Below are 115,343 nucleotides of genomic sequence, written 5' to 3'. Positions count from 1 at the left end.
AGATTCGGCAGCAGGGAACAAAACAAAATTCTCTATACAAGTGAAGATGATGGGAATCATTTCTTTGATACTTGCAATAACGGTTTCCATAATTATTGGTATTGCAACTTACTTCTTCAAGCAAGATTCGGAGACTCGTGTTCAAGAGAACAATCTTGCCTTGGTTGATCTTGTTGGATTAAAAGTTTCTTCCGACATCCAAGGTATTGTAACAAAGGCTGAGCAGCTTATAGCCAATATGATTCGTACGAATCTTACGGCAGAAGATAAACGATTTATCAATGAATTGTTTTTTCAGTCGGACAAAGATTTTCTCTTTGTCGGTTTGATGCGAAAATCCGATGCAGGTTTGGTTGCTGATCAGAAGTTTTTTAATGAAGAAAGCTTGATTGAAATAGGTTTATCTGAAGATGACGTTGCTCAAAATATTTTGAGAAATTCAGAAGCTATTGAAAAGGCACTTACAGGGAAGCCACTGATCATCAACTCAACTCCTGGTTTTTCTGTTCAGTCTTTTATCTTGGCTGTTCCTACCAACCAAGAATCGGGTATTCCAAAAATTCTCGTTGTAATGGTAAAGCTGGATAAAATCGCATCAGCATTTACGAATAAAGGAATCATCACAACCTTTATGGTCAATGATGAAGGCAGAGTAATTGCCCATCCGGTCGAAGAAGTGATTCTTTCATCAACTAGCTTTCTTGATTCCCCAATTGTAAAGGCAATGCTTGCAAGTCAGGTGGATCAAGGTCAGATACGATACAAAAGCCCGGAAGGTCGACCTTTTATGGGTTCTTATCAGAAAATAGGATTTGGCGATGCAGGAATTGTATCCATCGTATCAGAAGATAAAGCCTTCCAAGCTGTCTATCGAATTCAAGAAAGAAATATTTATATCTTGATTATATCTTTGTGTTTAGCGCTCGTTATTGTATTCTTTTTTGCAAAGTCTCTTAGTCGACCAATTCTAACGTTGCTTCATGCGACTCTGGAAATTGCAAAAGGAAACTTTCGCATGGGAATCAAACCAACAACCAAAGATGAAGTGGGACTTTTGACTAGCTACTTTATTACAATGGGTGAGGGTCTAGAAGAAAGGGAAAAAGTAAAAAGCATTCTTGGATCTATGATCGATCCAGTGGTGGTTAAGGAAGCAATGGTCGACTTAGCTGCCTTGAAGCGCGGTAAAGAGGCAGAGATTACTGCTTTTTTTAGTGATGTTGCAGGTTTCTCCACAATTTCGGAACAGTTGACTTCTGTTGAATTGGCATCCTTGCTGAATGAATATTTATCTGCGATGACAATACTTCTTAAGGAAAATGAAGGAGTTTTGGATAAATACATTGGAGATGCTATTGTTGGAATTTTTGGCGCTCCGGTCGAAGTTGAAAAGCATGCATTTAAGGCTTGTAAGGCGTCCCTTGAAATGGTTATCAAACTAGCAGATTTGCGAGCGTATTGGCAAAAAAATAATCTCTATTCTAAGGAAGCACAGATTATGGATGCTCGGATTGGTTTGAATACGGGTCCAGCAAAAGTAGGATTCATGGGAACAGACGCCTTAGCATCTTATACTATGATGGGTGACACTGTGAACTTGGCTGCTCGCCTTGAAGCTGCGGGCAAAGACTATGGTGTAAACATAATGATAGCTGAGAAAACAGTTGCAATGGTTCAAGGAGAAATGTTTACCAGACTTTTGGATCTTGTACGTGTTAAAGGTAAAAACGAACCAGTGAAAGTGTATGAATTGGTAAATTTTGAGACATTAGCAACTAGTTCGCAAAAAGAATTTGTGGGACTCTATGAAGAGGGTTTTAGTTTGTATCTAAGTCGGCAATGGGATTCAGCAATTAAAAAATTTGAAGATGTTTCCCGAGCAAAAGGTTCCAAAGACAAATCTGCCAAAATGATTTTAGACCGATGCCTGGACTATAAATCGAATCCTCCGCAAGAAGATTGGGATGGAGTATTTACTCGGACAACCAAGTAATCATTCATGAGATTTCTAAATAAAACAGCCGTCACAGTTCCGATTCTTCTAGTTGTGGCAGGAATTTTTTCGTTTTTACTTTATTTGAGTTTTACTCAAAAAATTGAAGCGGGAGACAATCCGACAATTGGAATCCTAACTTTTAAAACCAGAACTATTCAAAGAAAATATGATAATGAAGTTATCTGGGAATCAATTACAACTTCAACAGAGATTAGAAATAAAGATACAATCCGTACAGAAAAAAGCAGTGATGCGGTTCTAACTTTGGAAGATGGAACCGAAATTCAAATTGGTGAGAATTCTATGATCTTCGTAGATTTTTCTGACAAAAATTACAATTTGAATTTTGCTTATGGAACTGTGTCCGCGGATCGTAAAGGAGCAGCAGGTGATTCTGCAATCAGTATTCAGACCGGAGACAGCACGATAAAAGTTGGATCTGGTGAGTTATCAATGGATAAAACAGGAGATTCACTCAATATCAAAGTTGGATCAGGTACTTCGAAAATTCTGAGTGGTGATCAAGAGCAAACTGTATCTGAAGATCAGACAGCTAAAATTAGTGACTCAGGTCTATCTGTCAAAAACCAAAATTATAAGTTATTGACTCCTTCGGATCGATCTATTAGCTCAATTCCAGGCAAATCACAAAGAGTAAAATTTTCTTGGTCATCGGATGAATCGAAAAAGAATCTTCCAGTTTCTATAGAAATTGCATCCGATATTGGGTTTCGTAGAATCATAAAAAAGGCTGATCTCAAGCAATCTAGTTTTGAAACAGATTTAGTTCCAGGCTCTTATTATTGGAGATTGAAATATAAAGAGAAAGGTATAGATGAATCTACTGCTACTTCTCGTTTTACATTATTAAAAACTGAGAATATTCGAATTTTTACACCAACTTCTGGTCAAGTAATTTCTTATCTTCAAGGTTCATCGATTCCTCCTGTTTCATTTTCTTGGTCCAAAATCGATCTTGCCAATTCTTATAAAGTAGAAATTGCAAAGGATCGTAGCTTTGCAAGTGCACTGGCAACGAAAGAAACAAGAAATAATTCCATCGCATTCAATGATTTAGAAGTAGGAACTTATTTTTTTAGAATAACTGGTAAGTCTTCACTTCAAGATCAGAAAGATATAGTTAGCGAAATTGGGAGTTTTTCTATCGGGATTAAGACTGAGGTGGAAGCCCCTCAATTACTAGATCCACAGAATGGCAAATCCATCGAAAAAATTGCGGTTCCTGAGACTGGACTGTTTTTTGCTTGGAAGGACAATAAAGATTATGCTTCGTTTACTCTAACAGTTGGAAATGATCCCAATATCTCAAATCCAATTTTAACTGAGACAGTTAAGACAAATTATTTTAAATGGAAAAATGACATAGCTCCAGGTAAATATTATTGGAAAATCGTAGGGACAGCTAAATCTGGATCGGATAACAAAGCGTCCAATATTTATTCTTTTAACATTACAGAAGGAGTTCAGCTATCGCTTGTTAGACCATCGGACCGCGCACGTGAAGATTTTCCAGAAAATGGAACTATGACTTTTAGCTGGAAAGCACTGCCCAAGTCTGGCAAAACTCTGCTGGAAATAAGCAATAAACCAAGTTTCGAGAATCCTGTTATTTCGAAAGAAGTAAGTGGTTTGTCTCAAGTGGTGAATCTTCCTAAACCTGGAACTTACTATTGGAGATTGAATTGGGAGGGAAATTCTCAGAAAACGCTTTCTTCGATTTTTTCATTCACGACAGTAACGAAAGTTCTTCCACCGAAGTTGAATTTTCCTGCAAGAAATCAAACTGTTGATATGACAACGCGGGATAGTTTGGTTTTTCAATGGTCAAATGTAACAGATTCAGATGGATATATGGTGCAATTATTTGATACGACGGGTTTACGTGAGCGAGAGGTATTCTCTATTAAAACTCGTGAAACTCGATACGAAATGCGTGATCTTACTAAATTGAACCAAGGTAAGTTCCGTTGGGAAGTCAAAACATTCTTAAAAAATCCAGATGGAACTTCCACAGAGTCTCTATCCGAAAAGGCAGAATTCTTTATTACTCTAACCACTGGCATTCAAACAAAGATTCTTTCTCCGGAGAAAGTATATGTGGAATAAAATAAAAATACTTTTCACATTATTACTGTTATCCTATTCGTTAGGATTGAATGCTCAAGATTCGGCACCTTCGGATGTAAATCTTCGTTGGGAAGCAATCCCCGGAGCGTTAGGCTATATTGTAGAAGCAAGAACCAAGTCTGGAAAAGTTTTTTTGAGTGAGAAAACATCGGTCAGTAATTATGAACTTGCCAACGTAGAACCAGGGATCTATGAACATAGGGTTGGTGTGATCAATAAGTTCGGTAAAGTGGAGGGCTATACGGACTGGAAACCATTTGAGGTCGTTCAGACTAGGTTGCCAATTCTCAATGACCGGAAAGTGTATAGCGCTGGTAAAGACGAGACATTGAAAAGACTAGAAATTTCTGGTAATGATTTCATGGATAATATGAAAGTCTATCTTAAGAAAGATGGTAAAGTTATAACTCCCGTTAAAGTAGAAATTAGCAAAGATGGAAAAACTGCAAAGGCAGATTTTAAAATTGAAGACTTCCCTGAAACTGGGGCATATGACCTTATATTAGAGAATCCGAAAAAGAAAATCGCAGTCAATCAGAGAAATTTTATTCTTGGAAGAGATAAAGAACAAGCTGAGAAAATTGCCCAAAGGCAAGCTCGAATCAATAATAATGAGATTCCTCCAGATTATTATGACACACCTTATTGGAGTACAATGTGGAGATCTACAATTCTTCCAGGCTGGGGTCAAGAATATATTGATGACAAGTCTTGGAAGTTATACACCTATCCTATTGTTTTACTTGCAGCTGTTGGTGTTTATGCAAAGTCATACCAAGATTTTCTAGGCGCAAGAAAGGAATACTATGAAGCTGTTCAATTTGGATTTATACTAACATCGACTAGTTCAAATGATTTGTTATTTCTTTATAACAATCAAGAATCTGTTGCGAAATATGAGGCTGCTAGATCTCGACTGGACCAAATAAAAATTGGAGCGGGCGCTGTTGGACTTTTTGCCCTTTATAACATTGTAGATGCATTTCTGTCTGTGCGAAGAAATGTTGCAGTGAACGAAAACAAAGGATTCAAAGTTAGTGAACAGATGGAAATTAGAGCAAATTCAGTGATTCGAAGAGCTAGCAATTTTGAGCCTTCAACCGCTGAAACTTATAACCATCTTGAGATCTTCATGCGCTTTTAGATTGTAAAAAGCTTGTTGTTGTGGTTTAAAATCAAAATCTGGATTCTATGGGGATTCAGAAACGTTCCATCGATTTAAGAAAGCCTGAAACCTTTAGTGATATCATTTCTCGGGCAAAAGACGATTTATCCGAAACCATTAAACTTATTTTACCAATATTAGATAATGTAAAAAAATATGGGGATTCTGCCGTTCGAGAATATACTTCGAAATTTGATGGCTGGGTACCTGAAAAATTTGTATGGGATCCAAACGAGATTGAACAGAATGGAATTCCTGAGGACTTGAAAGAAGCCTTTCTAATTGCAAAAAATAATATTGAAGAATTCCATAAAAACCAAATTCCCAAGAATTGGGAAAAGCAAGTGGCAGGCAATCGACTTGGAATCAAATACACTGCGATCGATTCTGTAACTGTTTATGCTCCCGGTGGTAAAGCATTGTATCCTTCGTCAATTCTTATGGGAGCGATTCCAGCAAAACTTGCTGGTGTAAAGAATATCCAACTTGCAACACCTCCTCAGAAAGATGGAATTCCGCCAATTATTGGTTATGTGGCAAAACTTGCTGGAATTGATAGAATAATTACAGTCGGTGGATCTCAGGCAATTGCTGCTTGCGCATATGGAACTGAGTCTATTAGCAAATCTGAATTTATCGTAGGACCAGGCAATGCATTTGTAGCTGCTGCCAAAACCTATTTATCGGGTTTGGGTATTATCGGAATTGAGAGCCCGGCCGGTCCAAGTGAAGTACTAATCATAGCTGATGATACTGCAAATCCGGAGTGGGTTGCTTGTGATCTGCTCTCACAAGCTGAACACGGTGAGGATTCAGTTGCAATATTGATCTCGCCCTCTGCACAATTATTGGATGCTGTAGAAAAAGAAATTGAAATTGCATTTGAGACTAGAACCAAACGATTGAATATTAAAAAAACAGCAATTGAGAAGAATAGCTTCTTGTTAAAAGTAAATGATATGGAAGATTGTGTTGCTTTTTCAAATTTCTATGCGCCAGAACATTTAGAAATTATGACAAAAGATCCAAATAAAATTTTCGAATCAGTTCAACATGCAGGATCCGTTTTCTTAGGTCATTATTCACCAGTTGCTATGGGTGATTATATAAGTGGAACCAATCATATTCTTCCAACTGCAGGTGGGGCACGATTGTTCTCTTCTTTGGGAGTAGAGCATTTTCTAAAGAGAATAACGTATCAAGAAATTCGCAAAGAAACAATACCAAAACTCTATCCTCATGTAAAACTGATGAGTGAATCGGAAGGACTTGAAGAAGAACATGGACATTCAGTTTATCTTCGTAACAAATCTTAGAAATGGACCATAAATAATAAATATGAAGATCGTTAATTCTTCTGAAGAAATTTTGAGCCTGTCAATGGGATATAAAAAACTGGGTCAAAAGATTGCATTTGTTCCGACCATGGGTTTTTTGCATGCAGGGCATATTAGTCTGATCGAAGAAGCTAAGAAATATGCAGATATAGTTGTAGTTAGTATTTTTGTTAATCCATTGCAGTTTAATAATCCTGAAGATTTGAAAACATACCCAGTTGATTTAGAAGGCGATACAGAAAAATGCATTCAAGCGAATGTGGATATTTTATTCCTTCCTTCAGCCGATACGATTTATCCTCAAGGTATTCCCAATCTTTTGATTCAATTTCCTAGACTTATGGATAAATTATGCGGCAAAACAAGGCCGGGACATTTTGAAGGCGTCTTGGTTGTTGTTGGTAAATTGTTTAACTTAGTTCAACCAGATGTTGCTATATTTGGTAAAAAGGATTATCAACAGTTTAGAATCATTCATCAATTCGTAGAAGATCTATCTTTTCCGATTCAAGTGATTGGAGTTGATACGATTAGAGAAGAAGATGGACTTGCTATGAGTTCTCGGAATGTAAAAATGTCCGATCGAGAAAGAAATGCAGCAGAACTTATTCCTCGCACACTTAAGTTAGGTGGGAAATTGATTATGGAAGGAGAAAAAAATCCTAATACTTTAATTGAAATCCTAAGTGATGTGATCAATAGCAGTACTTTGTTAAAAATTGATTATTTAGAAATTGTCGATCCAATTTCTTTCGAAACAAAAGAAGATCTGCAAGGCGATTCTCTTATTGCGATTGCAGTATTTGCTGGAAAGGTTCGATTGATAGATAATATAGTGGTTCAAAATTAAGTTTGCAAACGATAATTCAAAAATACATTCCTCAACTAAAAACGAAATTAAAGGAAAATCAAAATAAAAGTTTAGATTTTTACTCAGTGACTGATGCGGCTTCATCACTTCAAGCGGCGATCCTTTACAAAGCATTAGAAAACAAATCCCTTATAATTATTCTTCCAACAAATTTTGAAGCGGAAGCTTATTATCGAGAAATGATTAGCTATATTGATCAAGAGGAAGTTTATTATTTTCCTGGATCTGAGACAATACCTTATGAATGGGCTCATGTTCCACCAGATATCAAAAGAGACAGAGTTCTTGCTCTGAATAGAATTTTATCAGGAATACCTTCTTTATTTATTGGAAGCGTGACTGCATTACTTCAATCAGTCCCAAAACATGAAGATGTCTTCTCACGCACGATTGAATTTGTTCCAAATCAGGAATATGAGCAAGAGAACTTACTCCGAGATCTGGTTCGACTTGGTTATGAACGTAGAACAATTTGTGATCATTTCGGAACTTTTTCTGTAAAAGGTGGGATTGTTGATATTTTCCCTTCTCATTCAAGAGATCCGATTAGATTGGACTTTTTCGGAGATACTCTTGAAGATATCAAAGCTTTTGATCCATTGACACAGCGATCATTAGGCCAAATTCCTTCTGTTACGATTCTTCCTGCTGACGAATATATTCTATCTGAGAATGAAAAAAAAGAGTATTATAATATTCTAAATTCAGAGAGTAATTTAAAAAAACCTGAAGAAACTCTTTTGGTCGTTGAAGAATTGATTCCGTTAATTCGAAAGAATACTGGACTTTTGAGCTATTTTAAAAAAGACAAACCAATTATACTTGCTTCCAATTTCGAAGTTTTACAAGAGCGAGCCTTTCAATTGGAAAGAGAAATGAAAACTTTGTATGAAAAGAAGAAAGAGCATAGTCTTGCGTGTTCGCCAGAGCAATTGCTTTCATTTGAAGAAGAATTCTCTGTTTTGACTGACAAAAAAAAGCCTTCAATTCGTTTTCACAGGTTACCTCCACCAGAAGGAAAAGAAGATTCCATCATTATAAATGCAAAACCCACTGTTGAATTCAAAGGTAAGATTAGGGAAGCACGAGAAACCATCGAATCAGTATTAGCTGATGAGGATGGTTCAAAAATACTCATAACATCTTCATTTATACAGCAAACAGATCGTTTAGAATCTTTATTTTCAACCCATGGCATCAAAAGATTGAATCCAGGCAATGAGGAACCAAAGCTTATCAGCATTGAAGATAACAATTCCTCTAGATTTTTGTTGGTATTGTCTGAATTGGGTCGTGGATTTGAATTGCCTGATGATAAATTGATTGTTTTTACAGAAAACGATATTTTTGGACGCAAATACAAAAGAAAAACTCGGTATAAAAAAGCCCCATCTCGTGCTATTGAATCTTTCTTAGATTTGAAAGAGGGTGATTATGTTGTACACATAAATCATGGTGTCGGCCGCTTCAAAACGATTGAACGAGTTACAGCTGATGGTAAACAGCGTGACTATATTAAATTAGAATATTCTGGAAGTGCAAGCCTTTTTGTTCCACTGGATCAGATATCATTAGTTCAGCGTTATGTGGGAGGAACAGAGCATCCTCGACTTGATTCACTTGGCAAGAATAATTGGAAAAAAACCAAGGAGCGAGTTCGCGAATCAATTGAAAAGTTAGCAGAAGATTTAGTTCGTATGTATGCGAATCGTTTGAAATACAAAGGCTACGCATTTCCACCAGATACCATTTGGCAAGAAGAGTTTGAGGCTGATTTCGAGTATGAAGAAACACCGGATCAGTTATCTGCAATTGAGGCAGTAAAGTCGGATTTGGAAAATACTAAACCTATGGATCGTTTGGTCTGCGGTGATGTTGGCTACGGCAAAACAGAAGTTGCGATTCGTGCTGCGTTTAAAGTTATCATGGCTGGTAAGCAAGTTCTACTTATGAGTCCGACAACGATACTTTCATTGCAACATTTTAATACGTTTTCGGAAAGATACGCGAGCTATCCAATTAAAGTGGGTTATATTTCGCGATTCAAAACGGCATCCGAAATAAAAAAATCTTTAGAAGATTTTTCAAAAGGTGAATTGGATATTTTGATTGGAACGCATGCAGTTTTGAGCAGTCGCATGAAACCAAAAAATCTCGGTTTGTTAATCATTGACGAAGAACAGAAGTTTGGTGTGAATCATAAAGAAACCATTAAAAAATTCAAACATATGGTAGATGTTTTAACTTTAACAGCAACTCCAATTCCGAGAACTCTACATATGGCACTGACTGGAATACGCGATCTTTCTATAATTTCTACACCACCTAAAAATCGGCAGACAGTTGAGACTTATGTGATGGAGGAAAGTGAAGAAGTTTTGATTAAGGCAATTCGAAGGGAGATAGAACGGGGAGGGCAGGTTTTCTATCTTTACAATCGAGTGGAGAGTATTGAATCGGAAGCGAAGTATTTAACGGACCTTTTGCCTGAATTATCAGTTGGGATATTGCATGGACAAATGGATGATGATTCGATTGAAGAAATTTTAATGGATTTCTATAATAAAAATTATGATATACTAGTTACAACTACGATTATCGAGTCTGGAATCGACATGCCGAATGTAAATACTTTGATAATCAAAAGAGCTGATACATTTGGACTCTCACAGCTTTATCAGATTAGAGGAAGAGTAGGACGTAGTGATAAAAAGGCTTATGCATATCTATTTCACCCTCCAGGACGAGTAATGACTGAAGTCGCTGAGAAAAGATTGAATACAATCTATGAATACCAAGAACTTGGATCTGGATTTAAAGTAGCAATGCGAGACCTAGAAATACGTGGTGCGGGTAATTTACTAGGTTCTGAACAATCGGGCGATATCATTGAAGTAGGATTTGATCTCTATGTTAAAATGCTTGATGAAGCTATAGCGCGCGTTAAAGGAGAAGAGATTGAAGTTGAGATTAGAACTTCAATCAACCTGAGCACTAACTTTTTCCTTCCCGATGATTATATCCCTGATAATCGACAGAAAATTGAATTCTATAAGAAGTTTGAAGGATGTGTCAGTCTTGAAGAGTTGGAAGAAGTAGAAATGGAATTGATTGATCGATTTGGAGAACCTAAAACGATTGCTAAAACTTTCTTACTTTTAGAAAGAATTCGTACTGTTGCTTCTAGTCTTGGTTTTGAATCACTGTCGGAAGCCGGTGATGAAATACGGATTAAGTCAGGACTCGAGTTTAAAGGTGATGCTAGTTCTGTTGTAAATTTGATCTCTAAGACACCTGGTTTAAATATTTCTCCAAGCGAACCAAGTATTCTTAGATATAAACACAATGCGAAGAATGAAGAAGAAAAATTATCAAAACTTTTTAATCTATTGATTCAAGTTCAACCAAGGAAAAAAACTAAAAACGTTATGGACAATCCTTCCAAATCTTAAAAAGTAATCAAAAATAGGCTTTTACAATGAAAAAATTAATAATCAGCTCCCTACTATTCCTCTCTTTCCTTAACTGCGGTGACAATTCAGAATTGATTGAATCTCTGAATGGTGAAAAAATCACTGTGAAACGATTCGAAAGTTCATACGAAGCCGCAATCGAAACAATGAGTCGTATGCAAAACATTGAGAAGAAAAATTTGCTTGAATTCATATCAAAAGATATCGATGAAGTGCCTGAGCAATTTCAAGCTTTGAATTATCAGTTTCAAAAAAAGAATTTTTATGACAATTATAGACAGATGCTTATGACTAAGCTCGCTGCAGAAAAATCTGGATTTACATCTCGACAAGACATAAAAGAGATTCTTGAGCAAGTTCAAATGCAAACTATTACGCAATTGTACATTCAAGAACAAGTCGAGAAAAGAATTAAGATTACTGAAGATGAAGCAAAAGCTGAATGTGCAAGGTTGCGTGGACAGAATGCACAGCTTGCTGCAATGCCAATTGACAAATGCGTTATGTTAGGACGTGGAACCATTAAGAGAAATAAGTCTCAAGAAGTTCTCCCTAAAGTTATGGAACGTATCAAAGAAGGAGTTTCTATAAAACATAACGAAAAATTCGACTTGGATGCGTATCTTGCTTCTGAATCTTTGCCAGGTATGGATAAGGTTGATTCTAAAGAAGAATCCAGTGATTCTAAAGATTCGGATTCAAAAGAAGAACCAAAACCTTAATTCTATTCTTAGTTTAATTTCCCTCTCATGAGTGATTATTTAAATGCAACGCTTCGAGCAGTCCTCGAAGCGATTACAGAATTCTTACCTGTATCTTCTACAGGTCATTTATTTTTATTTGCAAACTTTTTTCCTTTCGTTGGATTTGAATCCAATCGAGAAGACTTCGAAGACTTATTTGATATATTCATTCAGAGTGGCGCTATACTTAGTGTAATCTATTTATACTTTGCAAGGTTTAAAAAAGAAACGGTTGCTTGCTTTTTATTTTTCACTCGCTCTTCAAAAGATGACAGTGGATTCAAATTTTTGCTTTCACTTTTGATTGGAAGTCTTCCAATCATGGCAATTGGTTTTCTATTTAGGAATCTATTGGATGGAATTAAATCAGGTGAGAATCTCCTAGGGATTCTTGGACTTGCTTGGCTTCTCGGTGGCTTTGTGATTCTATTTCAAGAAATATATTTCAAAAAAAATAATCAAAATGAATCTAACCCAGAGCATACTTCCCATCAAGATACTTTAACAATTAGACAAAGTTTTGTAATTGGTATTGTGCAATGCATCGCTCTAATTCCTGGAGTATCCCGATCACTAGCAACCATTATTGCCGGTCGATCACTCGGGCTGAGCAGACAGAAGGCAGCAGAATATAGTTTCTTTCTTGCGGTTCCTGTTTTGGTTGCAGCTGGAATTTATAAACTTTGGAAACATCGACATATTTTGGATTCTGAGAAATTACTAATCCTTTTTGTCGGTAGTTTTATATCTTTTGTTCTATGTGTCTTCATCATTCGATGGTTTATTGACTATGTTAGGCGTTATAACTTTAATATTTTTGGTTACTATCGTATCATTCTTGGAAGCATCGTTCTTTTCTATATCTTCTTGAGTTAGAACTAATTTTACTAAACTTGTTTGGTTTCCAATTTGTTTTTTAAAATGAGGGCATTTCTATTCTCAGGATCTTCAGCAAGAATTCTGTCTATGAGAAATTCCGCTTTAGATAATTGCGATAACTTGATATAGATATCAGCCAAATTTACCGTATTTTTGGTGTTATTTGGTTCTCTTATATAGGATCGCTCGCCGTATTCCATAGCTTTCGCAAATTTCCCTATCATTTTGGCTGAGTAAGAAGCATAAAATAGCAATTCCGTATTGGACGGCTTTTTATCCAATGCGATTTCTAGATTAGAATAAGCATTTTCCCAATTTTTCAGTTTGAAATACGTTTGTCCGAGTAAGCTTGCGATTGTTTCATTCTCTGTACTATTGCTTCCCGTTTGGTTTTCTAGGTAAGAAATAGTTTCTTCATATTTTCCTTTCTTTATAAGTTCTTTACTTTGTTCAATTTCTGTTCGGAAATTTGAATTCGATTCTGATGCATGAGTTATGTCTGAAGCAGAATAAGCAATTCTGAGTAAGGTGATATCATCCGTATATTGACCCATTGTCTCTAATTTTTTTACTATTATTGATAAATCGCCTCTGGATTTTTCAACAACATCTACAAATATATTTTCATCTTCATTGATGATACGATGTCCTTCTTCGTCATATCCAAGAAGTATATCGTCTCTACCGTCCGATCCAACGAAGATCACATCATCTGGCATCAGTTGAAAAGTTTTGACAAAGAAATTAAAATCATTTCCAGGAAAACCTAATTTCCTAAGGACAAGCTCATTTTCTAAAAAACTTGCTTTTCCATCTCGATAGAGCACACTCCAAGGATGTTCTGCATTGATATAATACAAAAGACCAGTATCTTCTTCAATCAATCCTAATACAATGGAAACGAGCATTGAGCCGTTGAAGCTTTCATAAATTCTTTGTAGATCGATAAATGTTTCTTTGATCCAAGTTTCAGGATGACGATTCTTATTGGATTCGGAATTCGATCTTGTTAAGACTGCATTGAACACAACACCAAGAACTAGGGCACCTCCTGCTCCTTGAATGGATTTACCCATAGCGTCACCATTGATAAAGACTGTGTATTGCTTGCCTTTTAGTTGAAGGTTCGATGAAATACTTATATCCCCACCGATTTCATGAGTTTTTCCTTTGAATTCGAAAGTCTTTTTCTGCTGAGTAAAAAATTCAATATTGATCTTATCACTTACAGTTTGGTTTGTGATTAAAGGATTGAGAAGTAACGATGTTAAAAAATAGTCACCGTCTTGTTGTACTTTTAATTTCTGAACTTCACCTAACGTTTGATTCAATTGTTCTGTTCTCTCAACTACTTTTTGTTCGAGATTTGCATTCAATTCTTCAACTTGGCTATTCAGTCTTACAAATCGATTTGCAAGGATTATTGCAATACTAAGAATTAAGAAAATAAAAGCATATCCAACCATTCTAGGAAAAACAATAATATTTCTCGTACTTAATACATCCAAAATTGCTGCTATTACTAGAAAGAAAAATCCACCCAAAATCAGCATCGCATCTAAATCTTTTTTTATTGATTTAGCTATAAGGATATAAAAAGTTCCAATGATATATAAAACCCAGACTGGTTGAACAACATTTCTATTTACAAGATCATAAAATATTACATTAGAAGATATTGATATACTAACGAAAACACCAAACAGAATTAAATCGGTGCATTTATAAAACCAATGGTATTTGTATTGGAAGAAAGTCCTTAGAAAGTGGAAAATCAATGGGATCAATAAGAGAAGAACTAAATATTCAGCTTTTTTCATAACATAAAAATCTATACCAAGTTCGTATTTCATTTGGTTTCTTAGAAATTGATATATGACTAATGAAAATGTAAAGAGTGCGAAATACAAGTTTTCTGAATCTTTCCTTCGGCGTAGAAACAAAAATAGGAAATACATTCCAACGGTTAGATAAATCATCAATAAAAGAAGTTTTACATATTCATCTCGGAAGAAAGTTTTTTCTAGAATCTCACTTGGTCCTATCTCTAAACGATCTTGCTCCATTCCACCAGAAATTTCAAAAAAAGTTTCCAACTCGACTAAGATAGTATTAACGGAATCTGGTTTTAGAACAGAATTGGGAATTTTATAAATCCTAATGCGATCATAGGCTTGAGGATATTCCGAACCAAATTCACCCATTCCACCAATGTAATTTCCATTAATATACAGTTTATCACGATCGGAAATAATACCAAGTCTTATGGAAATATGTGGAGCTTCCCACTTAGCAGGTAAATGAATCAATTTTACAGCAGTAAAATTGCGATTACCTGCCCAGTCCGGATATAAATTGAAAAGGCTAGAGGGGGGATTGTATTTTCTCCATTCAACTGTGTTACTGGAATTTGATGGTAAATTTTTCTCTAAAGTTTCTATTGAAAATCGGTCTTTTGTTATGTACCAATTTGAATCCTGTTCTAGACCTCCAAGATCAACTACTGAATCTAAATCAAGAACATTTTGTACACTTATGGACTCTTTTGCATGGAGAATTGGAATACCTGAAATTATTACAATGGCAAAACAAATAAAACTAAGTAGTCTTGGGATCATGCTTACTTAATAAACAATGATCCTTATTCGGCAAGCTTTAATCTGAATCAGTAATCCAATTTAGAATTCAAATCTTTATAAAAACTTGATCAACAATTTTAATTAGAATGATTGATCAATTCAGGCAGCCTTCAAATTAGATGATTTACTGATCGGATTAGGTCTGATATAGGAGGTATTGTATAAAGATATTAGAAAATCTTTGTAGTTCGGATTTTGCGGTTCTCTAAGACGCAGCCTTTCTGCGGTATCAATTGCAGATTTTATAAGTCCTAATTTTTTTAGAGACTTAGCTTGGATGAACAAATAATCAATAGCTGATGGATCGATTTTATTAACTCGCGTGGAATATTCTAAGGCAAGTTCATAATTTTTTTCTGAATAATATAGCTTGGAAAGTATTTTCAAAACAGTTAGATTCTGAGGATCTAGATAATGCGCTTTTTCGAAATAGTATTTTGCTTGTTTAATATTTCTGGAAGTCAGTGATTTTCGTGCACGTCTGAAATGTGAAAGAAATCTATTATCATTTGTATATTTATTTTGATTGATCGGATAATAAGATATTTTTAATAAAGAGAGATCGTCAGATAGTTCCCCTAAAGATTTTAACTCATTTACAATATCATGCAATTTACCGTTCATTTTGGACACAACGGATTGAAATAAATTTTCATTTTCATTCATATTTTTTTCGCCTGATTCACTGAGAATCAATATATCATCACGTCCATCTGTTCCAAAAATCAATATATCGTTTTCTTTCATCTGAAAAGTAGAAACACTAAATCTATTTTCGTTATCATAAATTCCCATTTTCCAAATATGCCTATCATCATCTGTCTCTAAGAATTCTGCTTTACTATCCCTTAATAGTATAATTTTGGGATGCTCTGCATTGAAGTAGTATACAAAACCTGAATCAATATGGACTAGGCCGAGAATAATTGAAACAAACATGCTTCCATCAAAAGTCTCAAATGCTTTCTGTATATCATTGAAAGAATCCTTAATCCATTTTTCAGGATATTTATTCCTGTTGGTAAGTGAGGCTGATCTTGCTAAGATAGATTCAATAACAACACCTAATACTAGGGATCCACCTGCTCCTTGAATAGATTTGCCCATTGCATCTGAATTAATAAAAAGTAAATAGGATTCTCCGTTCAATTCAATTTCTTCCGTAAGTGTAAGATCTCCTCCGATCTGATACTGTCGATTTTTGAAATCGAATTTTTTCTTTTGTATTGTACAAATTTCTGAATGGATTGTTGAAGATTTATTTTTATTTCTATGGAGAGGACTCAGCAAAAGAGAAATTAGAAAATAATCTCCATCCTGCTGAACTTTCAATTCATTTACTCTATTCAATGTATTTTCCAATTCTTCCGTTCGCTCTTGAACTTTTATTTCCAAATTGGAATTCAACTCTTCAACTTGTTTATTGAGACGAACAAAACGATTTGCAAGTAGAAGACCTTGAAAAATTACATTGAATAAAAAAATATAACCAGAGATTCTCGGTTGGTTCCACAAAAATCTTGCTCCTAAAATATCATAAACAGCTGATACAACGATCATTAGAATACCTAGTAGTATTAAGGCAGCATCAAGATTTTTCTTCCTCGTTTCTGAGATGAGAAAAGATAGAGAATTTAGGACATATAGTATCCAAAGAGGCTGTAAAGTATTTCGATTCCAGTAGTCCATTTCTATAATGCTGCCTACGGATAGAAAAATAAGAAAAATTGAAATGGACATGAAATCCAGTAATTTCATAAAATTCGAATACTTATGATTTATAAAATATCGAATAAAATGTGCCATTAAAGGAATAAAACTTGGCAAAACCAAATATTCAATTTGCTTAAGAAAGTGAAATTCTAGCTCTAGGAAAAATTTACTCTGAGTTCGGAAAAATTGATAAACAACTAGATTTATTGTAAACAGAGCAAAAAATAAATATTCTTTATCTTTCATTCTCCTTAAATACAAAAAAAGAAAATAGAATGCAACAGTCCCATATAAGACTAAAAACCCCAGTCTAAAACCTTCTTCAGAGTAGAAGTCTCGGTCTAAATCATGAGTGTAGCCTATAGTAACTTCATCTTGGCCAATTCCGATTTCTTCAGGAAAATATCTTTTAACCAAAACTGTAATTTCATTCTCTTCGTTTCTGTTTAAAAATTGTTCTGGAAGATTGTATATTCTAATTTTGTCATAGGCTTGTGGTTGATCAGAATTCCATTCTCCTGTTCCCGCTATCCAGTTTCCATTCAACCAGACTCGATCTCGATCCAGTATAATTCCCATCCTGATCGAGAGAGGTGAATTTGGATCAAAGTTTTCAACTGTAAATTTCTTTCTAATCCAATATATATTATTTGAGTCTTTATCAGTTTCAAGCGAACTAAGATTTTTTGGCAATTGAATTGAGTTCCATTCAGAGGTATCATTTTCATTGAAGTAACAATTCATAAGATTCCAATTATTATGAATTAGTTGTTGAATGCAATTGCGGTCAGCTATTTTGTAATCCCACTGCCTGAAATCCTCGGAGTAGAGAATGCCTGTGAATAAAAAGAAAACTATTGAGAATAAATACATTTAACACCTCTCTTTTGTGTAAGAATCAATTGATGTAGATTTGTTAGAATTGCAAATTTTAATTTTCTGATAGGATTATAAAATAACTATAATTATGTTATCTGCGATTATTTTGCAGGAATTCGTATATGATACTTAACGTATGTATACATATATTGGAAATATTTTTACTTTCCAGTAAAAGCGAACAAGGAAAATTGAACATTATGTCCCAAATTTTTGCCAAACTTATTTTAAATAGAAAAAGTGAAAAAGCATTTAGAAATTCACGCCACCCTTGGATCTATTCTGGCGCAATTCATAAAATTGAAGGTGTGGTAGGTGATGGGGATTGTTTGGAAATCTGGGACTCGCAAGGCTTAGTTGGTTTCGGAATTTATGATAAAGAAGGGAGAATTCCCATACGAATTTTTCAATATTCTGATGAAACATATAAGAGCAGTCATATAGATAATAACTTTTGGATCAACAAATTTGAAAATGCGTTCAAGCTTCGTATGAGTTTTATTGATCTTCAAGTAACAAATTCTTATAGATTGATAAATTCTGAAGGTGATTTTCTTCCAGGACTTGTGATTGATATTTATAACGATGTAGCGGTTGTCTTGTTGAAGAATTTATTTTGGAATAAAAATTTTGCTTTAATCAAAGATTTTCTTAATTCTAAGAAAATAAAAACTATTTATTTACAAAAGAGTGAACGCGACTTAGAAGAATTGGTTGAAGAAAATTCTGATCAAGATAATTATTTTCTAGAGAATAAGCTTAAATTCATAAGACCAAATATAGACGGACAGAAAACGGGTTTTTTCTTAGATCAGCGTGATAATCGAAATCTACTTAGGAAATTTTCAAAGAATAAGAACATTTTGAACGCTTTTAGTTATACTGGAGGATTCGGAATTTATGGAATGGCTGGAAATGCGAAACGCGTTGTCAATGTAGACATTTCAAAGCAGGCGTTGGACATTGCAGAACTCACTCAATCCTTAAATTTTGACAGTCAAGTTTGTGCAAAGTTTGAGAATAAAGCCGAGGATTGTTTTGACTATTTAAGAAAAATGAATCAGGATGAATACGACCTAATTGTACTCGATCCTCCAGCTTTTACAAAGAACAAGGCGACTGTTGAGAAAGCTGCTCGGGGTTATAAAGATATCAATTTACAGGCTATGCTAAAAATTGCAAAGAATGGAATCCTTTTTACCTTTTCATGCTCGCAGCATATTAGCAGTGAATTATTTCGCCAAATTGTCTTTGGTGCAGCAAAGGATAGCAAGCGAGAAATTCGAGTGATAGAAAAACTAGGTCAACCTTTGGATCATCCTGTAGATATTTTCCATCCGGAAGGTGAGTATTTAAAAGGGCTTTTGCTCTTCGTCTCTTGAATCTATCACAATTTGATTGACCCAATTTGTAAACATTAGGATAAGGAATATGAATTCATGAAATTTACATCTATTAGTTTTGCATTTTTTTTCTTACTTGTTTATATCCTCTATTGGAATTTTAGAGGTAAATCAAAACTTGTTTTACTCATAATTGCTTCAGTCCTCTTCTATTCTGCTTGGTCTCCTTTATTTACACTTCACTTTCTCGCAATAGCAGTAGTAAATTATATTCTTGTAATGAAGCTTTTTGAGAATAAGTCAAAGGTTTTGTTCTATTCAATTCTGATTTTGGATGTAGGTAATTTATTTTTCTTTAAATATTTTTATCTATTCTTGGATTTTCTTTTCAAAGTAACAAGATTGGAATTTCTACAGACCAATAACTTTAATGGTTGGATTGAATCTTGGTCAGGTTTTCCTTCAATACTTTTACCACTGGCAATTAGTTTTTATAGTTTTGTTTTTATTGCTTATGCTGTGGATACCTATAATGGAAAGATAGAGCAAAAAGAAGGGTTTTTAGAATACTTCACATTCATATTCTATTTTCCACATTTAGTTGCAGGGCCAATCATTCGCCATAGTGATTTCTTTTATCAATTGCGTAATGCAATTCGACCAGATTCAGTCAAGGTATTTCAAGGAATCTATCTTATTCTACAAGGACTTCTAAAGAAAATAGTTATAGCAGATAATATATTTCCAATTATACAACCAATTTACACAGATCCGAGTTTGTATGATTGGACTTCAGGATGGCTTGCTGTATTAGGATTTTCTGTCCGGGTATACTGCGATTTTTCAGGTTATACGGATATGGCAAGAGGTCTGTCCAAGTTATTGGGTTTGGAGCTTCCAGAAAATTTTCTCGCTCCATTTCTCACAACAAATGTGAGAGAGTTATGGAAGAAATGGCATTATACATTAGCTACTTGGATTCGAGATTATTTGTATTTTCCTATGGGCGGATCTAAATCTTCTCCAATTAGAAACCAATTCAATCTTTTCGTAGCCTTTACGTTAGGTGGTCTATGGCATGGAGCCAATTACACCTATATTATTTGGGGTGCATGGAATGGTTTTATGGTAGCTATTGAAAGAGAACTCAGTCACTACCTTCCATTCCTCAATTCCAATTTAGACAAAGGGGATACAAATAAAACTAGAATTAGATATGCATTTTATCTGATTCTTGGTTTTGTATTCACTCAATGGGTATGGTTAATAGGTTGTGCTTTCTTCAATTCCGAAAATATTGAAATCGCATATCATTTGATAATTTCTATGCATAGCTTTCAATCTGGTATCAAAGCAAAAGGTTGGGAGATGGTTACCTATTCGTTGATCTTAACCTTTGGATTTAACTATCTACAGAAAATAAAATGGGAAGGATTTAAACCAAATATCTTAGGTCTGATTTATTTGTTTCTATTTGGATTGTTCTGTATGCTTGTATTGGGATTGTATTCTCCTGAGACAGCAGAGTTTATATATTTTCAATTTTAGGATATTATATGTTAAAGAATAAATATTTATGGATTTGTTTAATTTTGCCTTTGTTGTGGTTTAGCTTTGATAAGATTTTTGCATTAAAGTTTGTAAAAGATTATACCATTCCTTGGAAAAAAATAGAGATTCTATTTTATGAGTCAAAATCTGATTTATTCCAAGTCCTATTGGAAAATTTAGAAATACATAAACAAAATAATGAAAAAATCGCATTGGTTTTAGGATCGTCTCGTTCTGGTGAGTTCTCTTATAAAGATATCAAGAAAGAATTTCCAAGAACTGTGACTTATAATTTCAGCGCTCCACTTGCTGGTCCGGCTTTCCATTATTATTGGTTGGAACGAATTGTTGCGGCTCATAAAAATCTGGAATTCGTAATTTTAGAAGTGGATCCAATTATGTTTTCTCGAAATAGTTTGACTTATACACTGAATTATTCTCTTGATGCAAAATTTGTTTGGAGACACTCAAATTTTCTGCCAATTCGTACATCGAATCCATGGAAGTCAGAATCAGATGGTTTTAATTGGGATGAGGTGGAAACCTTCCTCAACAAATCGCTTTTTGCAAGCTATCGCTATCCACCCGATATCAATGCTATTCGCGACAATCGCAAAGAAACTTTTATGCCTATTGGTGATACAATAATTTCTGTAAATGGAATGGAATACAAAAAGCAATTTGAAGATTCAGTGCATGAGGCAAATCGAACCGAGTATGGTGCAATACCGAATCAAATCATGTATCATAGTGATCCTGCTTTCTTAAAAAAAGATGCTGAAAATATGGCGAAAATCTATTTTGGAAATCAATTTAAGCCATCTCTCACTCAAATAACATTTTTTAGAAAGATTCTGAATCTACTTGCAGTCAACAAAATACCAGTTATACTCTATTGGCCTGTAGTTGCCGATCCACTTCGTGAAGAAATGGATAACCGAGGTTTGGTGGCCGAATATTATGAGCATATTCATAGGGAAGTTCAAAATGTTCGGAAGGTTCATAAAGACTTCGAGTCTGTTTTTTTAGATCCGCAACTAAGTTCTGAATTGAAATGCCGAGCTTTTGTTGATAGCGTTCACCTCAGCGGTGCATGCTATCCTGAATTATTTTCTCTTTTTGGAAGAAGTTTTAACGACTGATTGTTGCTTTTCCAATTTTGTTAATTGTTTTTTAAATCGGTCATATGTTTCTTGAAATAAAATATTTTTCTTTTTGAAATTTTCCTTTTTTAGGGCGGGTAATATAGGGATTTCTATTTTTGCTTTCTTGAGTTTTGCATGAGATTTTTCTAAAACTTGATATCGGTTATTCCAATATTTTATCGCTTTAGCGCAGTTGCCCATTCGAGTTTTAATTTTTTTTACATTCAATGAATCAATTCCAGGTGATAAGCTATCAGATATCAATCGTAATTCTACAGAGTTGCAAAGCATTTTTGCTTCCTTCTGCGTTATTTTCATAAATACTCCTTTTTCTCAACTATTATATCTTAATGTATAATTATTTGACAATAAAAAAATAGGAAATAGAAAGAAAAAACAGTAAATAATAATATTCTATAAGTGTAGTAAATTTATTTATAAAATCGTTTTTAGTTATTTAATCTTTTTTTCTGCCATAGATAGCGGAAAAGGGCAAAGTTCAAAGTAATTATAGCAAATGTCAGAGTAGGGAACCATTCTTTTATGGAATTATAAAACCATGGTTTGATAAGACTTGATTGTAAAAAAATTGATAAAGAATATACTATTACAATTGATGTTGCGACATTTATAAAGAAAAAATAAGAAGTTGTTTTAAGTAACCAAAGTGATTCATTCATTTCAATCTTAAATACTTCAAATTTTTTTACTATTTCATCATATCTTGATATGCAAGATCGTTTATATATTTCGCCAACTTCTGCAAGCGGAGTTTTGTCTAAATCTCTATCCAACACAACAATATCAAAGTCAAGTGTCTTATCGTATTTAGCTCGCGTTGCAGGATTGGAGAGTGTGAGGTAAGCTTTAGTAAGTTCGATTATCTGCATCAAGCATTCCGATTCTCTTCCTGGATTCGCTTTCGGATCCCAGATTTCTCCAAGATAGAAATACTGTGCCTCAATTTCTGAATGCGATACATCACGATCTAGTCCAAGAATTTCATAGAGTGAAGGTGATACGCCAATAGAATGAGCCATTTGAGATTAGACGATCCAAATGATCTAGGAGTCAAAATCTCCTTTACAGAGGCTTCAAATCTGAAATTTTGACAGTATGAGTTCACAACTCGAAACCTCAATAAGTAATTCCCAATTGCTGGATTCAGTTATTGAATCTGGGATGGGACGGGTTTTTATTGAAACCTATGGCTGCCAGATGAATGAATATGATTCTGGAGTTGTGCGAGGTTTACTCAATCAGGAAAATTTTACAACTGCTCTCAATCCTGAAGATTCAGACGTAATTTTCCTCAACACTTGTGCAATTCGTGAGAATGCACATGCCAAAATATATACAAAACTTCAATCTTTAGGTTATCTCAAAAAAAAGAATCCAAATCTTGTCATTGGTATTCTTGGTTGCATGGCTCAAAATTTAGGAGACGACTTGTTCAATCAGGATCTACCTGTGGACTTGGTCGTTGGTCCAGATAATTATAGAGAGATTCCAAATTTAATCAGATCGATTCGTTTGGGTGGACATACTTCTCCTTTACAGCTTACTCGTCTTTCTCGCACAGAAACCTACGATGATATTGAACCTCAAGTGATTAATGGAATTCAAGCCTTTGTAACTATCATGCGGGGATGCGATAATTTTTGTACCTTCTGTGTTGTGCCATATACAAGAGGACGTGAAAGAAGTCGACCTGTATCATCCATTGTGGATGAAGTCAAGATGTTAGTCGACAAAGGAATCAAGCAAGTTACCCTACTTGGACAGAATGTTAATTCCTATAAAATGAATGAAGATGATTTCGCTTCATTGATAGAGGCATTGCTTAATCAGACAACAATAGAAAAAATACGATTTAGCTCTCCTCATCCAAAAGATTTTCCAATGCATCTTATTGACCTGATGTCAAAAGAAGATCGATTCGCAAGCAATATACATCTACCTTTGCAAGCGGGAAGTTCAAAAGTTTTAGAGGACATGAACAGAAGTTATACGAAGGAAGAGTATCTAAATTTGGTTGATCGTATCCGTGATAGAATTCCGAATGTGGGGATTACAACCGATATCATAGTCGGATTTCCGGGTGAGACAGATGAAGAATTTGAAGAGACTCTGGATGTTGTTAGAAAAGTTCGATATGACATGGCATATATGTTTAAATATTCTGAGCGAGAAGGTACAATAGCTCAAAAGAAATTACCTGATAATGTCCCGGAAGATTTAAAATCAGAGCGTTTGATTCGATTGGTTGATCTCCAGACAGAAATTTCCCATGAATTGAACACGGCTAAGATCGGTAAAGAATATGAGATTCTCGTCGAGAATGCTTCCAGGAAAAGCAAACTAGATTTATCTGGGCGAACATCATGTGGACGTATGGCAGTTTTCCCAGTACCTTACGGTGATTATACGGATTGGATTGGCAGCACTGTAAAGGTTCGTATCACGCAAGCTACAAGCGCTACTTTAAAAGGTATTTACCTAGAAGGGCAACCCATTGAGCCAAGATCTTAGAACAGTTCGCCTAAAAAACGTATCAGATCTTCCAATAGATTTTCAAGTTCATACAGATCGCGGCGGGATATTAAAAAAAATCAAACCACCGATTTTAGATTTATATATATTTCTGGAAATTCTAAGCCCATTTCTTGTAGCACTTTCATTTTTTACAATGATCTATATGGCAGTAGCAATCCAGAAAATGATTGGATTGTTTATTGGTAAAGGAATCGATTTCTTCAGACTTCTAGACTACCTAGGTTATATTTTGGGGAATACTCTGCCGATGACTATTCCTATGGCTTGCTTAATGAGTGGAATTATGGCTGCCGGAAGATTGTCTGGAGATTCCGAAATCACAGCGATGCGTTCAGCAGGAATTAGTTTTCCGAGAATCTATTTGAATTTTTTATTTTTTGGCTTTATGATGGCTTGCATTGTTGGTTATCTAAATTTTTATTTGGCTCCAGAAAACACGCGTAAGATGAAAGAATTCAACAATTGGATTATGACATACAATCCATTGCTTGCAATTAGCCCTGGTCAATTCAGTGGAGATGAGTCGCAGGACTTCTTCGAAAAGCGTGGTCGAACAATGTATTCAGGTGGCATTGACGAAGATACTGGTTTGATTACTGGAATTCAAATTCGGGAATGGGAAATTTCTGCTGAAGGAAATGATTTTATCTCATTCAATGATTTATTGATTCCCATGGGTGGATCACGTGTTGTTCAAATCATAAATGCCAAGTCAGGAGTTCTCGTTGAAAAATTGAATTCTAAAGGAGAATTTGAAAAGGCAATTCGACTCAAAGAAGGCTTCATAATTGAATGGGATGAGGACAAAGAACATTTTACCTTAACGAATTTCATCAATGGTGAAATGGACTACAACGTTCCTACGAAAGAACAGAAACCTACTTTGCAAATCAATGTTAAGCCGGATACATATTCAATGTCTATGCTATTTAAGATTAGGGATAGTATCGAATCGGAAGGATTGGAGAATCTACCTGGTTTAGAAATTTTAAAAGAATACAATATATCAATCAAAGGGGTAGGTGGCCTCAAACAAATGGTTGAGCAGATGAAAATGGAAATCATCATGGCATCGACCAATGGTTCCATGTCTTCCACAGAACTCACTCAGCAGGTGACAATGTTCACTCAACTAACAGAATTGTTAACGGAATCGAAAAAAACTCTCACTTCATTCAACGTTGAAATTCATAAAAGAATTGCAACACCGGTTTCTTGTCAGATTTTTTTCTTTCTATCTTTTCCTTTAGGTTTGGTAGTGAAACGTTCTGGCAAGGGCATGAGTTTTACTCTTGCGGTTGTGTTTCTATTGATATATTATTTATTTTTTATATTTGGAAGTGGAATTTCGTATAAGGAAAGTATACCTGACTGGATTGGACCTTGGAGTGCAAATTTTGTGATCATGATTATATCCATCTATATAATGGTGACGAGAACTGATGCCAAGTTACCTCCAAGATTGCAATTGTTGGTTGATAAATACTACGATAAACGAGATGCGATTGTTTTGAAATTCGATAAATGGTTTTCCGGAATCAAAAAAAAATCCTTTTATAAAAGATTTTCTAAGAAAAAGTAATTGTGGAATCTCAAAACTTTGGATATCTTATGGAAAGTAGCGCTACCTTGGAGGTCTTGCATTGAAGAAGTCCATAATTTGGAATATATCTACTGGGGAAAAGTTTCCTCTTGAGTTGTGGAAGCATCCAAAAATCAAAATTGAATTAAACAATGTTATCTTGAATGATACACCGAATCTGGTTTTATCCGATGATGAGAGTAATATTTTATATCTGCGTGTTACTAAGAAAGAATGGGACAAAGTAAAGGATCAGATTTTTAAGAATTTTGCACTTCATCCATTTGTATCCATTATATTGATTTCGAGTCCAGATGATCCAGATGCAATTTATGCGGACACTTTGGGACAATCCAAATTCTTAGTTTTAGAAAATCCTCTTCATCTCAGAGAACTTAGAATTATTCTTGATCGAATCATTCAAGTGGAATTCTATAAACAAGCTGCGATGGAGATTGGTAATGGCTGTCTTGCAAACGTAGGTTTTTTTGAGGGTGTATTTGAACTTGCTCACAAAGAATACGAAAGTACAAAACAAGAAAATGATGCGCTTCAATCAATCCTCACATATGAAGAAAAGATCAAGAAAAATCAGCATGACATTGACATTGCTATGCAAATAGTAAATGAACTTAAGAATCTAGAATTGATTGAGCTTCATGATCGAATCAAAGCTACTGAGAAATTAGAAGAATTGCGTGAGAAAGAACTAAAGACAGTTATTGAAGCGAAAAAAGCGACAGAGAAAGCATTAGAATATTCAAGAATTGAAGAAATCAATTTAGATAGAATCATCAAAGCTCAAGACCGTTTATTTGCCTATACCGACAAAGAGATCAGAGATCTATTGGATGAGAATCTTGAACTAAAGAAGAAGCTTGGAATAAAGTCTTAGATAGAATCATTCGTCGTCAATAGTCTTTCATAACTTTTTCTGATATAGTTTGATATTCTGTGGAACTTTTGCCATAATGAAGCTCAGCGAAAGTTATGAGATGTCTGTTTTTCTTTTCTTTGAAATCATCCGCAATTTCATATTTTTTATTTTTCAAAGCACTCATTTGCATTTTTTCAAAACAAAAGGCAAGAATTTTATGAGGTTCACTTTCTTTTTCATATTTTTCGTTCAATTGAATATACCTTAGCAAAATATCTGTTACAGGAATATAATTTTTCATTGAAAATTGATGCTTAGCATATTCACGATAGAGCCCTGCTTTGAGATCTAAGAAACTTGCCTGAGACTTAACCGTTGGGTTTTCAATCTTGTCCAAAGTCGTCATCCCTCGAATTAAATATTGGACAGCTTGATTGCGTCCATCATTTAGAAGCTTAGCCAGCTCTCGGTTTCTTGCATCTTCTCGTGCTCGTTTTTGCCATTCATATCGATCTTGAGGATTCACTTCCTGTTCATATTCTTCTTTTTTGGATTCAATAGAGCTTTCCGTGTTTTGGAAAATATCGATACTGATTCGATAATCTCGTGCTGCTTCTTTGAATCTTCGCTCAGATGATGTTTCATCTATTTTATCCAAAATTTCGAGATTACGAAAGTCTTCTGTTCCCGATCCCCATCCTGGATCAATCCTCTCAGAGTTGGGAATCAAGAGTTCCACTTTATTATCTGATACTTTTGTTTGAGAAAAAATAAAATGACAAGGTATGATTAAAATGATTGCGATGCTGATTATTTTTTTCATGTTCTGATATGAATTTCGGTCATTTTTGCAAAAGCTTTAACTTGCAGAAATACAGATTTCCATTTCAATTGGATATATGAAGAATCTAATCCAAAAAATGGATAAGATCAAGAATATAGTTCTGATCGCCCATGATAACCGCAAGAAAGACTTATTGGAATGGGTTTTGTACAATCGTGGAACCTTAGCGCGTCATAGATTGTTCGGAACAGGAACAACAGGGCGAATCATTCAAGAAAAAGCAGACCTACCAGTTCATCGATTTATTTCGGGTCCTTTGGGCGGTGATCAACAAATTGGTGCAAAGATCGTTGCAGGCGAAATTGATTTGATGGTTTTTTTCTGGGATCCGCTTACAGCTCAGCCCCATGATCCAGATGTAAAAGCGCTTCTTAGAATAGCAGTACTTTATAATGTTCCAATGGCATGCAATCGTGCGAGCGCAGATTTTATTATATCATCAAGTTTACTTGAAGAAAATTACAATCGAGTGATGATCGATTATGAATCAAGAATAGGGAATCCCGAGCCTAATTGATTTTTTATTGATTTTGTCGATTTCAATTCTTGATTCTTCCGATTTCTAGAAATTGTGATTCAACCTTTAAAAATTCAGCAGTAAGCCTATGCCTTTCTTGGAATTGAGGTTTCAGGAAGAGGGGAACAATGAATTGAGATATCCACGAGAAATTCGCTTCATATTCAATTCTATCTTCCAGTATACTCGAATTCTTATCAATGGATTCGAAAATATGGGAATGGTAGAATTGCAAAAATGGACCCGATTCTTGGTAATCTTGAAATAATTTGTTTTTTTCGTATTTGCTATGTTTTGCGACCCATTGCACACGCAATCCTGGAAGTATAGGAATTTTAAGAATTGCTGTTTCGCCTGGTTGCAGTGAATTTGGTTTTTTGATGACTTCAACACCTGGACTTGATCCAACCAATATTTCAAAGCCATGCCGATCTTCGTGGAATGCAAAAAGTTTTTCGACTGATACGTTAAATCTGGACTTGCAAATGAATGTGGATAACATAGGTTTAGGTTTCTAAATATATGCTACAATGGATACAGAGTTTTTTTTCTAAATCTGAAAATATAAAAATTGTATTTTCTGATCATGCAATAGCCAAAATCAAGAACCACCTTAGGGGATTGCCAGAGAATTGTGTTTTGGTTCTTAGCATAAACTCTGATGCAAAAGGGAAGAGATTGGTATTTTCTGGTTTCGAAAAAATCAATCCAAAAATCAAACTGCATAAAATCGAAGGGATTCCGATTCAGTTTTTAAATTCTTCCGCAGAAATTTTAAATGAGTCTGGCATTGACTGGGATCAATCGGGAAATATTATTATATATCCACGCGTAAATCTCCACACCGAGCTCACACCGAATCCCTCCATACTCAAATTCATCAGCAATAAAAATCTAATAGCGAACGACTCATTGTATTATGAGGCTGCTTGGGATCGTGATTCTGAATACAAAAAACCTCATCTTATTGATTTAATCTTTCAGCATAAAGTTGTTGAAAGTGTTTATTTACAAAAGAAATCCGTTCAAGTTGAACTTAAAGATAAGATTTCCTGGAAGCAGCGGGAAGAAAAAATTGGAAATACGATAATCCAATATTTGGAGTCTCTACCTACACCGATCTCAATTGTTCAGAAATCTTAAAAAAGAATTATTTTCTTAATTTAACAGTTTCACCTGTTGCTAAATCTCGTTCCCAGCCTGATTTTTTCGGAACCACTAGGCTGATCGTTTCTCCAAGTACGGAGATACTTGCTTCGTTTATAGAACGATTCTTTCTCATGAAGTCTACGATGGATTTTTCATTCAGGCCATTTCTTCGTCCTAAATTGATGATAACGCCTTCACGTTTTACTTTGATAATATTTCCTTCTACGCTTAAGAGTTCTTTAATCTTCTTAGCAAATGTAGTGGCAACGTAAGCAAGGCTTCCGCGCCCGTTTCCTCGTATAAGGATTCGATCCGTTTCTTTTGCAGTTTTCCTATCGTAAACTTTGTATTCTATTTGAATGGATTTATCATCGTCTCGAGCAATACCATAAGCAATATAGCGAATTGTATCAGGAAAATATGGATTATCATTTGGTTCAAAGCTATAACTATTGTTATAAGGATTGTAGGATTTCCCATTTGATTTTCTTATATTTTCTCGAACTTCTGTATTTTCAGAATCATTTGCCAATCGTATTCCCTTTTTATTTTGCAAACTTAGCAAAAGTGCCGAAGTGATTTCGGTTGGGAAATTGATTTTGCTTCCAAAACTAAAATCCATCTTTGGATCCAATAATAATAGTTTAGGACTGGAAGTTGGGTCCTGAAATTTAAATCCAGATCCTTCAGGTAGAAGGTATCCTTCTTTGTATTCTAAAGAATTTTTTGCAGCATTGACAGCATATTCCAGTTTATTTTGGATTTTAAAATCCTTTGGATCTTCCTTGCTCAGATAGACGAGTTGATTGATGAATGCAGGAATATCATTATTTTTCTTATAGGTTTCAACAAGGAAGTTTTGTGTTTTGATATCTCTTGGCGAAAGCTCTCGAGCTCTATAAAGGTGGAAAAGGGAAGTCTCATAATGAAGTGCATTTTTCTCAGATTGAAATCTTTCCAATCTATAGTTGCCAAGCTGTCTACGAAGAGTTGCATCTTCGGGAACATTGCGAATAAGAAACGACTCCGCAGAATACCTTGCGATCTCATCTAGATCGTCAAATTCTAAAATGGATTTATACGCAAGCGTTGCGAGTCGAATTTCATCTTCGTTTGGTCGATTTTTTTCTGATATCAGAGATGCAACTAAGTATGCATATTCCATATTATTCGGATATTTCGAATAAAGTTTTTGGAATATCTGTAGGGCTTCTTTTCTTGATTCTCCTTGTTTCCAAGCTAAAAGCTTTGCCTTCCAGAAATTCGCATTTTCGTCGCCTGGTCTAATTGTTAGAGCTGTATCGAATTCTTTAATTGCACTTTCAAATTGCTCTATCGATTTATCTGAATCGGTTTTGGTTTTATAAGCATCAAGAGAGTAAGCTTGTCCTCGTATGGTATAACCGAAATCAATATCAGGATGTTTTTCAATAATTTCATCAGCAATTTTTAGAGCCTTAGCTGAATCTTCAATATTAATATATAGACTTGCTAATTTCTTCATCAAGGGAAGATCCCAAATAATTTTTGGTCTTATCTGATCCAGTTTGTAAACTGCAAGTTCCGGTTTACCCATTGCTTCTAATGTTTCAACCAATGAAAGAGTAAGGATTGGATCATCACGTTTGGATTTGAGAGCCATTTCCAGATAATCTCTGGATTCTTGGTTTTTACCTTCCATAACCAATACTCGACCGATGCCTGCTATAGCTTCCGTATTGTTCGTACTGATTTCTAATACTCGACTGAATGCTGATCTTGCATCAGAAGCGGAACCTAGAGCAAGGGAAGTTTTGCCATAACCAATGAGTGCTTGAGTGGAATTTGGATTTTGATTTTTTGCTACAATAAAATGTGATAATGCTCTTTTATAATTTTTTTCTTCGTAGTATTGATTGCCTGCTTTGATTTCTTCTATTGTCTCTTTAGATTGAATTCCGAAATCCACAACCGCAAAAAATAAAATACCAATCAACAACTGTAAGTGTTTACTAGGGAACAAAATACCCTCCTTCTGTTTTTCCACCGAAGTCCCGATATTTTACTGTTAGTTCAAGCGGAATCCATCTTCCAGTAATAGATGATTTCGTTTCTGTTGAATAGGAAAGAAAATATCTTTCGTCCATATGGGATTTAATTAGATCGTATAAATCTTCCTCAATGACTTCATCGAGTGAGAATAATTTGCCACCACTTCCTTCTGCAAGAAAATTCCATGATTCATCCGCGCTATCTGGCTTTTCCAGAGTGATTGGATATATTTGAATAGACTGAGCTCTAGCATACTGTATGATTTTTTGGAGAGGATATTGCTTTGTTGATAAAGAGTTCTTACCTGATGTGAAAATTACAATTGCTCGGGGACCCAACTCTTTGCTGAGATTGCCGATACTCAAGTAGATTGATTTTCCAGTATGGAAATTTTCTTGGGGAGTAGATGTTCGGATCGATTTGAATAGATTGCGTTCGGACACTGTAAAAGGAAGTATTTTTGTTGAATCTTGATCAGCTCGAATCAGTTCTATTCTATCCTCTCTTGTCATCTTGTCAAAAAATGGCTGCATCCAAGATTGAAATCGTTTATGACCATCAATTACAGAATCGGAATTCTCAAAAACCATCGACACTGTAATTCGATTGTTCCAGTTTTGTGCATTTTTTAATTCAAAAAGACTCTTATCATTTGCATTCTCAATCATCGCAAAATCTTCTCTTTTGAGTCCTCTAATACTTTGACCTCTGCGATTCTTAAGATTTAGAAAAAGAGTTATATTGGGAAACCGACTAGTATCAATTTTTTCAATTTCTAAATTTAAATTACTCAAACGGAAGTTAATGGGGGCAAAAAGATCTATTCGATGACGGTTGAAGTCCGTAGTATATAAATAACCATATCTGTCTTGTCTTGCTGCAAATATCCGATCAATATTTCTGTATTTTCCAGATAAATCTTTAAATTTATCCATAGTTTTATAAGAAGTAGTTTTTGGATTGAATTCGATTAGCCCAGATATTTCATCCGAAATATAAATCTTATCTTGGATAAATTCTAAAGATCGAGGTTTTTTGAAATATTTGGAATTTAGGGATCTTAGATAATTCCCTTCTTCGTCATAGACTAGAATTCGAGGATTTGATTTTTCGATCACATAGATTTCGTTTTTGAACCAACCTATCCCTGCTGGCTGATTCAACTTACCTTGACCAAATTGTCCAAAAGCAAATAATGGTTTTTGCATTTTGTTCCACTTAACAACTCTTTGGTTGCCAATGTCAGAGATATATGTGTTGCCAATTGGGTCTATTGCGATTCCATTTGGACCACGAAATTGATTTAGCTCAGAACCAGTGGAACCAATTCTTTCTTTAAAATTGCCTTTTTTATCAAATATATAAATATAGTCAGAAGGGAAGTCAGCAACGAAAAACCTTCCGTCCCAATAATCCATTGCCACAGGACCTTTCATCTGACGTGAAAATCCACCTTGGCTAATCCAAATAGGCGTGAGATTCGGATCATATTTAATAAGGCTCGTTGTTCCAAACGATAAAAGATAAAGGTTGCCCGATTCATCTAATTTAATATCTACAGGATTGCGAAAACGAAAGCCCCTATGCTCGTCCCCCTGAATGGATTGGTAATAACTTTTTTCTGATGATGTTAGGTCAAAACCTCCCAATTCCATTTTCAAAAGTTCAATGCGATTGACAGTGACAGAATCTTTTGGACTCGTTTTTCTGAGTTCTTCCAACTCGCTTAGGGACTCAAGCCATTCTCCAGATTGGTATAAAGTTCTGGATAAATACAAACGCGCAAGAGGGAAGTCATCTTTTGCTGAGAGAACGTTTAAGAGTTTTTCTCTTGCAAGAGAATATTCACGTGCGTTATAATGAAGCAGTGCATTTTGAAAATTTTTGAGAACTCTTTCTTCACCGGTTTTCAACTTGGGAAAGTCGAGACCGAGTAGGCAAAGGCATAATAGACCTATCCAGGCATGTCTGTAATGAGACATAATATCAACCTCCTATGTTTTGTTTGAAGTGTCAATCTATTTCTAATCTCGGTAAAAATGAAAAAAACCTAAAAAACATCCTTTCTTGACAGTGCGCTTAATTTTAAAAAATTGGAATTAAACCATGAATCCTGCACTGCTTCGAAAAGAAGTTCAAAGACGTCGTACATTTGCAATTATCGCCCATCCTGATGCTGGAAAAACCACTCTGACCGAGAAGCTTCTTCTTTATGGTGGTGCGATCCAGCTTGCAGGTATGGTAAAAGCCAAAAAAGACCGAAAAACAGCAACTTCTGACTGGATGGCTATGGAAAAGGAGAGGGGAATTTCTATCAGTTCGGCTGCTCTCCAATTTGAATACAAAGATCATGTTCTCAATTTGCTAGACACTCCTGGACACGAAGATTTTTCCGAAGATACATATCGTACGCTAATGGCAGCAGATACAGGAGTGATGGTTCTCGATGCAGGAAAAGGTGTCGAAGCTCAGACCATTAAATTATTTAAAGTATGTCGAGATAGGGGAATTCCCATCCTCACCTTTATCAACAAGATGGATCGTCCGACTAAGGATATGTTTGTCTTACTCGATGAGATTGAAAAAGTTTTAGGCATCAATGCAATTCCATTGGTCTGGCCTTTAGGAACTGGTCCTGATTTTAAAGGAGTCTATTCGCTTGCAGAAAAGACTTTGTATCTTTTTGACAAAACACCGAGCGGATCCAAGAAACCTAGTTTCAAAATCTCCGGCGCCATGGACAAAACATTAGATGAAAACTACGATGCAGATATTGTTCAGAGATTTCGAGAAGATATCGAACTAATCGAAGAAGGACTCACTGGTTTTAAAAAGCAGGAGTTCTTGAATGGTCAGTGTTCTCCAGTATTTTTTGGAAGTGCAGTAAATAATTTTGGAATTGAACTTTTCTTAAATGAATTCTTGGATCTTGCTCCTGCTCCAGATCATCTGCCTTTGTTAGATGGAAATCTTTTGGATCCAGTAGAATCTCCTTTTTCTGCTTTTGTTTTCAAAGTTCAAGCGAATATGAACCGCATGCATAGAGATAGGATTGCATTTATTCGAGTTACTTCTGGTGTATTTGAACGGGGAATCCAAGCGATTCACAATAGGCTGGATAAACCAGTTAAGCTTGCAAGTTCGTTTGCATTTTTTGGACAAGATCGCAATACAGTTGATATAGCATATCCGGGTGATATAATTGGAGTTATCAATCCTGGGACTTTTCAGATTGGAGATATACTTTCCGAAGGTAAGGCTCCAGATTTGCGACCACTTCCAGTATTCGCTCCCGAAATTTTTGCAACGCTTTCCTGTAAGGATACGCAGTCTCTTAAAGGATTTAAAAAAGGACTGGAGCAACTTGCTGAAGAAGGAATACTACATTTGTTCCAATCCAAAACGATCGGATCTGGAAGCCCAATTGTGGGAGCTATGGGTCGGATGCAATTTGAAGTATTTCAGCGAAGACTTACGGATGAATACAAAGTCGAGACCAATTTGAACCCTTTACCTTATCAGGTTTCTCGTTGGGTGACTGACTCTGACATCGCAAAGCTTCCATCCAATGTCAATCTAGCTACTGATAAAAATGGAATCTCAGCTCTACTATTTGAGACGGAATGGGATATGAATTATTTCTCGAAAAATCACCCAGACATCCGTTTGAAGGAACACCCGAGCCAAGTATAAAAAAAAGCGATGGCTTCTTAGAGATGCCATCGCTTATCAATATCAGGTGTATTCGCAACTGGGCGTTGCTTTAAGATTTAACGAAGAAAAATGAATTATTCCAACGAATATTTCTATTTATTTGAAGTTATTTGAGTATTTTTGAACTATTTTTCGGAAAAAAAATCAATAATTTACGGAAAACGAATTTGATCATGATTTTTTCTGTCATAACATACTGGATTGGCAACTTCCCATAATGTATATTATGTCACATTAAAAATGTCCACATTTGTATAGAAAGGCACATGGGTAACACATTGGATCACTCACATAGGTGACACATTTTTAGTTTATTCTTCAATTGTAAAAATAAGCTTCTGATATTTCAACACTTTACAGTTTCAATTCGCCACTAGTGTTGGCTCTCCAAAACGATTCGATAATATTTGTTAAATTAATATATAAAACTTCTTGCGTATTTGAGCATCATTGTGGACAAGAATAAAAGTTGTTTAGCTTATTCTAAATCAAAGAGACGGCAATGAAATATAGATTATTTATAACTACGGTCGCTATGATTCTTCTGCTATCTTGTAAAGATATGGTTCAGAATGAAAACCTCAGTGAAATCTCAGCTGCGGAAAATCAAAAAATCGAACCTAGCGAGAATTCAAATAAGAATGAAATAGGTAATCTTCCAGAAGACGCAGTTCGGAGTGCAGATGGCAGCTGCACCATCATCCCGTCTCCCGATGGGACTAAAATTACCATTGCAACCCATTCGTTTGAAAATGAAATATCTTTTCCTGATGACCCATACATAATTTCTGATCTATCTCGTGTTGAATTTTCAAAGACCAATAAGTATGCAGCTTTGGATTTTGGAACCGGATCAGGGGCAAGAACAATTGCTTTTCTGAACTGTCATTCAGGGAAACTGGTTTTCAAAGATAGTTATCTGAGTGATTTAAGTTTTGAATGGGAGAATGAGACTTTTCAATTTCACAAAGTGACCGGCGAAGAGCCTACTGAAGGCGATGAAAGGTTATTTACTTATGAAACATATAAATTTGTTGATGGTAAGGTTGAAAAAACTGGAATTACAGGGAAGTCTTCAGGCGAATAGATTTCTCAATGCTTGAAATAATTTATCTAAATTAAGTGAAGATTAGATGTGAATTTATGCCGGCAATCATATCATGATAACACTTTGTTTAAGAAGTTGTCTGCACAACCAGACGAAAAGTAGCATAATAAATTTTTATTGATAGAATCTATCAATTTTTTTAACCATTTTTCATCTGTTGTTTTTCAAAAATTTTAAATATCACCGATTGTCATATGAACAAGGGTTTGATTCAGGAGTTGGTATCCGACTTCACCAAATGTTATTGGACCTGCAAAATCATTTGTTTTTTTGCCTTCAAGTTCACCATGCAAATAGTTCAATATACAATTGCAGGAGAAATAGATATTTTTGATTTCTGATTGTTCGAGAATCCTTCGATTGAATTCTTCAGCATAATCATCAATTGGCGCTGCGATTTTATAATTGTAGCCCTTAACAAGTGGAGCGTAAAAATATACTTTCTTTTGGTCGGAATCCAACCTCTGAAAGCTGACATTGATCATAGCTCCAAAATAATCTGCGACCAACGGCAATCTTGTATCCAATTGATTCTCAACTATGTAGTCGTAGAAATTTCGTTTTGTTCCATTGATAATTACATCTGTAAATTCGTATCCGTCTTCCTCAAAAGTTAAGGTATCTCCATCGCTTTGTTTGAATATATTGATGATGCCGATGTCGGCAAATTTGTTATCCGGAAGACTGCAATGGAAAGCAACCGCTCCATCTTCCATAACCTTTCCAGATTCTCCAAAAAAAACCTTTGCTTGCTTAGTTTCAATATCATTCAAATGAACACCCGCAATCCATCCAATCAAAGGAGTTGTTCCAAAATTTTCATAGGACGGTGCATTGAGTCCAAAAGATTCCAAAGTTTTGCTACCAGCCGTAATGATCAAAATTGTAAATCCATTTGGTGGTGAGTTTTTATAAACATCCTTTAGTGATGATGCTGAGTATGTTCTAAGTTCCTTCTTCTTTACGAAATCGGGAATTTCAGTAACGTATATTTCTGATTCAGATTGCCTTCCTCCTGATTCAGTCATAAAATAAGGAATTGTTCCACCAATCCAATGTCCCTTTGCTAATTTGGAAAGAGATTCCTCGCTTCCCGCAAGAATCAATTTCTTTCCATCTTGAATCATAGCATTAACGGCTTCAACTGTATGTAATTCTTTATTCATTATGCTGCCACTAGTCCCATTATTTTTTTTAGATCCGCATTGCATTTGGGAATATGATTTGTCTTCTGAAAGAAATCACACAATTCATTTGCGCATTGCTTAATAACATCGTTATTGTTGGAGGAAGATTTTACTTTCAGTCGCAATCTCATAAGTAGAAATTGGAGAGCGAGAAAATCGAAATTGAATTGATTATCTTGCAACAAGACTTCGTGCCAAATTTTATCATTTGCATCAGGGACAACCATAAATAGACCTCTATATATTTATCAGATATAGTCTCCTATACTTGAATAAGACTAACCCAAACCTATATCTATAAGACGAAAGTAATGGAAATAAATTTCACAAAAAAAATACCAAGGCCAAAATCTGGAATAAATAATTTCATCACTGATTATTAACTACATGCTTAATTTAGATTATACTAATATTGCATCATTTTTTAAAGACGATGCATTAATTATACATTGAATCAAAATGGATCTAGTATTGCCCAGTATTTAGGTAAGTAAGCTTTGCATGCGAAAGAAAGGAATACCTGATAATTTTGGATTAGAGCGGGATATGCGTTCGAATAAATGGAATTGAAAATGATTCTCAACAACCATTTTCAAAATTAACAATCCTTGAGCTTCCCTTTCTTGATTATTTATATAGAATTGCATTTTTCCTTTTCAAAAATTAGACCCACTCGAAGCTTTTTTTATAGTGGTTCAAAAATTCAATTGCCTATCTCTCTAAATCTAGAATCTTAGGACTTAGGATGCACCATATCCCCTACTCTACTTGTTCTAATTTTTCTATTATTAAAAATACAAGCAACTTATTGTTTCAGGAGTTCAATATATGAATTTTACCTCGGGTTATTTTACGACCTCGGTTGGAAAAAAGTTTGTTGTGGCAGTCACAGGAGTCCTTTTGTTTGGATTCGTGATTTTCCATATGATTGGAAATCTCCAGGTCTATATCGGTCCTGAGAAATTCAACGCCTACGCGAAGTTTTTAAAAGATTTAGGACCTTTACTTTGGGTTGCACGAATCGGATTGCTGGTAGCTGTTTTGCTGCATATCGGTTTTACAATTCAACTTGCTCGTGAGAACCGTGCAGCTAGACCTGTTGCCTATGCGTATATGAAAACCAAGCAAGCATCATCTGCTTCAAGGTTTATGGTTATGAGCGGGCTTACCGTCATGGCGTTCATAGTGTACCACCTTTTGCATTTTACATTGGGCGTAACCAATCCAGAATATTTAGAATTTACTTACAATCTAAAAGGTGAGCAAGTTCATGATGCCTACGCAATGTTTGTATCTGGATTCAGTGTTCCGATTGTTTCTGCTTTTTACATTCTTTCAGTTGGTTTGCTTTGCTGGCATTTAAGCCATGGTGTCGCAAGTCTTTTTCAGACATTAGGGGTTGATAGTCCCAAGCATGAGCCAAATATCAGAAAAGCTGCAATTGCTTTTTCATTGTTGATCTTTATTGGTAATACTTCCATGCCTTTGGCTGTATTATTCGGTTTTGTTAAGTAATCATTTTCTTTATATAGGAGAAATTTAAATGGCAATAGATTCTAAATCACCATCGGGTCCCATTGAGAAAAAATGGGATAAACATAAAATGGATATCAAGTTGGTTAACCCAGCCAACAAAAGAAAATATAGAGTGATCGTTGTAGGTTCAGGACTCGCTGGATCTTCAGCTGCTGCTACCTTAGCAGAACTTGGCTATAATGTTTCTTGCTTTTGTTTTCAAGATAGTCCACGGCGTGCACATAGTATTGCAGCTCAAGGTGGAATCAACGCAGCAAAGAATTACCAGAATGACGGTGATAGCGTTTATAGGCTTTTTTATGATACAATCAAAGGTGGTGACTTCCGTTCAAGAGAGGCAAATGTCTATCGACTAGCTCAGGTTTCTACACAAATCATTGACCAATGCGTAGCTCAAGGTGTTCCTTTTGCTCGTGAATATGGTGGCCATCTCGCAAACCGTTCGTTTGGTGGAGCTCAGGTTTCCCGGACTTTTTATGCTAAAGGCCAGACTGGACAGCAATTGTTATTAGGTGCATACTCTGCTCTATCTAGACAAATAGGTCTTGGTAAAGTGAAGATGTATTCCAAAACAGAAATGTTGGATTTGGTTTTAGTCAACGGACATGCAAAAGGAATCGTTGTTCGAGACTTGGTTACAGGTAAAATCTCCTCTCATTCTGCCGACGCTGTGATACTAGCAACGGGTGGTTATGGAAATGTATTTTATCTATCAACCAATGCAATGAATTGTAACGTAACTGCAACCTTTAAAGCTTATAAAAAAGGTGCACTATTCGCAAATCCTTGTTATACGCAGATCCATCCAACTTGTATTCCATCATCTGGTGATTATCAATCGAAACTAACGCTAATGTCTGAATCACTTAGAAATGATGGACGTGTTTGGGTTCCCAAAAAACCAAACGACACAAGAAATCCAGGTGATATACCAGAAAACGAAAGAGATTATTATCTAGAACGTAAGTATCCATCTTTTGGAAACCTTGCCCCACGTGATATTTCCTCTCGGTCAGCCAAAGAAGTTTGCGATGCAGGCCTCGGAGTAGGACCAGAAGTTGGTGGCAAAAGACTGGGAGTATATTTAGATTTCAGTGAAGCTATCAATCGTTTGGGTGAAGACGTAATTGCAGATCGCTACGACAACCTTTTCCAAATGTATGAAAGAATCACAGGAGAGAATCCATATAAAGTTCCAATGAGAATCTATCCTGCAGTCCATTATACGATGGGCGGTTTGTGGGTTGATTACAACCTAATGTCTAACATTCCAGGGCTTTTTGTTTTGGGTGAGGCAAATTTCTCTGATCATGGTGCAAATCGTTTGGGTGCTTCGGCTCTTATGCAAGGACTTGCGGACGGATACTTTGTGATTCCTTACACGATCGGTGACTATTTTGCCAAAGAAGGATTCAAGAATATTCCGAATGATGCACCTGAATTCAAACAAGTGGAAAAGGAAGTTGAAGAAAGAATTCACAAATTCCTAAGCATCAATGGTAACAAAACAGTAGATGAATTCCATCGTGAACTTGGAAAGATCATGTGGGATAAATGTGGAATGGCTCGTGATAAAGCTGGTCTCGAAGAAGCCCTGGTCAAAATTCCGCAACTTCGCGAAGAGTTCTGGAAGAATGTGAAAGTTCCTGGAACAGGAGCTGAACTCAATCAATCACTAGAAAAAGCAGGTAGAGTTGCCGACTTCCTAGAGTTTGGTGAATTGATGTGTCGAGATGCTCTCAACCGCGAAGAATCATGCGGTGGACATTTTAGAACTGAATACCAGACGCCTGATGGTGAAGCTTTGAGAAATGATGATAAATTTTGTCATGTATCGGCTTGGGAATTCCAAGGCGTTGACAAAGCTCCAGTGGAACATAAAGAAAAACTGGAATATGAGAACATTCAACTAGCAGTAAGGAGCTATAAGTAATGGCTAATACAATGAAACTTACATTGAAAGTTTGGCGTCAAAAATCCAAAGATGCCAAAGGTGAGATCAAAGAATACAAAGCAGAAAACGTAAGTGAGCATATGTCCTTTTTGGAAATGTTGGATGTTGTAAACGAAGATCTCAGCAAAAAAGGGGAAGATCCTATTGCCTTCGATCATGATTGTCGCGAAGGAATTTGCGGATCTTGCAACCTGATGATCAATGGACTAGCGCATGGCGGATACAAAGGCACAACTACTTGCCAATTGCATATGCGAACTTTCAAAGACGGAGACACGATTTTTATTGAACCATGGAAAGCAAAAGCCTTCCCTGTTATAAAAGATCTAGTGGTGGATCGTTCTGCCTTTGATCGAATCATTCAAAGTGGTGGATTTGTTGGAGTAAACACGGGTGGATCTCCTGATGCGAATGCCCTTCCTATTCCAAAAGAAGATGCAGACAAAGCGATGGACGCAGCAACATGTATTGGATGTGGTGCTTGTGTTGCTTCTTGTAAGAATGCTTCTGCGATGCTATTTGTTTCGGCAAAAGTTTCTCATCTAGCTTATTTACCGCAAGGTCAAGTGGAACGTGAATCTCGAGTTAAGAAGATGATTGCGGCTATGGACGAGGAAGGATTTGGAAATTGTACGAATCAATACGAGTGCCAAGCTGTTTGTCCTAAGGAAATTAGCGTTCAAAACATCACAAGGCTGAATCGAGAGTATCTGCTCTCTTAGAAAAAAGTTTAGAATTAACATTTTTGTAGATATTGATTGTATCTGCGAATTTAAGGCTTCTTGGTTATCCGTAACTAAGAAGCCTTTTTTGTAGATTTTGTCTTAGGGAAAAACTTAATTCTATACTTAATTATTCCCAGTTTTCATCATTTAGCAGAAATTTTTTCCAATGAATGGGAATATGGCTTCCTTTTAGATTTTTATCTTCTTGGATTTTATTATTTAAATTCGAAAGAATTTCCATTAGAATATTCGAATCTTTATTTCTTTTTTTGCGCCCTTCTATGAGAATTCCCAATTTTGTCTTTAAGATTTCTAAAGCCATTAGTTGCTGATCCGAAGTAAAATCAGGTAATCTTTTCAATAATGCGTAGATTCGAAATCGATCCATCGCCTTGTATTTTGCTGAGAGTTGATCCAGCTCTCCGCCATAGCGAATCAATAGTTCTTGGTCGATTAGAGCAACTTCATACATACTAGCTATAGCGAGCCAGAGATCGTAGTCTTCACACGAAAGTAAATTTGAATCAAAACCACCGACCTCTTCAAAAACATTTCTATGGATACAAGCGGATGAAGGTGTTATGCTACAAAGTTCTAAAGAATGTGCAAATATCCAACCAGACACTTTCTTATGTTTGAATCTTGGATTTACAAAAACTTCTCGACGAATCCACTTTTCTTGGGTTTGGGAAATTTTGAAATTAGGATAGGTTTTGTGAAAATTCAATTGAATTGCGATTTTCTCATCTAACCATTCATCATCAGAATCGAGAAAAAATATCCATTCACAAGAACTCTTAGCTATTCCCAGATTTCTTGCAGCTGAGACTCCATTATTGGATGTATGAAAAATTTTGATGCTCAGACTTCTAAATCGAGAATTTGTTTGGATGTCAATTTCTAATTTATCAAGAAATTTTCTTGAGTCGTCTGTTGATCCATCGTTTACTATGATGATTTCGGTTGGTAGGACAGTTTGCTTCAATACTGATTGTAGACATCGCTCCAATCTATGTGCCCGATTGAAACTGGGAATGATCACAGAAGACGAAAGTGAAAATGAATTATCGGGCTGCGTTTTCATTTTAATCTAATAATTGAATTTCGAAATCATTTTAAAGCCAAATCCAAAAAATTTAAAAATCCGCCTTGATGAACATATATCCCATAACTACTTTGCCAATTTATCTTGGATGATTGAAGAACATTCTCAATTGCAATTAAGGATTTGGCAGAATAGATTGGATCAAGTAAAATATCGGTCTCTTTGTATTTAGTAGTTATCCACTGATTGATTTTCGCATTCGATTTTCCAAATCCAGGAAGATCATCTGCCTCCCAGATATTTTTTTCCATTAAGGATTGATTAGGTAAATCGGAATCTGATAGATTTAACATTTTTAGATGATACTCATATTTTTCGAGCCAAGATTTTTTACTCTCGCCCAAACATATGCCAATCACTTGAACTGCAATTTCCATTCCTTTAACCAAAATGATAGGTTTCTTATGGAAGTAATTTAGAGCTGAGAGAAAACTCAGTCCAGATCCAATATCTAAATAGACAATAAACGAGAATTTGTTTTCTTCTAATTGTATTTGGTTTGGAAATTCTTTATTTCTACTCATGTTACTGATTTTATCTCGGAAATGATTTTCGATTTCTATCCAAAGAGAATTGAGTCCAAGCATCGCTGAATCGCAGAAACCATATTGAGGAATTTCTATAAGCGTGGGATTTGCTTTAAGAATATTTTGAGTGGTTTCCTTTAGATTGCTACGATTTGCAATTACGATATTATTCGACGAATGTTTGGTAATGATAGAATTCGCCGACTGAAAGTTCGGATTGTAACTCAGTCCAATACTTGTTACATTGTAGGATGCTTTTCGAAAAAGATAAGAAAAGGAGGCTAAATAATTTCCATGAAGCGAACCACAGAGCAAAACATTTCTGCTTGGATCGGTTTGATTTCTGAGACGATTCTCAATTCCTTTCCATTTACGGATTTTCGTTCCAAATCCAAATGGGGATTGATCATCGCGATTAAGAACAATTTGGTGAGCTCCCACCATTGCCCAATCAGAAATTGGACTATCTCCGAAATTATTTATTTCCCACATCAATCACTGGTTTTTAGGACTGCAAGGAAAGCTTCTTGTGGAATTTCAACAGAACCAATTTGTTTCATTCTCTTCTTTCCTTCTTTTTGCTTTTCTAAAAGTTTTTTCTTACGAGAAATATCTCCGCCATAACATTTAGCGGTTACGTTTTTTCTAAGTGCTGATATACTTTCGCGAGCAAGAACCTTTGCGCCAACTGCAGCTTGGATCGGAATCATAAATTGATGTCTTGGAATGATATCTTTGAGTTTTTCAATAATGGATCGTCCACGTTCTTCAGCTTTCGATTTATGAACAATTGTCGATAGCGCATCAACCGGTTCCCCATTTACAAGGATTTCCATTTTGACCAATTTGGATTCTCGATATCCTATCTCTTCATAATCAAGAGAGGCATATCCTTTTGTATTGGACTTTAGTTTATCATAAAATTCAAAAATCAACTCTGCCAAAGGTAATTCGTAAGTAAGCTGAATTTTTTCTTTGGATAGATACATCGTGTCCATATGAACACCGCGTTTATCCATAACAAGAGACATGATATTTCCGACATATTCTTCTGGTGTGATGATTGTTGCCTTAACAAAAGGTTCTTCACTTTTGGCTATAAATTGAGTATCAGGAAATTTGGAAGGATTGTCAATTTCTAGAACGCTATCTCGCACATCCGTGATTCGATACTTTACCGAAGGTGCTGTAGTGATAAGATCGAGATTGAATTCTCTTTCGAGTCTTTCTTGCACAATTTCCATATGCAAAAGTCCAAGATATCCCACGCGAAATCCAAATCCGAGAGCAAGAGAATTTTCTCTTTCGAATATAATTGCCGAGTCATTCAATTTGAGTTTCTCTATAGCATCAACTAAGGTATCAAAATCTTCTCCATTTATAGGAAAGAGTCCAGCAAAAACCATTGGCTTTGCATCTTTGAATCCTTGCACAGGCCTATCAGCTTGGTTATTCTTGAGAGTAACCGTATCTCCCGTTTTTGCATCTGCAACTTTCTTGATACCTGCAACAACATAACCTACATCTCCTGCTTCCAAGTGAGTTGTAGGAAGAAGTCCCAATCGATTGATTCCAACTTCTGTAACAGTGAAGTCTTTATCTGCATTCATCAGGAGAATATTGTCACCTTTTTTGAGTTTTCCATCAAATACTCTTAGTTTGGCGACCACACCCATATAATTATCAAAGAAGGAATCATAAACTAACGCTTTCAGCGGTTTTTCTTTTGAGCCTTTAGGTGCTGGAATCAATTTGGTAATCGCTTCCAAAACATCTTGTACATTCAGACCAGTTTTTGCGGAAATAGCTATCGCCTCTTCTGGATCAAGACCTAGTGCATCTTCAATGAGTTCTTTCGTTTTCTCAATATCTGCTGAAGGAAGATCAATTTTATTCATCACTGGAATGATTTTAAGATCTAACTCCATGGCAAGATAGAGATTTGCTAGAGTTTGCGCCTCAACTCCTTGGCTTGCATCAACTATGAGCAATACGCCCTCGCAAGCAAGAAGTGAGCGCGATACTTCATAGTTGAAGTCAACGTGTCCTGGGGTATCAATTAGATTCAGGTGATATGTATGTCCGTCTTTTGCTGTATAATCAAAAGAAGCATTGTTTGCTTTTATTGTGATTCCACGTTCTCTTTCAATGTCCATCGAATCGAGAATTTGGTCTTTTTTAGTTCGATTGTTTGTTACAAGTCCAATTTCCAAAAGTCGATCTGCCAAGGTTGACTTACCGTGGTCGACATGTGCAATGATGGAAAAATTACGAATGAATGCCTGTCTGTCTTCCAAAGAAAACTCCTCTTAGAACAGGCTCTAGGAAATCGGGCGGAAGGAAACAGGAAAAACAATTTACAAGTTAAAAAAAAACCTGGAACGTATACATTTAGTACGGAGCATGTCATTAGCCGGAACAGGAGAAATGGAATCGTGATAAAAATAAAAGAAATTTTGGGTCGAGAAATTCTTGACTCACGTGGAAATCCTACAGTTGAAGTGGATGTTATATTGAGCAATGGAACTCTAGGTAGAGCCTGTGTTCCGAGCGGTGCTTCCACAGGAGAACATGAAGCAGTTGAGCTAAGAGATGGTGATAAAAATCGCTACTTAGGAAAAGGAGTTCTCAAAGCTGTAGAAAATGTCAATAAAAAGATCTCCAAACTTTTAGAAGGACGGGATCCTCGCGATCAAGCGGCGATCGACCAAGCTATGATTGACGAAGATGGTTCTGAGAATAAAAAAAATCTAGGAGCAAATGCCATTCTTGGAGTCTCACTTGCTTGTGCTAAGGCGAGTGCAATTCATGCAGGGCTTCCCCTATTCCGCTATATTGGTGGAACTTTTGGTAAAGAACTTCCAGTTCCAATGATGAACATCATCAATGGTGGAGCTCATGCAGATAACACAATAGACTTCCAGGAATTTATGATAGTTCCGGTTGGCGCACCGACTTTTCGGGAAGCTCTCAGAATGGGTGCTGAAACTTTTCATGCTCTCAAAACCGTTTTGAAAAATAAAAAATTGAATACTGCAGTGGGAGACGAAGGTGGTTTTGCTCCAAACTTAAATTCTAATCCAGAAGCTATTGATGCAATTCTAGAAGCAGTTGAAAAGGCGGGGTATAAACCAGGCAAAGACATCATGATCGGTTTAGATGCGGCAGCTTCTGAATTCTATGATAAATCTAAGAAAAAATATGTCCTTGCAGCTGAAGGAAATGCAGAATTCACATCAGCGGAAATGGTAGATTATTATGATAAACTGATATCCAAATATCCCATAATCACAATTGAGGATGGATTGGATGAGAACGACTGGGACGGATGGAAATTGTTAAGCCAAAAGCTAAACTCCAAAATCCAAACTGTTGGGGATGATTTACTTGTAACGAATATTAAGAAACTCTCAGAAGCAATCAAGAAAGGAATAGCAAATTCCATTCTAATTAAAGTAAACCAAATTGGAACTTTGACTGAGACACTTGCTGCAATCGATATGGCGAAAAAAGCAAAATACACATCCGTAGTAAGTCATAGATCCGGCGAAACAGAAGACACAGCAATTTCGCATATCGCAGTTGCTATGAATTGTGGCCAGATCAAAACAGGCTCCCTTTCGCGGACAGATCGTATTGCAAAATACAATGAGCTTCTACGAATTGAGGAAATCTTGGGTAAAGAGGCGATTTATAGAGGCAGAGAGGCTTTTTACAACCTCAATTAAATGCGAAAGTACTTTCATATTTGGGCTAGTTTATTTCTGATTCTAATCTCGTATTCGAGTTACCAGGCACTTCTTGGTTCCAAAGGTTATATGGAAAGATTGGAGCTAGAAAAAAAACTCGCCCAATTGAATTTCGAAGTAGAAAGACTGGAATTTGAACAGAGTCATTTGATTGAGAAAAAAAAATCCAACATACGAGACAGCAATTTCCTCAATCGAGAAACAGATGGCAATTTTTCCGAGAAGAGCTCTCAGGTTCTCAAATTTCGGGACTTAGAGTTGTCTAATGATTCAGAGGAAACGGATACAAGAGAATTTTGGCTTAGACTATGGGAGTCTCGCACCAAAGAGGAGAAGATTCCTCCGTTGGATGTTTTGAGGGTTTTCCATATTAGTTTTTCCTTTTTTTTATGTATTGGAGTTTTCCTCAAATTAAAGCCCTAGAATATAGTTCTAAAGGATCGAATAATTTATGCACGATGAAGATGATAATAGTATAAAAGAAGTTATCAGCAGTATGATGTCTGACAAGAACATCCAAAAGAAGTTTCTCGAGAAAAGAAAGATTTTTTTATGGGGAGCTGTAATGGATGACTCCGCAAAAGATATAGTAAACAAATTACTCTATCTTGAGATGGAGAATCCAGGAAAGCCAATTACATTTTATATCAATAGTCCAGGTGGTGTGATTACTTCGGGTATGTGTATCTATGACACGATGCATATGATTTCGTCTCCCGTTATAACCGTATGTATGGGAATGGCTGCTTCAATGGGATCATTGTTACTTGCCGCTGGCGAGAAAGGACAGAGATATATCTGGCCAAGTGGAAAAGTTATGATTCACCAACCTTCTATAGGCGGTCAAATTGTTGCTCCCGCTACAGATATACAAATCCATGCGGAAGATATTCTTAAAACCAAAGAAAAACTCAATCATATCCTGGCTGATGCTTGCGGTAAGACTTACGAGCAAATGGTAGAAGACACGGATCGTGATTATTATATGGATGCGGATCAAGCAATTGCTTATGGGATTGTTGATCTAAAAGCTGATAAGATCGACGTCGTCTGATATAAATAAACTTGGCAAGGTTTATGGATTCGTTTCGACCGCGCAAGTTTTTGGGAGGAAGGCATGTTCAGACTATTTACAATGCCTTCTTTCCCCCCCAGAACAATCTTAGAAGCAAATACCTTTGCGAGGACATCTACCTACCGTTAGGCGATGGAGATGTCCTTGTTCTAGAACACAATCCTCCTTTAGAATGGACTGGTAAGTTCAATAAGCCATTTAACGGATATTATATTCTATTGATTCATGGAATGGAAGGAAGCTCTGAGAGCCATTATATGATATCTACTGCCAAAAACGCACTTGAGCGAGGCTACGGCGTGGTTCGAATGAACATGAGAAATTGTGGAAAAGGTTTTGGATTTTCCAAAAAACCCTATAGTGCAGGACATACTTCCGATGTTGAATCTGTTCTTCGATTTATGAAAAATAATTTTTCACAAAATCTCGTAGTGTCTGGCTTTTCACTTTCTGCGAATCTGATACTTAAATATTTCGGAGAAACTCGAGATCATATTGCCCGGTATTTCTCTGCTGTCTCTCCACCTCTTGATCTAAAAAAAACATGTGAATTTATAGATTCTCCATCAGGTAAATTTTACCGAAAATATTTTTTGGATACTCTGCATGAGAAAGTGAGATCGGGAATTTTTGGACTTGAACGTGAGTTTGCAGAACGTGCATCTAAGTGCAAAACATTTTTTGATTTCGATGATTTTGTGACTGCCCCTCTTTGTGGATACAAAGGTGTGTTAGACTACTATGCTAAATGTTCCAGCATCAATTTTATTCCAAAAATTCGACACAAAGGAATTGTGATCCATGCTGAAGATGATCCAGTTGTTCCATCCAAAGTATGGCACGAAGTTGCTTGGCATCGCATTCAAAATATTCAAACAGTTTTTACAAAAAAAGGTGGGCATGTGGGATTCTTGGCAGAAGAGTCTTCGCAAGTTCCGGAAGGTCGTTGGCTCAGTGGGATACTACTCGATTTCTTCGATACTCAAATAAATGAGAGGTTAGCATGAAAGATTTATTACGCGATTGTATAAAAGACCAAGACGGATTTGTAGAACTCAGATGGCATAAAAAGGAGACCAAAGGTTTCTATGCAGAAAAAGGTCGTGTGGAAAGCACTTCCATAAAAAAAAGATCTGGAGTGGGCGTTCGAGTTTTAATGAACGGAACTTGGGGATTTGCTTTTACAAGTGATCCAGATAAATCAAGCATTCAAAAGGCAATCACCAATGCTCAGAAAAGTGCAAAACAATCATCAACATTTCGAAAAGATAAAATCCAAGGTTTAGCATCAGGTAATTTTGCTGTGGGTGATTTCCCAGGCAAAGGAATTGCAGAACTTGCGAATATGAGTATCGAAGAAAAGGTCGCCTTGGTTTTTGAAACTCAGAAAAATGCAGAAGGTAAATCTTCGCTTCTACAATCCATCGGTGTTGGTTATTCCGAAATTTTCGAAGAGAAATCTATCGTAACAACAGATGGAGTGGATGTTTCTTTTTCCTTGGTTCGTCCTGAATTTCGTGTGAGTGCAGTAGCTTCCAAAGACGGAGAAATGCAAGTGGGTGCTGAATCAACTGGAGTTACCGGTGGTTGGGACTGCCTATTCCGAGATCGTAAGCCGGAACTTTTCACAGAAGCCGCATGCAAGACAGCAATTGATTTACTAAGCTCAGGATTTAGCGAAGGAGGCAATGCTACGGTGATTCTTTCGCCTTCTATCGTTGGTCTCCTAGTTCATGAGGCAATAGGCCATACTGTAGAAGCAGACTTTGTATTATCCGGTTCTGTTGCTAAAGGTAAAATTGGGCAACGAGTTGCCTCCGACTTGGTTACATTATCAGACAGTGGTCATTCAGAATTTTACGATGGCGCAGGAGGAACATTGCCTGTAGATGATGAAGGAATTTTGACCCAAAACACAACCATCATTGAAAATGGTATTCTAAAATCCTATTTGCACAATCGGGAGACTGCATCCTTATTCGGAGTTGCCCCTACTGGTTCTGCAAGGGCATGGGAATATTCCGATCAACCGTTGATTCGTATGCGCAATACATATTTGCACCCAGGGGAATCCAGCTTGGATGAAATGATAGCCAATACAAAAGACGGATACTATCTAGAGGGGGCAAAGAATGGGCAAGCGGATTCAACGGGCGAATTTATGTTTGCTGCCCAGAAAGCATACCGAATCGAAAACGGAAAAATAACTAAATTATTAAAAGGTGTGACAGTATCTGGCCTTGCTTTTGAAGTCCTCAACGATGTTGATATGGTATCCAAAGAATTCAAATGGGATCTTGGCTCGGGCTATTGTGGCAAAGGGCAACCAGCTAAGGTTGATGCCGGTGGTCCATATGTGAGAACTAAGGCATTGCTCGGGGGCGTGAAAACTTGACCATCGAAGAACTCGAATCCAAAAAGCAACAGATTCTAGAAAGAATCTCCTCTGCCATTGACCAAGCAAAAAAAGAAGGCATTGCCCAATCCGAGATTTTCACAGGTTATGCGAATGGTGCATCGGTTACTATAGAGAAAAACGATATCCAAACTTATGAGACCTATGAAGAAACAGTTTATGGAGTTCGTGTTATTGAAAATGGTAGCGAAGGTTTTGTCACAACCAACGACGCCAAAGATCTCATCGGATCGATTCGAGAAGCGAAAGCATTGGCATTGGCACAAGGAACTCCTGATCCAGATCTAGAACTTGCACAAGCACCAGCGGAAATTTCACCGCCAATCAATCATCTGGATCCAAGTCTTTCAGGCTACGATCCTGATTCTGTATTAGAGATTGCAAAAAAAATTCTCTCAATTCGAGAAGCACAGTTCCCAAAAGTCAGTTTGGATTCAGCCGATGCTTCCTTTTCTTATTCGCTCAAAGCAATGGCTTCATCGAAAGGAGTTCTTCGATCCGAAGCCTCGTCTAGTCTCTCTGCTTCTTTTATGGGAATGGCAATAGACGGAGATGATATAAGTAGCTTTGATTCTGAATCAGCATTTGGAAGAACACCCGATGACTTTCTTAAGAACTTCGACGAGAAGTATTTTAAGTTTTTGCATTCATGTATGAGCGGACTTGGAGCACGAACCATTTCTGGATTCAAAGGAAATGTATACCTTCCACCCGATTCTATTTTTTCATTTCTCATTGGTGGGTTTCTTTCGAGTCTATCAGCAACTGCCGTTCGTAAGAAAAAAAGTAAGATGATAGATCGAATGAATCAACTGGTGATGTCGCCAAAACTATCGATTGTTTCGAGACCAACAGACCTTAGTTTAGAATCAGCAACTTCTTTTGATCGAGATGGACAAAACACAAGAGACATCGACATTGTTACGAATGGTGTGCTTAGAACTTTTTTCTATAACCACTATGAAGCCAAAAAAGCTGGCCTGGAATCATCAAACGGTTGTGCGACGGGAGGATCCGGAGGAACTCCAGGATGTGGACCCCCTTCCCTCCAAGTGGAACCAGGACCTGACTCACTAAAGTCCATGCTCAACGCAAAAGATAAAACGATCTGGGTGAATCGGTTTTCTGGAACTTCTAGTGCAGCCTCAGGAGATTTTTCTGGAGTTGTCAAAGGTGGATTCTTATTAGAAAATGGAGAAAAAATTCCTGTTAAAGAAGTTCAAGTGGCTGGAAATATGTATGAGATTCTAGAAAAGAAAATTGCCGCAGTATCTTTGGAGAGAGAATTACTTGGAAAATCCACTTGGGCTCCATCGATTCTCATTGAAGGAATGACTATAACTGGTACTGAGTAATCGACTTTTTGTTTTACAAAGATTTTAAGTTATATGGTAGATTAAATGGCAAATCAGTTTCCCCCCGAAGAAAAAATTCTAAAACCTCCTGGATCTTTTTTCTTTCTGGTTGTGTCCTATGACTTAGATGAAACGTATTTTAGAATAAAAGAATTTGCTGAATCACAGTTTTCTAAATCACTCTATGAATCAGTTCCGATGCCCAAATGGATGTTACCAGAATGGGAAAAAAATCTTTACCAGACAGGCTCATCGACTAGAATCCTCTCTTTCGAACGCAGAATCAATCGTGAAGAATTACCTTCTCACTATAAAGAATGTATCAATATTTCCAAGAAACTTCGAAAAAAAGATCCGTCTTTAAGACTAGTTCCAGGTTATCTTTCTAGCCAGAATGTTGTAATTGGAAGTACTATTGATGATCTACATAGGATCTATCTTTTTCATGGAATTTTTGCTGAGATTATTTATAAATATCAGAAATCCCAATTGGTAGTTTCTGATACTGCACCTCAGTTCTTTCACACGAGAGAATCTATTTATTTTTTTACAAATCTTAGAGAATCTTATGAATATTTTCTAAAGAAGCATCCATCGATTTAATGCTATGAGCAAAAAAATATTTAATTATTTTAACAAAATTCTCCCAACCATTTTGTTTCTCTTGGTTTTTCAGCTAACTATGAGTAATTGCAATCGTGAGTTGGCGATGGATCATTTTCAGGTTTGTGACCTTTTTGATAATCAAGGCAAATGCACGGAACCTTGGGATAAGACAAAGACTTATCAATTGCGAATCCCAGCTAACAAAAAGTTGAAGACTTGGGAGGATCTTTCTCATTTTTTATACTTTCAAGCGAGAGAAACGCCAGGCATTGTAATTTACTGGAATAGAGATTTTACAGAATCTGAAAAAAAAGAATTCAAAAGCAAAAATTGCCATGGAGTTTTTGTGTTTTACGGAAGAAAAATTGAGATGGAAGGCAAAGAAATTGGGGATAATTGGATGGGATTTTTCCATTACCTTGGGACAATCCTGGAAGAAGAAATGAAACACCGTGGAAGATGGACTAAAGAAATTTATTTATCGGAAGTTTTCCCCGCTCCAATGGAAATCGGCTTCCATTGCGGGGATAAATCATTTATGACTTCTACGGAAATAGATCTATCTATTATCAAATAGAGTCATTGGATCAAAAAGTATAGAATCCATTGGAAACCCAAAAACCCAAGTTGTGACCAATCCCATTGCAATAACTGACACGATTGGAATCAAAAGATTATCATCTAAGAATCCTTTCCATGCCGTTGATGAGAAAAATTCTGTTATCCCTGCAATGATGGTTCCCGTGAATAAAATAATTATAGAAGAGAATTGAAATTCTCCACTCACTCCAAAAAAGGAATAGGGAGTCTCAGGATGATGGATTGAATAAACTAGAATCAACATCAATCCAAAAATTGACGCTGAGATAATGAAAGCGATTATACCTTCCAATGATTTACCGTTATAGAATCGATTCTTGCCGTAATTAGATCCGATATAAGCTGCAAAAGGATCTCCTATGACCAGAAATGCGAGTGATAAGATGGCAAGTTCTGGAGGAAATAATAAAATGACAAACATATTGGCTGTAAAATATGGAATCGTCGCATTCATATTTTTTCTCTCACCCTCTTTCATGATTGCACCGAATATTTTCCAAAAAAGTTCGGAGAAAGCTTGAGATTTAAAACGTAAGTATTCAAGAAGAACAAGGAGAATGAGAGAAATAATAAGTCCGATCACGATGATCATTCTTGTAGCATGAAGCTTGTCAAAGGTTCCATCAAATAAATCAATATAAAGAGCAAGAGGAATGAATAGTCCGAGTAGATGCCAACCTTTGCGAAGGAAATTAAATTCTGATTTTTGGTTCATATTGGATCCAGTTCTAAATTTTCTATAAAACGTAGCGTCTACTCTAGCTGTCGATTGAAAGAATGCTAGTAAATTTTTATTATCGCTTACAAATCAACGATACGGTCTTGAAGCAATTTTCATAGCCAATTCTTCATTTTCCGGAATCATAAATAGATTCTTTATCCCCGCCATACTAAAGACTTGCCGAACCGAAGGTGATAGATTGATTAAGAGAACTCGAGAACGATTCGAGAAACTGATATCTGACAACTCTTTAAAAGCGTTAACTCCCTGGGAACTTACTAGATTCACTTCTTCTAAATCTAGGATTGATGGACCAGCAAGCACGCCCTTTCGAATCCCTTCTAAAAATCTTTGACTTGTGAATGAATTAATATTACCTTGTAGTTTATAAATCGTTACGTTCTCAATCTTTTCGGACTGAATAAAAAGTTCTTCCAGGCTCATTGGGGATAGATTCCTTTATCTATGCTTTGGTTCTTTTCTGCATGCCTTTTTTTTCTTCTCAGGACATTTCTTCCCGATTTTCCGGGCGTTGTCACTTTAGGGGTATTTTTGCCCATTTCCCTATTTAACCTTGCAACAGTAAATCCTCGAATCAATCTATATATAAATATTCAATTGATTGTTTTTATCATAATTTTGGTATTTACCTATTTATCATTTGGTGGAATGCCAAGTCAATTTTTGGATACTTTGTCTCTCGGAATTTTGGGAACCATTCTCTCCAAGTCAAAATCACTGAATGAAGACCTGTGGTTTCCTTTTTTAATGATAGCAATTTCTCTTTCCCTTTACTGGATCTCGGAATTTGATAATTTAGCTTTTGCTACATTGGCTTTGATCATTTTATTGAGATCATCCATTCCTATTATCATAAGATTTTTAAATGGTATGATTCTTGTAATCGGCTTAGTTATTGGACAATTTCAAAGAAAATCATTGGATATATGGGAATTGACTGATCTATTTTCAGATTTAAATTTTTTGGATTGGTTTGGATTTGCATTGATGATGATTGTAGTTTTTCAATATATCATAAGAATTAGTTTCTCGATAAACCTTTGGAATTGCTTCAGTTTAATCTTAATTCTCCTAGCCTTTTACATCATCCACTCAATTGACCAACCCATTTTTTCTGTTTTCTTGTTCTTTTCATCCTTGCCGTTAGTGAGGGATTTTGGAAAATTCGAATATCGGGAGGAGAACGGAATTGGTTAAAGTAATTCATGCATTTAAGAAATTAGAAGAGATCAACCGAGATCTAGTTGAGTTGGGTAAATTACAAGAACGAATTGCGGAAGATCGTGATTACTCAGACTATTTGAAAGATTCCTTCCAGATGGAGATAAAAAAACTGAGCGGATATAGAGAAGATCTATTGGAAATAGAAGTCAAGACTCAAGCCTCTACTGTTCAGCAAAAAATAGTCTCAAATACAAAAGAGGAAGGAAAGAAATTGTATGATGACAATGAATCTTCCTACCGTGCAGAAGTTGCTCAAGAGCCTGCTGTTTTAGAACCTAAAAAAGAAACCAAAAAAAAACCGGAGAGACCTGTTTACAAATATTAGTATGTTAAATCAGAAAACCATAAAACTAAAATACATCATTCCTCTATCTATAACCTTAATGGTTATGGTGAATTGCACATTGGATTCGGACGCTCTTGCTGTCTATGAAGGTGGAACAGTTACAAGAAAAGAATTACGGGATTTCTATGAAATTCGCGGAGTCAAATTGGATGAAAAAAATTCATCAATTCAAGCTCAATCGAATCTTCTAGAACAGATTGCACTTCAAAAAATTGTTTATAATGAGCATACTTCTTCTGGGAAGATTTCCAAAGAATTTATGGACAATTTGGTTTCTCTGACCAAAGGTCAGATGTTAGTTGCTCTATATAAAAAAGATTTTGAAAGCAAAACTATCAAGAAAACTCCGATGGAACTAATGACCATGCAAATGGTAGTTCTTAAAGATCCTGATAATAGTAAGGATGCGCTAGCTTCAGAAATTTTGACCAAGCTCAATTCAACCTCAAGCAGTAAGGAACTAAATAAATTAGTTACAGAATATACGGAAGATGAATCTCGAAAATCAGTTGCTGGAATAATTGAACCGTTTTGTCTGAATTGTGGACCCAATCCTTTCGAAGATGTTTTGTCTGATGCATTAAATGCGAATGATGACAACTTTCATTTAAAACGAGCGGGAGAGATTATATATATTATAAAAATTGTAAATATTCGTAAGATCAATCAATCGGTTGTTAACCAATATTTATCAGAAAAATTTGAAGAAATGAGTAAGACTGCGAATGAGTATGCAGAATCAACTGAGGATGAGGCAGCAAAACAAAGTGCTAGATATTATTCAGATGGAGATCCAGTTGAGCGTGGTCAGAGCATGGGTGAGCATATATCAAGGCAGTTCAAAACTCAATTATGGCAAACTGAACTTGAACGGATCCGGACAGAAAGCTCTATTAAAGTTGATGATCCACCGATGCTCAAGCAAGCAAGCGAACTTAAGTTAAGTGAATTTCCACCAACAAGAATACTCGCTTCAATATCTGAGACTGAAAATATAACGGTTGGAGACTTCGCAAAAGATTTTTCTGAATTGAGCAAAATCATTGGCAATAATGGACAATCTCCTAAAGAACAAGAGATGTTTGATATGTTAAATTTTTTCTATAATATTTATTTATCTTCTCTTTATCTTGAACAAGATCCTAAGTCTAAATCCATTCTTGAAACAGAGATATACAAAGACTCTATTCAATATTTAAAATATTCTTTAGTATGGGCATTGTTTATGAAAGATATTGCCTCCGAAAAAATTGTGGTCTCTGATCAAGAAATTAGAGAAACATATGAAGCTGGTAAACTTTTTGCTTACTCTGAACCTGATAAAAATAATCCACAGAAGCGAATTCCTCGCCCACTAGGTTTAGTTAAAAATCAGATTCAAAATGATTTGGAGAATGCTAAACGAAAAGGAATCTTTGACGGAAAGATTAACACCCTAAAGGCTGATTATAAATTAAAAATTGACTCAGAAAGTCTTAGAAATGGAAAAATTTAGTAGTTTAAGAAATTTTTTCTTGATTAATGAGAAGAAAAGATTAGAGTCAGACATGAGGGATACCAAATGAATAATCATATATACATGCTAAGAAAGAAAAGAGCGATCAAGCAATATGACATGGCTCGCGCTTTAGGTGTGTCACCGAGTTACCTATCGAAGATTGAAACTGGCAGTCAAGAACCTACAGAAAAGTTTAAAATTGCATGTTCGAAATATTTAAAGACATCCATCGAAAAGTTATTCAATGACAATGCCGTCGAGGACATTTTTCCAGAATTCACAACTGGTCTTACAAATAGACTTTGGTCTAGAAGAAGAGAAATGGGAATCAAGCAGTATGATATGGCAAAGAAATTAAAGGTATCCACTCCCTTTTTATCCAAAGTAGAATTAGGACTTTTGGAGCCTCCTGAGGCTTTTAAGAAGTTAGCATCAAAAGTTTTCAAAATGGAAATGGATGAACTTTTTCTCTCAAAAATTGATTAATACTTAATCATTGCTGTTCCCAGTAGTTTCTTCATTTTCTATGGAAAAATTACTGGGTTTTTAATTCATCCTCTCTCCTATGAAAAATTCAAAAGAAGATCGTTGGGTCTCAAGAACGGGTCTTATACTCGCAGTTGCAAGTGGTGCCATCGGCTTAGGCAACTTTCTTCGTTTCCCAGGCCAAGCCGCTCAGAATGGTGGTGGTGCCTTCATGGTTCCATACATCGTTTCATTTATAATCCTCGGAATTCCTGTTTGTATCACTGAGTGGATCATGGGCCGAAGAGGCGGAAGAAGCGGACATAGTGCTCCATTTATATTCAAAGAATACTTAACTGGAATTCCGCTTCATATCTCCGGAACCATCGGAGTTATGATTCCAATATTGATTTATGTATATTATGTTTTTATTGAAGCTTGGTGCCTTTCTTATGCTTTTTATTTTCTTACTGGAAGTATTGATTTAGCTGGCGACCTTAGTAGCTCATCTCCGGGTTTTCGTGATAGCGTTGTTAAGAACGCATCTACATTTTTCCTCAATCTAACAGGATCTGGTGCAAATGGAGATGCATTCCAGAGTGATGTAATTTTATTTACCCTACTATGTTTTATGATGAATTTCGCTATCGTTTACCGAGGTATATCCAAAGGACTGGAAGCTTTTTCGAAATTTGCAATTCCCGTGATGCTTATATCTAGTGTTATTGTTTTGATTCGAATTCTTACGTTAGATGGAATTGGAGAAGGGTTAGGCGCTATGTGGAATCCGGATTGGTCTAGCCTTACCAATCCGAAAGTTTGGGTAGCAGCTGCTGGACAAATATTTTTCTCTCTTTCTGCGGGATTTGGTATAGCTTTGGTTTTTTCTTCGTTCCTAAATAAGAAGGATGATGTAGTTTTATCCAGTCTCTCCTCTGCAACTTTAAATGAATTTTGTGAAGTTGCTCTGGGAGGTATGATTACCATACCTATCGCATTCTTATTTCTAGGTGCGGCATCTTCTAGTTTTGGAACTTTTGGAATGGGATTTATAGCATTGCCTTCTGTTTTTGCGATGATGCCGGCTGGACAAATATTTGGAGCATTATGGTTTTTTGTTCTTTTTCTTGCAGCATTGACATCTTCAGTAACGATGCTACAGCCAGGAATTCTTTTTCTTGAGGAGGGATTTGGTTTTTCTAAACGAAAAGCATCTTTGATTCTATTTATTTTTACCATTAGTTTATGCCTTCCGATTATCTATTTCAATCAAGACTTTACTTCGCTCGATCTTACAGATTTTTTTGTGGGAACTATTCTAATTTATATTCTGGCAACAATTCAAATCTTGATTTTTGTATGGAATATTGGTGTGAAAGAAGGAGTTCGTGATGGCAATGAAGGGTCTCATATTCAAGTTCCGAAAGTTTATCAATTTATTATGAAGTATATTACTCCCTATTTCTTAATCATAATATTTTTTGCTTTTATGATACAAAGTTTACCTGAATACATTGATAAAATGAGTACGGATGCTATGATAGAATTAGCTGCAAGCAAAGGGGAATCTATAGCAGATGCAGAAAATAAAGCAATCATATCTAGGTTTGTTTTTCTCGGAATTCTCGCAATATTTGGATTCACCTATTTGCTAGTTTTTCTCGCATACAAAAATCGCAGACATAGAGAGGGCGAAAATTGAATATACAAGGTATTTTTATTATGACTATTTCACTTACCCTTGTTATCTCACTTAGTGTTTATTGTCTGTATCATCTTTTTCGGACTAAATAGATTTGGATTCTGCAGAATCTATATTTCGCAATAAAATTCCAAAAATTTGGGATGACTACGAACCGCGCCAATCTCAAATCACAATGAGTTCCAAAATCCAAAATGCTTTTCTGGAAGGCGGATCATTGCTTGCAGAAGCAGGTACTGGAGTTGGAAAAAGTTTATCTTACCTCGTGCCAGCTGCACTGTTTGCTATGGAAAGAGAGCAAACAATTGTTATCTCGACAGAGACTAAGGCATTACAAGATCAATTAATCAAAAAGGATATACCCATTCTACGAGAAATCCTTGGATCCGAACTCAGAGCAGAAATTGCCATGGGAGCGTCCAATTATATCTGTAAGAGAAAATACCAAATGGTTTCCGAAACTGGGAATTTTGGTACCGAATCAAATCGATCCATTGAAGAGTTTCAAAAATGGTTATCGACGACAGACACTGGGATAAAATCAGAATTCCAAGGTAATATCAGTTATGATCTTTGGTCAAAAGTCACTCGTGAAAGTGATAATTGTCTAGGTAAATCCTGCAAGAATTTCTCTTCCTCGTTCTATTTCTTAGAAAAAGAGAAATGGAAAAAAGCCCATCTACTCATTGTGAATCATTCTTTACTTGCGAGTCATATCGCGGGTGATTTTCGGATACTTCCACATTTTGAAAGGTTGATCATTGACGAAGCTCATAATTTTCCAGAAATTGTTGGAAAATCTTTTCGATCCGAAGTTACTTATGATGGATTGCAGAAACTATTTGGATTCATTCATAGTAAGGATAATAAACACGGTCTTGCTGCTCGAATGGGTTCACCAAGTAATTTATTAAAATTCAATGATGCTGCGAGAGATAGCTCGATTCGCTTATATAGTAGCATTGCTCAGGACATAGGATTAAATTTTTATGGGGCTACAAGAATTAAGAGCAAGCTGAAGTTAGACGGTGGAGAATTTGAAAAATCTTTAAAAGAAATGATAAATTTCTTGGTTGAACAATCAAGGAATTATAAAAAGGATTCGGAGAATCCTGTGGATAAGGAAATTGCCTTAGGAATCGAAATGGTCTTAGGTCGACTTTCCAGTTTCTCTTCATTTTTTTATGAGTTGAGAAATCGTGAAAATGAAAACTTAGTTTTTTGGTATGAGCCTCCGAGCTATAAAGATAAAGAAAAATTTGTCAAATTGCTATCGGAACCAATCAATGTGGATGAGATAATTGCAGATGTGTTAATGCCAAGATTGGAGTCAGTAATTTTTACTTCAGCTACTATGACCACTTTGAAAGGAAGTTTTAATTATTTTGAAAAACAAATCGGATTCGATCATTCGGATAAGATCCAACTGCCCTCACCTTTTGATTACTCTAAACAAGCGATACTTTTTACTCCGCGAGATATTAGAGACCCGGCTGCAGATGACAATGGATACCATATTGATATCGCAGAATACATACTTTCACTGATAAAATTAACTCAAGGCAACTGTTTTGTATTATTTACATCGAATAAATCTCTAAATCGAATTCGAGAATTGATTGAGTCAAGATCCGAGTATCCAATTTTTTCTCAGACGGATTTGGGTGCTGTTGGTGCAAAGCAGCAATTTTTGGGAACTGACAATAGTGTTTTGTTTGGAGTGTCTTCTTTTTGGCAAGGTGTTGATATTAAGGGGGATCGCCTTAAATCCGTGATTATAACAAGACTTCCCTTTCAGGTTCCGAGTGAGCCGGTACTTGAGACCAAAATCGAAAGAATGAAAGAGCAAAACCTCAACCCATTTGCTGAAATACAATTGCCACGGGCGTCACTTCTCCTCAAGCAAGGATTTGGTCGATTGATTCGATCGATGTCGGATACAGGAATTGTAAGCATATTGGATCCGCGACTTCATACAAAATCATATGGGAAACAACTTCTTTCCTCTCTACCTTCTGGACTTAGAGCCTGCTACGAAGAAAAGGATTTATTAGAAAAATTTGAAAATCTTCCGACAAATAAAGTAGGATGAAAAATTTTTCCGCAATTGCGTTGATACTTTTGTTTGGTAGTCTACTACCTCAGTCAGATCTAAGCGCTGATGTTTTGATAAAGGATTTTTTCGGTGCGATATCCAATTGGACGAATTTCAAATTGGAAGTTGAGACCAAAGAGGAACTGCAACGAATTTCTATTGATGATGGATCGGAAAATCTTGATTCAGAAACAGTTAGTAGTCTCAATCATGCTAGAACAAACGCTTATCAAAGAGCAAAAAAAGACAATCGACAAAAACTAAACCGTGCTTTAGAGAAAATCACTATCGATGAGAATTACAATCTTGGCGAATACATGGATGAGAATCCAAATCTTAGAGAAAAAATCATACATTATTATAATGCAGAGCCAGAGATTGAAAAGAAAAAATATGAAAAAAACTTTCTATATCTCAAATCTCAGCTTCATTTTTTGGGGAAAAATAATTTAATTTCAAAATTTTATTCGGAACTGGGTGGAGAAGAATTTCCTATCCTGAATGATAATTTGCCCCCTGTTGCATTCACAGGACTTGTGATTGATGCGCGTGATTTCAAATTGAATCCAGCTATTTTTCCAAAAATTCAAAATGAATATGGAGCCGATATTTTCAATAAGCGAATCGCACATCCTGCATCCGTTCAAGAATTCGGAATGATCTTATATCTCAGTGATCCAAAATCAAAGCTATTAGAAAAACGTGTAGGAAACAATCCTTATTGGACTGTGCCCATTGGAGTTACGGGTAAGAATAAAACTAACCTAACAGTTTCTTACGAAGTCGCATTGAAAATTTTAAGCTCAACTATTACACAGAAGAATTTAAAACTTTGTAAAATTGTTATTTTAGTAGCTGAGTAACTTCGAGAAAAGTTTTTTCAGCTTTCGAATAGTCTCCGTTAAATAAATATGCAAAACCTAGATCTTCGAGTTCTCTTGGAGTCATGCTTGCTTTTTTACTTTCATAACTGGGAAAATTCATTATAATTCTATCATAATCTTTCTTCTTTTCTTCAAACGAAGGTAGATTGAGTTTTCCTGGGATATTGTCTAAGATCTTCTCTGCTTCTTTGTGTTTGCCGAGAAATAGAAGTGCAAGTCCTAGAACTCTGTGAATCTCCGGATCATTGAGTTCTTTGGAATTGGATTGATAGACAGATAAAACTTCTTGGTATTTTTTATTGTGATAGAGTGAGATTACTTCTTCGCGTAAGAAAGCATTGTCTGAATATTTCTTTTTGTATATTGTTACTACATGCAATACTTGCGAATAGTTTTTGACAGAAAAGAAAACATCAATCGCAAACTTGCTAAAAGGATAACAGATCAAGGCTGATTTATTGGAATAATAGAGTTCCAGTTGATTTGCAGCTTCATTTTTCTTTCGATTTTTATAATTGATGTAAGCTTCTACCATTGGAGAAAGCGGTGTAATCCCTTTGGTGGAAGGATTATGAATACCATCTCCGTTTTCAATACTTGCTATGATTGCGAGATGATTTAAAAAATGAGATGCGGGATTCTCTTTTGCAATTCGGATGACTTCATCGTTCGAACCTACTTCGAATAGTTCCCAAGCGTCACTCTCAGGACTTTGATTTTGAATAGATAAGGAAGCAGTTTGACCCATGTTTCACCTCTTTCTCTATAATTCGGCAAACTCGCAAAGAAAGAGGTGATTTTTTTTATGGGTGAATTCTATACATCATGCGAGGAAAAGGTATGCATTCTCGGACATGAGGGACTCCGCAGATCCAAGATACCAATCTTTCTAAACCTAAACCGAATCCAGAATGCGGTACTGAGCCATATTTTCTTAAATCTAAATACCATTCATAGGTTTCTTCTGGTAATCCTTCTTCTCGGATTCGTTCCAATATTTTATGAAAGTCTTCTTCGCGTTCCGATCCTCCGATGATTTCACCGACTCCTTCCGGTGCAATAAGGTCGGCACACAATACGGTTTGTGGATTCGACGGATTTTGTTTCATGTAAAAGGCCTTGATTGCTCGTGGATAGTTTTTGATAAAAACAGGTGATTGGAGTTCTTCGGTAATGTTATTTTCACCTTCAGCATTTATATCATCGCCCCATTCAATCGAGAAGTTATGCTTCTTGAGTAGCTCAATTGCATCACTGTAATCGATTCGTGGAATTGGGTTTTTGATATAATTTTGTAATTTTTCAACGTCTCTTTCTAAAATTGCAAGCTCCGGTAAAGTCTTAGATATCGTTTCTGAGATTACGGTTCGTATGAATTCATCTTGAAGATCAATATTGGAATCATTTCCACAGAAAGCTGTTTCTGCTTCAACCATCCAGAATTCTGCAAGATGTCTTTTTGTTTTGCTTTTTTCTGCTCGAAAAGTTGGTCCGAAGCAATATACTTTGTTATGTGCAAAAATTCCTGTTTCTAAATAGAGTTGTCCAGTCTGTGCTAGATAGGCTGATCCTAGATCAAAATATTCAGTTGAAAATAGCGTTCCAGCAGATTCGCCAACGGATCCTGTTAAAATCGGCGTGTCTAAGTTCAGGTAAGATTTATTATGAAAGAAATTGCGTATCTGAAAACTGAGTTCACTTCGCACGCGAAGTATAGCAAGTTGCCTTTTGGAACGAAGCCATAAATGCCTATGATTCATAAGAAAATCAGTTCCATGTTCCTTCGGAGTGATTGGATAGTCATTGGACTTGCCAATTATTTCCAAACTATCAAGATTGAGTTCAACTCCTAATGGTGCTTTCTCGTTTGCAAGCAATTCTCCAGAAATTTGAAGAGAGGTTTCTTGGTTCAGGCTTTTGATTTTATGGAATTCTTCTTCACCGAGTTTTTCTTTTTCTGCGATTACTTGTAATAGAATTCCGTCGGTGCGAAATGTTATAAACTGGAAACGATTGGAACCTCGAATACCATGCAACCAACCAGATAATACCAATTTTTTGCCTATGAGATCCTGAATATTTTTCAAAAATGCATCCTCTTAATGTGTAAACTAAAATTTACCTGCTTATGGAAAAGTAGAAATTCCGTTTTTTATTTGATTTTAGGGCTCTAAAACAAAACCTGAATCTTAAGATAATGAAATCATCAATTTTAGACGGCAAAGCTACAGCAGAAAAAATCAAAACCCATATTCGGGAATCAATCGAAAAAAGAGTTCAGGATGGGTATCTTGCTCCTACTTTAGCAACCATTTTGGTGGGCTCAGATCCAGCGTCTCAGACCTATGTGAACATGAAGAACAAAGCATGTGAATCTGTTGGTATGAAATCAAGACGAATTGAACTTCCGGAAAACACGACCACTGATCAACTTCTTGATAAAATCCAAGAACTCAACGAAGACAATAGCATTCAAGGTATACTTTTACAGCATCCGAGCCCACCGCAAGTGGATGAGAGATCGGCATTTGATTCGATTCTTCCCACAAAGGATGTGGATGGTGTTACTACTTTTTGTTATGGAAAATTAGCAATGGATCAAGACGCCTATTTCCCTTGCACTCCTTATGGAATGATTTTATTGCTTCGCGAATACGGAATCGAAGTATCTGGAAAAAAAGCAGTAGTTGTGGGTAGATCGCCAATCTTGGGTAAACCAATGGCTGCGATGCTAACGAATTTGGATGCGACAGTAACTCTATGTCATTCCAAAACAAAAAATTTAGATGAGATTGTTAAGACTGCTGATATTGTAGTCGGCGCAGTAGGACGAGCAGAATTCATCAAAGGAAGCTGGATTAAGGAAGGAGCCGTTGTTCTGGATGCTGGATATAATGCTGGTAATGTGGGCGATATCGAGCTTTCGGTTGCAAGTGAGAAGTCATCCTATCATACCCCTGTACCCGGTGGAGTGGGACCAATGACAATTGCTGTTTTGCTACTGCAGACTTTGTATTCTTGGGAAGGAAAATTTAGTCCTGCCTTGAAGTCAGGTAAATAAATTATGCCTGCCAATTTTGACGAATGCTTTCAGACAGTTCCCGATTGGAATCCGCCAAGTGATTTCGAGAAATTCTGGAAAGATAGCATTCAGGAATTAAAAGATTTCCCGATTCAATCTCAATCTAAAACTCTTTTTAAGGGTTCAATCATTCGTGAATCAAGGGCAGATATCAGTTTTAATTCTTATGGAAACCAAACTATATTCGGACATATAACCGTTCCAAGAAAACGCGGAGACCGCCCCATTGTAATTTTTTTCCATGACTATACTGGATCAAAACGCGAGCCAATTAAATCTCTAACTGATAATGGGATAGCTCAATGTCATCTCGATTTACGTTGGCATGGAGACCAGTTGATCTATCCAAAAGAAAATCCAAATGATCCAATGCCTGAAGGATGGACGCCAGGATATTTCGAAAAGAACTTGGATAATCCAAGTGCGTTTTATATGAAAGCTCTATATCTAGATGTATTGCGGGCAATTGAATTTGTTCGTTTGTATAGCGGAGTGGATTCCGAAAAAATTATTTTATGTGGGCATGGACTTGGCGGCTCACTTGCAACTTTTGGTGCTGCGTATTCGACTCGTGTTGTCGGGCTAATTGCAGAGGTTGCAAACTTTTGCCACCTAACTAAAGAACAGTTATCATCACCCTATTCTTGGATGAAGGAAATCTATCCTCTCTATTCAAAACCAAAATCCAAGAAAGTAGATTATAAACAAAATCTTTCTTATTTTGACAGTGTTTACTTTGCAAAAAAAATCAAAGTCCCTGCATTATTTTCTTGCGGAATGGAAGATGTGATCTCGCAACCCAAATCAATTTTTGGATTATTCAATCATTTGAATTGTGATAAAAGAATGCAGATATATCCAACTGATGGACATGAAGCAGGAAAAGAGCGACAAGAAAATGTTAATTTAGATTTTTACAAAGAGATTTTTGTAGATGCATGATATAAAATTAGAATTGTATGATAGTAATTTAGGAAAGAAAATTCCATTTGAACCAAATGATAGAAACCAAGTAAAAATCTATTCTTGTGGTCCTACAGTTTACAATTATAGTCATTTAGGAAATCTTAGATCTTATATTTTTGTGGATGCATTGCGTCGTACTATTAAGTTATTCGGCTATCAGCCTGATCAATCAATGAATATAACAGATATAGATGATAAGATTATTCGTGAATCTATTTCTCAAAATATTTCCATTGAAGAATTTACAAAGCCTTGGACAGAAAAGTTTTTTGCCGATTTGGAAACTCTGAATATCGAAAAATTAGAACATTATCCAAAAGCCACGGAATCAATCGATGATATGATGCATATCATTGAACGTCTAGAAGATCAAGGCATGACCTATGAAAAAGATGGAAATATTTATTTTTCTATCGGTAAGTTTAGGGAATACGGATCTCTAAGTAAGATCGATACTTCTGGGATGATATCGGGTGCGAGATATGATGCTGATGAGTATGAGAAGGAGAATGTTAGAGATTTCGTTCTTTGGAAAGCACCCAAAGAAGAAGGCGAAAAATTCTGGAATACAAAAAAAGGTAAAGGGAGACCAGGCTGGCATCTTGAATGTTCAGCAATGATTCGAAAAGTCTATCAATCAGGGGTTGATATTCACACAGGGGGAATTGATTTACTATTTCCGCATCATGAGAATGAGGTCGCACAATCGAAGGGTGCCTATCCCAAAGAAGAATTTGTCAAATATTGGCTTCACTGTGAACATTTGTTAGTTGAAGGACAAAAAATGTCCAAGAGCAAAGGAAATTTCTATATTCTATCGGATATTATTGGAAAAGGTTATAACTGGAAAGCGATCAGATATGTTTTACTTTCCTTTCACTATAGAACGAAATTGAATTTTTCATTTGATCGCTTAGAGGAAGCCAAAATCTCAATAGAGAAAATCCAGAATACATTGAATCGATTGCTCGAGCTTTCTTTTGAAAAAAAAATAGCAATACCAGAGCCATTAAAATCCCAATCAGACTTCTTAAATCGAATCCCAGTGTCCGTTGCAAAAGAAGCTTATCATGAAATGCTCAAAGGATTGGCAGATGATATAAATTCTCCTAAGGTTTTAGCTAGCGTATTTGAGAATATTAAAATATTGAATAGCAAGTTAGATCGTGATGAATTGTCATCTGAGGATATCTTGGACTATTTACTCTATTTTCGTGCGATCGATTCATTTTTAGGAATTTTTGAATTTAAAAGAGAAAATCAATCCAGTATTGCAGCAGATCAAGAAAGTTATATTTTATCTAAGATCGCAGAACGTAAGAAAGCTAAGCTCGATCGAGATTTCAAATTAGCAGATTCTATTCGAGATGATTTAAAATCACAAGGAATCATTTTAGAAGACTCCAAAGATGGCTCTGTTAAATGGAAGATCGATAAATGAAGAAAAAAGCGATTTATGGCAGACGAAATGTAGAAGAATTTATTACAAATTGTGATTGGTCTCAGATCAAAGATATTTGGGTAAAAGAAAGTTATTATGGCGAGGCAGTATCATCACTACTAAAAGATTTGCCTGATAAATCTCTGGTTAAGAAAAAACCTGGAGCAGAATTGGACAAGATCCTAAATGGTGGTAATCACCAAGGTATTGTTATCTGGGTACTAGATAAACTTACATCAAGCAAAAATCTGGGATTTGCTGAATGGAAAGCACAGGTAAGTCCCCATGAAGGACCAGTTCTAATCTTGGACAGAATTCAAGATCCAGGTAATCTGGGAAACATCATTCGAACAGCAGAATGTATGGGTGTAAAATCCATTGTAATACCAGATCGGGGAGCTTGCGGAATTACAGATACGGTTATAAAAATTTCAAGTGGCGCGTTACATCATTTGAACATCTACTCTGTTCCAAATCTATCGCGGGTAGTTGATGTTTTGAAAGAAAATGAATATTGGATTGTGGCAACAACAGATCAAGGCGATGAGGATTGGAGTGCATTACCTACTGGGGATGACATTGCTATCATAATGGGAAATGAGGGAGAAGGCGTAAAAAGATTGTTACTTGATGAGAGCGACTATCAAATGCGAATTCCTTTGCACGGGAATATCTCATCGATGAATGTCTCAGTCGCTTGTGGAATAGTGCTTGATCGAATTGTGAATGCTAGATACTAATTCAAATTAGGACTTTTTAATCTCAATTCCTTCAATTGGAACTCGCCGCCTGAATTTCCGATTGTTGGAATCCAAATTATAAGTTTGGAATGTTGAACTCATAATGAAGCCAATTTCGATAATATTGAAAGGAAAGTATAGAACTGCAATTTCTAGCAGAAATAGGCAACTTATTCTGTTATTCTTTCTGTCCGCATTCTATTTTTTTGCATTGATTGGTTGTGATATAAATCGATTGATATCAAAACCTTCTCCCTCAGATCCGCAAGTTGACTTCTTGCTTTTTCTATTGGCTGGCAGGGAGGATTCCAATTACGATTTATTTTATTACGAACCAAATCCTACTCCAGACGTTGATGATCTTAGATCGGATGTTTTGAAATTTCGGTTCCCACAGACAATAGATATCGAAAAAAAGAATGTTCTAATATTCATACATGGTTGGAATTTTAAAGAGCGAAATTCTGACCCGCCTTCGGATTTTGGATACAAAGTATCTCAGATAAAAGATACGTGGGCGCAAGCTATTAAATTCTATGAAAGTTCTTCAAATAATTGGAAGAATCGAACGAATATGTATTTTTTTACCTACAGAACATCCAATCGAATTTTTGATAATGGTAGAAGATTGCAGACAGTCATATCACAAAATTTTCAACCAAGCGATAATATTATTATTATAGCTCATTCGATGGGTGGATTAGTTGCAAGACAAGCTATGTTAAATGAGAATGATCAAACCTATATCGATGGAGTTATCTCACTGGGAACCCCCTACTATGGATCGCCTTTTGCAGTTCCTGGATTCCAATCGGATGTTCCTATTCTTCCCGATGTAATTTCATTTTATACAAACACAGACGGCGGGAAAGATCTTGCGCATACCAATTCCTTTTCTGGACAGCCTTCGATATCGAATGGGAATAATGTATATTTGGATTTACTATCTGCTAAGAATTCTAGCTTAGACACTAAGACGATAACCTACTACGGAAATTTAGTTTCTTGTCAATCTGCAGATCTAGTGATTTATCGAAGTGGATGTAGTCTCCTGAAAAGTAAAGATTCAGGTTTTGCAATCAATGATGGAATCGTACCTGTAAATAGTGCAAGTTTAGGAGGAAATGGTCGCGAGAAAATTGAAGTAATAAATACAGATCATTCTATGATTTCTTTTTTGACAATTACGGAATCTATTGGTCGGGATTTTTTTGAATCGGTGATGCAAAAAGCTGAGAACTCATTTTTTATCAGCAAATAGATTTTTTAATGAATAAAAAAGAATCCATCCTGCTATAAAGAATACAATTGCTGGCAGGATTATTTTGTCCGGACTTTCAAAGAATAATTTTCCTAGACCATCCAAACCAACAAAAATCATAGTGAGTGATGAAACGGAACCTAAAATGACGGGTTGCCAATTCCAGTAGTAGATTGGAAGCTTATGTTCCCTTGCCCATGATCTCCATCCAATTCCAAATGGCTTAGCTATATTATAAAATAGTAATAAATTTTCTTTTTCTAGATTTGGATAAAATATAGTTATCAACAATACGGATCCAATTGTTCCGATAGCAGTTGCCGCAGCTGAGTATGGAAATTCAAGATCAAACGCAAATTTGACAATTAGGAAAATTAACGGAGCCAAGATAAATCCAGCGAGCTCAGACCATGCGGATATTCTCCACCAAAACCATCGGAAAACCAATGCGAATCCGATACCAGATGAAGCTTCGATGAGAAAAAACCATGCAGAACTTACGCGATTCATCCAGAAAAAACAAATATACAATGCTATAATTCCTGTTATCGCTTGAATCAAATAAGAAATAGCCAAGTAAAATTCATCATTTCGATTCTTTATCAGGAATGGTTTTGTGAGATCAGTGACTATGTAAGATGCACCCCAGTTTAAATGCGTTGCAATTGTGGAGAGATAAGCTGCAATAAAAGTGCTTATTATGATACCTTTCCCTCCTCCAGCTAATGCAGGCTCTATCATATAAATAAAACCTTTTCCTTTATCATCCTCTGATAAATTGGGAAATAGAATTAAGCTACAAAGAGCAATGATTATCCAAGGCCAGGGTCGAATGAAATAATGCGCAAATAAAAACCACAGTGTAGCTTTGGTTGCAGACTCTTCGTCCTTAGCTGCAATAATTCTTTGGGCAATGTAGCCGCCACCTCCAGGCTCAGACCCCGGATACCAACTAGTCCACCAAAGCAAAGTTAGGAGTATAAAAAAAGAAGGAAACTCCGATACATTCGGAAAAAAGCTTAGTTTTTCTGGAGAAATTTTTGATGCCAGTCCATTCAATCCACCGACTTCTGGAAGTTGAAGAGAAAAATATGCAAGAAAAATGCACCCTGCCATTGCAAAGAAAAATTGGAAGACATCAATATAAGAAATTCCCCTAAGTCCGAGAAGACTTGTGTAGATATATCCAAAAAGAAAAAGCCCAACTAGTGACCATGTTGCAACTTCAGTGCTAAGAAAAGATTGGAGTATTTTGTACATTGCAAGGTTAACCCATGCAAGTATTAGAATATTCATCAATCCTCCGAGATAAAATGCTTTGGCTCCTCGTAAAATAGATGCTCCTAATCCACCATAGCGCAAATTCAGAAATTCTAAATCCGTAAGTACATTGGATCTCTTCCAAAGTGGCGCAAAAATAAATACAGTTGAGACTGCACCGAGAGACATATACCACCAAGCCCAGTTGCCCGAAATTCCATCTTTTGCAATGATTTCTGTTACTGCAAGTGGGGTATCGGCGGCAAAAGTAGTGGCCACCATAGCCGTTCCCGCAATAAACCAGGGTAGTTTACCTTCTGCTTGATAGTAGGATTTTAAGTTTTTGTTTTTTTTAGAAAATACAAATGCGATAATGAGTGTTAGTATTAAGAAGCAAGCTAGAGTGATCCAATCCCAACTCGATAAGTGGATCATAATCTGACTTTTATACCCATCTCTTGCATGGCTATTTTGGTTTCACGAATGGAATATTCACCGAAATGGAAAATTGATGCTGCAAGTACAGCATCTGCTCCACCTCGTAAGATTGCCTCCGACATATGCTCAGGATTACCTGCACCGCCAGATGCGATAATAGGGATTTCCGTGTTTTCAGATATCAATTTCAATAGAGGTATATCAAAACCATCTTTGGTTCCATCACGATCCATGGATGTAAGTAGTATTTCGCCGGCTCCTCTTTTCTCCGCTTCTTGTACCCAATCCAGTGCTTCTCTTCCGGTTTCTGTTCTTCCACCATTTAGAAAAATTTCATAGCGATTGCGTTCTTTCTGGAATCGGCAGTCTATCGCGCAAACGATACATTGAGAACCAAATATTTCGGAGCTTTCTGTCAATAGCTCTGGTCTCTGGAAGGCAGCAGTATTGATTGAGACTTTATCTGCACCGCGTTGGAGAACTCCTTTGACGTCTTCAAGAGTGCGGATACCTCCTCCAACTGTGAATGGAATGAAAATTCTAGAGGCAATTTCTTCGACTAAGTGAATTAGAATATCACGTTTATCTGATGATGCGGTGATATCAAGAAAACACAATTCATCGGCTAGATTTTCTTCGTAGGCGATTGCACTGGAAACTGGATCACCAGCATCAACAAGATTAACAAAGTTGATTCCTTTAACGACTCGTCCATTTTTTATATCAAGACAGGGAATAACTCTTTTCGTTAGTTCATCCAATTTTAATTTATTTCCTTAGGAAGAGCGATCTCCATTTCTTTTATTGAACTTAAAGATTTGGCGAGTGCTAGTATTTGATTTTCAGCAAATTTTTTACCCGTAATCTGTAAACCAATAGGAAGTCCTTTCGCATCTAATCCAGCTGGGATACTAATTCCTGGAAGACCGGCAAGATTTACGGATGTCGTGAGAATATCTGCTTTGTACATCTGAACCGGATCTTTGGTTTTTTCACCAATTTTAAAAGCTGTTGTTGGAGAAGTTGGCTGCAATATTACATCAACAGATTCAAAGAATTCATCATATTTTTTCTGAATTAAGATTCTTGATTTTTGAGCTTTTCCATAATAGGCATCATAGTATCCAGATGAAAGAGAAAATGTACCGAGAAGAATTCTACGTTTGACTTCCGCCCCAAATCCTTGTGATCTCGATTCAACATAAAGGTCTTCCAGTTTACTTACATCTTTTGCTCGGTGTCCAAATTTTATTCCGTCAAACCTAGATAAGTTGGAAGAACATTCGGCAGTCGCAATAATATAATAGATAGGGATTGAATTGGCAAACAATGAAAAATCCAGTTCTTTAACAATTGAACCTTGCTTTTTTAAAATTTCAATTATTTGGTGAAATTTATTTTTGATATCAGGCTCCCAACTAGAACCTTCATCCATCATAATTCCAATCTTGAGTCCAGATAGATTAAGAGGATCAGAAGAAAATTCTGAATGCGGTTCAGAGGATGATGTACTATCCCTGGAATCCAATCCAGAAATTACTTCTAGAACATCGGATGCCCCTTCTACATCATTAGAGATTGGACCAATTTGATCCAAAGATGATGCATATGCTACAAGCCCATATCGGGATACACGACCGTAAGTTGGTTTGAGACCGACTACTCCGCATAAGGCGGCAGGCTGCCTTATCGATCCGCCTGTATCAGATCCTAAGGCTACTGGAAAAAAGGAAGCTGCAACTCCAGCAGCTGATCCACCACTTGATCCTCCAGGGATTCGGCTCGTATCAAAAGGATTTTTGGTAATCTTGTAAGCCGAGTTTTCTGTAGAGGAGCCCATTGCAAACTCATCCATATTCAGACCAGGTATCAAAACAAATCCTTTAGATTTGAGTTTTTCTATTGCTGTTGCGTCATATGGAGATATGAAATTTTCTAAAATTTTGGATGCACAAGTTGTTCTAACATCTTTAATACAAATATTATTCTTAATTCCAATTGGAATTCCGTCCCATTTCGAAAGTTCCTTCTTTGCTTTTCTTCTTTCGTCCGATGCTTTCGCTTGACTAAGTATATATTCTTTATTGAATTCGAGGATCGAACCAATTTTCGGCTCAAAAGTTTCGATACGGTTGATATAAGCTGTGACGAGTTCTTCAGAAGTAAATTTATTTTCATTTAATCCATTTCGAATATTCGCAAATTTTAATCCTACTACATCAATCATGTTTCTATAACCCTTGGTACAACTATATAGCCATTCTCATATTCCGGCGCAATTTGTGATAATGCTTCTCTTGATAGATTATTATCAACTTTATCTGGTCTTGTAAAATTCTTATGATTGAAATATATTTCATCATCTGCTATGGGAGTTGTATCCATGGCTTTGACTTGATCTACATATTCTAAAACTTTGTTAAAGTCTGAAAGAAATTGATCTGCTTCAGCCTGGTCAACTTTTAATCTGGCTAAGCCAGCAATTCTATTCAAAGTATCTATATCCATGTGTTTTTCCTTTAGTATGCGTTCTTGCTGTACAGTCCTTTTAAAGGTGTTAGCAAAATAATCTTCAAATCGAAGTATAAACTCCAGTTTTCTATATAATAAATATCTGCTTCAATCCGTTGTTCAATAGAAGTATTACCTCTTAATCCCTGAATCTGTGCCCATCCAGTAATACCTGCTTTCACTGCATGGCGACGCATATAATGTCTATGCTTTATCTGGAATTGATCCACAAAATATGGACGTTCCGGTCTAGGTCCGACAACGGACATATTGCCTATAAGTACGTTAATAAATTGAGGTGTTTCATCCAAGGACAATTTTCTAAGAATAGCGCCAATTTTGGTGACTCTAGGATCATTTTCAACTGTCCATTTTGTATCAGAGTCTTTCTTCTCTTGAACTTCCATAGTCCTGAATTTCAGCATTTGAAATTTTTTATTGTCTAAGCCCACGCGCTCTTGTTTATAAAAAATTGGGCCTGGGCTTGTGATTTTTATTAAAGCCGCCATCAATAGATAAAAAGGAGAAAAGAATAAAATGAACAAAAATGAAAAGCTAATATCGAAAATCCGCTTTATGACTTGATTATAACCTAAACGAATTGGGATATTTCTGATTGTGATGATTGGAATTCCTTCCATCACTTCAACTCTTCCACGTGCCGTGATAAACTCTTCGTAACTGGGAATTACCTTTAGATCAATACCATAATAATCGCAAATATCAATCGTTTCTTTGAGGTAAGATCCTTCTTCATGCGAGAATGAATAAACCACGAGATCGGGTTTGGTCTTTATTATAATTTTTTCGAGATCTTTCCAACTTCCAAGTATAGTCTCAGTATGTCCTTTTTTGAACAACTTTTTACTTCCAGTAAGAAATCCTGTAACTATATATCCATATATGGAATGTCTTTGTATCGAGTCTCGGAATGCTTGAGCTCCTTTTCCCGTCCCCAAAATGATAACAGATCTTAGGTTATATCCTCTGCTTCGCAAGTGATGAAGAAACTTTCTCAGGAAATAATGAGCTATGGCAATTGCAATAGGAGCAAATATTGAATAGTATGCGATAATCAATCTAGAGAAACTTTCACCTCGAATGAAAAATAGGATCGCGAGGATAAACATCAAATTGACAAAGATACCAGAAAGAATAGCAAAAGCTTCATCAAAGAAACTCAATCCACGTCTTGGATGATAGAGATCAATAGATAGAAACGCTAGAACCTGTGTTAAGCCTAATGTGATTCCTAACAGAATATAGCTGAAATAATCAATACTTAATAAAAAGATTGTCGGGTCAGGTTCTAGTCGGTAGCGAATATAAAAAGCTAAGGCAAAACTCAGAATTGATAGTCCAAGATCTAAAAATATAAAAACCAATTTGAAAGTTTGGCTTCTTTCTTTTAGCATTATCTCAAATCTCCAGATTGTAATTTTTCAACGACATCTAGTGGTTGTTTACGAAATCTGTATACCCGCGCTCGAGTAGCTTCTGTTCCTTCTGCTTGTCCAAAACTGAAACTTGATATACCAGCTGAGAAGAAAACGGATTGATCATAAAATGTTAATTGACTATCTCCGGCAAAACCACCTGGAAAAGCTCTCAAGTTCATACTATATCCAATGCGGAATTCCCAATTGTGAAGATTCATTTTGAATGTGGTCATAAATCTATTGATATTGAAAATAGTTTTCTGTCTTTGATTGGAACCTGCAGCTCCTGTGCCTTGAGCTATATCCCTTCCCAGATTTGTTCTTTCGTAATTTGTACCAGTTTGGTATCCGTATATTTCTGGCGTTGTATTGTAATTATAATAGTCGACTGCATTGAGTCCAGTAAGCCTCCATGGCTCAGTAACTCTAGAGTCCAATTCAAAATCGATAGCAATCGTACGTGTGACTTTTAGATCAGTCTTCATGAAAAATCTATAATTGTCCAAAAAGTTTTTGCCATACACATGATACCAAGTTCCACCAGCTTCGAATGAGCGAAAATTCTTGATAAATGGAATGGAGAACCCCCCCATTTTGTAGGAAAGAGTTAGATTATTGCTCAAAGGTCGATTGAGTGGTGAATGGTAAACAAAATCATTATTTATGAATACTCCTGAATAGAAACTTCTTTGGCGCTCAAGAAGCGTAGGTCTTTTGGTATTGAATCCATCTAAGAAATCAACGTAACCAGAAATCCTAAATATTGTGAAATACCATCTCTCCGAGTTAGTTGGAGCTGGGTCGTAGTCATTGGAATACTTTCTAAAATCTCGAATCGATCTGACTGACACTTCCCAATCATCAAGTGCATAAGATTCTAGAGCAACCTCAACCTCATTGAGTCTACTTTTACCGAAAACTGGATTGGTCTGTTGTGGCTTCTCTAAATCTATTTTTCTATAATTGGTGGTTAGAAATAGAGCTGGGACTCCCATTCTCAATTCGTGATTGTGACGAAAGTATTGATAGGTATCCTGAGCCAAAATTTCTCTCTGCGCAAGATTGCTTGGATTCTCTGGACTGTTGATTGCTTGCCCTGAACCTGGAAAATCCACAGAATGAGATCTTGCACCGCCATAGATGCTTGGAGTGTAAGAAATATATTCATTTAAAGGCATGCTTGTGGTAAATCCCGTTTCCCCTAATGTTAAGGTTTGGGTTCTCAACACAAATTCTTGGTATTTACCAAAGGGATCGACCGACGAACCTGTTATAGGCGAAGGAAAGGGAAGTTGCTTCTGAACTGGAGGATTGTAAAATCTCATCGATGAATTTTGAAAGTTTATGTTCCAGTATATTGGTGACTCAAAATAAGGAGTTTTACCAATCTGAGAAGAATTTGCTATTCGAATGACGGGAGCTGAATCCGCCAGTGGATAGAATCCTTGAGCTTGAATCTGATAGATCAAAGTTCTGCTTGCACCGATTGAGACTGCAAGGTCGCCTCTTGTTTCTGTGTAATCAAAATTCCAATTTAAAATATTTCGAATTAATCCAAATCTTTGATCTCTTTGAGTATATAATGATTGAATAGAATTTGAAGGTTGGTACCTGTTTCCATATTCATAGTCAAAAGATAGTTGATTTTGGTTCTCGTACCTCAATTGAATATTTCTTGTTCCATCCTTTAGAGTATCATTTTGCTTGGCATTCAAATTGATATTTGCTTTCCACCAAGGTTCATATTTTACACCGACATCACGAATCCCTAAACCAAGATCGGGATATCTTTCACCTCGATCGACTTGATTCGTGATCGCAACATTACCAATGCCTCCGTTTCTAAATCGATCTTCATATGCAGGAGTAATTTCGTATTTTCGATGATTCGCATATCCTAAATCAATATTATAGTTTAACCAGGGAGTTACTTTCCACATTTCTATATGAGTTGCTTGACCAGTCTTCTCATAATAGTCGAATCGAAATTTATAACCATGAGGAAGAACTGCACTATCAGGATATGCATCTGACCATTGATAGGCTGATTGAAAAAACCAACCTTGCGTATTGTTCTTACCAATCTGAGTCATCCATCCATTCCCACTGCTTGAGTTATAACCCATTGGAATCCAAAATAATGAAGTACCACCGACTTGATAAAACATACTATAGGCGACAACGGTTTTATCTTCGTGAATGATAATCTTTTCTGCTTTGAATGAGTAGTGCGGAAGTTCAGCGTTGCAAGCGGTAAAGTATCCCATTTCCAAGATATATCTTTTCTCGTCTAGTTTCTTCATTTTTTCGCCAATGAAATAGATCGGATATACGCTAGCCTTCGTATCGTAGATAACTCCTTTAGCTAATTTAAAATCATAAATAAATTTTTCACCTCGGACTCGCACTGGACCATCATTGTATTCTATTCCACCTTCGGCATAAACCTCTTGTCTTTCAGAATCTATGGAAACTGTTTCGGCTGAAAGTGTTCCCGCTCCAATTTTAATTCTTACCTGGCCACGCAAAACCATCACACCAGACTTTGTCTGGTCAACAGAAAGCATTTCACCTTCTGCTGCACTTTCGATCTGCAAACGGTCTGGCGATTTAGGAGCTTTTGGAAGATTGCCCAATGAAAAAGGCTCTATAGGTTTATCTAAACTAAGAATTGACTTTAATCTTTGCCTTTTGGAATAGATCGAACCCTTGGTTGATGAACCTAAATCACTTAAGAAAGAATCCACTTCTCTTTCGCTTAAACTATCTACGGAGTTTTCTGCTAATTTAGATTTGAGACCTGAGGCTGTGACTTTACGTTTTTCTTCGAGAGGATTTTTTTCTTCCTCATTTCCAAAAGAAAAAGGAAAATCGAATCCTCCAGAAGTTTGCGAGTAAAGCAAACTTGGTATAATGAATAGTATTATGAATAGAGACTTGAGTTGCACATTTAGGATTTGATTATTCTAGTGGACATAGTCGAAGATTTTTCATTATAGAAAAAAAGCAAATGGTTATTGTTTTTTTGAATCCTGTATTTTAATTACTCAAAGCTAATGAATCGCTTGAATTTTTCTATTGTCTGATGAAGTTGATCCGCCCTTCTCTCTACGCCATTTTTTTCTGTTGAACTGGCAGTTCAATTAGGATTTTTGATTCCTCTCCGGGTGGTGAACTATTGATTATACCTCCATGTTCCTTGATAATTCCTTCGCTTAAGTAGAATCCTAAGTTGCTCAGTGAATAGCTATTTTCATACAGAGGGGAGGATTTTTTCTTATCTTTTTCTTCCTTAATGGGAAGTCCTGTTCCAGAATTCCGAATCACAAATTCAATATAGTCTTCATTTCTTTTTTGTATTTTTCGTATTGTGATATTGATAAATTTGTTGTCTTGATTTTCGCTTTGTAAGGCAGAAATTCTGGAGAAACTTATCAGATTGATGAGAACTTGCTTGATTTTCTGGACTTTGCAGTAAATGTCGGGAACGTTGTCCTCGAAATTACAGACAATTTCGATTCCATCTCGAAGTAACAATTGACGAAATAAAGATTTTGCTTCTACAACCAAATCTACAAAAGAAGTTGTAAGAAAATAATCCTTATCCTCTCTAGCATAATTCACCAAATTCTTGACAACGAGTGAAATTTTATCTGATTCGTTTTTGATCGTTTCAAAAAAATGTTCTAAATCATGATTGGAACTTGCTTTCGCTTTAGATTCTCCAAGTAAAGAAAAATTCATAATACTCATAAGGGGATTATTGATTTCATGAGCAATCGCACTTGAAAGTATTCCTAACGACTCCATCTTTTGGGATTCAAATAGTCGATCTTGCATATCTCTAAAAGCTCTTAAGGATTGAGTTTTGTATATTGCCATTTCAATTGAGATATAAAGTTCTCGACTATGAAATGGTTTGATAATATATCCAAAAGGATCAGTGATTTTTGCCCTTTTGAGTGTATTTTGATCCGAATAAGCAGTTAGGTAAATAATCGGTGTGTCAGAATCTTGATGGATTTTTTCGGCAGTCTCTATTCCATCCATACCACTTCCTAGCATAATATCCATTAAGATTAGATCTGGTTGAAAATCGGGAATAGACTGAAGAGCTTTTTCTCCGGAGATTGCATATTCGGTTTTGTAACCAAACTGCTGGAGTGCATTACATATATTGATTGCTATGATTGTCTCGTCTTCAACAACAAGAATTTTCTTTGATCCTTCGATCGTGTCTTCATTTTCCATTCGAATTAATATCCCGAAAAGCCAATAGTAATATAATTCAAAATACTATCCAATCTTATTGCATTTTCGTTTGACGTTTTTTCTAATGAAAGGAAAATTTTACCTTGGGGGATTCATTTCATGATTCTAAAAGTTTTTAAATTTGTTTTTATTCTTATCCTTGGTTTCGGACTTAGCTTTTGTGCAAGTCAGGATACACAAGATGGAAGACCTAGTGTTGAAGATAATGAAGCTAAAGATTCTATGGAGAAGGATAGAAGTGTTGGTGAAATGGATGCAGAAGACCCAGACGAAAAAACATCGGGACCATCCAATAAAACTTCTTCCAATAAAAAAGGTTGCATCAAAGGGGATTGTGTAAATGGTTTTGGGGTATACGTCTATGAAAATGGAGACACCTATACTGGAAATTTTAAAGATGATATGCGTGAAGGTGAAGGTGGATTTGAATATTCTGGAAATGAGTCTTTTCGCGGAACCTATTCAAAAGATGCAAGAAATGGTAAGGGTATTTATAATTTCAGCAACGGAGATAAATTCGCAGGTGAATTTAAAAATGGTGAAATTACTGGACCAGGTGTTTATACCTTCAAAGACGGTAAAGTCCTCACTGGAAATTTTTCTGGTAATGGTAGTACTGGAACTGGAACATTAGTGGACAATGGAAAAACAAGAAATTGCAAAGTGGATGCAAGAAAACTTAGTTGTGAATAGAGGTTATTGTTAAACCAATCTGTTTTTGCTAAAGCAGAAATAATGAAACAGGCGCTAACTCCTTGGAGAGTGCGCCTTTTTTTATATTAAGAAAATCTTATTTATACAGATACCTTTCGATCAGATTTTACAGTTCGGAGTCTTACCTTGGCTTTTTGCAGCTGAGTAGTTTGCGAGAGCTGCTGGCATATTGTCCTGCAATTCTTTGATTCTTGTGTCATCTGATGGATGTGTAGACATTAATTCATGAGGTTTATCCCCACCTAAAGCTGCCATCCCTTGCCAAAGAGAAACACTGGCTTGCGGATCAAATCCAGCTTTCGACATGATCTCAAGACCAATCACATCAGCTTCACTCTCATGCTTTCTAGAGAAAGGTAGAATAACTCCGTATTGTGCGCCAGCTCCCAGGATGCCTGCAGCGGCCTCTCCTCCGAAACCTTGAAGCACTGCCATGCCTCCACTTGCAACCATAGATTGTGAAACACGCTCATTGCCGTGTCTAGCTATAACATGAGCTATTTCATGACCAATTACAGCTGCAAGTTTATCTGCGGAATTTGCTACTTGAAGTATGCCAGTGTATACTCCAATCTTTCCGCCTGGTAGAGCGAAAGCATTCACGGCAGAATCTCTAAATACAACGATTTCCCATGTTTGCACACCAGTTGTGTCAGTTGCCTCTTTGATCGATGCATAAGAAATGCATTTTACATAGTTGTTGATAGCTGGGCTTTTTTCTATGGGTATTGTAGTCTTCATTTCATTGAAGGCTTTTTCTCCCATTTCATTTAGGGTAGAATCATCATTTAAAATAAGTTGTCGTCTACCGAGCGGTGTTGTTGAACATTCTAAAATGAGCAAAGCAAGTAAAATAACTAGAAAATTGAATCTCATACTGACTCCTATTTGTCATCTAAGCTTGGAATCGACTCGTTGATGCTGACAATGATTTTTTTATCAGAACTTAAATTTTCCTTCATGAAATCCAGAGCCTTTTCTCTGGATATAGGTTTGGAAAAATAATACCCCTGACCGGCATAACAATTTCTTGCTCGGAGCAGTTCAAACTGATCCTTAGATTCTATGCCTTCGGCAATTACTGATAATTCAAGCGAACTCGCGAGAATGAGTATTGTATCCAAAAGTGCAAGGTCTCTTTCTTGACTTTGGATGTTATCAACAAAGGATTTATCGATCTTGATTGTATTCATTGGGAATTCTTTTAGATATGCAAGAGATGAATATCCAGTTCCAAAATCATCCATAGAAATATGAAAATCCTTTTCTCGTAAGTTGTACAAATGCTGTATCGTTTCTTGTGAATTGACCATCGCCACCGTTTCCGTTATTTCTAGATGGATTCGATTATTCGGAATATTGTATGAAGCAGCCATAGCTTCAAACGCTTCTGCAATATTTTGATTTTGAAACTGAGAAGAGGAAAGATTGAGGCTTAGAAAAAAGTCAGGATTATTCGAATCACTTGTTACCCAAGTTCTGTAAAAATCAAAACTTTGAGCAGTTACAATTTCGGAAATTCGATTGATTAGTCCAGATTCTTCCGCCTCTTCTAAAAAAAAGTAAGGAGAAAGAATTCCCCGCTCAGGATGGTTCCATCGAACGAGTGCCTCCCAACCCAGTAATTCCATTGTCCGCAAGTTTACTATAGGTTGAAAATACGTAAGGATCCTATTGTCGTTGATGTCTCTTTTTAAATGGTTGTACGTTACCATTTTTTTTTGTATGTCTTCTAACATACTTGTATGAAAAAAACTAAATCTGATTTAGAAGTTTCTTTGCTTTGAAACATTGCAATTTCTGCATTCTTTGCAAGTTCTTCTCCGTCACTTCCACCTTCTCCAAGAAAAGCCACACCAGAAGAAAAGGTAACAAAAATTTCTTTATCCAAAATTTGAATTGGGCGCTCAAGGATGGTTTTAATCTGATCAATAAATTGTTGAACAAGGATTTTGTCTAATTCCGTTCCACTAAGAAGAAAACCAAAGCTATCTCCTCCTAATCTTGCGGTTGATATCAAGATATTGGTTTCTAAACTAACGAATATTTCTTTAAGTCGATTGATTAGTAGATCACCTGCATAAAAACCCATAGAGTTATTGATTCTCTTGAACCGATCTAGATTGATAATGACAATAGCAATTTTTATATTTCGATTGATGTTACGATTGAATATCTGTTGTTCAATCTTGGTTAGAAATAATGCTCTATTAGGCAATTCAGTCAACGGATCATAGAATGCATCTCGGGTTAATTGTTCTTCAGCAAGAATTCTGTTTGTAATATCGAATTGAATTGCTACATATTTATATGCTTTGTTTGATGCATCTATAAATGGAACTAAAGTCATATCAACCCAGTAATAAGAACCATCTTTTTTTTTGTTTTTTATCTCACCATTCCATACTTTTCCGTTTGAAATCGTTGAGTAGAAATTATCCCAAAAAATTGAATCATGGGAATTAGCATCTAAAATTCTATGGGATTTGCCTGTGACCTCTTCTCTTTTATATCCCGATATTTTACAGAATTTATCATTAACATAGGATAGATTTCCGTCTTTATCAGATATTGAAACTATTGCCGCTTGATCGAGTGAGAACTTTTGAAATTGAATTTCTCTAAATGAGTTCTCCAATTGAGTTAGGAGTAATCCCTTTCTTTCGGCTTCCTTCTGAGAATAGATTTCTCTTTTTAAAATATATGAGAATCGTTCCAGATCATCTAGATACAAAATGTCATCTGCACCAGCTTTAAGTATTTCTAAGCTATTTTTGAAATCTTTTTCAACAATAAAAGTAAGATTGGTAGATGGAAAAATCTTTCGGATATATAATAAAAGATCTTTCCATGGTTTTTGAGCAAAATTCTCATTGCAGACGATTGAACTCCAAACTTGCGTTTGTAAAAGTTCGATTGCTGATTCCCAATTTATTCCAATTTCAAGCTTAAAAACCAAATTTGCATCTATCAGACCAGTTTTAATTCTCTCAGCATTTTTCGAGCTTTCATCCAAGATTAGGATATTCATTTTACATCGTTTCCGTAGGCTAGTATAACATTAGGTAATAGATATTCAACTAAGATAATAAAAATTTCTTGATTCTCATAAGTATTGTTGAGAATGATAGTCCATGCACCCCAAGACATTTGATCGGATATACATTAGAAAGGATTTTTTCGAGACAGAACTGAACAAAATGTTACTGGAAATGAGCGAACTTGATTATAAGAATTTGAATCAGTATGACAAGGGAGGCTATGATGGCTACAACCAAGCCGTCACCGAACTTCTAAAAAAGCTCCAAACCAAATTTTCCAAAGCAAACTAGTTTAATAATTTCTTTACAATATTTTCCGAATATATGAAATGGAGGAAAGAAATTCTATGAGCTTTACAGTCAATAAAATCAAAAATCACACTGTTATTAGATTCGAAGGGGCATTAGACATTTATTCTGCACCAGCTATTAAGAAAGAGATTCACAAGCTAGTCGACGATGGAATTGATTCCCTTGTTTTTGATATGATCAATATTAAGCTGTTGGATTCTTCAGGAATAGCTTTACTCGCCAATCTACAAAAAAGAATGAAAACCGAAGAAGGCAATTTTTATCTTTTAAATGTGAATCCTGATGTTTTGGTCATTTTGAAGCTTTCATCTTTAGATAAATTTTTTACAATTTTTAGTTCGGATAAAGATCTACCTTAAATTCCTATAATTTTCAAATTACCTGACTAGACTAATTGATTTGATTTTCGAATGGTTCAATTCTGCCTTAATCATCTCATCTGATTTTTTAGAAATTAGCTGAAGAGCATCCTCTTTATTTGTGATTTCCGTAATCTGTTTTCTTACTCCAGAAATATCGGTCAAAACTAAATAATTTTCTGATTGAACTGAATTTCCTCGACTAGATTGAATCTGTTTTAGATTTCGAATTGGTGTTCGAATCGGGAAATTATTTGTTTCAATATTTAAAAAATCCTGTGATTGATTGATAGAATTTGCGTAAATGACTCGCCCATCTTTTAAAGTAATTTTTATTTTAAGGTCGGTTGGGATTTGAATCTCAACTGAGACTTCTTCCTTTTTTGAGGTTTGAATTACGGTTTTTAGTTCTTCTTTTTCTTTTTGCATTTCATTGGTAGTTGCCTCGACTTCTAATTTTAATTCTTTTAGAGTCTCTGCATCGATTTCTAAATTTGCATTGGGATCACTCAGTATTTTAATAATTTTTGATTCCTGAGTTAATTTTTTCCCGATTTCTACTTTCTTTAGAGCTTGTGTGTCATTTAGATTTATAGCGTTTCGAGAAGCTACTTCAACCAATTCTGTATTTGTCTGATAGAAATTTCCGATTAGCATAAGTCTTCTGTTAGCTTTTACAGCTATATCCCGATTGGATTTCTGATTAGCGAGAACGAGATAGTTTTTTACTGCATCTGATGTCTTGCCTAGTTCTTCTTGACTTCTCGCCCGAATAAAAGATAGATCTGGAGTAGGATTTGGAAGGCTATCTAATACTTTGATAGCCTCTTCGTAATTTCCATTTGAAAATAAGTTATTGGCATAGATACTTGGTTCTTGTTTATCTGATTTGATTTTTTTTGCTTTCGATTTGGATTCTTGAATTAAAGAAATTAATAATTTAGCATTTTTTGAATAGTGACTTCCAGGAAAAGAACTAATCACATTCTCTAGTTTAGCAATTGCTAAATCATGATTGCCGATCATTGCAATACAAAATGCATTATGTAAATAGACAAAGGCAGCCTCTTCAGAATCGGAATTTAGTGAATTCTCTAATACATCATATTGATTGTGAGCTACTTGGTATTTTCTAATTCTTTCCTGTTGGAAAGCAAACTGTAGCATCAATGTATTTCTCTGATCATCTACAATTTTTACTGGTTTTTTTAGGCTCAGTAACCTGACTCCATTGACCAATTGAATTCCAGCCAGATCCCAGGAAGTCAAATTCACTTCAACATTTTGATCACCTGAATTTAATATAGAACTTTCTAATATATTAATTTTTATTTCATTTTCAAAATCATCTTTGTCAAGAAATACTTGCCTTAGTTTAGATCTCAGCGCATGAGAAGAAAGTTCGTAGTTCATGATTTGATCTTTTTGAATATTCAATCTCAGTTCTAATAATTTTGCTCCTGTAATAGATCTTGCAGAAATTATAAAAAATCCAAGCATTCCTACAAAGAATAAAATATAACGAGAATAGGTCATTATTCTGGAATCTCAATTATTAGAACGGATACATCATCTTTAAATTCTAGAGCGAAATCATTTAATTCTGTATTAAGAATATCGACTATTTCTTGATTGGATTTGCTAAGGTTTTTTCTTATCAAATCTAGACTTCTTTCCAAGCCAAATTGATTCCCTTCTCTTCCTTGAGTCTCAACTAATCCATCCGTATATAAGAATATTCGATCTCCTGGTTCTAATTGGAATGTCTCTAGACTATAATTATGATCTTCAGCCATTCCTAATGGTGGACCAGAACTCTCAATTCGTATAAATTCAGAATTTTTTTTACGAATTATATATGGTGAGTTGTGTCCTCCATTACAAATTGTTAATACATTGTCTTTGTTAATATTTAGAAATACACTTGTTGCAAAAAAAGATGCTTGGAGGCGAGATCCCATCAATTCACTCAATTTTTGGATTGTCTTATCAGCGTCGTTTGTTTCTCGTAAAACAGCTTCTAAAAACATGGCAATTACTACCGTAACAAGTGCTGCACTTATACCGTGTCCGGATGCATCTGCAAGAAAAAAGCAATAATCTTCTTTATTAAGTTCTTTATTTTCTATATGGAAGCATTGGTAAATATCGCCACTTACTTCTCTCATTGGACGATACAGCAATCCTAAAGAAAATTTTTTATATTTTTTGAGTTTAGGAAGAAATAGTTCTTGTACTTCTTTACCAATTGTTAGTTCTAAGTTGATTTCTTTATTGAGGCGAGTAACTGTATTTACTGTTTCTTCAATTTTCTCTGCCATAGAATTGAAAGAAAGTCCGAGGCTATCTAACTCATCTGATCTTTTGAATTCCCATTCAGCTCTAGATGATAATTCTCCTTCTGCCATTTTCTCGGATGTGGATTTGAGAATTTCTAATCTTTTAAAAATGACTCTATATACAAAAATCGCGAATAATACATGAAATAAAATTCCCCAGCTCGTCGCAAGAGCCATAAAAACATAGATTTGATTGAGACGCTCTTGGATTCCTGAGAGTTTTACATCGGTTTCCAGATAGAGTTCTGATTTATCTGCATCAATAAATGGAATGAAAGCTGATACTGAAAAATCATTTTGATTGAGTTCTAGATTGTATCTCGATTTAAAAATTGATCCTGAATCTCCAATTCCTACCGACTGAATTTTTAATTGAAGTTCATTTGGTTCAATTTTCTGAATATAATTAATTTCGTTTGGATATCGATACACTTCAGTACCTTTTTTATCGTAGATTCGGAAATTATCGATTTCATATAAACGTAATCTATCAATTATAGCAGACTGTTCCGTGTTTTTTTGAATTCGAATCTGTGCATTTGATAGGTCATTTTGTACTGTATTCGCCAAATTTTCAGATTGAAACTTAAATGATCGTACCAAAAGGTCTGATTGGTTCTCAAATATCATGACAGAAAAAAAAACGATATTCACAAAAGCGAGAATTGTATAGAGTAGACCTATTTGAATTCTGAGGGATGAACCTTTTTTAATATTTTTGTTTTTTTGGCTCAATTTATTATCCTATGCGAACGATCCATTTTCGACTTATCTTCATCTTTATCCCAATCCTATCAAGTAATATTTGGTCTGATGTTATATTGCTAAAAAATGGGAAAACCATAGAAGGAAAATATATTGAATCAGATGACAATTGGCTGGTCATCGACAATTTTGAGAAGCTGATTCGAATTCAATCCAACCAAGTTCAATCTATGGATGTAGGCTTTTCAGGTATTCCCATCTGCTATAAGCTCAAGAATAATAGCGATAAAAATTGCAATGGAATTTTGCATTTTTTATCAAGAAATAAAATGGTAATTGCGCAAGGTTCTGGATATATGGAAGCTCTGGAAATTCCAATATCCGAAATAGATAATTTTCAAATTCAAATTAATAAGAAAAATGATCAACTCTCAAGATATATAAGAAGTGGAATTATCCTTCGGATTTCTCTTACAAATAAGGATATTATAATAGGTAAATATTTAAAAACAACTGATAGGATTTTGCAGTTTCAGGTGGAAAATGAGACTAAAAAAATTCCTGAAAATCAAATTCAATTAGTTGAATATGAATCTGATTTTCATATCGATGAAAATATGCAGTATGTAAAGTATCTTTTACCCGGTTATTCGCAGTGGCAAAGACAATCTAAAGCTAAAGGCGCTTTACTTATGGGCATGTCTACGATTTCCTTGTTGGGAATTGGTTACGAATACAACCAAGCAATGCAATCAAGTAAGAGAGAAATTACTTATATTCCAGTCAATAATCAATTGGTTGGAACAAATTCTCTATCTAATAATTCGAAATTTGATGGGCATATTAGAAATATGAATATACTATCTGGAGTTTTATTGATCTGTTATATTTATAACACTTATGACATCGTGTATGATTCGAACGATTCGTACGGAAACAGAGAAAATCTTTCAAGCATTCAGTTTACCTCAGAATTGAAACAAAGATTTCCAGATAAGAATTTATTCGCCGTTGGTCAAACGAACGATTTATGGGCTTTATATTTTTCTTTTTAGTAAATACTAATATTAAATCAAAGATTTGATTGCTTTTTTGATTCCATTTATACTCATGAAATACATTGGAACAACATCTCCAATGGCAGAAATTGTTGTCTCCCACCACAATCGTTCTGGTTCAGGATTTAGCCAGACAGCATTTTCATATTTTCTTTTCATTTCGCTCAGTGCATCAATTCCAATCAAAGTTTTATCGTTATCAGAAGTTAGATCGCTGGTTGAATATTGTCTGAACGAATAAGGGTTGATGCTTGGAGCAAATAATTCGTAAGGAGCCATCCAGGCATCACCAACAAAAATAATTCTTGTATCAGGTCGAAATTTTTGGAAGAATCTTTTTAATGAATATGGTTTTCTAAGGTAAGGATCCTGATATAATTCTTTATTAAAAATATTATGAAAATAGAATGTATGAAATTCTTTGAAGTGTTGAATTTTATGAGCCGCAGAAAATAGAGCAGAGACTTTCTGAGAGTGAGGTGTCATGCTCCCACCAATATCCATGATAAGTACCAATTTTAGATTATTTTTTCTACTTTTTTCTTCAATAATCTCTATGTCTCCACCGTTGTCGGAAGTTCTCTGAATTGTTTTATGTATATTGAGTTCCCATTTACCTTCTTTTTTAAGAATTCGCATATACTTAAGAACTAATTGAATCTTTCGAACATCAAGTATTTCATCATTTCGATAAGGTCTAAATTTTCTTTCGGCCCAAACGGCAATTCCAGTTCGGTTACCAGACTCACCACCAATACGAATTCCATTTTCATTGAACCCACTATTTCCAAACGGAGAAGTTCCGCTTGTTCCTATCCAAGTATCTCCAGTATCATGCCGTTCCTTCTGTCTTCTCAGTCTATCGTGCAATTCTTCAAGTAATCTATCGACATCGTAGTTTGGAGCATTTTTCTTTCGTTCTTCACTGAGTTGAAAGTCTTTTGCTTTTCTTAACCATTCTTCAATTGAGTTCAAAATGTTCTGAGAATCAAAATTTAGATTACCAAAAGTTTCAGCAAATACTATATCATAACTATCATAATATTTAATATCTTTCACTAGGCATAGTCTTGCTATTCTATACAAAGTTTCAATATCGATGAACCCATTTTCCTTTGTTTTGAAATTGAGAAGTGTTAAGAAATCAATGAATTCTCCCGTTCCAGTCGGTATTCCCTTTTTTCTCAATGCATAAAAGAAATTGATAAACATTAAGAATGAAAAATCCTGTAATCCTCTTCGTTCTTTAGCAATGTCCCAGGATATGGAATGGTTCCCTCATCCAAACTAGCACCCATATGTAAAAGTACTTTGATCCAGTCAAGTAATTCACTTGTGCTTGGTTTCTTCTTTAGTTCATCCCGGCTTCGAATATGATAAAATAAATCTAGTGCTCGTGACATGAACTTTTTGTCCAAGTCCGGGAAATGAGATTCAACAATAGTTAACATAAATTCTTTGCTCGGAAATTCAATATAATGAAAAATACATCTTCTTAAGAAAGCATCTGGTAATTCTTTTTCGTTATTTGAAGTTATAATTGTAAGTGGGCGTATCTTCGCTTTGATTGTTTTGCCAGTTTCTGTGATATCGAACTGCATTCGATCCAATTCAAGTAACAAATCGTTCGGAAACTCAATATCTGCTTTGTCAATCTCATCAATTAAGACTAGACATTTTCCATATTCGAAGGCTTGTCCCAAAGCTCCCATTCGAATATAATTTTCTATATCCTTTACCCGATTGGCAGCTTCTTCGGTCGCAAACCTTGAGTCATTTAATCTAGAAACTGCGTCATAGAAATATAGACCTTCTTTAGCTTGAGAGATCGATTTGACATTCCAGCTAAAAAGAGGTAGAGATTGCTTTGTTGCAATATGTTCGGCAAGTAAAGTCTTGCCAGTTCCTGGCTCTCCACGTAAAAGTAGAGGTCTGCTTGTAATTTCTGCAACTTGAACTGCTTCTTCTAGAGCAGGTGAAAGGACATAGGATTCAGTTTTAAATGTCGTCATTTGAGTATGCCTACCAGACTCAGGGAATTTTTTACAACGGAAACAAAAAAAGGTTTAATTCTAGCTTCAATTTTAAATATTTTACATGAGGCTATGCCCCATGAGTGAATTCGATCAAACTAAAAAAGCAATTGGCTTAGGAAATCTAGATGATTCATCCCGTAAGGACATGTTTGAGAAGTTCAAATCTGCAGGTGGTGAAGTTGTCAAAGAAAAAAAGGCAAAACTAGAAGCCGAAAAAAAAGACCGCCCTCAACCTAAAGTTCGACAAGGGAATGTTTCACGAACGGAGTTCGATAGATCTGGTGGCAAGTCCAGCGGTGGTCGCTCTGGATCAGGTTCGAGCTCTGGTGATTCTAAATCTTCTCAATCTTCATCTAAAAATAGTGTAGATGCATCCGCTGCATACGAAAAAGAAATTTCTAGCTTCACAGCTCGTTTTGCAATCAAATTGAAATGTTGGTTTGCTCGAGTCACACCATTCGGCATTGCGGAAGTAACTCCAGCTTGCATGGGTATTTTTGCAAGAGACATGAAGTCTGCTCTAATGGAATTCCAAATGGTGGGTAATGAACTTCTTGGAAACGGCAGTTATTCTCCCAAGATCACTCAAGCTCTCGACAAAGTGAATCCACTTATCGTAGAAGTTTTGGGAATGGGTCACAAATTGTACAATTCAGTTGATGTAAATGAGCTTACAGAAATGTATCAACTCAGCCCAGATCGTGGAGTTCCGATCGATCGAATCAAAGATCCACTCATTAGAATATTCAAGAAATTGTATGTTCTCTACCCTTATCAAGAATCTTATAGAAAAGGGGTAAGCCTTGCTTATGAACATTTGCAAAAGCTAGAAGGCAAGCCAGCTCTCATTTACAATTCTCGAAGAAAGAAAATTCTCAGTGAATTAGATAATCTTTTTGGAACAATTTTCGAAAAGATGTATCTTATTGTGATTCGAGGTGAGAATAAAAATATCCCTATGGTATCCAAATATATGGAGAATCTGCTTGGTATTACGCCTCACGATAAGCCAGGTCAGCGTCATGCTGGTGAAGGAATTCCAGCGACAGAATCAGAAGAATCGGATTCAGAATCTACAGAAGATAAACCGAGTGAAGAGAAAGAAGCCAAGGAAAAGGAAGAAGTAGTAATTCCCAAAGAAATGGCTTACGGTCTTCGCCTAATGAAGATGTATACGATAGAACAGCTTCGCAAAAAATTTGATCCTCGGTCGGAGAATTCCCCAATTCCTGATAGCGATAAAGCATTCTTAGCTTATTTATATTTTAAAGAATTTGATGACAATTATTCATTTGTTATGACAACTAAGAAGATTGACTTAAAGCAAGTTCATGTTGCCGGCAATCGAGTTGACTATAGGCAAAAACTTCTTGACTTATACGAGACTGCTCGCGGAACACTTGATCAATTTAGAATATATCAAGAAACATTCAAAGAATTCACAGCACATAAAGCCAATCCAGGTGCGAACTATATCGAAGCATCAAAAAAGACGACAGCACTCGAGACTAAGAGAAGTCAGCATTCCAGAAATGTTCGAGTTGTTACCAAAGAATTTATGGAAAAAACTCGAGATTTACTTTTAGTATTGATCAATGATATGAAATCCAAGAGAGAAATTGTCGGGAATATGGATGATATCATGACTTTCGATTCTGTGGAAGCAAAGAAACGTCTTAACAAAAAGCCAGTTAAACAATGCATTATGGAAGCTTACTGTTTTACCCTTGCATTGGCAGAGAGATTAGAAAATGGAGATTTATACGGTGGCGTTGTCGAACTGAGCCCAGAAGAAATGAAAGAATCTTTTGGTGTAGAAGTTAAGGATGAAAATGATGCTAATTCGGAAAAAGCCCAATCAGTTGAGCAGACATTAGATGCTCCTCCTCCATCCTCTCCGGAAGAAACCGATAAGAAATCCCCAGATGGCATACCAGAGACAATGGATTCTGATGAATTCAGTGTTGATTATTAGAAATGAAAATAAGTTTTTACCAAAAGAAAATTGGTGAGAAATTTACTTCTCAGGAAAAATTAAAAATTTCCAAAGAAAAGTCAGATTTTCTCATCCTTCCCCCTCGCCTAATTCTTCCATTAGGACTAAATGAAGACAATTGGCTTGCTAACTATGATAATTATTTAGATCAGATATTGGAATTGTCAGAGACCTACAAAGGTGTGATTCTTGGAGGAACCCTACTTCGTAAGGACAGCCGTGGCAAAAGAGTTGAGTCTGTTCCTATAGTTCAAGGTGTGAATCTTATCGATCATTATGATTTGGTCAAACCGTCAATTTCTTCTGCAGTGGCTGGAGATAGTGAAACGATATTTATTATGGCAGGCGTTCGGTTTGCGATCATAACAGGCAATGAAATTGATGATTCTGAATTTTTAAATGATATCAAATCCAAAGGAATTCAGACAATTTTTGTTTTGGAAAGTAATATTACGAATAGAACTTATGAAGAGGAATTAGAATATTTCTCAGATATTGCTAAGAAATATTCTTTCAATATTTTTAGAGTATGTGGCTACAATCAAATGGGGAAAATTTTGGGACGAAGCTTAGTTGCAACTCCAACTGGTATTCATTGGAAAGTCGGCAAAATGGAAGAGTTTAACGACATTTTGAAGACCATCCATTTTGCTCAAGCGAATCCATTTCTATAAAACGCTTGAGCATAAATAAGATATTCTAAATTTTATTTTTTTTCTTCTTCAACTTTCATGGTAATAATCAATATCACCAAACCTACGCTCACGCATGAGTCTGCGACATTGAAGGCGGGCCATCTACTAAAAAGTAAAAAGTTGGGCCAATCAAAGTCAAGAAAGTCAACGACTCCTATGAATTCGCCTGGACCGGGTGAGAATCCAAACTTGATTCCACCACCAGGAGGCATCTTTACGAAGAATTTATCTATAAAATTTCCAAATGCACCTGCCATGACTAGGTTCCAACCCCAAGGATTTCCCAGTTCACTATTTTTCCAACGATAACCGATCAGAAAAACAATTGCAACCCCCGTTGCTAAGAGTGATGGAAGCGCATTGTCTTGGAAAAGTCCAAACACAAATCCGGTATTGAAAGTAAGTGACATGCGAAACAAACTTCCAATTACTTCCTGAGACTCATAGGGAGAATATGCCATGATGACCCAATATTTTGTTACCAAATCTACAATCGTTCCAGCAAGTATTGCTGCTATATATTGTGGTTTGTAAACATCCAAGAAATCTTTGTCGAAAAATTTAGTCAAAAAATTACCTCTTAATTCTATTTTTGAAAAATGACACTATCAAAATTGAAGCGAATAGACCAGCTGTGAGAAATGCTAATCTAGCAAAATTTTCATTATTTCTGTCCAGTAAATGAAAACCTATATAGGATGAAAACATAAATAGAGCTGAGTATATGTACTGGTGACCTAATATATAGCTGCGAATGCTTAGTTTTTCAAGCATTTCAGCTGAATTTGGTTTCGAATCGCGATTTTTTTTATATAAGTAAGTATAAATTTCTTTGGGAATTGCAAACATAGAACTTAAAATTTCCTGGTAGTCTGCTCCCAATTTCTGTTTCCAAGGATTTGTTTTGGCAACAAAAATCATAAATGGTTTTTCCGTGTATTCGAATATTGATCTATAAGGATCAAGGATTGCTATATTTCCGACGAGAAGAGATAGAACCCGCTGCAGTGAAATATAATTGGAAGGTAAATTGAGCTCTCGAATAAGATCCGACAAACTTGTCTGAATTCCGCGTAGAAACTGAATATCTGCTTGAATGTTGAATTTATCAAGGCTAATATTTCTATAGAAATCGGTATCAGCAAGAAAGGATTTCATTTTTTCTAGGGAGTATTTTATGATCTCCAAAATTTTGGATCGATCAGTGGATGATTTCAAAATTCCCATCATTTCGATTCCGTCCAGTACTCCATAGTAGTTGCGGTTCATAGCTGAAACCAAGATTTTTTCGAGCGCTGTTTTTTGTGTTTCGGAAATATTTCCAACGGCTCCGAAATCGATCAAACATAACTTACCATCCGGAGTAACGAGTAGATTTCCCGGATGTGGATCTGCATGGAAAAACCTAAATTGAAAAACCATAAGAATATAAGATTTTATTAATATTTCAATTGGTTTGGATTTCTGTGCGTTTTGATTCGGATTGGGTGCGTGTTCGGACAATTTGCACCCATCAATAAATTCTGTTACTAAAATTTTGGATGATTGGAAATCCATAATCGGCTCAGGAATAATAATATCTTCTTCAGAAGAAAATAGTTCACGCATCCGAATGATATTCTTTCTCTCGCAAGATAAATCCATTTCCTGTATTATAAGTTCAGTTAGTTGAGCGTGCATTTCTTTGTATGGGAAAGCTATCAAAAAAATATTGAACCATTTCATGATTTTGAATATGGTTTTTAGATCTGAGTTAACCAGTTTTTCTATGTCCGGATACAGAACTTTGACTGCAACATCACGATTTTTATATCTTGCTTTGTGAACTTGGGCAGTGGATGCACTTGCAATCGGAATCTCAGAAAAATTTTCAAATAGATCAATAGGCGATTTTCCAAATTCCATTTGAAATCTTTTTTCGATTTCTTTGTATTCATGGCTAGGAACTCTGTCTTGTAAATCTTGCAGAGGAAGTATAAACTCTTCCGGTAAAATATGAGCGGAATTTGAAAAAAATTGACCGAGCTTAATATAAATTCCACCCAAGTTGAGAAATAATTTCTTAGTTTCTAATCCAGTATTGGACCATGCTAATTTGTTTAATTTTTGAAATTCAGACTCTTCAATAAATTTCCTTTGGATACGATGAAGTATGAAAAATGAGATGGCTTTGCGAATAATAAAACTATAAGCAGAAAGAATTCTACTTCCGCCACTTCTCTTATTGGATTGTGATAGTTGCACTAAGTCTTCCTTTTTGTAGCCAACGAGATTTTATTAAGAATATTCATAATTTCTAAATTGTCTTGGATTCCACCAGTTTCGGGTTCTTGATTGTTCTGGATTGCATAGGCTATACTTGCATATATTCTTGGAAAAGGATTGGGATTATTCATTATGTTTGCAGGAATTTTTTTCTCAACTAAACTTTTAAAACCTTTGTATAACTTAGACGGTTGTGATTGAAAGAATTGGAAGCCATCATTACTGAGTATGAAGCGAGCATTTTCTGTATATATATCAATTGCAAATTGGAAATAATTTCGATAGCCCCCTACTTCCAAAAATGCAAAAACTCCATCCCGATACTCAAGGGTTGCAACAATTTGCTCATCTAGTTTGTATTTTCTGTTGGATTTTGTTGCCTTTGCCTGAATGTTGATTGGGTTTCCAACGAGCCAATGAAGATAGTCGATTATATGGGTTCCATCATGCATCAGTGGCCCTCCACCTACTCCTTTGTAGGCGATTCCAGGTGATAACCTGGAGGTAAGAATTGATGCATGTATGGTTTTAATTTTTCCCCATTTTCCAGAATGGATCTGTTCTCTCACCCAACTGTATACTGGATGGTAACGCCTCTCATGATTGACCCAGATTTTCGTTTGATTTTTAGATGCGAGTTTAAACAATTTTTTTGAATCCGATAAGTTTAGTGCAACTGGTTTTTCAATGAGTAGATTTGGAATCTTTAATTCGATTGCTTTTTTTGCATTAGAGAAATGGGAATCTGAATTGGTTGCAATCACACATAGATCAAAACTTGTATCAGAATGTTTTGTAACTTCATCTAAATGATTATAAACAGAAATTGGATTTTTGTTCGATTCAATTAAATGGTTCCAATCTTTGCGAAACTGAGTGATCCTTTCCGGGTTTGAATCAACGATTGCCTGCAAAATAAATTTTTTTTGCGAAGAATTACTAAAGATTGTTCCCGCATGCGTACAAGGTTTATTTCTGTACGGATCTTTTTCGAGAATACTTGCAATGCGACCGAGACCAACTAGTATCACTCGAATTTTTTTCATTTCCCCAATTTATAGATTCGTATTTTCAAGCAAAGGAATTTCTATGGAGCCGAGGGGTTGTCATTGGTCGAGAAATTTCCTTACACAATATCTAAAATTCGAAGGATTTTGAATTCTTGCGGTGATAGTCCGGTTTCTTTATCGGACATCGAGTTTACTTCTATTACCAATTCATCACTTGAAATTTTGCCTGGTGGACTTTTTGTCCCCTTGATTGCAGAACGTGATGGACATGATTTTATCCTTGATGCTTTAAATAAGAATGCTGCCGGCTTTTTATGCAATAAAGATCATCCAATCATCCAAAAAATTGATAAAAAATATCATGACAAAATGATTCTTGTTGAAGATACTTGGAAAGCCTTAGCCGATCTCGCGCGTTTTCATAGAAATCGATTTGCTCCTTTTATAATTGGAATCACTGGCTCTAGTGGGAAAACCACAACGAAAGAGCTTCTTGGATATGCGATCTCTCATTTCGGAGATGATAGAGTTGTTATAACAGAAAAAAATTACAATAATGAGATCGGTCTTCCCTTCACTCTATTTAGGATTACGGATAGAACAGAAATTGTTGTATTAGAAATGGGAATGAACCATCGAGGCGAGATTGCGAGACTCACATCAATTGCAGGATTGCACTGGGCGATGATTACAAACGTAGGATCGGCTCATATTGAGAATCTAAAATCACCTAAAAATATTGCATTGGAGAAATCGGACATCATTCGTAACTCTAAACCCGATTCTAGGCTATACTATCCTGAAGATATTTTATTTCCAAAGATTATTCAGAAATCAGCGAGAAAGCAATATTCACTAACAAAACCTTGGAGTTTGAAATCGATCGGGATTACAATAAAATCGAAACACAAAAATGGGTACAAATTGTCCTATAAAGATATTGATTTTGATTGGAATCAACCAGGCGATAAAATTCTATCGAATCTCATTGGAGTCTTTACGGTCGCAATTGATCTTGGAATTGATCCAGCGATTTTGATTGAGAATATTCAAAAATACCAACCTGTCGGTGGCAGGTTCAAATTGATCGGTTCCTTCTACCAACTCATTGATGATAGTTACAATGCGAATCCAGAATCCATGATGTCTTCAATTGAAGCTGCAAAACAAATTGCAGATGGAAAGAACATCTACTGTGTACTCGGAGATATGAAAGAATTAGGAAATTATTCAAAAAGCTACCATATAGATTTAGGTAAATTTATTGGTAAGTTAGGAATTTCTGGTCTATTTACTTTCGGAAGAGATTCTCGATGGATTGGTGATGGTTTTAATCACATAACTAAACAACTTGGAACATCTACCCCAGATCGAATTATATCCAAACATTATCAAGATTCTGATGATGATATCCAAGAGATAATTCAAAACATTCAAGATTTTGTTGGTCAAGGATCTTACATTCTTTTGAAAGGATCTAGGTCGATGCGAATGGAAAGGATCGTTGAAAAAATCCTTGCTGCCACTGAATCAAAAAATGAATAATTGATTATGTCTAAGATTTCACCAATAGTATCAGTTGTAATGGGTTCATATTCCGATTGGGATACGATGAAGGAAGCCTGCAACTACCTCAAAGAATTTGGAATTCCTTACGAAAAGAAAATAGTTTCTGCTCACCGAACTCCAGAACTTATGTTTGAATTTGCAAAATCAGCAAGATCAAGAGGAATCAAAGTGATTATAGCGGGAGCTGGTGGAGCTGCACATTTACCAGGAATGATCGCATCGCTTACAGACCTTCCAGTCTTAGGTGTTCCAGTTTTATCTAAAGCTCTCAATGGGATTGATAGTTTGTATTCAATTGTTCAAATGCCAAAAGGTGTTCCTGTCGGAACTCTCGCAATCGGTGCGGCAGGTGCTGGCAATGCAGGTCTTCTTGCTATTCGAATTCTATCTTTAACTGATGAGAATCTCATTTCGCAATTGCAAAAATTTACCAACAAGCAAGCATTAGATGCTCTGAGCAAAGAGGGAGATATGATCGAATGATCTATCCGAAAAGAAATTTAGGAATACTTGGTTCTGGACAATTAGGTCGAATGTTCACGCAGTCTGCTTCAAAAATGGGTTATAATGTCTTGGTCTATTCCCAAGAAAAAGATTCACCATCTTCCAAAGTGGGTGCATCTCCAATCAATGGAGACTATGAAGATTTTGAGAAGTTAGGCAAATTTATTGAAAATGTCGACGCAGTTAGTTTTGAATTTGAGAATATCACCGAAAATTGTTTGAAATTCTTGTTGGAAATTGAACGAAATCGCGGATCAAATTTCTTTATGCCCTCTCCATCTTGTATTCTACTTGCGCAAGATCGAATATTAGAAAAGGAGCATTTTCAATCAATTGGAATTCCTACTGTTCCTTTTCTTGTAATTCGAACAGGCAATGAGAATTGGAATGAGTTTAGCTTTCCTGCTATTTTGAAGACAACAAGATTTGGTTACGATGGGAAAGGCCAATGGAAATTTTCTGCGCCATCCGAACTTACTGAGTTTTTGAAGACCAATCCACCGAATGATAATCTATCTTATATATTAGAGAAAGTTTTTCCATTTGAGAAAGAAATTTCGGTTATCTATGCACGGGATTCTTCGGGTAAAGAATTTATTTTTCCACCGGGAGAGAATCTTCATAAAAATCATATATTGGATACAACAAAGTTTCCAGCAGAGATTTCGGATTCCATTCACGATAAAGCAATTCAATATGCATCCTTGTTAGGAAGAAGCATCAATTATTATGGAGTTTTCGGAATTGAATTTTTTGTTCTAGGAGAGGAATTGGTTGCTAATGAGTTTGCACCAAGACCTCACAATTCTGGGCATTTTAGTATGGATGCTTCGAATATTTCACAATTTGAATTGCAACTGAGAGTTTTAACGGGACAGACACTTCCTGATTCAAATCAGGTGAAACCTTGCATAATGAAAAATATTCTTGGAGATCAATATGATACTTCAATCAATATATGTATGGATTTGATGTCCCTAGATTCACGCTACCACCTACATTTATATCAAAAAGATGAAGCCAAGCCTGGACGTAAAATGGGTCATATAAACTTTGTTGGACCAATCTCTGAAGTTGATTCTAGATTTTGGACTATCTAAGTTGAATAATTTTCTATTAGTCGCTCACCCCAGCTTCTTACAGATCCAGCACCTAACGTAATTAGTACGTTGTTGTTCTGTAAAAATGGAAGAATTTGTTTACAATCTTTATCGATATCACCTTGTAGCAAGCAAGTATCCGGTTTGGATTGTATCAGTTCGTCAAATATCAAGTTAGAACTGACGCCGCTAATCGGTTCTTCTCCGGCTGAATATATTGGAAGAATGAAAATTTTGTCTGCTATCTTTAATTCATTTGCAAAATCTTTAAATAAATTCTGAGTTCTTGTGAATCGATGCGGCTGAAAAATCACAATAACTCTATCGATATTCCCTTTTTCTTTGGCTTCCATGAAGCCCGTGAGAACAGCTTTTACTTCCGTTGGATGGTGTCCATAGTCATCTATGATACTTGCTCCATTGCAACTGCCCAGGACTTCCATTCTTCGTTTCACTCCCTTGTATTTAGATATTGAGTTTTGAATCGATTGAGGATCGAGTCCCAGTTCAAGTCCCAAAGCTATTGCAAGTGATGCATTGATTCTATAATGATCTCCGTAGAAAGGTACAGAGTAAGAAATTGAAATTTCATCTGATATCAATTTCCAAGAATCAAATCCTTTTTCGATATAATTAAAACGATGGAATTGATCCAATGAATGTGGTATCGTACTTTTTAGAATTTCGAAATCGCTTCTTTCTCCAACAAGAATGATATTTGTTACATCAATATCTTTTTTTAATGCTTCGCAAATTCCAGAATCACCAATATAAGCTATAGATTTTTTCCCATCTTTGGTGTTCAGATAACTGGCAAATGAATCGGTAAGATTATCGCGATTGATATAATGATCGAGATGGTCATCATCTATATTCGTTAGAATTCTATAATCAGCAAGGTGATTTAGGAAAGTGCCATCGGATTCATCTGATTCATAAACACCGTATGGACCTTGCCCCCATCTTCCGCCTCGCCCATTTAGGATATCTGTCTCTCCTCCAATCATTATGGAAGGATCCAAATTTAGATCTAAAAAAATTTGACTTACCATAGCTGTCGTGGTAGTTTTTCCATGAGAGCCTGCAATGGAGATTGTCATTTTCTCTGCAAAGAAGGAATGCATAACTTCGGATCGATGAAAAATGGGAATTCCTTTATCCCGCAACCAATCCAATAATGGATGATCCTTGATTGCAGATGAATGAACTGCCATTTCAGGAACAACTCCCGATTCGATAAATGCATCCGCTGTCTGAAAGAAAAGTATACCTCTATCAACTAGTTGACTTGTTTGTTTATTGCTTCCTTTATCATATCCGATAGTTTGAATTCCTCTATCGATGAGAATATGAGCGAGGCTTGACATTCCCGATCCACCAATTCCTAAAACAAAACAGGATTTGTAACTATTCATGGAAGAAGTATTGTAAAGTATCATGAGCTGAATTCAATCTTGCCAGTTCCAATGAGGCTTTCGACATTTCTAATATTTGCTTTTGATTATTCCATAAATTATTTAATGTATCAATTAGATAGGAACCTTCTGAACTGGTCGTATCAATCAAGATACATGCACCTTCTGATTGAAAATATTCAGCGTTGGCTAATTGATGATTGTCTTTAGCGAAAGGATAAGGAATTAGAATCATAGGAAGTGCGTGAGCCGTACATTCGGCGACAACTCCAGCACCTGACCTTGCAATGACCAAATCTGCCCATTCATAATGGGATCGCATGTCTGTTGAGTAAGATATTGCTTCAACTCCAGCGGATGATTTTTTAAATTCTTCATACAAATTTGTTCCTGTTAAAACTCGAAATCTAAAGTGTTTTTGTATGAAGCCATCATTCATTGCAGCCTGAACCATTTGATTGATTTGCCTTGCTCCTTGTGAACCACCTAACACGAGAATGTTCATTTGATTTTTATCTGAGAAAATCTGGTTTTTGAGTCCGGGAGTTTTTGGAAGAACTGCCGATCTAATAGGATTACCTAATATGCTGAATCTAACTCCATCTGGAATCGTATCTTTTAGTGGGAAACTAATTGCAATTTTTGTTACTTTTTTCCAGAAAAACCTGGTGATTCTTCCGGGAACACAATTTTGTTCACAAAGAAAAACTTCCTTTCGGAAAAGGATTCCATAAACTATCGCTAAGACACTTGTATATCCACCCATACCTATAATCGTTGTTATATTTCTTTTTTGAAATCTGAAAATGGTTAAAATAAATTGATAAATAAACAAAAAAGGAAAAATCGGAGCAAGATACATTTTGAACTGCAATAAATTATGCCATACAATTGGACAATTGGCTTGTTTTAGATCAGGATTGTCTCGATTTCGAAAAGGACTATGTAAATAAAAATTTTCAATTGCATAGTGTTTCGCAGATTTTTGAATTTCTTCAATCAGAGCAATCCCTGGTGAGATATGTCCGCCGGTTCCGCCTGCTGCTATGATAATGTTTCTCATGATTCCAGATTCTCACGTCTTGTAATATTTACAAGTATTCCACAGAGTATAAATACAGTAATCAAAGATGATCCTCCATAGCTAAAGAAAGGTAAGGATACTCCAGTAACTGGGAGAAGACCAGTCACCACAAAAAGATTCATTAGAAATTGGATCGCAAGTACAGAAATTATTCCAGAACCCAAATAAAATCCGAAACGATCATTCACCCTTTCCAATAGCATAAACGTCCTGACTATGAAAAACACAATGAGTCCCCAGAAAATTAAAAAACCAATCATGCCATAGTCTTCAAAAAATGGCGATACTATAAAATCCGTATATGCATATGGAAGATATCTATGGGAATATCCAGATGAAATATCATTTCCAATCCAACCACCTGATTGGAAGGCTTGGTATGATGATACAAGTTGATGACCCTCTTCGTATCGGTAGCTATAAGGATCTAGCCAGATGTCTATTCTTTTCCTTCTATATCCAACTCGGTCGATCAAAACATAAACCAATGGTATCAAAGAAAATCCAAGTAAGAACAATCTTCTCATGGAAAAACCGGAAATAAATACTAAACCAAATATAACAAAAAGTATTTCCATGGTTGTTCCGAATGAAGGTTCAAGTATTATCAAAAGTAAAATGGATCCGACCAAGATGACAGGTGTAATCATCTTCTTCCAATTGAAATTTGATTGTAAAGAAATATCTTTAAATATTGCGGCTAGATAAATGATAACTGTGATCTTAGAAAACTCAGAGGGTTGGATCTGAAAAGGTCCGATACCTATCCATCGATTGAAATTTCTTCCATAAAAAGTCCCAACTGATTTTCCAATACCCGGTATAAATACAAGGATAAGAAGAAAAATAGAAACCAAGCAAAAATAAAGACTCATAGATTCCCATACTAGAAAATCTACTTTTGAAATGATAAAAAAAACAATAAAACCTGCGATAAGCCATAAGAATTGTCTCTTTAAGAAAAAAGCAGGATCATCAAAGTCTCGTTCTGCGGAATAGTGAGATGCAGAATACATCACGCCAATTCCGACCAAAGCAAGAGTGAAAATAATAATTTTTATTATTTCATCTTCTTTGGATTTAGCTATCGCAAGCCACTTCATTGGATTTTTAGTGATGACAAGGAAATGAGAGCAAGTAATATTCCAACAATCCAGAAACGAATCACGATTTTTTCTTCCGGGATTCCCATCAATTCAAAATGGTGATGGATCGGACTCATTCGAAAAATTCTTTTTCCTCTCAGCTTGAATGACCCTACTTGCAGGATCACACTAAGCGCTTCAATTACGAAAACCCCACCTAAGATGATTAGAAGAATTTCTTTTTTTAACATAATGGCAACCATTCCGAGTGTAGCACCTAAGAACAAGGAGCCAGTGTCCCCCATAAAGACTTGCGCCGGATGAGAGTTAAACCATAGAAAACCAATGAGAGATCCAGCTAGCGCAGACAAAAATACTGAGTATTCATGTGCCCCAGGAAGATAAGGAATATTAAGATAGTTCGCAGTAACGGGAGTTCCTGATACATAGGCAATAATTCCAAACGTAATGGTTGGGAAAAGCATCGTCCCAGTTGCCAATCCATCTAAACCATCAGTTAGGTTGACAGCATGAGATGTTCCAATCACAACCAAAATTGCAAAAGGTATTGCAATCCATCCCAGGCTAAGAACGCTCCCTTTGATAAAAGGCAAAAATAAATCAGTTATTTCAAAAACTATACCTTTTTGAATATTCGGATTTGCTTTACCTGTAATATTATAATATGTATAAACGAAAATAAGGGAAAGAATAATTGAGATAAGAAATTTAGTTCTCGCTCTCATACCTCCCTTCACTTTCATGATCGCTTTCATGTAATCATCACCAAATCCAAGAGCACAGAATCCTAAACTCATAATGAAAAGCAATACCAGATTCAAATTATTTAGATTACCCCATAGAATCACCGATATGCTAAGGGATATAATAATCATTAGTCCACCCATCGTTGGAGTTCCGGTTTTGGATTCATGAGATTTTGGACCATCGTTTCTAACGGTTTCTTTGAATTTTAATTGATAGAGAAAATTAATGATCCTCTTACCTAGAAAAAAACTAAAAAACATAGAAATCAATCCAGCAGCAAGAGCTCGAAAAGTTACATAGCTGAAAATTCTTAAAAGTCCGTATTCATCGCCATAAGCTTCGTAAATCCAATAAAACATAATTCTTCCTTAATTTTTACATTCGGTCAGGATCGAAATTCTTGAAAGCAAATTCAACTTCCTCTCCGTCATGAAAATACAATTTTTCTTTTCCAATGATTTGATAATTTTCGTGACCTTTGCCACATACTGCTAGAATTCCGCCAGCTGGAAGTTGTTCAATACCGTAACGAATGGCATCTCTGCGATCTTCAATTCTTTGAAATGATGTGAAATCTTTTGAGAATCCAGATTGAATCTCATCCAAAATAAGACTAGGTGACTCGGTACGTGGATTATCGGAAGTTATAATTACTAAATCTGAATTATCTTCAGCGATTTTCGCCATTTCCGTACGCTTTGTACGATCCCGATCTCCACCACAACCGAATAGACAAATGAGATAAGTTGGTTTCATTTCGCGACAACTCTGCAAGATGTTTAGGATAGCATCGGGTGTATGTGCATAATCGACAACGGCAAGTTTGTCACCAGTTGAAGAATGATAGATGTCAAATCTTCCGGGAATTCTAGGAACATATTCGCAAAGAAAAGAAAGTTTTTCTGGAGCAATATCAGTGCTCATCCAAGTGGCAATTGCGATAGATAAATTGATAACATTGAATCCACCCAAAAGATTGGTCTTGATACGAAGAGTTCTTTGAAATGTAGATTCTGGAATAGAATGACAAAAAAGGAAGTCGGAACCCTTAATTCCCAATGTAGTATTCATGAATTGAAATTCTTCGCCTTTTCCTATATAAGAAATCGGAGTTTTCATTGACCTATCAGCCAGAAGTTTGGCTATTTCCGATCCACCAGATGCGTCTTTATACACGATTCCATATTTATCTTTTTTGGAACTTTTTTCCAACAACACAAATAATTGAAATTTACTCAATAAATAATCATCCATAGTTTTGTGAAAGTCTAGATGATCCTTTGTTAGGTTAGTAAAAATTGCTACATCAATCTCGACGCCGTTCATCCTTCCAAGTTTTAATCCATGAGAGCTTGCTTCCATGAAGACAAATTCAATTTCGTCATCGACCATTGCTCTTAGAATTTTTTGTAGAAGTGAGGGTTCTGGTGTCGTATATCCCGTATCTATCGTCTCGGTTCCAAATCTTGCATTTACAGTTCCGATCACACCAGACTTAATACCAAGTGTCATAGAGAAATGATAGAGTATATGAGTTACTGAAGTTTTACCATTTGTTCCAGTTACTGCGAAGATCTTTAGGTTTTTTGATGGATGTCCAAGAAGAAATGAAGCAATATCACCATGAATAGATAAAATTAATTCTTCAGATTCAATTACTGTTGGGAAATAATTTATTGCTTCATCTAAAAATTTTGAACCTTTGTAGGCAATACAAGTAGTTGATCCATTGTCTATTGCATTCTGGAAATGTTCGATTTTACAGTTATTGTCATCGATTAGAAAAATATCTTTCTTTTCGATTAATCTGGAGTCAGTCCAAATATACCCAATATCTGAATCTTTGCTTCCTTTAGCTAAGCGTAATGTGGGAAAATTATTGAGAAGACTAGATATTTGCATTATTTCTTAAGCTCTTTGTTCGACGGAAGTATGAGCGTCTGGATTTTCCATTTCTCTCCAGGTTGAACTTCTCTATAATTCCTTTCAAAAATTCTATCCACCTTTTCTGATGAGGACTCGGTAAGAATCGAAATTTTCAATTCTTCATTTTTTTTCGTTAGGCTTTCCTTGGCTGAGATAACCTTTTGAATTTCTCTTTTTATTCTATTATACTCGGTGGATTGCCAAACATTCAGAAAGAAAAGAAATCCGAATAAGCTCGGGAATATCATTAATTTTAGATTATTTTTTAAATCAATCCATGTCCACTCGATCATTTTCCGGCCTTATATTTTTTAGTATCGGAAGATCTCTGAATTGCCCGTAATTTTGCTGATCTAGAAGGTGGATTCTTTTCGATTTCAAGCTCGCTTGGTAAAACTGGCTTTTTATAAATAAACCGAAAGTCATCCTTGGTTTGAATGATATTACGAAATTCGTGCTTAACAATTCTATCTTCCAGAGAATGAAAACTAATTATTTGAATGATTCCTTTTGGATTCAGTAGAAAAGGAAGTTGCGATACAGCTTTCTTGAGGTGTTCTAGTTCTTGATTTACTTCTATTCTTAAAGCTTGAAAAACTCTAAAAGCTGGATGAGATTTAGGCGGCCAGAATTTTCGAGGAATTGCAGATTCTACAATTTTTGCTAAATCATAATTGCTTTCTATTGGATTGTTTTTTCTTTTTTCGATGATTCTTTCTACAATTTTTTTGGTCCATCGCTCTTCGCCAAATTCATAGAAAATTCTTTCCAATTCTTTTGCTGGATAATTGTTCACCAAATCAGCTGCACTGTTTTCTCGTCCAGATAGGCTCTGATCCAATCGCATATCTAAGGGTTCTGTGCCGCGAAAACTAAACCCTCTTCCTGATTCAATGATATGAAAAGTGGAAATCCCAAGATCTAATAATATTCCATCGGCAAGCCCGTTCTCCCAGCCTCTCTCTTTCAAGTCCTCCGAGGTAAGTTCAGAATAATTTAGCAATTTTGTTGTAATATTTTTTTTATCAGGGATTCTCGATTCAATTCTTGATAGCATGATTGGATCTCTATCTAATACGAGAATTTCTGATGTAGGAAAAGCGTTGAGAACTTCGAGAACATGTCCTCCTTCTCCCCCTGTTCCATCAATAAATCTAAGAGGTCGATCTTGGGCAAAATTATCCAAATACGTATCAATTATTTCTTTAGCAAGAACTGGGTAATGTGTAACTGAGAATTCTTCCAAATTGAGTCCGTAATATTCCTAAACTTTCTTCTGATATATTGTATGTCCCAAAAACTTATATTTATCTGATATTCCAAACATCGTTTCGGAATGTCCGATGATAAGATATCCGAATGGACACAATACTTCTTCAAAATTGGAAAATAATTGTTTCTGAGTGGGCTTATCAAAATAAATAATCACATTTCGGCAAAAAATCAAATCCATCTTTTCACCTAACGGATATGGTTTTTCGAGCAAATTGATTTTTTTGTATTCAATCAAGGATTTTATATTTGGTTTAGCTTCATAATAAATCACATTATCTTTTACAGATTTTGTGAAATATTTTTGCTTCATATTTTCACTTACAACATCTAGGCGATCGAATTTATATATTCCCGTTTTTGCCAATTGTATTACATTAGTATCAATATCTGATGCAATGATTTTAATATTCCAACCAGGCTTACCGCCGAAAAATTCCAATGCTGTAATTGCGATTGAATAAGGCTCTTCTCCAGTTGAACTCGCCGAACACCAAATACGAATTTTCTTATTTCCGGTTTTTTTCGACTCTTCTTCCATATAAGGAAAAAACGTATCTTTTAAAAATTCAAAATGATGGTTTTCTCTGAAAAAATCAGTTTTATTCGTCGTTATTCGATTGATTAAATCTGTAATTTCTGTTTCTAAAAAGCTTGCAGATGATTTGAGTCTCTGAACATATTCCTCAAAACTATTGAGATTATGAACTCGCAGTCGAACGTTGAGCCTGGATTGAACCATAATTTTTTTATGAGGCGCAAGGAAAATCCCAGTTTTTTTATAAATAAGATCTTTTAAATATTCAAATTCTGAATCTTGAATTGTGGCTATGCTTGATCGAAATTCTGTCATAATACCTTTGCTTGGAATCATCCTGGTCGTCGTCTAAAAATACAACTCGATTTTTAACTATGTCACTCTAGGTTGGAAAAATGCGAGTAGGTGTTGTAAAAAGTTTAAATGCGCGTCCTTTGACTTGGGGATTTGAAAAAGATAATACTGTGCAAAAAGTATATGACACCCCGAAAGTTCTCGCTGAGATGCTAGTCGCCGGTGAATTGGACACTGCTTTGATATCATCAGTTGAATGTCTTCGGCATAGTGATTCTCTTCAATACAGTCTTAGTGTCGGAGTCTGTGCGCGCACTGGAGTGCGTTCTATATTGTATTATAAAAATCTTACTGAGTCCTTCCCACCGAGTATGATTTCCGTCGACTCAGGTTCAAGGACAAGTGTTGCGCTACTGGAGTTGCTTTTTCTTCTTGAGACTGGTAAAAAAGTCATAACCCAGGCAGATTCACCAGAAAATATTATGAAGGAGATCAGTAAGGGATCTGGACATCATATGTTATTCGGTGACAACGCGTTGAATTGTTCATTCAATTCCGATATTTTCCAAGTTCGAGATATCGCTGAATGGTGGTTTAGCTTAACTGGACTTCATTTTATTTTTGCATTATGGGCATACCCAAAAGCCAAGCCAATTGAAGACAAGATTTTTGTTTCGAGTTTGGAATACGGATTGCAAAACATCGACGAGATCATTTCAAGTGAGAAGAAATTTGATTCCGATTTTGTACGAAATTATCTACAAAGAGAATTGCATTACATCCCCGATCAGAAAAGCTTACAGGGTTTTGAGAAATTCTCAGAACTCTTGCGCTCGAACAACCTACTTTAGAAAAATCTAAGTTTGTATTCCCAGATTTTGCCCTGGCTCTTTTCCATGGAATCAGATAGAGGATAAACATAGTTGAGTGCTCCGAGACTTACACTTCCTTTATTGGATAGGCATTCCGTGTTCGGAGGAAATAAGATTTTGAATTTCATACTTCCTTCTTTGAGAAGTTTAGTAATCTCATTCATGATTTTTTTCTCTCCCACTGAGCTACCTTCTAAAAATTCTTCGGAAAGCGAAGGAAATTCTCTTTTTACAATGAGAGTTTTGCCTTTGTATTTGGTGATCATATTTCCCGGAAGCAATCTTTCTAATTCAGAAAGATCGATAAAATCCAATTTATAACTTACCTTGCCTTTGTAATTGAAGAAGGGCTCTTCATACTCGCCTTTTTCTAAGAGGCGAAATTGGTAGTCCTTGATTTTATTGGCCGATCCACTTAAGCCTTGGCTGATTTTTTCTTCGATGTCTTCTTTCTTGGTTGGAAGATAACGAATCATGGAAGAACGTTTATCTTCTTTTAGTGGAACTTCATAACTGATCTCGACAAATCCTGAGAATCCTTTCTTGAACGTAATCGTCTCTTCGTATTCGAAACAATTGGCTAGAGTGAGTAATAATAAGATTGGTATAATGCGAAAAGACTTCATTCCACTTATATTTAGGAAGAATATTGAATCATGTCAAGTAAAAAGAAAGGCTCCAAAAGGAGCCCTCTTTTCAAAAATCCGCTTTCTAAAAATTATTTAGAGATTGGATAAGCTTCGTTACCGTGTTCTAAGATATCCAAACCTTGGATTTCTTCTTCTTCGGAAACTCTAAGTCCCATAGTTTTCTTCAAGATAAAGAAAATTATGAAAGATGCACCAAATGCCCAAACAAAAGCAACTGCGATTCCAATCAACTGAGTAATAGTCTGATCAATTCCATGTCCGTAGAATAATCCACTTTCAAGGTTGAATAGACCGGCAGCTAGAGTTCCCCAAGCACCACATACACCGTGAACGGAGATTGCACCAACAGGGTCATCAATTTTTAGTTTGTCGAACATAAGAACACTGAATACAACAATCACACCAGCGATCAAACCGATTGCAACCGATGCACCAATACTTACACCATCACAAGGAGCTGTAATTCCAACAAGTCCTGCTAGAGCTCCGTTCAATGTTAAACCGATATCTGGTTTCTTGTATTTGATCCAAGTTACAAACATCGCAGCTAAAGCACCAGCCGCAGCTGCCATTTGTGTGTTGATTGCGATTAGAGCAAAGTCACCACCACCAACGGAAGTCGTAGAACCAGGGTTAAAACCGAACCAACCTAACCATAGGATGAAAACACCTAAAGCAGCCATTGACATATTGTGTCCAAGGATAGGAGTCACTTTTCCATTTGGTTGAAATTTTCCAATTCTAGGTCCAACCAAGATCGCACCAGCTAAACCAGCCCAAGCTCCAACGGAGTGAACTACTGTAGAACCCGCGAAATCTAAGAATCCCATATCTTCTAGAAAACCAGCATAATTGTCGCCACCCCATAGGCTTCCCCATGCGAAAGAGCCATAAACTGGATAAATGATAGCAGTAATCACAACCGAAAATACGATATAAGTAGCAAATTTTGTTCTTTCAGCCATAGCTCCAGAAACGATCGTCGCAGCAGTTGCAGCGAACACCATTTGAAAGATCAAGAATGCATTTCCCCAATTGCCTTCAGCATCTGTTAAGCTGTCTGCAAGTGATGGAGTTCCAATACCAAAACCTTCGATTAGAGGTGGTCCGAACATAATGGAAAAACCGATTAGCCAGAAAGCTATCGAACCCATCGAAAGGTCCGCAAGGTTTTTCATTAGAATGTTCACGACGTTTTTACTACGTGTGAAACCAGCCTCAACATACGCAAAGCCAGCTTGCATAAAAAACACCAAGAATCCTGCTATGCAGGTCCAAAGCCAATCTGTTTCGGCCCTCAGTGTTTCTATTTCAGCCTGGAGGCTTTCCAATGTCAATGGTTCAGCCGCTTCTGCAGTGGGTGAAGCATCAGTTGCCGGAGCATCCTGAGCATTCAATCCAGCTACACTCATAAGCACAGCAAACAGGATTATGAATCTTAACATTCTCTTGTTTTCTCCTTTTTCCTTTGATTTTAACTTAAATTTATTTAAATCCATTTTACACAACCGCCTTTCTATTGATATCTTCTAGTCTGGATAATGACTGCTTGAGAGATTCATTGTTAGGCGTACTTTTTACGCCTTGTTGCAATACTTTAATTGCTTTTGGTCTTGCGTTTTCTTTCAGATAGCATCTAGCAAGTAACAAACTTGCTTTGGCAAATGAATGATCGCAAGAGAGAGCTTTTTTGAGAGATCGTTTTGCTTCTGGAATTTTTTCGCCCATATAGTAGGCGCGACCCAAAAGAAAATGGGATATTGCTGTGTTCTCACCAGTAGTTTCAATATATTCACTGAAATATTTTATAGATTCCAAATATTTCGCATCTCTATAGTGGATCTTACCCAAGAATAAGAGATTTTCTTTGAGAGATGGATCAATTGAATAAGCTTTGAGTGCGAGTGCATAAGCTTCTTCATCGTTTCGCTTGCTATTTGCTATTTTTGCTTGTTTGATATATGGTACAGCATCACGAATTGTTTTATTGCATTGGATCATAAGTAAGGATAAGTCATCGCCGTTAGGTGCTTCCCCTTTAAACTCTTTGAATCTTTGAACAAATTTCTCAGAAAGATCCTTCATGAAAAGTTTCTGATTTCCAGATTCCAATTTGGCTTTTTCCTGAATGATCCAATCAATTACACCTTCAGTACCAGCCTCTTCCCGATTGATGTTTTTTTGTTCAGAAAATCCATCAGTCAATAATACCAATAAATCGCCAGGAGACAACTTCCCTTGCTTTTCTTCGTAGTCCGCTTTTCTAACTTCGAGAATTCCAAGAGGAACTCCTTTTGTATCAAGCTCTTCAATTGTTAAATCATCACTATGGATATGGAGCATCTTTTGATGTCCACCATTGATGTAACCATAACTATAATCCGAGAATATACGAACTATAAATGCGGTAAAATATGTCGACTCAGGTAGTTGTCCTCTAAGTGACTCACCTAACTCTTCCATGATTTCCGACAAGCCCAATCCAGATTGCACGCATCTTCTAAAATGGTGGTGGATAGCCATGGTTACAAGTGCAGCAGGAATTCCATGTCCTGATACATCGATATTAATTGCAGTTATAGAATTGCCTTGACGAACTACATCATACAGGTCTCCACTGACCTCAACCATAGGTTCGTAGTATGTTCCAAAATAAAGTCCATTCCAAGGTGAAAGATCCTGAGGAAGAATCTGGGATTGAACATTTCTTCCCATCTTCATATCCCATTCCAACTGAGCAAGAATGGCAGCCTCTCGCGCACGAGCGGTCATCAATCCCTCGATCAATCGCACACCTGATAGTGCAAGCGTTAGCTGTGATCCCAATGCTTCTAAAATTTCTAAATCATCAGTGATAAAGAAGTTGTCCATATCACTTTCAACGGAAAGAGTTCCAAGCACTTCATCCTTTTGCATCAGAGGAATGCACATGACACATTTAGTTTGTTCTTCCTCGTCAATGAATTGAGGAGAGTTCGTTAAGTCTTGAATGATTAAGGGATTTTTATTAACGAAAGCCGTTCCCGAATAACCTTCTCCAGGTTTTAGATTTCTTCTTGGAGGTTCTGTTGGTTTAATAAATTTTACAGGTACTAAGAACTCGCCGTCATAGAGGCGCAAAGTAGTATTGTCTGCTTCAAATATTTCTTTGCATGTATTTAGAACGGTTTGGAAAAGGTCGTCCTCTTTATCAACATTTGCAAATTCTTTGGAGATATAAAGTAGGATTGCAATCTTATCTTTATCAGTAAGACCACCTATTACTTTATTTTGTCCTCTAAATCGAACAACTTTTCGTTTTGCTACATTGAACTGGAACATAAGACCTTCTGATCTAATAGTTTGCAATTATTGTGCCATAGCATGTAAAAGGTCTATATTGGCAGAATCATCGCTTTTTGCTTAGAAAGTGTGCTTATTATTTGAGCAGGCTTCTGCCGCATTGATCAAAATATAAACAAAAAGTATATGATCTAGTTAGAATGATTGTATTTTGTGATGATTTTCTCCCTAAAAAATCGGAATTTTAAGGATTATTTGATTCTGGAAGTTCAAATTCGGAATCGGGAGGAATTTTTTTCCCATATTCTTTAATAGGAATCGATGCATAAGATAGAGAAAATGCAAAGATCGTCTCACCTGGCCTTCCGCCTTTCTGCGAGGTAATATTGTAATCTGTGATTCCAAGGTGCATGGAAACCACATCACTTGTCTCGGAATTTTCCCATCTCCAACTATAGCTTGAACCAACTCCGATACCTAAGGATCTCAGATTTTTGCCGGTTCTATCATAGAGTCCACCCATTTCTATTCCCGAACGTATATCCAAGTTTTGGATCAGAAATTTATTTTTTTGTAAGGAAATCGATCCACCCCATTCTGCACCAATTCCCCGTTCCCAGTCCGGAGTCACTTTTTCGTTGTTGAGAATACGCTCCGATCGATCCCAGAAAATTTTTCTGATCTCAGCATGGAGAAGAATATCCGAATCTAGTTTGTATCCTACGCCCACAGCGGTTCTTGCAGGAAGGGTTTCTTTCAAATTTTCATTTTCGCGATAGTCTTCCATTCGATACTTTCCAGGATAATCGACAGAGATTCCAAAACTCCAATTATCGTTCAAATATGCAAGGCTTAGATTACCGGAATAGCTCCAAGTACTAAAGGATTCCTTCCTTTGCATTGCGCCCGGTCCCAGACCAAAAGACATCGCCCAGTTGTCCGATAACTTAAAAGCTAAACCGATATGTCCTTTAGTAAAATGCTGCTGCTTTTCGTTAGTAAAATATTGAGAATACATATGAGAGTAGCTTGCGTAAAATCCCCAAAATTCGGAGACATTGTAAAAAGTTCCAGCTCCTCCAGGTTGAACACTGGAGGAAGTTCCGTTCTGGTAAGCCATTTGCCCACCCAAGTCCAGGACAGAAATCTCATTCATTTGCAGAAACCCGGGATTCGTGTATATGGATCCAGAAGAATGCGGACTCCCCACGCCCAAACTTGCCATACCCATACTAATCGGATTGCCGTAATTGATAGAGTAATTTGGAACCGACTGAGCGGATAGTTTCTCTCTAAAGCCCAATATATAGGCCAAGAGCATAATCATCAGAAAGGATTGTTTTATATTCATATTCTCGAACTATGGAGATAACTTGTCCACGATCCTAGTCATCGCTAGTCAGAAAAGGTGTTTTTTACTCTATGAATTTCAAAACATTTGAATCTCCGCAGAAATGGTTTCGATTCGAGTATCCTGCAAATTGGGAAATTCTTGTAGTTGAAGGAATTCCTGCTTTCTTTGATCCGGAAGACTCTGGAGTCTTACAGATCAATTCCCTTGAACATAAGGAAAAAGAAGCCGACTCAGAGCAGGAACTCATCAATTATTTGAAGATACAAGAAATTGAGTACAATGAAGATTTAGTTGCCAGATTTCAAAACAAACAAGGTACACAAATCGTATCATGCGAGTTCATGAAAGACGATAGACATTGGTGTGTATATTCGATTTCAAATGGAAAACGATTGATCCTTGCTACTTTTAATACAGATGGAAAAATTACGGACTCGATGTATATCACACTCACGAAAATATTGAGTTCGATTCGCTTTTAAACATTTTTAAAATAAATTTCTATTGACTTTGATTTCCAATATTTATAATAAATGGAAATTAATTTATAGGAACCATATAATGTTAAAGAAAGTCGGAATTGGAATCGGTGGTTTTTTTCTAGTCCTAATTGTTACTTCAGTTATCGGACTTTTATTACTTAGTTCATTTTTAACCCCAGAATTTCTTACCAAGCAAATTGAATCTTCAATCAATGTTCGAGCTAGTGTTGATAAAGTAAATATAAGTCTATTTTCAGCGCTTTCCTCTGTCGAAATTGAAGGAATCCAATTCGCGAAAAGGGATTCTGTTGCTGATAGTGGGCAGCCTCTTTCTGAGAGAAAAGAACTTCAGAATGCAGTTCTATCTTTAGGGAAAGTGGAGCTTGGTCTTAGTTTTGGAGCTATTCTAAAAAAAGAATTCCGATTGGATAAGCTACTTCTTATCGAACCAAAAATCGATTTAGTACTTTTTGAAAATGGATCGAATAACCTCTCCTCACTTTTTCTTCCTCCTGTAACAGTGGATGGTGAACCAAACCCATCTCTCACTCCTGAAGCATTGGCAAAGAGAAAAGAAGCCGAAGAAGAAGCAAAGCGCAGTGAAGCATCCAATACATCCAAGGAACCCTTTTCAATTAAAACTGTTCCCGTATCTCTCAATGTAGGAAGCCTTGGAATCAAAAATGGTGATATTCAAGTAACTATGAAAAAAACTGGGCAGATCATTCAATTGGGTGGCACAGATTTAGTGATTAGTGATCTGGATATTGTTCCTGATGATTTAGAAAATCATAATAGTTTGAAATTACAATTTTCTTCTGACATCCTTGTATTAGGTGCGGGTAGAAAAGAATCTGCCAAATTTATTTTAAATTCGAATGGAACAATCACACCTTTCGATATGAAATCAGGAGAGGTCAATCCGGCAATCGTTCACTCTGTTACTTTAGAGGAAGAATCTTTTATCAATGGATTTGCTGCTTTTGATGCTCTCTCGGGTTCTCTACCTGTTTTGAAATCTGCCAATATCAAAATGGATAAACTCAGTCAAAAAGCCGAACTCAAAAAAGATGTGAGTTTCAAAGTTGGTTATTCTAAAGGAAGAGTTAGCTTCAAAGATTCGCCAGTTTTTCCTACAACTAACTATGATTTGAAAA

General features: G+C 36.0%; 99 protein-coding genes (2 of these 99 cut by a window edge). 53 read left to right on the top strand and 46 right to left on the bottom strand.

All coding sequences use genetic code 11. From position 1 onward, the window contains the following. The 8 genes in view from O4O04_RS12140 to O4O04_RS12105 are tightly spaced (at most 47 nt apart) and all read left to right on the top strand, a layout consistent with a single transcriptional unit that may run on beyond the window. Nucleotides 1–1,993, top strand: partial view of an adenylate/guanylate cyclase domain-containing protein gene (locus O4O04_RS12140; RefSeq protein WP_272531977.1) — the 3' portion only. It extends 1,013 nt beyond the left edge of the window; only the last 1,993 of its 3,006 coding nucleotides appear in the window; its start codon lies off the left edge, out of view; the stop codon is at nt 1,991–1,993. A gap of 6 nt (nt 1,994–1,999) precedes the next feature. Continuing rightward, nucleotides 2,000–4,123: a FecR family protein gene (locus O4O04_RS12135; RefSeq protein ID WP_272531976.1), complete on the top strand. Its 2,124-nt coding sequence runs from the start codon at nt 2,000–2,002 to the stop codon at nt 4,121–4,123. Continuing rightward, nucleotides 4,113–5,288 (top strand): DUF5683 domain-containing protein, encoded by a 1,176-nt coding sequence (locus O4O04_RS12130; RefSeq protein ID WP_272531975.1) that lies wholly within the window; start codon nt 4,113–4,115, stop codon nt 5,286–5,288. The genes O4O04_RS12135 and O4O04_RS12130 overlap by 11 nt, the downstream gene beginning before the upstream one ends. Nucleotides 5,289–5,335: 47 nt before the next feature. Continuing rightward, a complete protein-coding gene (gene hisD, locus O4O04_RS12125; protein ID WP_272531974.1) occupies nt 5,336–6,625 on the top strand; it encodes a histidinol dehydrogenase in 1,290 nt (429 codons plus the stop codon). 22 nt (nt 6,626–6,647) lie between these two features. After that, nucleotides 6,648–7,496: a pantoate--beta-alanine ligase gene (panC, locus tag O4O04_RS12120; RefSeq protein WP_272531973.1), complete on the top strand. Its 849-nt coding sequence runs from the start codon at nt 6,648–6,650 to the stop codon at nt 7,494–7,496. 2 nt (nt 7,497–7,498) lie between these two features. Further along, the gene (mfd, locus tag O4O04_RS12115; protein WP_442915893.1) at nt 7,499–10,969 is read left to right on the top strand and encodes a transcription-repair coupling factor; all 3,471 of its coding nucleotides are present in this window, start codon (nt 7,499–7,501) and stop codon (nt 10,967–10,969) included. Nucleotides 10,970–10,995: 26 nt separating this feature from the next. After that, complete coding sequence (locus tag O4O04_RS12110; RefSeq protein ID WP_272531972.1) at nt 10,996–11,712, top strand: lipoprotein LipL31; 717 nt, start codon at nt 10,996–10,998, stop codon at nt 11,710–11,712. Between the two features lie 27 nt (nt 11,713–11,739). Beyond that, nucleotides 11,740–12,609 carry an undecaprenyl-diphosphate phosphatase gene (locus tag O4O04_RS12105; protein ID WP_272531971.1) on the top strand — a complete coding sequence of 290 codons (870 nt, stop codon included), beginning with the start codon at nt 11,740–11,742 and terminating at the stop codon, nt 12,607–12,609. An 11-nt stretch (nt 12,610–12,620) separates the two neighbouring features. Here O4O04_RS12105 and O4O04_RS12100 read toward each other — a convergent pair whose 3' ends face one another. Next, a complete protein-coding gene (locus O4O04_RS12100; RefSeq protein WP_272531970.1) occupies nt 12,621–15,230 on the bottom strand; it encodes a SpoIIE family protein phosphatase in 2,610 nt (869 codons plus the stop codon). 120 nt (nt 15,231–15,350) lie between these two features. Then, entirely contained in the window at nt 15,351–17,837 is a 2,487-nt protein-coding gene (locus O4O04_RS12095; protein WP_272531969.1) for a SpoIIE family protein phosphatase, read from the bottom strand. A gap of 206 nt (nt 17,838–18,043) precedes the next feature. Between O4O04_RS12095 and O4O04_RS12090 the strand changes: the two genes are divergently transcribed. From O4O04_RS12090 to O4O04_RS12080, 3 genes are read left to right on the top strand one after another with little or no spacing between them, the layout of a single operon-like run. Then, entirely contained in the window at nt 18,044–19,225 is a 1,182-nt protein-coding gene (locus O4O04_RS12090) for a class I SAM-dependent rRNA methyltransferase (RefSeq protein WP_272531968.1), read from the top strand. Nucleotides 19,226–19,282: 57 nt separating this feature from the next. Next, nucleotides 19,283–20,734, top strand: a complete 1,452-nt coding sequence (locus O4O04_RS12085) for an MBOAT family O-acyltransferase (protein ID WP_272531967.1) — start codon at nt 19,283–19,285, stop codon at nt 20,732–20,734. A gap of 8 nt (nt 20,735–20,742) precedes the next feature. Then, a complete protein-coding gene (locus O4O04_RS12080; protein ID WP_272531966.1) occupies nt 20,743–21,879 on the top strand; it encodes a DUF1574 family protein in 1,137 nt (378 codons plus the stop codon). Here the strand turns inward: O4O04_RS12080 and O4O04_RS12075 are convergent. Next, nucleotides 21,844–22,200, bottom strand: a complete 357-nt coding sequence (locus O4O04_RS12075; RefSeq protein ID WP_272531965.1) for a hypothetical protein — start codon at nt 22,198–22,200, stop codon at nt 21,844–21,846. The two genes, O4O04_RS12080 and O4O04_RS12075, sit on opposite strands and share 36 nt — an antisense overlap. Nucleotides 22,201–22,331: 131 nt before the next feature. Next, nucleotides 22,332–22,922, bottom strand: coding sequence for a J domain-containing protein (locus tag O4O04_RS12070; RefSeq protein ID WP_272531964.1), 591 nt, complete (start codon nt 22,920–22,922; stop codon nt 22,332–22,334). 76 nt (nt 22,923–22,998) lie between these two features. On the opposite strand from O4O04_RS12070, the gene miaB reads away from it, so the two are divergent. The 3 genes from miaB to O4O04_RS12055 all read left to right on the top strand — a co-directional run bounded on the left by miaB (nt 22,999) and on the right by O4O04_RS12055 (nt 26,915). After that, nucleotides 22,999–24,414 carry a tRNA (N6-isopentenyl adenosine(37)-C2)-methylthiotransferase MiaB gene (gene miaB / locus O4O04_RS12065; protein ID WP_442915892.1) on the top strand — a complete coding sequence of 472 codons (1,416 nt, stop codon included), beginning with the start codon at nt 22,999–23,001 and terminating at the stop codon, nt 24,412–24,414. After that, nucleotides 24,398–26,020 carry an LptF/LptG family permease gene (locus tag O4O04_RS12060; protein ID WP_272531963.1) on the top strand — a complete coding sequence of 541 codons (1,623 nt, stop codon included), beginning with the start codon at nt 24,398–24,400 and terminating at the stop codon, nt 26,018–26,020. Before miaB ends, O4O04_RS12060 begins: the two co-directional genes overlap by 17 nt. A 61-nt stretch (nt 26,021–26,081) precedes the next feature. Then, complete coding sequence (locus O4O04_RS12055) at nt 26,082–26,915, top strand: hypothetical protein (RefSeq protein WP_272531962.1); 834 nt, start codon at nt 26,082–26,084, stop codon at nt 26,913–26,915. 16 nt (nt 26,916–26,931) lie between these two features. Here O4O04_RS12055 and O4O04_RS12050 read toward each other — a convergent pair whose 3' ends face one another. Then, on the bottom strand, nt 26,932–27,720 hold the full coding sequence (locus O4O04_RS12050) for an FcpA-related putative periplasmic flagellar protein (RefSeq protein WP_272531961.1): 789 nt from the start codon (nt 27,718–27,720) through the stop codon (nt 26,932–26,934). Nucleotides 27,721–27,817: 97 nt separating this feature from the next. Here O4O04_RS12050 and O4O04_RS12045 point away from each other — a divergent pair, with 97 nt between their 5' ends. Next, a complete protein-coding gene (locus tag O4O04_RS12045; RefSeq protein ID WP_442915961.1) occupies nt 27,818–28,258 on the top strand; it encodes a methylglyoxal synthase in 441 nt (146 codons plus the stop codon). A 22-nt stretch (nt 28,259–28,280) separates the two neighbouring features. Here O4O04_RS12045 and O4O04_RS12040 read toward each other — a convergent pair whose 3' ends face one another. After that, on the bottom strand, nt 28,281–28,760 hold the full coding sequence (locus O4O04_RS12040; protein WP_272531959.1) for an SRPBCC family protein: 480 nt from the start codon (nt 28,758–28,760) through the stop codon (nt 28,281–28,283). Nucleotides 28,761–28,780: 20 nt separating this feature from the next. Between O4O04_RS12040 and O4O04_RS12035 the strand changes: the two genes are divergently transcribed. Continuing rightward, nucleotides 28,781–29,401 carry a NifU N-terminal domain-containing protein gene (locus tag O4O04_RS12035; protein ID WP_272531958.1) on the top strand — a complete coding sequence of 207 codons (621 nt, stop codon included), beginning with the start codon at nt 28,781–28,783 and terminating at the stop codon, nt 29,399–29,401. 7 nt (nt 29,402–29,408) lie between these two features. Here O4O04_RS12035 and O4O04_RS12030 read toward each other — a convergent pair whose 3' ends face one another. Both O4O04_RS12030 and O4O04_RS12025 read right to left on the bottom strand, forming a co-directional pair. Beyond that, nucleotides 29,409–31,409, bottom strand: a complete 2,001-nt coding sequence (locus O4O04_RS12030) for a tetratricopeptide repeat protein (protein WP_272531957.1) — start codon at nt 31,407–31,409, stop codon at nt 29,409–29,411. After that, complete coding sequence (locus O4O04_RS12025) at nt 31,399–33,420, bottom strand: 6-bladed beta-propeller (protein WP_272531955.1); 2,022 nt, start codon at nt 33,418–33,420, stop codon at nt 31,399–31,401. The genes O4O04_RS12030 and O4O04_RS12025 overlap by 11 nt, the downstream gene beginning before the upstream one ends. 124 nt (nt 33,421–33,544) lie before the next feature. Here O4O04_RS12025 and O4O04_RS12020 point away from each other — a divergent pair, with 124 nt between their 5' ends. Beyond that, complete coding sequence (locus O4O04_RS12020; protein ID WP_272531954.1) at nt 33,545–35,131, top strand: peptide chain release factor 3; 1,587 nt, start codon at nt 33,545–33,547, stop codon at nt 35,129–35,131. Nucleotides 35,132–35,654: 523 nt separating this feature from the next. After that, nucleotides 35,655–36,239 (top strand): hypothetical protein, encoded by a 585-nt coding sequence (locus O4O04_RS12015; RefSeq protein WP_272531953.1) that lies wholly within the window; start codon nt 35,655–35,657, stop codon nt 36,237–36,239. 194 nt (nt 36,240–36,433) lie between these two features. Here O4O04_RS12015 and O4O04_RS12010 read toward each other — a convergent pair whose 3' ends face one another. After that, nucleotides 36,434–37,426 (bottom strand): DUF6976 family protein, encoded by a 993-nt coding sequence (locus O4O04_RS12010; RefSeq protein ID WP_272531952.1) that lies wholly within the window; start codon nt 37,424–37,426, stop codon nt 36,434–36,436. Between the two features lie 503 nt (nt 37,427–37,929). Beyond that, nucleotides 37,930–38,094 carry a hypothetical protein gene (locus O4O04_RS12005; RefSeq protein WP_272531951.1) on the bottom strand — a complete coding sequence of 55 codons (165 nt, stop codon included), beginning with the start codon at nt 38,092–38,094 and terminating at the stop codon, nt 37,930–37,932. A gap of 181 nt (nt 38,095–38,275) precedes the next feature. Here O4O04_RS12005 and O4O04_RS12000 point away from each other — a divergent pair, with 181 nt between their 5' ends. From O4O04_RS12000 to O4O04_RS11990, 3 genes are read left to right on the top strand one after another with little or no spacing between them, the layout of a single operon-like run. Continuing rightward, nucleotides 38,276–38,962, top strand: a complete 687-nt coding sequence (locus tag O4O04_RS12000; RefSeq protein WP_272531950.1) for a succinate dehydrogenase cytochrome b subunit — start codon at nt 38,276–38,278, stop codon at nt 38,960–38,962. A gap of 28 nt (nt 38,963–38,990) precedes the next feature. After that, nucleotides 38,991–40,916: a fumarate reductase/succinate dehydrogenase flavoprotein subunit gene (locus tag O4O04_RS11995; protein ID WP_272531949.1), complete on the top strand. Its 1,926-nt coding sequence runs from the start codon at nt 38,991–38,993 to the stop codon at nt 40,914–40,916. A gap of 11 nt (nt 40,917–40,927) precedes the next feature. After that, nucleotides 40,928–41,659 (top strand): succinate dehydrogenase/fumarate reductase iron-sulfur subunit, encoded by a 732-nt coding sequence (locus O4O04_RS11990; protein WP_272536087.1) that lies wholly within the window; start codon nt 40,928–40,930, stop codon nt 41,657–41,659. Nucleotides 41,660–41,789: 130 nt separating this feature from the next. On the opposite strand, the gene O4O04_RS11985 is transcribed toward O4O04_RS11990, so the two are convergent. Genes O4O04_RS11985 through lepA form a run of 3 tightly spaced genes read right to left on the bottom strand, consistent with a single transcriptional unit; the run spans nt 41,790 to nt 45,591 of the window. Then, complete coding sequence (locus O4O04_RS11985) at nt 41,790–42,746, bottom strand: glycosyltransferase family 2 protein (protein ID WP_272531948.1); 957 nt, start codon at nt 42,744–42,746, stop codon at nt 41,790–41,792. 26 nt (nt 42,747–42,772) lie between these two features. Further along, the gene (locus O4O04_RS11980; protein WP_272531946.1) at nt 42,773–43,786 is read right to left on the bottom strand and encodes a hypothetical protein; all 1,014 of its coding nucleotides are present in this window, start codon (nt 43,784–43,786) and stop codon (nt 42,773–42,775) included. Further along, on the bottom strand, nt 43,786–45,591 hold the full coding sequence (lepA, locus tag O4O04_RS11975) for a translation elongation factor 4 (RefSeq protein WP_272531945.1): 1,806 nt from the start codon (nt 45,589–45,591) through the stop codon (nt 43,786–43,788). The genes O4O04_RS11980 and lepA overlap by 1 nt, the downstream gene beginning before the upstream one ends. Before the next feature lie 138 nt (nt 45,592–45,729). Here lepA and eno point away from each other — a divergent pair, with 138 nt between their 5' ends. Genes eno through O4O04_RS11935 form a run of 8 tightly spaced genes read left to right on the top strand, consistent with a single transcriptional unit; the run spans nt 45,730 to nt 53,072 of the window. Continuing rightward, on the top strand, nt 45,730–47,022 hold the full coding sequence (gene eno / locus O4O04_RS11970; protein WP_272531944.1) for a phosphopyruvate hydratase: 1,293 nt from the start codon (nt 45,730–45,732) through the stop codon (nt 47,020–47,022). Then, nucleotides 47,023–47,466, top strand: coding sequence for a hypothetical protein (locus O4O04_RS11965; RefSeq protein ID WP_272531943.1), 444 nt, complete (start codon nt 47,023–47,025; stop codon nt 47,464–47,466). Nucleotides 47,467–47,494: 28 nt separating this feature from the next. Then, the gene (locus O4O04_RS11960) at nt 47,495–48,097 is read left to right on the top strand and encodes a ClpP family protease (protein WP_272531942.1); all 603 of its coding nucleotides are present in this window, start codon (nt 47,495–47,497) and stop codon (nt 48,095–48,097) included. Nucleotides 48,098–48,120: 23 nt separating this feature from the next. Then, nucleotides 48,121–49,125 (top strand): YheT family hydrolase, encoded by a 1,005-nt coding sequence (locus O4O04_RS11955; RefSeq protein WP_272531941.1) that lies wholly within the window; start codon nt 48,121–48,123, stop codon nt 49,123–49,125. After that, nucleotides 49,122–50,513 carry a TldD/PmbA family protein gene (locus tag O4O04_RS11950; protein ID WP_272531940.1) on the top strand — a complete coding sequence of 464 codons (1,392 nt, stop codon included), beginning with the start codon at nt 49,122–49,124 and terminating at the stop codon, nt 50,511–50,513. The genes O4O04_RS11955 and O4O04_RS11950 overlap by 4 nt, the downstream gene beginning before the upstream one ends. After that, nucleotides 50,510–51,889 (top strand): TldD/PmbA family protein, encoded by a 1,380-nt coding sequence (locus O4O04_RS11945; protein ID WP_272531939.1) that lies wholly within the window; start codon nt 50,510–50,512, stop codon nt 51,887–51,889. The genes O4O04_RS11950 and O4O04_RS11945 overlap by 4 nt, the downstream gene beginning before the upstream one ends. 45 nt (nt 51,890–51,934) lie before the next feature. After that, on the top strand, nt 51,935–52,492 hold the full coding sequence (locus O4O04_RS11940; RefSeq protein ID WP_272531938.1) for a DUF4416 family protein: 558 nt from the start codon (nt 51,935–51,937) through the stop codon (nt 52,490–52,492). Nucleotides 52,493–52,496: 4 nt separating this feature from the next. Further along, the gene (locus O4O04_RS11935; protein WP_272531937.1) at nt 52,497–53,072 is read left to right on the top strand and encodes a hypothetical protein; all 576 of its coding nucleotides are present in this window, start codon (nt 52,497–52,499) and stop codon (nt 53,070–53,072) included. Here the strand turns inward: O4O04_RS11935 and O4O04_RS11930 are convergent. Together O4O04_RS11930 and O4O04_RS11925 are read right to left on the bottom strand one after the other, a co-directional pair. Continuing rightward, nucleotides 53,055–53,810, bottom strand: coding sequence for a diacylglycerol/polyprenol kinase family protein (locus O4O04_RS11930; protein WP_272531936.1), 756 nt, complete (start codon nt 53,808–53,810; stop codon nt 53,055–53,057). The genes O4O04_RS11935 and O4O04_RS11930 overlap by 18 nt on opposite strands. A gap of 93 nt (nt 53,811–53,903) precedes the next feature. After that, complete coding sequence (locus O4O04_RS11925) at nt 53,904–54,260, bottom strand: STAS domain-containing protein (RefSeq protein WP_272531935.1); 357 nt, start codon at nt 54,258–54,260, stop codon at nt 53,904–53,906. A 108-nt stretch (nt 54,261–54,368) separates the two neighbouring features. Here O4O04_RS11925 and O4O04_RS11920 point away from each other — a divergent pair, with 108 nt between their 5' ends. The 7 genes from O4O04_RS11920 (at nt 54,369) to O4O04_RS11890 (ending at nt 62,030) form a co-directional block, all read left to right on the top strand. Next, on the top strand, nt 54,369–55,034 hold the full coding sequence (locus O4O04_RS11920; protein WP_272531934.1) for a hypothetical protein: 666 nt from the start codon (nt 54,369–54,371) through the stop codon (nt 55,032–55,034). Then, nucleotides 55,027–55,386, top strand: a complete 360-nt coding sequence (locus tag O4O04_RS11915) for a hypothetical protein (RefSeq protein WP_272531933.1) — start codon at nt 55,027–55,029, stop codon at nt 55,384–55,386. Before O4O04_RS11920 ends, O4O04_RS11915 begins: the two co-directional genes overlap by 8 nt. 1 nt (nt 55,387) lies before the next feature. Next, nucleotides 55,388–56,902 carry an LIC12015 family putative lipoprotein gene (locus O4O04_RS11910; protein ID WP_272531932.1) on the top strand — a complete coding sequence of 505 codons (1,515 nt, stop codon included), beginning with the start codon at nt 55,388–55,390 and terminating at the stop codon, nt 56,900–56,902. An 84-nt stretch (nt 56,903–56,986) separates the two neighbouring features. After that, nucleotides 56,987–57,391 (top strand): helix-turn-helix domain-containing protein, encoded by a 405-nt coding sequence (locus O4O04_RS11905; protein WP_272536086.1) that lies wholly within the window; start codon nt 56,987–56,989, stop codon nt 57,389–57,391. A 79-nt stretch (nt 57,392–57,470) separates the two neighbouring features. Further along, on the top strand, nt 57,471–59,072 hold the full coding sequence (locus O4O04_RS11900) for a sodium-dependent transporter (RefSeq protein ID WP_272531931.1): 1,602 nt from the start codon (nt 57,471–57,473) through the stop codon (nt 59,070–59,072). A gap of 94 nt (nt 59,073–59,166) precedes the next feature. Further along, complete coding sequence (locus O4O04_RS11895; protein WP_272531930.1) at nt 59,167–61,164, top strand: ATP-dependent DNA helicase; 1,998 nt, start codon at nt 59,167–59,169, stop codon at nt 61,162–61,164. Continuing rightward, nucleotides 61,161–62,030 (top strand): hypothetical protein, encoded by an 870-nt coding sequence (locus tag O4O04_RS11890; protein ID WP_272531929.1) that lies wholly within the window; start codon nt 61,161–61,163, stop codon nt 62,028–62,030. The genes O4O04_RS11895 and O4O04_RS11890 overlap by 4 nt, the downstream gene beginning before the upstream one ends. Here the strand turns inward: O4O04_RS11890 and O4O04_RS11885 are convergent. Then, on the bottom strand, nt 62,011–62,799 hold the full coding sequence (locus O4O04_RS11885; protein ID WP_272531928.1) for a hypothetical protein: 789 nt from the start codon (nt 62,797–62,799) through the stop codon (nt 62,011–62,013). The two genes, O4O04_RS11890 and O4O04_RS11885, sit on opposite strands and share 20 nt — an antisense overlap. Before the next feature lie 55 nt (nt 62,800–62,854). Then, a complete protein-coding gene (asnS, locus tag O4O04_RS11880) occupies nt 62,855–64,138 on the bottom strand; it encodes an asparagine--tRNA ligase (RefSeq protein ID WP_272531927.1) in 1,284 nt (427 codons plus the stop codon). Nucleotides 64,139–64,248: 110 nt separating this feature from the next. Between asnS and O4O04_RS11875 the strand changes: the two genes are divergently transcribed. From O4O04_RS11875 to O4O04_RS11855, 5 genes are all read left to right on the top strand, one after another. Continuing rightward, nucleotides 64,249–65,112, top strand: a complete 864-nt coding sequence (locus O4O04_RS11875) for a tetrahydrofolate dehydrogenase/cyclohydrolase catalytic domain-containing protein (RefSeq protein ID WP_272531925.1) — start codon at nt 64,249–64,251, stop codon at nt 65,110–65,112. Nucleotides 65,113–65,115: 3 nt separating this feature from the next. Then, nucleotides 65,116–66,075, top strand: a complete 960-nt coding sequence (locus O4O04_RS11870; RefSeq protein ID WP_272531924.1) for an acetylxylan esterase — start codon at nt 65,116–65,118, stop codon at nt 66,073–66,075. Next, the gene (cysS, locus tag O4O04_RS11865) at nt 66,068–67,540 is read left to right on the top strand and encodes a cysteine--tRNA ligase (protein ID WP_272531923.1); all 1,473 of its coding nucleotides are present in this window, start codon (nt 66,068–66,070) and stop codon (nt 67,538–67,540) included. The genes O4O04_RS11870 and cysS overlap by 8 nt, the downstream gene beginning before the upstream one ends. Beyond that, a complete protein-coding gene (rlmB, locus tag O4O04_RS11860) occupies nt 67,537–68,280 on the top strand; it encodes a 23S rRNA (guanosine(2251)-2'-O)-methyltransferase RlmB (protein WP_272531922.1) in 744 nt (247 codons plus the stop codon). The genes cysS and rlmB overlap by 4 nt, the downstream gene beginning before the upstream one ends. Nucleotides 68,281–68,383: 103 nt before the next feature. After that, a complete protein-coding gene (locus tag O4O04_RS11855) occupies nt 68,384–69,541 on the top strand; it encodes a lipase family alpha/beta hydrolase (RefSeq protein WP_272531921.1) in 1,158 nt (385 codons plus the stop codon). Here O4O04_RS11855 and O4O04_RS11850 read toward each other — a convergent pair. The 7 genes from O4O04_RS11850 to O4O04_RS11820 all read right to left on the bottom strand — a co-directional run bounded on the left by O4O04_RS11850 (nt 69,521) and on the right by O4O04_RS11820 (nt 79,440). Next, complete coding sequence (locus O4O04_RS11850; protein WP_272531920.1) at nt 69,521–71,236, bottom strand: sodium:solute symporter family protein; 1,716 nt, start codon at nt 71,234–71,236, stop codon at nt 69,521–69,523. The genes O4O04_RS11855 and O4O04_RS11850 overlap by 21 nt on opposite strands. Beyond that, nucleotides 71,233–72,000, bottom strand: a complete 768-nt coding sequence (gene hisF / locus O4O04_RS11845) for an imidazole glycerol phosphate synthase subunit HisF (protein ID WP_272531919.1) — start codon at nt 71,998–72,000, stop codon at nt 71,233–71,235. The genes O4O04_RS11850 and hisF overlap by 4 nt, the downstream gene beginning before the upstream one ends. Before the next feature lie 2 nt (nt 72,001–72,002). Then, nucleotides 72,003–73,466: an Asp-tRNA(Asn)/Glu-tRNA(Gln) amidotransferase subunit GatA gene (gene gatA / locus O4O04_RS11840; RefSeq protein ID WP_272531918.1), complete on the bottom strand. Its 1,464-nt coding sequence runs from the start codon at nt 73,464–73,466 to the stop codon at nt 72,003–72,005. Next, complete coding sequence (gene gatC / locus O4O04_RS11835) at nt 73,463–73,747, bottom strand: Asp-tRNA(Asn)/Glu-tRNA(Gln) amidotransferase subunit GatC (protein WP_272531917.1); 285 nt, start codon at nt 73,745–73,747, stop codon at nt 73,463–73,465. Before gatC ends, gatA begins: the two co-directional genes overlap by 4 nt. 11 nt (nt 73,748–73,758) lie before the next feature. Next, on the bottom strand, nt 73,759–75,165 hold the full coding sequence (locus O4O04_RS11830; protein ID WP_272531916.1) for an undecaprenyl-phosphate glucose phosphotransferase: 1,407 nt from the start codon (nt 75,163–75,165) through the stop codon (nt 73,759–73,761). Next, complete coding sequence (locus O4O04_RS11825; protein WP_272531915.1) at nt 75,165–78,137, bottom strand: LPS-assembly protein LptD; 2,973 nt, start codon at nt 78,135–78,137, stop codon at nt 75,165–75,167. Before O4O04_RS11825 ends, O4O04_RS11830 begins: the two co-directional genes overlap by 1 nt. Nucleotides 78,138–78,297: 160 nt before the next feature. Further along, nucleotides 78,298–79,440, bottom strand: a complete 1,143-nt coding sequence (locus O4O04_RS11820) for a response regulator (RefSeq protein ID WP_272531914.1) — start codon at nt 79,438–79,440, stop codon at nt 78,298–78,300. Between the two features lie 120 nt (nt 79,441–79,560). On the opposite strand from O4O04_RS11820, the gene O4O04_RS11815 reads away from it, so the two are divergent. After that, on the top strand, nt 79,561–80,154 hold the full coding sequence (locus O4O04_RS11815; RefSeq protein ID WP_272531912.1) for an MORN repeat-containing protein: 594 nt from the start codon (nt 79,561–79,563) through the stop codon (nt 80,152–80,154). Between the two features lie 120 nt (nt 80,155–80,274). On the opposite strand, the gene O4O04_RS11810 is transcribed toward O4O04_RS11815, so the two are convergent. Genes O4O04_RS11810 through O4O04_RS11800 form a run of 3 tightly spaced genes read right to left on the bottom strand, consistent with a single transcriptional unit; the run spans nt 80,275 to nt 83,206 of the window. Continuing rightward, on the bottom strand, nt 80,275–81,051 hold the full coding sequence (locus tag O4O04_RS11810; RefSeq protein WP_272531910.1) for a M48 family metallopeptidase: 777 nt from the start codon (nt 81,049–81,051) through the stop codon (nt 80,275–80,277). A gap of 8 nt (nt 81,052–81,059) precedes the next feature. Further along, nucleotides 81,060–81,890 carry an EAL domain-containing protein gene (locus O4O04_RS11805; RefSeq protein WP_272531908.1) on the bottom strand — a complete coding sequence of 277 codons (831 nt, stop codon included), beginning with the start codon at nt 81,888–81,890 and terminating at the stop codon, nt 81,060–81,062. A 17-nt stretch (nt 81,891–81,907) separates the two neighbouring features. Further along, on the bottom strand, nt 81,908–83,206 hold the full coding sequence (locus O4O04_RS11800) for a sensor domain-containing diguanylate cyclase (protein WP_272531907.1): 1,299 nt from the start codon (nt 83,204–83,206) through the stop codon (nt 81,908–81,910). A 103-nt stretch (nt 83,207–83,309) separates the two neighbouring features. Here O4O04_RS11800 and O4O04_RS11795 point away from each other — a divergent pair, with 103 nt between their 5' ends. Beyond that, on the top strand, nt 83,310–83,507 hold the full coding sequence (locus tag O4O04_RS11795) for a hypothetical protein (RefSeq protein ID WP_272531906.1): 198 nt from the start codon (nt 83,310–83,312) through the stop codon (nt 83,505–83,507). 56 nt (nt 83,508–83,563) lie between these two features. Further along, a complete protein-coding gene (locus O4O04_RS11790; RefSeq protein ID WP_272531904.1) occupies nt 83,564–83,887 on the top strand; it encodes an STAS domain-containing protein in 324 nt (107 codons plus the stop codon). An 18-nt stretch (nt 83,888–83,905) separates the two neighbouring features. On the opposite strand, the gene O4O04_RS11785 is transcribed toward O4O04_RS11790, so the two are convergent. Continuing rightward, nucleotides 83,906–85,423 carry a tetratricopeptide repeat protein gene (locus O4O04_RS11785; protein ID WP_272531902.1) on the bottom strand — a complete coding sequence of 506 codons (1,518 nt, stop codon included), beginning with the start codon at nt 85,421–85,423 and terminating at the stop codon, nt 83,906–83,908. Continuing rightward, the gene (locus O4O04_RS11780; RefSeq protein WP_272531901.1) at nt 85,423–86,961 is read right to left on the bottom strand and encodes a SpoIIE family protein phosphatase; all 1,539 of its coding nucleotides are present in this window, start codon (nt 86,959–86,961) and stop codon (nt 85,423–85,425) included. Before O4O04_RS11780 ends, O4O04_RS11785 begins: the two co-directional genes overlap by 1 nt. Before the next feature lie 11 nt (nt 86,962–86,972). On the opposite strand from O4O04_RS11780, the gene O4O04_RS11775 reads away from it, so the two are divergent. Then, a complete protein-coding gene (locus O4O04_RS11775) occupies nt 86,973–87,986 on the top strand; it encodes a hypothetical protein (RefSeq protein WP_272531900.1) in 1,014 nt (337 codons plus the stop codon). A 12-nt stretch (nt 87,987–87,998) separates the two neighbouring features. Here O4O04_RS11775 and O4O04_RS11770 read toward each other — a convergent pair whose 3' ends face one another. After that, entirely contained in the window at nt 87,999–89,201 is a 1,203-nt protein-coding gene (locus O4O04_RS11770) for a hypothetical protein (protein WP_272531899.1), read from the bottom strand. Continuing rightward, nucleotides 89,201–90,001, bottom strand: coding sequence for an AAA family ATPase (locus tag O4O04_RS11765; RefSeq protein ID WP_272531898.1), 801 nt, complete (start codon nt 89,999–90,001; stop codon nt 89,201–89,203). The genes O4O04_RS11770 and O4O04_RS11765 overlap by 1 nt, the downstream gene beginning before the upstream one ends. Before the next feature lie 100 nt (nt 90,002–90,101). Here O4O04_RS11765 and O4O04_RS11760 point away from each other — a divergent pair, with 100 nt between their 5' ends. After that, the gene (locus tag O4O04_RS11760) at nt 90,102–92,000 is read left to right on the top strand and encodes a hypothetical protein (protein WP_272531897.1); all 1,899 of its coding nucleotides are present in this window, start codon (nt 90,102–90,104) and stop codon (nt 91,998–92,000) included. Nucleotides 92,001–92,002: 2 nt separating this feature from the next. Next, nucleotides 92,003–92,695 carry an amidohydrolase gene (locus tag O4O04_RS11755; RefSeq protein WP_272531896.1) on the top strand — a complete coding sequence of 231 codons (693 nt, stop codon included), beginning with the start codon at nt 92,003–92,005 and terminating at the stop codon, nt 92,693–92,695. Between the two features lie 32 nt (nt 92,696–92,727). Here the strand turns inward: O4O04_RS11755 and O4O04_RS11750 are convergent, their stop codons facing one another. From O4O04_RS11750 to O4O04_RS11740, 3 genes are read right to left on the bottom strand one after another with little or no spacing between them, the layout of a single operon-like run. Then, complete coding sequence (locus O4O04_RS11750; RefSeq protein ID WP_272531895.1) at nt 92,728–93,285, bottom strand: lipoprotein signal peptidase; 558 nt, start codon at nt 93,283–93,285, stop codon at nt 92,728–92,730. 4 nt (nt 93,286–93,289) lie between these two features. Beyond that, nucleotides 93,290–94,960 carry an ABC1 kinase family protein gene (locus O4O04_RS11745; RefSeq protein WP_272531893.1) on the bottom strand — a complete coding sequence of 557 codons (1,671 nt, stop codon included), beginning with the start codon at nt 94,958–94,960 and terminating at the stop codon, nt 93,290–93,292. Beyond that, nucleotides 94,960–96,027, bottom strand: a complete 1,068-nt coding sequence (locus O4O04_RS11740) for a Gfo/Idh/MocA family protein (protein WP_272531892.1) — start codon at nt 96,025–96,027, stop codon at nt 94,960–94,962. The genes O4O04_RS11745 and O4O04_RS11740 overlap by 1 nt, the downstream gene beginning before the upstream one ends. A gap of 63 nt (nt 96,028–96,090) precedes the next feature. On the opposite strand from O4O04_RS11740, the gene O4O04_RS11735 reads away from it, so the two are divergent. Genes O4O04_RS11735 through O4O04_RS11725 form a run of 3 tightly spaced genes read left to right on the top strand, consistent with a single transcriptional unit; the run spans nt 96,091 to nt 99,164 of the window. After that, entirely contained in the window at nt 96,091–97,536 is a 1,446-nt protein-coding gene (locus tag O4O04_RS11735) for a UDP-N-acetylmuramoyl-tripeptide--D-alanyl-D-alanine ligase (protein WP_272531891.1), read from the top strand. 15 nt (nt 97,537–97,551) lie between these two features. Then, nucleotides 97,552–98,043: a 5-(carboxyamino)imidazole ribonucleotide mutase gene (gene purE, locus O4O04_RS11730; RefSeq protein WP_272536085.1), complete on the top strand. Its 492-nt coding sequence runs from the start codon at nt 97,552–97,554 to the stop codon at nt 98,041–98,043. Beyond that, complete coding sequence (locus O4O04_RS11725; protein ID WP_272531890.1) at nt 98,040–99,164, top strand: 5-(carboxyamino)imidazole ribonucleotide synthase; 1,125 nt, start codon at nt 98,040–98,042, stop codon at nt 99,162–99,164. The genes purE and O4O04_RS11725 overlap by 4 nt, the downstream gene beginning before the upstream one ends. On the opposite strand, the gene murC is transcribed toward O4O04_RS11725, so the two are convergent. From murC to O4O04_RS11685, 8 genes are read right to left on the bottom strand one after another with little or no spacing between them, the layout of a single operon-like run. Continuing rightward, a complete protein-coding gene (murC, locus tag O4O04_RS11720; protein ID WP_272531889.1) occupies nt 99,161–100,603 on the bottom strand; it encodes a UDP-N-acetylmuramate--L-alanine ligase in 1,443 nt (480 codons plus the stop codon). The two genes, O4O04_RS11725 and murC, sit on opposite strands and share 4 nt — an antisense overlap. Next, on the bottom strand, nt 100,572–101,642 hold the full coding sequence (locus O4O04_RS11715; protein WP_272531887.1) for a UDP-N-acetylglucosamine--N-acetylmuramyl-(pentapeptide) pyrophosphoryl-undecaprenol N-acetylglucosamine transferase: 1,071 nt from the start codon (nt 101,640–101,642) through the stop codon (nt 100,572–100,574). The genes murC and O4O04_RS11715 overlap by 32 nt, the downstream gene beginning before the upstream one ends. Beyond that, nucleotides 101,639–102,766: an FtsW/RodA/SpoVE family cell cycle protein gene (locus tag O4O04_RS11710; RefSeq protein WP_272531886.1), complete on the bottom strand. Its 1,128-nt coding sequence runs from the start codon at nt 102,764–102,766 to the stop codon at nt 101,639–101,641. The genes O4O04_RS11715 and O4O04_RS11710 overlap by 4 nt, the downstream gene beginning before the upstream one ends. After that, nucleotides 102,763–103,875, bottom strand: a complete 1,113-nt coding sequence (mraY, locus tag O4O04_RS11705) for a phospho-N-acetylmuramoyl-pentapeptide-transferase (RefSeq protein ID WP_272531885.1) — start codon at nt 103,873–103,875, stop codon at nt 102,763–102,765. The genes O4O04_RS11710 and mraY overlap by 4 nt, the downstream gene beginning before the upstream one ends. A 16-nt stretch (nt 103,876–103,891) precedes the next feature. Further along, nucleotides 103,892–105,418, bottom strand: a complete 1,527-nt coding sequence (locus tag O4O04_RS11700) for a UDP-N-acetylmuramoyl-L-alanyl-D-glutamate--2,6-diaminopimelate ligase (RefSeq protein ID WP_272531884.1) — start codon at nt 105,416–105,418, stop codon at nt 103,892–103,894. Next, nucleotides 105,418–105,735 (bottom strand): hypothetical protein, encoded by a 318-nt coding sequence (locus O4O04_RS11695; protein ID WP_272531883.1) that lies wholly within the window; start codon nt 105,733–105,735, stop codon nt 105,418–105,420. The genes O4O04_RS11700 and O4O04_RS11695 overlap by 1 nt, the downstream gene beginning before the upstream one ends. Then, nucleotides 105,732–106,688 carry a 16S rRNA (cytosine(1402)-N(4))-methyltransferase RsmH gene (rsmH, locus tag O4O04_RS11690; RefSeq protein ID WP_272531882.1) on the bottom strand — a complete coding sequence of 319 codons (957 nt, stop codon included), beginning with the start codon at nt 106,686–106,688 and terminating at the stop codon, nt 105,732–105,734. The genes O4O04_RS11695 and rsmH overlap by 4 nt, the downstream gene beginning before the upstream one ends. 18 nt (nt 106,689–106,706) lie before the next feature. Continuing rightward, nucleotides 106,707–107,567 carry a CheR family methyltransferase gene (locus O4O04_RS11685; RefSeq protein WP_272531880.1) on the bottom strand — a complete coding sequence of 287 codons (861 nt, stop codon included), beginning with the start codon at nt 107,565–107,567 and terminating at the stop codon, nt 106,707–106,709. A gap of 80 nt (nt 107,568–107,647) precedes the next feature. Between O4O04_RS11685 and O4O04_RS11680 the strand changes: the two genes are divergently transcribed. After that, entirely contained in the window at nt 107,648–108,397 is a 750-nt protein-coding gene (locus tag O4O04_RS11680) for a menaquinone biosynthetic enzyme MqnA/MqnD family protein (protein WP_272531879.1), read from the top strand. Here O4O04_RS11680 and O4O04_RS11675 read toward each other — a convergent pair. The 4 genes from O4O04_RS11675 to O4O04_RS11660 form a co-directional block, all read right to left on the bottom strand. Then, the gene (locus O4O04_RS11675) at nt 108,394–109,044 is read right to left on the bottom strand and encodes a hypothetical protein (RefSeq protein ID WP_272531878.1); all 651 of its coding nucleotides are present in this window, start codon (nt 109,042–109,044) and stop codon (nt 108,394–108,396) included. The two genes, O4O04_RS11680 and O4O04_RS11675, sit on opposite strands and share 4 nt — an antisense overlap. Nucleotides 109,045–109,136: 92 nt before the next feature. After that, nucleotides 109,137–110,513 carry an ammonium transporter gene (locus O4O04_RS11670; RefSeq protein WP_272531877.1) on the bottom strand — a complete coding sequence of 459 codons (1,377 nt, stop codon included), beginning with the start codon at nt 110,511–110,513 and terminating at the stop codon, nt 109,137–109,139. Nucleotides 110,514–110,568: 55 nt separating this feature from the next. Then, nucleotides 110,569–112,389 (bottom strand): SpoIIE family protein phosphatase, encoded by a 1,821-nt coding sequence (locus O4O04_RS11665; RefSeq protein ID WP_272531875.1) that lies wholly within the window; start codon nt 112,387–112,389, stop codon nt 110,569–110,571. A gap of 205 nt (nt 112,390–112,594) precedes the next feature. After that, nucleotides 112,595–113,701 (bottom strand): PorV/PorQ family protein, encoded by a 1,107-nt coding sequence (locus tag O4O04_RS11660; RefSeq protein ID WP_272531873.1) that lies wholly within the window; start codon nt 113,699–113,701, stop codon nt 112,595–112,597. Nucleotides 113,702–113,772: 71 nt separating this feature from the next. Between O4O04_RS11660 and O4O04_RS11655 the strand changes: the two genes are divergently transcribed. Further along, the gene (locus O4O04_RS11655; protein WP_272531872.1) at nt 113,773–114,186 is read left to right on the top strand and encodes a DUF3805 domain-containing protein; all 414 of its coding nucleotides are present in this window, start codon (nt 113,773–113,775) and stop codon (nt 114,184–114,186) included. A 79-nt stretch (nt 114,187–114,265) separates the two neighbouring features. Beyond that, nucleotides 114,266–115,343 carry the 5' portion of an AsmA family protein gene (locus O4O04_RS11650; RefSeq protein WP_272531871.1) on the top strand. It continues 374 nt past the right edge of the window, so 1,078 of the gene's 1,452 nt are visible here — the first part of the coding sequence; it begins with the start codon at nt 114,266–114,268; the stop codon falls past the right edge of the window.

Origin of the sequence: Leptospira sp. GIMC2001 (assembly GCF_028462125.1) — a bacterium.
In the GTDB taxonomy this organism is placed as follows: Bacteria; Spirochaetota; Leptospiria; order Leptospirales; family Leptospiraceae.
The sequence above is the reverse complement of the archived record's forward strand: the minus strand, read 5'-3'. Positions and strand labels throughout refer to the sequence as shown.

Coding starts and splice junctions, on each gene's coding strand:
- O4O04_RS12135 (WP_272531976.1), top strand. CDS start 2,000: ATGAGATTTCTAAATAAAACAGCCGTCACAGTTCCGATTCTTCTAGTT.
- O4O04_RS12130 (WP_272531975.1), top strand. CDS start 4,113: ATGTGGAATAAAATAAAAATACTTTTCACATTATTACTGTTATCCTAT.
- hisD (WP_272531974.1), top strand. CDS start 5,336: ATGGGGATTCAGAAACGTTCCATCGATTTAAGAAAGCCTGAAACCTTT.
- panC (WP_272531973.1), top strand. CDS start 6,648: ATGAAGATCGTTAATTCTTCTGAAGAAATTTTGAGCCTGTCAATGGGA.
- O4O04_RS12110 (WP_272531972.1), top strand. CDS start 10,996: ATGAAAAAATTAATAATCAGCTCCCTACTATTCCTCTCTTTCCTTAAC.
- O4O04_RS12105 (WP_272531971.1), top strand. CDS start 11,740: ATGAGTGATTATTTAAATGCAACGCTTCGAGCAGTCCTCGAAGCGATT.
- O4O04_RS12100 (WP_272531970.1), bottom strand. CDS start 15,230: ATGATCCCAAGACTACTTAGTTTTATTTGTTTTGCCATTGTAATAATT.
- O4O04_RS12095 (WP_272531969.1), bottom strand. CDS start 17,837: ATGTATTTATTCTCAATAGTTTTCTTTTTATTCACAGGCATTCTCTAC.
- O4O04_RS12090 (WP_272531968.1), top strand. CDS start 18,044: ATGTCCCAAATTTTTGCCAAACTTATTTTAAATAGAAAAAGTGAAAAA.
- O4O04_RS12085 (WP_272531967.1), top strand. CDS start 19,283: ATGAAATTTACATCTATTAGTTTTGCATTTTTTTTCTTACTTGTTTAT.
- O4O04_RS12080 (WP_272531966.1), top strand. CDS start 20,743: ATGTTAAAGAATAAATATTTATGGATTTGTTTAATTTTGCCTTTGTTG.
- O4O04_RS12075 (WP_272531965.1), bottom strand. CDS start 22,200: ATGAAAATAACGCAGAAGGAAGCAAAAATGCTTTGCAACTCTGTAGAA.
- O4O04_RS12070 (WP_272531964.1), bottom strand. CDS start 22,922: ATGGCTCATTCTATTGGCGTATCACCTTCACTCTATGAAATTCTTGGA.
- miaB (WP_442915892.1), top strand. CDS start 22,999: ATGAGTTCACAACTCGAAACCTCAATAAGTAATTCCCAATTGCTGGAT.
- O4O04_RS12050 (WP_272531961.1), bottom strand. CDS start 27,720: ATGAAAAAAATAATCAGCATCGCAATCATTTTAATCATACCTTGTCAT.
- O4O04_RS12045 (WP_442915961.1), top strand. CDS start 27,818: ATGGATAAGATCAAGAATATAGTTCTGATCGCCCATGATAACCGCAAG.
- O4O04_RS12040 (WP_272531959.1), bottom strand. CDS start 28,760: ATGTTATCCACATTCATTTGCAAGTCCAGATTTAACGTATCAGTCGAA.
- O4O04_RS12035 (WP_272531958.1), top strand. CDS start 28,781: ATGCTACAATGGATACAGAGTTTTTTTTCTAAATCTGAAAATATAAAA.
- O4O04_RS12025 (WP_272531955.1), bottom strand. CDS start 33,420: ATGTCTCATTACAGACATGCCTGGATAGGTCTATTATGCCTTTGCCTA.
- O4O04_RS12020 (WP_272531954.1), top strand. CDS start 33,545: ATGAATCCTGCACTGCTTCGAAAAGAAGTTCAAAGACGTCGTACATTT.
- O4O04_RS12015 (WP_272531953.1), top strand. CDS start 35,655: ATGAAATATAGATTATTTATAACTACGGTCGCTATGATTCTTCTGCTA.
- O4O04_RS12010 (WP_272531952.1), bottom strand. CDS start 37,426: ATGAATAAAGAATTACATACAGTTGAAGCCGTTAATGCTATGATTCAA.
- O4O04_RS12005 (WP_272531951.1), bottom strand. CDS start 38,094: ATGCAATTCTATATAAATAATCAAGAAAGGGAAGCTCAAGGATTGTTA.
- O4O04_RS12000 (WP_272531950.1), top strand. CDS start 38,276: ATGAATTTTACCTCGGGTTATTTTACGACCTCGGTTGGAAAAAAGTTT.
- O4O04_RS11995 (WP_272531949.1), top strand. CDS start 38,991: ATGGCAATAGATTCTAAATCACCATCGGGTCCCATTGAGAAAAAATGG.
- O4O04_RS11990 (WP_272536087.1), top strand. CDS start 40,928: ATGAAACTTACATTGAAAGTTTGGCGTCAAAAATCCAAAGATGCCAAA.
- O4O04_RS11985 (WP_272531948.1), bottom strand. CDS start 42,746: ATGAAAACGCAGCCCGATAATTCATTTTCACTTTCGTCTTCTGTGATC.
- O4O04_RS11980 (WP_272531946.1), bottom strand. CDS start 43,786: ATGTGGGAAATAAATAATTTCGGAGATAGTCCAATTTCTGATTGGGCA.
- O4O04_RS11965 (WP_272531943.1), top strand. CDS start 47,023: ATGCGAAAGTACTTTCATATTTGGGCTAGTTTATTTCTGATTCTAATC.
- O4O04_RS11960 (WP_272531942.1), top strand. CDS start 47,495: ATGCACGATGAAGATGATAATAGTATAAAAGAAGTTATCAGCAGTATG.
- O4O04_RS11955 (WP_272531941.1), top strand. CDS start 48,121: ATGGATTCGTTTCGACCGCGCAAGTTTTTGGGAGGAAGGCATGTTCAG.
- O4O04_RS11950 (WP_272531940.1), top strand. CDS start 49,122: ATGAAAGATTTATTACGCGATTGTATAAAAGACCAAGACGGATTTGTA.
- O4O04_RS11940 (WP_272531938.1), top strand. CDS start 51,935: ATGGCAAATCAGTTTCCCCCCGAAGAAAAAATTCTAAAACCTCCTGGA.
- O4O04_RS11935 (WP_272531937.1), top strand. CDS start 52,497: ATGAGCAAAAAAATATTTAATTATTTTAACAAAATTCTCCCAACCATT.
- O4O04_RS11930 (WP_272531936.1), bottom strand. CDS start 53,810: ATGAACCAAAAATCAGAATTTAATTTCCTTCGCAAAGGTTGGCATCTA.
- O4O04_RS11925 (WP_272531935.1), bottom strand. CDS start 54,260: ATGAGCCTGGAAGAACTTTTTATTCAGTCCGAAAAGATTGAGAACGTA.
- O4O04_RS11910 (WP_272531932.1), top strand. CDS start 55,388: ATGTTAAATCAGAAAACCATAAAACTAAAATACATCATTCCTCTATCT.
- O4O04_RS11905 (WP_272536086.1), top strand. CDS start 56,987: ATGCTAAGAAAGAAAAGAGCGATCAAGCAATATGACATGGCTCGCGCT.
- O4O04_RS11900 (WP_272531931.1), top strand. CDS start 57,471: ATGAAAAATTCAAAAGAAGATCGTTGGGTCTCAAGAACGGGTCTTATA.
- O4O04_RS11890 (WP_272531929.1), top strand. CDS start 61,161: ATGAAAAATTTTTCCGCAATTGCGTTGATACTTTTGTTTGGTAGTCTA.
- O4O04_RS11885 (WP_272531928.1), bottom strand. CDS start 62,799: ATGGGTCAAACTGCTTCCTTATCTATTCAAAATCAAAGTCCTGAGAGT.
- O4O04_RS11875 (WP_272531925.1), top strand. CDS start 64,249: ATGAAATCATCAATTTTAGACGGCAAAGCTACAGCAGAAAAAATCAAA.
- O4O04_RS11870 (WP_272531924.1), top strand. CDS start 65,116: ATGCCTGCCAATTTTGACGAATGCTTTCAGACAGTTCCCGATTGGAAT.
- cysS (WP_272531923.1), top strand. CDS start 66,068: ATGCATGATATAAAATTAGAATTGTATGATAGTAATTTAGGAAAGAAA.
- rlmB (WP_272531922.1), top strand. CDS start 67,537: ATGAAGAAAAAAGCGATTTATGGCAGACGAAATGTAGAAGAATTTATT.
- O4O04_RS11855 (WP_272531921.1), top strand. CDS start 68,384: ATGAAGCCAATTTCGATAATATTGAAAGGAAAGTATAGAACTGCAATT.
- O4O04_RS11850 (WP_272531920.1), bottom strand. CDS start 71,236: ATGATCCACTTATCGAGTTGGGATTGGATCACTCTAGCTTGCTTCTTA.
- gatA (WP_272531918.1), bottom strand. CDS start 73,466: ATGATTGATGTAGTAGGATTAAAATTTGCGAATATTCGAAATGGATTA.
- gatC (WP_272531917.1), bottom strand. CDS start 73,747: ATGGATATAGATACTTTGAATAGAATTGCTGGCTTAGCCAGATTAAAA.
- O4O04_RS11830 (WP_272531916.1), bottom strand. CDS start 75,165: ATGCTAAAAGAAAGAAGCCAAACTTTCAAATTGGTTTTTATATTTTTA.
- O4O04_RS11820 (WP_272531914.1), bottom strand. CDS start 79,440: ATGGAAAATGAAGACACGATCGAAGGATCAAAGAAAATTCTTGTTGTT.
- O4O04_RS11815 (WP_272531912.1), top strand. CDS start 79,561: ATGATTCTAAAAGTTTTTAAATTTGTTTTTATTCTTATCCTTGGTTTC.
- O4O04_RS11810 (WP_272531910.1), bottom strand. CDS start 81,051: ATGAGATTCAATTTTCTAGTTATTTTACTTGCTTTGCTCATTTTAGAA.
- O4O04_RS11805 (WP_272531908.1), bottom strand. CDS start 81,890: ATGGTAACGTACAACCATTTAAAAAGAGACATCAACGACAATAGGATC.
- O4O04_RS11800 (WP_272531907.1), bottom strand. CDS start 83,206: ATGAATATCCTAATCTTGGATGAAAGCTCGAAAAATGCTGAGAGAATT.
- O4O04_RS11795 (WP_272531906.1), top strand. CDS start 83,310: ATGCACCCCAAGACATTTGATCGGATATACATTAGAAAGGATTTTTTC.
- O4O04_RS11790 (WP_272531904.1), top strand. CDS start 83,564: ATGAGCTTTACAGTCAATAAAATCAAAAATCACACTGTTATTAGATTC.
- O4O04_RS11785 (WP_272531902.1), bottom strand. CDS start 85,423: ATGACCTATTCTCGTTATATTTTATTCTTTGTAGGAATGCTTGGATTT.
- O4O04_RS11775 (WP_272531900.1), top strand. CDS start 86,973: ATGCGAACGATCCATTTTCGACTTATCTTCATCTTTATCCCAATCCTA.
- O4O04_RS11770 (WP_272531899.1), bottom strand. CDS start 89,201: ATGTTTATCAATTTCTTTTATGCATTGAGAAAAAAGGGAATACCGACT.
- O4O04_RS11765 (WP_272531898.1), bottom strand. CDS start 90,001: ATGACGACATTTAAAACTGAATCCTATGTCCTTTCACCTGCTCTAGAA.
- O4O04_RS11760 (WP_272531897.1), top strand. CDS start 90,102: ATGAGTGAATTCGATCAAACTAAAAAAGCAATTGGCTTAGGAAATCTA.
- O4O04_RS11755 (WP_272531896.1), top strand. CDS start 92,003: ATGAAAATAAGTTTTTACCAAAAGAAAATTGGTGAGAAATTTACTTCT.
- O4O04_RS11740 (WP_272531892.1), bottom strand. CDS start 96,027: ATGAAAAAAATTCGAGTGATACTAGTTGGTCTCGGTCGCATTGCAAGT.
- O4O04_RS11725 (WP_272531890.1), top strand. CDS start 98,040: ATGATCTATCCGAAAAGAAATTTAGGAATACTTGGTTCTGGACAATTA.
- murC (WP_272531889.1), bottom strand. CDS start 100,603: ATGATACTTTACAATACTTCTTCCATGAATAGTTACAAATCCTGTTTT.
- O4O04_RS11715 (WP_272531887.1), bottom strand. CDS start 101,642: ATGAGAAACATTATCATAGCAGCAGGCGGAACCGGCGGACATATCTCA.
- O4O04_RS11710 (WP_272531886.1), bottom strand. CDS start 102,766: ATGAAGTGGCTTGCGATAGCTAAATCCAAAGAAGATGAAATAATAAAA.
- mraY (WP_272531885.1), bottom strand. CDS start 103,875: ATGTTTTATTGGATTTACGAAGCTTATGGCGATGAATACGGACTTTTA.
- O4O04_RS11700 (WP_272531884.1), bottom strand. CDS start 105,418: ATGCAAATATCTAGTCTTCTCAATAATTTTCCCACATTACGCTTAGCT.
- O4O04_RS11695 (WP_272531883.1), bottom strand. CDS start 105,735: ATGATCGAGTGGACATGGATTGATTTAAAAAATAATCTAAAATTAATG.
- O4O04_RS11685 (WP_272531880.1), bottom strand. CDS start 107,567: ATGACAGAATTTCGATCAAGCATAGCCACAATTCAAGATTCAGAATTT.
- O4O04_RS11680 (WP_272531879.1), top strand. CDS start 107,648: ATGCGAGTAGGTGTTGTAAAAAGTTTAAATGCGCGTCCTTTGACTTGG.
- O4O04_RS11675 (WP_272531878.1), bottom strand. CDS start 109,044: ATGAAGTCTTTTCGCATTATACCAATCTTATTATTACTCACTCTAGCC.
- O4O04_RS11670 (WP_272531877.1), bottom strand. CDS start 110,513: ATGTTAAGATTCATAATCCTGTTTGCTGTGCTTATGAGTGTAGCTGGA.
- O4O04_RS11665 (WP_272531875.1), bottom strand. CDS start 112,389: ATGTTCCAGTTCAATGTAGCAAAACGAAAAGTTGTTCGATTTAGAGGA.
- O4O04_RS11660 (WP_272531873.1), bottom strand. CDS start 113,701: ATGAATATAAAACAATCCTTTCTGATGATTATGCTCTTGGCCTATATA.
- O4O04_RS11655 (WP_272531872.1), top strand. CDS start 113,773: ATGAATTTCAAAACATTTGAATCTCCGCAGAAATGGTTTCGATTCGAG.